The following is a 92,551-nucleotide window of genomic DNA, read 5'->3' as shown; positions in this document are numbered from 1 at the left end:
CCAGGCAGAAGGCGACGCGGACTTCGGGCCCGACACCACGCGAGCGCAGCAAGTGGGCGAGCTGGTTGGCGCGCTGATTGAGCTGGAGGAAGGAGAGAGAGGAGGCGTCGTCGAGGACGGCGAGGGCATCGGGCGTGAGGGCGGCCTGAGCCTCGAAGCGCTCATGGAAGGCGCCAGTCCAGGGCAGCTCGCGGCGGGTGCTGTTCCACTCGACGAGCACCTGACGGCGCTCCTCCGCTGGCAGCATCGGCAGTTCACCCACGAGGGTATCGGGGGCGGAGACGACGGCTTCGAGGAGCGTGGAGAAGTGGGCGACCATCCGGGCGATGGTGGACTCCTCGAACAAGTCAGTGCGGTAGCCGAGAGCGCCTTCAAGGCCCTCGCCCAGCGTCAGGGTGAGGTCGAACTTCGCGCTCGGCGTTCCCGAGTCGAAGGACTCCAGGCGAAGAGGGGACGTCTCCACCGTGCTGCCCGGCACTTCCATGCGAGTCGTCGGTGCGTTCTGCAGGACGAGCATCACCTGGAAAAGGGGCGAGTGACTCAGGGTGCGAAGCGGGTTGAGCTCCTCGACGAGCTTCTCGAAGGGGACGTCCTGATGCTCGTAGGCGGCGAGGGTGGTGCGCTTCACTTGCGCGAGCAGCTCGCGGAAGCGGAGTCCCGGCAGGAGCTGGGTGCGCAGGACGAGGGTATTCACGAAGAAGCCGATGAGGCCCTCAGTCTCCGAGCGCGTGCGTCCTGCGATGGGAGAGCCGACGGAGATGTCGTCCTGACCCGAGTAGCGGGAGAGGAGGAGCTGCCAGACGGCGAGCAAGGCCATGAAGGGCGTCACGCCTTCGCGCTGGCAGAGGGCGAGGAGCCGCTCGTTGACGGAGGGAGGCAGGCTGACGGGGAAGGCCCCACCGCGGTTGGACTGGACGGGCGGACGCGGCCGGTCGGTGGACAACTCCAGGAAGGGAGGAGCCCCCGTGAGCTGCTGCTTCCAATAGGAGAGCTGCTGCTCCAAGGCTTCGTCACGAAGCCAGGAGCGCTGCCACGCGGCGTAGTCCGCGTACTGCACGGGAAGGGCTTCCAGCCGGGGCGTCTGTCCGGTGGCGTGGGCGGAATAGAACTCCGCCAGCTCGCGGAGGAGGATTCCCATGGACCAGCCGTCGGACGCGATGTGGTGGACGGTGCCCACCAGGACATGGCGCTGCTCCTCCAGGCGCAGCAGGAGCACGCGGAAGATGGGGCCGTGCTCCAGGTTGAAGGGCCGAGCGGCCTCCTCGCTCACCAGGCGCTGGGCCTCGGCGAGCTTCGTGTCCTCGGGGAGGGACTGGAGGTCCCTCAGCGACACACTCACCGGCGCGGGCGCGTGGAGGTGCTGGTACGGCTCTCCGTCACGCGTCAGGAACGTCGTGCGCAGGGATTCGTGGCGCTCGACGAGCGAGGTGAAGGCGCCTTCGAGGGCGGTCACATCGAGCGGCCCTTGCATCAGCAGGGCGAGAGGGATGTTGTAGGTGGGGCTCCCGGGCTCGAGTTGGTCAATGAGCCACAGGCGCTGCTGCGCGAAGGACAGCGGCAGCTCGCCAGTACGCGGCACCGGGACGAGCGGAGGCCGCACCGTTCCCTTGCCCACGAGGGTTGCCGCATCCAGCCGCTCAGCCAGCGCTTCGACGGTGGGCGCTTCGAACAGCCCCCGCAGCGCCACCTCCACCTGGAAGGTTTTGCGGATGCGCGAGACGAGCTGCGTGGCCAGCAGCGAGTGGCCGCCGAGTGCGAAGAAGTCGTCCGAGATGCCAACCTGGGGGACGCGCAGGATCTCGGCCCAGATGGAGGCGAGCTGCTCCTCGGTGGGCGTGCGCGGTGCGATGTATCCGGTTGAGGGGGCGGCGAGGACGGCCTCCGGAGGAGGCAGTGCCTTGCGGTCAATCTTGGCGTTGGCGGTGAGAGGGAGCGCGTCCAGGCGGAGCAGGGATGACGGCACCATGTACTCGGGGAGCCGTGACTTCAGGAACGCGCGGAGGGAGACGGCATCGAGGTCGTCACCGACGAAGTAGCCAACGAGGCGCTTGTCTCCGGGGACGTCTTCACGCGCCATGGCCACGGCGTCGCGGATGGACGGGTGCGCGAGCATGGCGGCCTCGACTTCGGGCAGCTCGATGCGGAAGCCGCGCACCTTCACCTGCGCATCGGCGCGACCGACGAAGGCGAGCGTCCCATCCTTGTTCCAGCGGACGAGGTCTCCGGAGCGATAGAGGCGCGCACCGGGGACGGAGGAGAAGGGGTCCGGGACGAAGCGCTCGGCGGTGAGGCCGGGCTGGCCGACGTAGCCGCGCGCGACGCCATCACCACCGATGAAGAGCTCGCCAGTGGTGCCGATGGGAACGGGCTGGAGCGAGGCGTCGAGGACGCGCAGGCGGGTGCCGTTGGTGGGCCTGCCGATGGGAAGCGAGGGCCCGACATCGTCGGCGTGCGCGATGGGGAAGGTGGTGGCGAAGACGGTGTTTTCGGTGGGGCCGTAGCAACAGGTGATGGAGACGCCCCAGTCCTGCACCGCGCGGCGGACGTGCGGCGCGGAGATGACGTCGCCACCGGTGAGGATGCGCTGGAGGGAAGGCGGCGCGGGGAGCCGGCTCTCGACGAGCTGGGAGAACAGTCCGATGGTGGCCCAGAGCGTGGTGACGCCGTGGCGCGCCGCCGTCTGGAAGAGCTCCTCCAGAGAAGGTGTCTCAGGTGGGAGGACGACGAGGCGAGCCCCGTGGAGCAGGGCGCCCCAAATCTCGAAGGTGGAGGCGTCGAAGGAGATGGGGGCGAGGAGGAGGTGGGTCTGCTCGGGCCCTAAATGGGTGTAGTCGATGCCGATGAGCGTGTGGATGACACCGCTGTGGGTGCTGCCGACGCCCTTGGGCTTGCCGGTGGAGCCGGAGGTGAAGTCGATATAGGCGAGCGACGCGGGGAGGGCGGAAGGCGGAAGTGCTCCAGTGGAGCTGTCCGCCAGGGACACCTCATCCAGCAGGACACACGTCAGTCCGTCGGCGGGCAGCTTGTCGAGGAAGGCGCGGGTGGAGACGAGGACCTGGGGCCGGGCGTCCTCGAGCATGGAAGCAAGGCGCTCGCGGGGGTACTTGGTGTCGAGGGGGACGTAGGCGGCGCCGGCCTTGAGGATGGCGAGGAGGGAGACGATGAGCTCGACGGAGCGTTCGACGGCGATGGCGACGCGGGAGTCGGTGGTGACGCCGAGGGAGCGCAGGTGCCAGGCGAGCTGGTTGGAGCGCTCGTCGAGCTGGCGGTAGGTGAGGGAGGAGTCACCGAAGAGGACGGCGACGGAGTCAGGCGCGCGCGCGACGACGTCGGCGAAGACGGCGGGCAGGGTGGAGTCGGGCGAGACGTGCGCGGGAGCCGAGGCCCAGTCCACGAGGACGCTTTGCCGCTCCTCGACGGTCAGCATGGCGTGAGCGGAGACCGGAGCCTCGGGGCGAGCCACGAGGGACTCGACGAGCAGCTCGAAGTGCCGCGTCATCCGCTCGATGGAGGCCCGCTCGAACAGGTCCGTGTTGTAGGTCAGCGCGCCGAAGAGTCCGTCCGCGCCCCCATCCACGAAGTTCAGCTCCAGCTCGAACTTGATGACGGTGCCTTCCACCTCCACCGGGCTGAGTGACAGCTCCTGCTTCTGGGGCGCCGAATCGGCGGGGCCCTGGAAGGCCGCCCCGGGGGTGTTCTGGAGCGCGAAGAGGACCTGGAACAGCGGGCTGCGGCTCATGTCCCGGCGAATCTGGAGGTCTTCAACCAACCGCTCGAACGGGACGTCCTGGTGCGCATAGGCACCCAGGGCGTTCTCCTTCACCTGCCGCAGGAGCTGGAGGAACGTCGCGCCCGGGTCGATGCGCGCCCGGAAGACGAGCGTGTTGACGAAGAAGCCGATGAGCCCTTCCAGCTCCGCGCGCTGACGGCCGGCGATGGGCGAGCCGACGGCGATGTCGTCCTGTCCGCTGTGGCGAGACAGGAGTAGCTGCCACGCGGCGAGCAGCGCCATGAAGGGCGTGGTGCCCTCTCGCTGGCACAGCGTCTTGAGCCGCTTGGAGACCTCCGGCTTCAATGTCACGGGCACCTGGGCGCCAGCGAAGGTCTGCGCCGGAGGCCGAGGCTTGTCGAGCGGCAGGTCCAGCGTGGCGACTCCGGACAGTCGGCCGCGCCACCAGGCGAGCTGCTGCTCCAGCACGTCGCCCTTGAGCCAGTCGCGCTGCCAGACGGCGTAGTCGGCGTACTGGAGGGCCAGGGGCGGAAGCGGCGACGGTGCCCCCATCGAGAAGGCCGCGTAGAGGGTGGCGACCTCCTGGACGAGCACCCCCATGGACCAACCGTCGGAGACGATGTGGTGCATGTTGAGCGCGAGGACGTGCTCGGTGGGGGACGTCTCCAGCAGCACGGCGCGGACGAGCGGGCCGGTGGAGAGGTTGAACGGGCGCATGTACTCCTCGCCCAGCAGTCGCTCCACCTCCGCGCGAGTCGCCTCCGGCGTCTGTCCCTGGACCTTCACCAGCGTCACCGGCACCTCCGCGTGCGGGGCGATGACCTGGAAGGGCTCGTCGTTCTGCTGGAGGAACGTGGTGCGCAGGGCCTCGTGGCGCCGCACCAGCTCGTCGAAGGCCCGCTGCAGCGCGGACAGGTGAAGCTCTCCGTCCAGCCGGACGAAGGAGGGCATGTTGTACGTCGCCCCGCCGGGCTGGAGCTGGTCCAGGAACCAGAGGCGCTGCTGCGCGAAGGACAGCGGCAGCGGTCCCGTGCGAGGCACCGGAACCAGCGCGGGAGGCTGCCGGTTCCGCGACGTCATCAACATGGTGTCGATGCTCGCCGCGAGGGCCGCCACCGTGGGCGAAGCGAAGACGGTGCGCAGCGGCAGCTCCACGCCGAGCGCGGACCTCACGCGCGACACGACCTGGGTGGCGAGCAGCGAGTGCCCCCCGAGCGCGAAGAAGTTGTCGGTGACGCTCACGCGCGGCACGTGCAGGACGTCGGCGAAGAGCGCGGCGAGCTTCTCCTCCAGCGGAGTGCGAGGCGCGGCGAAGGCGGCGGCGCCGCGCAGGCTCTCCGCGTCGGGCGCGGGAAGGCGCTTGCGCGCGAGCTTTCCGCTGGGCATCAGGGGCAGCGAGGGCAGCGCCACGAAGGCGGACGGCACCATGTACTCGGGCAGGCGCTGGAGTACGAAGGCGCGCAGGGCCTCGGTGTCGAGCGTGGCCTCGGGCGCGAGGACGACGTAGCCCACCAGGCGCTTGTCGCCCGGCACATCCTCGCGAACGATGGCGGCGGCGTCACTGAGCCCCGGCGCGGAGCGGAGCACGGACTCGACTTCACCCAGCTCCACGCGGAAGCCGCGCAGCTTCACCTGGGAGTCCAGCCGCCCCAGGAAGTCGAGCGTGCCGTCCGGGCGCCACCGCGCCGCGTCTCCGGTGCGATAGAGCCGCGCGCCCGGCACCGTCGAGAAGGGGTCCGGAACGAACGCCTTCGCGGTGACGTCCGGCTGTGACAGGTAGCCGTGCGCCAGGTGGGTGCCGCCGACGTACAGCTCTCCCGAGACGCCGATGGGCACCGGATGGCCGAGCGCATCCAGGACATACAGCCGCGTGTGGCCCACCGGCCCGCCGATGGACGGCAGCCGGGGCCAGGACGTGGGAGTCCCCTGGAGCTGGAAGGCGGAGACGACGTGCGCCTCGGAAGGGCCGTACTGGTTCTCCAGGACGCTGCCCGGGAGCTTCTCGAAGAACGCGGCGACCGTGTCGCTCACCTGGAGCTGCTCACCCGCGGTGATGACCTCGCGCAGGGAGCCAGGCAGCGTGGCGCCGTGGAAGACGGCGTCGGCGATGGCCTGGAGCGCGACGAAGGGCAGGAAGAGCCGCTCGACGCGCTGCTGGTGCATGAAGTCGAGCAGCGCCGGAATGTCCTGGCGCAGTCCCCCGGTGGGAAGCACGACGGTGCCCCCCGCCCACCAGGTGCAGAAGAGCTCCTGGATGGAGACGTCGAAGCTGAGCGACGCGAACTGCAACGTGGTGGCACGCGGCTGGACCGAGCGCGCGAGCTGCCAGGTGAGGAGCGCGCTCAGCGCGCGGTGGGGCATGACGATGCCCTTGGGCACCCCCGTGCTCCCGGACGTGTAGATGACGTACGCGGGGCTCTCCGTGGACACCTCGAGACCCGGCGCGCGCTGGGACAGGCTGGCCACGTGGGCCGCGTCGACGTCCAACAAGAGGAAGCGCGCCCCATGCTTCGAGGGCAGCGACGCCGCGAGCTGGGAGTGGGTGAGGACCACGGGCGCGCGCGTGTCCGCGAGCATGAAGGCCAGGCGCTCAGCGGGGTAGCTGGGGTCGAGCGCGACGTAGCTGGCTCCCGCCTTGAGCACGGCGAGGACAGCGGCGGCCATGTCGAGCGACTTGTCCAGGCAGATGCCGACGATGCTCCCCGGTGTCACCCCGCGCGCGAGCAGGTGCTGCGCGAGCTGGTTGGCCCGCGCCTCCAGCGCCGCGTACGTGAGGGCGTGGGTGCCATCGGTGACCGCCACGGCGTCGGGCGTGCGAAGCGCCTGGGCCTCCACGGGCGCGTGGAGCGTGGTGGGGCTGAAGGGCTCGCGCGAGGTGTCGTTCCAGTCGACGAGGACCTGGCGACGCTCGGGCTCCTCCAGCATCGGCAGGCGCCAGACGGCCTGGCTGGGGTCGCTGACGGCGGACTGCAGCAGCCGCACGAGCTGGTCCGCCATGCGCTGGACTGTCGCCGTGTCGAAGAGGTCCGTGTTGTATTCGAACACCGCGTTGAACACGGTGCCGTCGTCGGACGCCAGCAGCGTGAGGTCGAACTTGGCGGTGCCGCTGATGGCGTCCAGCGGGCGGACCTTGAGCGGCGCGTCGGGGTCCTCGGCTCCCACCGACTTCGGCGTGTTGAGCAGGGCGAGCATCACCTGGAACAGGGGCGTGCGGCTCTGGTCGCGCTCGGGGCGCAGCTCGTCCACCAGCTTCTCGAAGGGGACGTCCTGGTGCGCATAGGCCCCCAGCGTCGTCTCGCGCACCTGGGACAGCAGCTCGCGGAACGTCATCCCCGGATGGAACCGGGCCCGCAGCGCCAGGGTGTTGGCGAAGAAGCCGATGAGCCCTTCCAGGTCCGACCGCATCCGGTTGGCGATGGGCGAGCCGACGATGATGTCGTCCTGCCCGGAGTAGCGCGCCAGCAGCGTCTGGTAGCCGGCCATCAACACCATGAAGGGTGTGACGCCCTCCTGCCGGCACAGCGCGTAGACGCTGGTGGCGAGCGAGGCGGGGAGCTCCACGCGCAGCATGTCCCCGCGCAGCGACTGGATGGGAGGCCGGGGCCTGTCGGTGGGCAGCTCCAGCGCATGCGGCGCGTCGGCCAGCTGGGTCCTCCAGTACGCGAGCTGCGACTCGAGCACGTCACCCGTCAGCCAGCCGCGCTGCCAGACGGCGAAGTCCGCGTACTGCACGGGCAGCTCGGGGAGCGGGGAGGGACGGCCCAGCGCGAAGGCCTGGTAGAGGGCGGGGACCTCCTGGGTGATGACGCCAATGGACCAGCCGTCGGAGATGACGTGGTGGATGACGATGAGCAGCACGTGCTCGTGCTCGTCGAGCTTCAAGAGCCGCGCGCGCAGGAGCGGTCCCGTGGCCAGGTCGAACGGCGTGCGCGCCTCCGCGTCGGCGATTCGCTGCGCCTCCGCGTCGCGGGCCCCCGCGGGCAGGGCGCGCAGGTCGTCGACGGGGATGGTGACGGGCGCGGGCGGGGAGATGGCCTGGACGGGGCCGTCCTGCAGCGAGCGGAAGCTGGTGCGCAGCGTCTGGTGGCGCCGCGCCAGCTCCGTGAAGGCGCGCTCCAAGAGCGCGTGTTCCAGCGGGCCGGTGAAGCGCAGGCCGTAGAACATGTTGTACGCGGGACTGCCGGGCTGGAGCTGGTCCAGGAACCAGAGCCGCTGCTGCGCGTACGACAGCGGAGCGCCGTCGCCATGCCCGGTGAGGATGGGGCCGGTGAGGGACAGGGCCGACTCGAAGAGGCGCGTCACCAGCTCCTTCGCGTGGGGCTCGCGCAAGAGCGAATACCCGTCTCCGGGCGCGTCCTCGACCTGGGCGCCTGCTTCCGCGAGCACCGCCCAGCCCTTGTCCTTCTCCACGTCCGCGGCGTCGACGACCTCTGCGGCGCGGACGATGCGCGCGGTGCCGGGAAACGCCTCGGGGACGTAGCGACGCGCGGCGCGCACGTGCGCGGAGAAGACCTTGAAGCGCGCGCGCAGCACCTCCAACGTCATGGACGCGGGCAGCAAGCCCTGGCGCGTGCCCTCCGCGTGCAGGTGCAGCAGCAGGGGCTCGGGGTCCTTGCCCGGGGTGAGCGCGGCGGGCAGCTCCAACGGAGAGACGCCCGCCTGGAGCGCCAGCTCCTTCGCGAAGAGCGCGGCATGCGCGGCCAGGGCCGTGGCGGAGACGCTCCGGTCTGGCGACGCGGGCGGCGGCTCGAGGAGCGTGAGCTTCGCGACATGGCCATCGCGCTGGAGCAGGCGCGCCATCTCCCACGCGATGACCGCGCCCAGCGCCCAGCCCGCCAGTTGATACGGCCCCTCGGAGTGCTCGGCGCGGAGGGCCTCCACGTAGAAGACGGCCATCGCCTCCAGCGACTCCATGGGCGCGCGCCCGTCGTCCACGCCGCGCGCCTGGAGGCCGATGACGGGCTGGGTCGCGGGCGCCTGGCGGACCAGCTCCGCGTAGCAGTCCAGGCGGCCATCCATCGGATGCACCAGGAAGAGCGGACGGGCCGTGTCGTTCCCCTTTCGCAGGGGCACCAGCGGCGAGGCGGACGGGCTCGCGTCGGATGGGGGGACGGGGCCGACGGACGTCGGGGAGTCGTTGCGCGTGCTCACGAGGTACTCCAGTCAGTTCATTGCGCGGGGCCGGGGCGCTGCGTGCTCAGGACGGGGAGTTTCCCGTCGCCGAGAGCGGACTCTCGGACACGGCGCCTGCCGGTGGCGGTTCGGAGGAAAGAGTCAGGGCGAGCGGCTGGGAGGGAATCACGTCCGGATGTTCTTCCTGGACGCGCCGCGCGCGAGGAGACAGCAGGAGGAGCCCGACGGCGCCCAGCACCGTGAGCCCCAGGACGACGAAAAGAAAGGCGATGCCACGCCCGGTGCCCGTGCCCAGCACGCGGCCCACGCTGCCAGCGAACGCGCCGCCTGGCGCCATCCACGGCTCGAAGACCCGGTCCGCCAGCGGGCCCGCAATCAGCGTGACGAGCAGCACCGCGGACTGCCCCACCGTCTTGCGCAGCGCGGACACCCGGCCCTGGATTTCCAGCGGCACCTTGAGCTGCCACAAGACCTGCGAGTTGGCCGTGGTGAGCGGCATGGAGAACAGGAACAGCGCCGCCGCCGTGGCGAGCAACGGCACGCTGGGCGGCAGCGCGGCCAACAGCAGCATGAGCGAGGCGATGGCCGGGAAGCCCGCGATGCCGAGGATGCGGCGCTTGGGGCCGCCCCACACGCTGGTGAGGATGCCTCCGGCCAGCATGCCCATGCCGGAGATGGAGCCGATGAGGCCCAGGTTCTTCAGGTCCGTGAAGGCCAGCACCAGCGGCGTGAAGAGCAGCAGCACCAGCGCGAGGCTCGCGTTGGTGAACGTGGTGAAGGCCAGGATGTACGACAGGCCCCGCCGCTCCCGGAGGAAGCGCCACCCCTCCGCCAGCTCCCGGCGCATGGAGCGCGGCGCCGTGCTCCGCGCGGAGGCCCCCGGCGTCGGCGGGAAGCGCACGGCCACCAGCACGCCCGCGGCGAACAGGAAGCTGAGCACGTCCAGGAAGAGCACGCCGTGCAGGCCAATGCTCCCCACCAGCACGCCGGCGAAGACGGGCGACGCAATCTGGCTGAGCGCCGCGCCCAGCTCCGCCATGCCGCTGGCCCGCCCCAGGTGCCGCTTGGGGATGAGCAGCGGCGTCGTGGCAGTCCACGCCGGCCAGCGGAACGCCGTGCAACAGCCCCCCAACAGGACGATGGGGTACAGGTACCAGGCCTTGAACTCCAGCTGGCCCGCGTCGTCCGCCACCAGCAGCATCCAGATGAGCGCGGTGGTGACGCCGGAGCCCACGTCGCTCCACAACATCGCCTTCCTGCGGTCCCACCGGTCCACCAGCACGCCGGCGAACGGGGACAGCACCGCCAAAGGCAGCGTGGCGCAGAAGGAGATGAGCACGAAGCGCGTCGTGGAGCCCGTGAGCTGGTAGACGTGCGCACCCAACGCGAACGACGTCAGCCCCGAACCGAAGAGGGAGATGAACTGCCCCAGCCACACGAGGCCGAAGGTGAAGAGCGGGCGCGACGGCGAAGCAGGCGACGGGGCGGTCATTCGGCGTGACGATACAAGCTGGGTTGGCTGGCGAGCTTCCCACTGGCCAGGGGCACGGCACTGGAACTGGGGCACTCCTGGATCAGCTTCACAGCCCTGACGCATTCTTGCAAACAGACTACCCGGACAGTCGCGCTGATACCCGCTGAAGCACGGACGGAGGGTATGGCCCAGGGGAGGTGGCGGGGGAGGGGGCCCTCGTTGCGAGCGGGCGGGCACGCCCCACCTTCTTGCTCAGCAACCCGTTCACCACTTCCAGGAGGCCTTCATGGCGAACACCGACAAGGATGTCGAAACGCTCAATTCCTTCCTCCGGGGCGAGATTTCAGCGGTGGAGACCTACCGCCAGGCGATTGGTCACATCGAGGACGACGTGCGACGTCGCACGCTGGATGAGTGCCTGCATGACCACGAGAGCCGCGTGGAGAAGCTGCGCGAGCGCATTGTCCAGCTCGACGGCAAGCCGGCGGAGGGTTCCGGCGTCTGGGGCGCCTTCGCGAAAATCGTCCAGGGGGGCGCGGACGTGCTGGGAGAGAAGTCCGCCATCTCCGCGCTGGAGGAAGGCGAGGACCACGGCCTGCGCGACTACGAGCGCGACGCGGAAAAGGTCAACGGCGACCTGCGGCGCTTCGTGAAAATGGAGCTGCTGCCCGCGCAGAAGAGCACCCACAAGAAGCTCAGTCACCTGAAGCACACCCTCCACTGAGGTGACGTGACAGGTGGGAAGCTCCCCGGCCCGGGCCGCGCGCGTCGCGACTCCGGGCCGCCCTTGTTGGCACTCTCAACTTCCAGGAATGCGCCCGGCCGGGTGAATCGCCGGGCGTTGACCGCGTCACAGCCGGCGCTGCCTTCTTCCGAAGATATAGACCGCCAGGGAGGGGTCGGACGTCGGGGGTCTCACGGCGGACGGATGGGGCCTGGAGGTTGAGGGTGCGGCGTGCGATAACCAGGGGTCCGCCGACGAGGCTGGAGGAGATGCATGTGGCTGGACGACAGCTCTTCGGAACGCGACGAGGTCTCCGGTGAAGCGCGGCGCGGGGACGAGCGGACCGTGGTGCCTGAGCCCGGGGAACCGGAGCGCGAGCAGAGGCCCGTGGCTCCCACCGCATTGAAGGAAAGCAGCCATGCGGGCGCGTTGAGCTCCAGCTGCGAGGCGCTCTTCCGCTGCACCGAGCAGGCCCTGCCCTGGGCGTGGAAGCTGCTTCAGCTGGCCAAGGGCCCCGGGGCGCTGTCCGCCGAGGCGCGCGGCGCCGCGCTGGAGTTCCTGGACCGCATTCCTCCCCACGTGCGCCGGGGCGTGAGCGAGCTGCTCGCGTTCAGCAACCTGTGGCAGGCCGTCTGTACCCGGCTGGGGCGGCCGGTGGCGCGCTCCACCGAGGAGCTGCTGCGCGAGCTGAATGGGGACTTGCAGCTGCTGTTGCGCGGCGCACAGGCGCGGTTGGGGACGACGGCCGCGCTGGAGCACGGGCTGCTCCTGCACCTGGGGCGCCTGCGGGAGTCGCGGGGCATGGACCCCACCGCGGCGCTGGAGCTGCGGGCCGCGCTGGATGCGTTCACCCACTCGGTGACGCAGGTGATGGCCGCGGCGAGCGCGTACCGTCGCGCCTGGGAGGCCGCGCAGGCGGAGCTGTCCGAGTCCGCCGAGTGGCTGGGCGCGGGAGACCCCGGCTTCTGCGCGTGGCTGGCCGAGCACCTCTCCGCGTCCGTGCCCGCCTGGCGAGAGGCGCATGCCTCCAGCCGGCTGCTCCAGGAGCTGGGCGCGCTGTCGGGTCCTCCGTAGGCGCGACCGGAGGCCCTCAGGCCTCCACGAGGATGCGGTGCCGGTACAGCTCCACCAGGATGTCCTCGGACAGGTCCGCCTGCTTGTGCTCGCGCAGGTGGTGCCGCACGGCCTCCACGGGCTGCCGACCGGTGAACTCCACGAGCAGTCCGTAGGCCTCACCGGGCAGGGCAATCGCGTCGAAGTCGCTGTACGCGCCCAGGGCCACGCTGCCGTCGGGCAGCCACTGCACGGTGGCGTCCGGGTTGAAGCGCAGCGTGCGCGGCAGCTGGGATGAGACGGACGTCGCGAACAGCTTCTCCACCGCCTTCAGCTCGATGACGCCGTCCAGGCCCAGCAGCTTGTCGAGCCCCTCCGCCGTCAGCCCGCGCACCAGCTGGTAGCAGGCGCGGAAGTACTCCACCTCGCGGCCCGCGTGCTCCTTCCAGAGCTCGGCGTAGGCCTTCGCGGGAGGCGGCGCGTCGTCCAGATCCTCCACGCCCAAGGGGACGCTGTTCAGCTCGGGGCGGTCCTTGCCGGACAGGACGTAGTCGGGCAGCAGCTGGAGCGACGTCCAGCGCGACAGCTGGATTTCCGTCAGCGTCAGGTATGTCTTGAGGGACATCCAGAACTTGCGGCCGTCGGCGCCCGCCACGTACTTGCAGAAGAAGGTGGAGCAGACGGCCTCGCGGTACGGCCAGATGGTGCAGCCGCCGCTCGCTTCGCCGTAGTAGGGGCAGCGCAGCGACGCGGCCCGGCCGAAGAACTGGTGCCCGTTCTTGTAGAGGAAGTTGAACTTCGCCGGGGGCTTCACCCACTGCGGCGTCACGCCGATGCGGCCGGCGATGCGCGCCTCCATGCGACGGCGTCCCTCGGCCAGCTCCGGGCGGTCATCCGACAAGAGCGCGCCGACGAGGTAGTTGGGCAGGCGCGGGAAGTAGGTGCAGCACTTGGTGTCGGGACGGAAGAAGCGGCTGACGCCGTCCACGGAGTCGACGGCGCCCTCCGCGTTCTCCTTGCACATGGCGCACTTGGAGCAGGTGGCCTTGGTCTCCTCGGGGACGTCCTGGCGGAAGAAGTCCGGCAGCAGGTCGCGGTAGAGCTCGGGGAGGCTGTCGAGGAGGCGGGTCATGGGGCTCGGGGGCTCTCTGGGGAGGGGTGTTCAGCGCGCGGAGGGGTCGTACCACTCGATGCGATAGGTACAGGACTCCGCGTCGTGACGGGTGCGGGAAATGGTGAGGCCCCGGACACCGATGCGGTGCAGGCCCTCCTCCAGCACGCCCTCCACGAAGCCCTCGGTGACTTCCGGCTCGTTGAACCACAGCTCCGCGGTGGTGGGGTTCACCACGTTGACGCGCGTCTGCGTGAAGTTGTTGCCGCTGCGGAAGTTGTGCGTCATCCGGCCCAGCGAGCGCATGGGGCCCAGCACGCGCGCCAGCGTGAGGACCGCCGAGCCCATGACGGTCTGCGCGTAGCCCTCAATCATCCGCCGGGCGAGCCGCCGCCGGGCCTCCTCCAGGGGCTTCTCCGGGTAGAGGGCGCGGCCCACCTCGTCCAGGCACCTCACCCACACGGTGTGGGGATAGGCGGCCTGGAGCGGGGCATCCAGGTCCATGCCCAGCTCGCGGAGCTGGTTGCGCAGCTCGTAGGACAAGTCCCGGTCGAGCGTCTTCAGGTAGAGGCTGTCCACCGTGTTGCCGAAGATGACGCGCTCCTGGCTCATGCGCTCGTGCCCCCGAGTGTCGCCGGCCTGGCCAGGCCGGCGGGCGCGCATTCTCCCCGGAGCCGACCTCCGGAGGCCAGTCCTGTCGACAACTACTCGCGGACCTCGTGCACGGGCAGCAGCGGCGGAAGCACCGCGTTGCAGCCCCGACCCAGGTTGGCGATGACGATGGCGTAGTCGGTGAAGTCGATGACGCGGTCCCCGTTGAAGTCCGCCGCGGGGCTGCCCGGGGGGACGTTCAGCCCGTAGTTGTCCAGCATGAAGCGGTAGTCCACGGAGTTGATGCAGCCGTTGCCATCCGTGTCGCCGGGAATGGGGAGCGGGCGCACGTCGTCGATGGGCGTGTAGCGACCTCCCGACGCCTTGGTCACGCCCTGGACGAATGAGAGGAAGAAGGGCTCGGGCGCCAGCGTGAGGTGGTTGAAGAAGACGTCCGCGTCGAAGATGAGCTGGAAGGGGTTGGGGCTGTCGCGCAGCGGGTCGCCCGTCTTGAGCATGTTGCGCACCTTCCACTCCCACGAGCCCTCCGTCAGGTCGGGGTAGCGCGTGGTGCTCGGAGGGCCGAAGCAGAGCGTGGTCTCCGGCGTGCTGTTCTCCTCGCCGTCGGAGATGAGGTGGACGACCTTGCGCGCGTCGATGCCGGGGCCGAACTGGAGCAGCTCGTCGGCGGCGTCGCAGACGGCGAGCGCCAGGGGCGTCGCGCCCACGCCCGAGGTCAGCCGGCTCAGGGTCGCCACCGTCGTCGGGCCGTCCTGGAAGCCCTGCTCACGGCGGTAGCTGGCCCCCTCGAAAGACCAGACGGCGAACAGGCGGGGGAGCGCGTTCGCCATGTTCACGAAGTCGCGACCGCGCACGAGCGCATCCGCGAAGCGCGTCTGCCCGGAGGCGCGCGTCGTCATCATGGAGCCGCTGCGGTCCAACAGGATGATGACGTGCTCCTCGGTGAAGGCGTGGGCGGCGGTGCCGGACATCAGGGCGAGCGCGAGGGCGGCGCCCGCGACAGTGCGCGAGGCCCAACGATTCAGGGTACGGGTGAGCATGGGTGTCTCCTTGTCGAGTTGCTTCAGAACAGCTCCACCTTCACGGGGATGATGCTGTCGTCGCGCGTGCCGTCGCCAAGCTGGCCTTCCGCGTTGGCCCCCCAGGCCCACGTCGTGCCGTCCGAGCGCAGGGCCATGGAGTGGTGGTCTCCGGCGATGACGGCCACGACGTTCGTCATGCCCGCCACCATCACCGGCACATGGCGGTTCTCCAGGAAGCCATCCCCAATCTGTCCGTCGAAGTTGAAGCCCCACGCGCGCACCGTGCCGTCCGAGCGCAGCGCCAGCGAGTGGTAGTCGCCAGCGGTGATGGAGACGACGCCGCTCAGGTTCGACACGAGCACCGGCGCGTTCACGCTCAGCGTGGAGTTGTTGCCCAGCTGCCCCGAGCCGTTGTAGCCCCAGGACCACACCGAGCCGTCCGAGCGCAGCGCCATGGAGTGGTAGCCCCCGGCGGTGATGGCCGTCATCGCCGACAGCCCCACCACCTGCACCGGCAGGATGTGCCAGGAGTTCGTCCCGCTGCCAATCTGGCCATCGAAGTTGTAGCCCCACGCCCACACCGAGCCGTCCGAGCGCAGCGCCAGCGAGTGGCTGTGTCCGGCGGCGATGGCCGTCACGCCCGCCAGCCCCGTCACCTGGACGGGGTGGTTGCTGTCCACCGTCGTCCCGTCACCCAGCTGCCCGTAGCGGTTGAAGCCCCAGGCCCACACCGTGCCATCGCGGTGCAGCGCGAGCGAGTGGTAGGCCCCCGCGGAGATGGAGGTGATGCCCGACAGGCCCGACACCGCCACGGGCTGGGAGCGGTTGGTGTTGGAGCCATCGCCCACCTCGCCTCGCACGTTGACGCCCCAGGACCACACGGTGGTGTCGCCCTTGAGGACCACGGTGTGGCGGTGTCCGGCGGTCACGGCCACGGTGGACGTCAGGCCCGTGCGCGCGGGCACGAGCCGGTCCGCGCCCAGGCCGTTGCCCAGCTGGCCATCCTCGTTGTCGCCCCAGCTCCAGAGGTTCCCCGCCCCGTCCAGGTAGACGGAGTGCAACTGGCCGGACGCCACCCCGGGGTTGCCCAAGGTGGTGTTGCCCACGCGCACCGGCGACATGCGCGGCTGGAAGGTGCCGTCCCCCAACTGGCCGAAGGCGTTGTCGCCCCAGGACCACACGGTGCCGTCCGCGCGCAGCGTCAGCGAGTGCTTGAAGCCCGCCACCAGGGTGACTCCGCCGCTGAGGCCCGCCTGGATGGGCAGGTTGCTGCTCGTCAGCGTGCCGTTGCCCAGCTGTCGATAGCGGTTGTCACCCCAGGCCCACACCGCGCCGTCCGAGCGCACCGCCAGCGAGTGGTAGTTGCCGGCGACCGCGGCCAGCACGTCCGTCAGCACCACCTGCACCGGGTAGGGCCGGTTGATTTTCGTCCCGTCGCCGAGCTGGCCCGTGGAGTTGAGCCCCCACGTCCACGCGGTGCCATTCGAGCGCAGCGCCACGCAGTGGGACGCGCCCGCGGAGATGGTCACCACGCCCGCGAGCGACTGCACCTGCGCGGGAGTGCCACGCGTCGTCGTCGTGCCATCGCCGAGCTGGCCGCTGCGGTTGTCACCCCAGGCCCACACCGTGCCGTCCGCGCGCAGCGCCAGCGAGCTGTTGCCGCCCGCCGCCACCGCGATGACGTTGCTCAGGCCGGGCACCTGGACGGGCAGGGTGCTGGTGGTCGCCGCCAGCGTGCCGAGCTGCTTGGAGCGGTTGTCGCCCCAGGCCCACACCGTGCCATCCGAGCGCAGCGCCACCGAGTGGGAGAAGCCCGAGCCCACCGCCAGCACGCCGAACAGGTTCTGGACGCGCACGGGCTCGCTGCTGGCCAGCACGGTGCCGTTGCCCAGCTGCCCCGAGTAGTTGTCGCCCCAGGACCAGACGGTGCCGTCCGAGCGCAGCGCCATGGAGTGGTAGTCACCCGAGGCCACCGCCACCGCGTCCTCCAGGTTCCTCACCTTCACCGGCGTGGGGCTGTCCGTGAAGAGGCCGTTGCCCAGCTGTCCCTGCCGGTTGTAGCCCCAGGCCCACACGGTGCCGTCCGAGTGGACACCCACCGAGTGGTACTGGCCCAGCGACAGCCGGGTGGCGGAGGCGCGGCCCGCGAGCGCCTGGCGCCGCGCCAGGTCCTGGGGGGAGGGGCCCTCGCCGCCGCAGCCCGCCCAGAGCCAGAGGCCGATGAAGAGCGCCCACGTCCAGCCAATCCTCGACGACAGGTGCGACACATTCAGGCTCATGGGCTTCTCCTCGGTATGCGCCGTCAGCGACGGCACCAGGCCTTGCCTTCGGCATCCTTGCAGCCGTCCACCACCCACCGGGCGATGAGCCGCCTCAGCTCCACGGGCAGCTCCATTCCCGCCATGGGCATGCCGGGCTTCGCGGCGACCAGGCCGTGCTCGGCCTCCAGCGCGCGCGTCTCCAGCCTGCGCCAGTACTCCTCGCCCGACTTCTTCTGGAGGTACTTCTTCAGGCCCTCCGCGTCCGCGGTGAAGGCGCTGGCCGCGCGGGGGCTCGTCGCATGGCAATGCACGCAGGTGGCCTCCCGGAAGAAGGGGCCCCAGAGGTAGGCGAGCATCGCCGGAGGCACCGCGCCGGGCAGGGCGGCGTCCTTCAGCGCGAGCTTCGTCACGCGCGCGTCCAGCTCGCGCTCCTTCTCCACCCGCATCTGGTCGAACAGGCGGTGCAGGAGCCTGGCCTCGTCCAGCGACAGCGGCACCTCCGGCATCTGCCTGTCCACGCGCGCGTAGGGCATCTGCTCGCGGCAGTACTCGTACGTCCACTCGGGCGTGTAGAGCGAGAGCGACACGCCGTCCCGTCCGGAGAGGGGCTTTTCACCCGCGTGGCAGCTGGCGCAACGCGCCTTCCAGAGCGCGTCGGCGTCCTTGCGCTCGGCGGCGGACAGCTTCGCGGCGGGGGCCTCCCGCGCGGGGAGCCGCACCGACAGCAGCGCCGCGACGTCCTTCACGTCACCCGACTGGAGGCTGGGATAGGCCATCATCCGGGGCGCGCGGCTGCCCTCCTTCTGGGAGAGGTTGCTGGGGCGCTTGAGGAAGGCGGCCAGCCCTCGCGCGGAGATGCGCGGAGTCTTCTGTCCCGGATGCTCCAGCACCTCCGGCGCATTCATGTAGGCCAGCGGCGTCCTGGCCAGGTGCGCCAGCTTGTCCTCGCGCACGGGGATGGCGAAGTAGCGCGGGTCCGGCTCGCGCTTCTGGCGCTTCACCGCGACGTCGTTGATTTCGGCGTGGCAGCCATAGCACTGGCTGTCGGTCCACCGGCCCAGGCCATTGGCGAAGCGCGTCTGGGGCTCGGTGCGCTTGGACGTGTGGCAGCCGGTGCACTCCTGGGCCACGACGCCCCTGGCGGAGGCGAGCCCTCCCAGGACCAGCACGAGGAAGGCGACCCATCTCACGGCGTGCTCCCTCCAGGCCGGGTGAGTCTCACGCGCGAGGGGTCCTCCTCTGGCTCGGCGAGGCCCCGGAGCACCTCGCGGAAGTCCTCGGACGTCGCATCCTCCTGCTTCGCCTGACAGGCCCGGTAGGCGCTGACCAGGGCATACCCTGACACCGACCACGTGGCCTCGGCGGAGCCGGCCGGAGGCGGCACCCGGGTGACGATGCACTCCTGGACCTGCTTCTTGCGCTGCTCCGGTGTCTGGCCTGAGTCATCGGGGTCTTCTCCCGAGCAGGCACAGGCCGTCCATCCCATGAGTCCCACCAGGACCCAGACCCTTGGCTTCATCCTGAAAAACTCCCGAGCCGGGAGCGTCCTGGCCGTCGCCATGGTCGCCCCCGGCTGCTGGTGTGTATGGGTTTGTCGTCGCGCGCGGGTTGGCTAGCCGAAGTTGATGACCAGCGGCGTGGGCGTGCAGATGGCGGCGGAGTTGCTGGCCGCGGCGGGGGACATCGTCGCGGTCTGCGCCGTCAGGTTCAGCGTGAAGGACTTGATGTACGTCTCCCAGCCGACCTGCGGGTCGGACGTGACGAACAGGGAGGGGCTCAGCTGGGCGAGCTTCGCGGACTCGAAGAGCACGTTCCAGCTGTTGCCCTCGACGCCCAGGTTGGACGACGTCTGGAGCACGCCGTCCGTCACCAGCCGCTGGTTGATGGCGGGGACGTTCAGCAGGGGGCTGTTCGTCGCGCACAGCGGCACCGTGGCGCGCAGGGTGATGACGGAGTTGGCGGCGATATAGGCCCGCACCGCCGCCTCTTCCGCGGGGAAGACGTAGATGCTCAGGCCGCAGATGAACGGATAGTTGCCGCCGACGACGGTCGGCCGGTAGTTGGTCGGCATGGTCCGCAGCAGGTCCGCGATTCCCGCCGAGGGCTGGCACGAGCCGGCCGAGGGAATCGGGAGCAGCCGCGCGTCGGTGATGCCGTTGCGGGAGATGAAGCCGTTGTACAGGTCGTTCTGGTGGGCCGTGGGGTACAGGTTGACGAAGAACCGCCTCATGCCAGCCACGGAGGCGGCGGAGTCCGTCGGAACCTGGGTGTACTGCGTATAGAAGACGGGACCGCGATTCATCCCCATGTAGGGAACGAATACCATCTCGGACTCGCGGAGGGTGCGCGCATAGTCGAGAGGCGGCGTGTCGGTCTGGGCCTGGGCGGGAGCAACGGCGAGACACGACACGACGGCAAGGCAGAGCGAAAGCAATCGCATGGAGAGAGGGCCTGGTTCGAGAAAGGAAAGGAAGGGCGGAAGCCACCCGGAAGATGGCCTCCGCCCTGGAATCAAGGCGAAGCGGGATTACGGCTGGCCGAGCAGCGCCCTGCAGCCCGGGTCATCCATGTTCCAGCGGACGCGGCCCATCTCGAAGCCGTCCATCAGGCACGTGACGTTCAGGTTCGTCTTCACCGTGAAGTCGGTGGGGCCCGGGTTGTACTGGATGTAGGTGACCTCGTTGCGCTCCAGGATGAGCTTCTCGTAGTTGGCGCGCATGGTGAAGATGGAGTTGGTCTGGTTGGAGACCTGGCCGTTCACCGGCGTCGTGTAGCGGCGGACCTCGTTGAACAGCTCGTCCTGGAGGCGGGCCTGGACGGCGTTCACGACGTTGATGAAGTTGGCATCGTTGGGCGCGGTGGGGCCCCAGACGCCGTTGCTGCCGAGGTACTCGATGCGGATGCCGCAGGCGTTCTCAGAGGAACAGGTGACCAGGCGCTCGAAGAAGGCGCGAACTTCGATGTCCACGCAGGAGCTCAGGTGGAAGGCCGCGAAGGCGCTGGCCTGCTCGAACAGCGAGCGCCAGTTCACCGTGAAGCGCGCCTGACGGGTCAGGTTGTGGGTCTTGATGTCCCAGTCCACCTGCGCCGTCATGATGTTGTCCCACTGGGCGCCCGTGGCCATCAGGGCGCGCAGCTGGTTGCTCCACGTCGGCAGGGTGGTGGCCTGGAACGCGACGTCCTGCGCCACGACGCTGCCGCCCACGGTGGGGAACGTGTTGAACTTGTACATCACGTTCGTGTCGAGGCTGTACGGCTGGGTCGGGTCCAGGTGCGTGAAGCAGTTGGGGACCTTCACCTCGCGGCCGTTGACGATGAGGATTTCAAACTCGCAGTCGATCTCCACGCGGCCGTTGACCGGCGCGAACCCGGAGAGCAGGAACTGCGTGGTGGAGCGGGCGGCGGGCGCCGGGGCGATCTGGAAGCCCTTGGCGGCGGCCTCGGTGGACAGGAGGTTCAGCGCGCCCAGGTCGCTGGTGGTGGAGAACGAGCCACCCAGGTTCGCCAGCTCCAGGCCCGCGAACCAGCCGTAGATGGGGACGAAGCCGGAGATCTGGAAGCGGGGGATGGGATTGGTCGACGCGGGCGACTGGACGGCGATGCCACCGCGGCGCGGGACGTAATAGACGAGGTTGTTGTTGTCCGTGTCACCCAGCAGCGTGAAGGCATCCTGCACGGTGGGGGAGAAGTGCTGCGCCATGGGCTTGGCGGACGGGGACATCGGCGCGGCGAGGGCCTGCGTCGCGGTGAGCGACAGCGCGGCCGCGGCAGTGGCAGACAGGAACTTCTTCATGAGTTGCATTCCTTTGCGAGGCGTGGGGACTGCTGAGGGCGCACCCTTCCCGTGCCCGCGAGCCGAGGGCTCACGAACCGCGTACTGGCGTCGCGGTGCCCCACCGCTCGCGCGAGGGGACCGTGGCCGTTCCGGATGCTGTGTCTGGACTCCCCCCCATGTGTCCAAGGGCGATGATTGGACTTGGACAGTCGCATCCTACCGATTGCGGGTCGGACTACCAGTGCGGGTCGAGGTAAATCGACTTTGTCTTGAAAGGTTATTCTGTCAGTGAAATCAGGTTTGATTTTGTTTGGGGTTTCCCGAGGGGTCCAGCGGAGCCGCCTGTCGTTTCCGTGTCGCGTGCGTGGCAATGAAAGGGCGCTCGACGCGAGAGAAGAAACTCATGTCACGGTGATGTCCCGTGCGCATTGTCACGACAGCGCCACGGATCGGCGTTGCGTGGCGCGCATGTGAAAGCGCTGAAGCCTTGTCACGTGATGAGCTGCGTGGAAACCGCACGTCGGCCTGCGTCGCGAGGTGATGAGCGTTCGCGCGCGGGTGTGTGGCCATTGAAAGGTGTCGGGGTCCGCGAGGCGGTGGAGGCGAAGCGGGGGGCGTGAAGTCCGCGTGGCGCGCCGTGCCTCGTCGGTTGCTGACCGGGCACGCTCCAGGAGGTAGGGCCGCTGGGAGTGGAAGTCTGCTGTCCCGCCATCCGAGCCGAGGCGCGGACCTGGAGAGACTCTCGCTGCATGTGCGTGAGCCGGTGAGCAGGGGGCGGTGATTCGCGACGCACTCCGTCGGCGAAGGAGGTGTGGGTGAGGGCGTGAGTCGTTCACCACCCGTATGAGTGCGTGGAGCCCGCGCGCCGGAGGGCACAACAGCGTCACCGCGACGGAGAAGTGTCCGCTACACTGCACGGCCAATGTTGTGGGTCACCTCACCGGTGGGCTTGCGCGGGACACGTGCCATGGACGGCTCCGGTTCCTTACCTTTCTTCGCTGTGCGCCGCGGCGAGGACGCTCTGTCTCGCGTGCGGGAGTCGATGGCGCACAAGTTCCCCCACTTCCTGCCGGTGGCGCGCCAGTCGCTGGCCGCGCTGGTGGGCTTCTGTGATGGCTGGCAGCGGACCTTCCCGGCGAGCCGGGCCTCGGGCGTGGTGCGGGAGCTGACGACCTGGGAGCGCTTCCTCTCCACCGAGCCCCGCTCGCGCCGTGTCATGTTGACGGTGCAGCCTCTGGGCGTGGACCGCGCGACGGGGGCCTGGGCGCACGTGCTGCTCGCCCAGGTGGCGCGGTGGCACCGGGACACGCGGGGCCGCCGCTACAACCAGCCCACGGACGTCTGGTTGGCGGGGCTGGGCCGCGAGGGGCTGGATGCCCGGCAGCGCGTCTCCGATGACAGCGTGCTCACGGTGGCCGTCACCGATGAGGGCGGTGGCCTTCGCATCGCGCGGCTGCTCCTGGAGGACTCGCATCTGAACCCGGAGGCGGTGGCGAGGCTGCTGGCCGCGTCCGCGCCGTGCACGCCCTCCGAAGCGCGCCGGGCCGGGCTTCACCCGCAGGTGGTGGTGGACGTGGCGGGGCGGGGGCGCAGCGCCTGGACCTCGCATCTGTTGACGACGAGCGCCTGGCTGGGGGCGCGGGTGGACCCGGGGACGGGCTCGCTGGAGCTGGCGTTCGACCATCTGGTGATGGATGGCACCGCGATGATGGAGGTGTCGAAAGCCATCTCCGCCGCCATGCCCCGCGTGGACCGCACGTCCTCGGACGAGTGGCTCACGGGGGCCGAGGAGCCCACGCCGCTGTTGCGCGTGGAGCTTCCGGAGCGGCTGGACTTCCGCAACCTCGCGTGTGCCTCGCTGCTGGCGCTGGAGCGCTCCGGCGCGGGCCTGCTGAGAAGTGACAACCCCACCATGCTGGTGCCCGTGCTGCCGGATGCGCCCGCGTCCGTGGCGCGGCCCTGGCGGCGCATCCGCATCGCGGTGATTCCCTCGCGCACGAGCCAGGGGCCGGTGACGCCCGAGCAGGTCTCCGCGCTGCTGGAGCGCACGCGCGGGGAGGGCGGGGTGCTGGAGGACATCTTCTCCACCTTGTATTCCCCGGCGCTGCCCTGGTGGATGCCGTCGCTCACCACCCACGGCTTCGCCTTCACGCCGGGATTGAGACAGGTCGCCACCGCGTTGTGTGGCAATGCGCTCCTGTCGAAAATCACCGTCGAGGTGGAGGACGAGGCCGCCCTGGAGCGGCATCTTCCCATCTACTTCAACACCATGCGGCCGTTGCCCGCGGTGGGGGGCGGCGTGGCCCTCTGCGTGACGGAAGTGCTGTGCGCGACGCGCAAGGGCGTGCGCAAGCGCTTCTTCGGCGCTATCGCTGGGAGCGGCCCCTTCACCGCCCGCGAGCGGCTCACGGCTTTTCGGACGGAACTCGAGCGCGAGATGCTGCTTCGAGCCCGTCCCCCGATATCCTCTCACCCCTGACCCGCCGTCCCCTCCGGCGAAAGCGAGTTCCCCCCACTCATGGTCAATCCCCCCGACCCTGGCCGCATCGTCCCGCGACTGAATCTGAAGTTTCACTTCGACGCCACGTTCCCCCGCGTGTGGCATCACAACGGGGTGGGTTCCACGCAGCTGTGGAACGGGCTCAACGTGCTCTTCCCCGAGGGAGAGCGGTTCATCGTGCGCAGCGTCAATCACTACCTTCATGCCCTGGATGACGCGCCGGAGCTGCGCGCGCAGGTGAAGGCGTTCTTCGCCCAGGAGGGCAAGCACGCGCGGGAGCACCAGGACTACATCGAGCTGCTGGAGTCCCAGGGCTACGTCATCTCCGGCTTCATGCGGGCCTATCAGCGCATCGTCTGGGGCTTCATCTACAAGTACTTCCCGCCGTTCCTGCGGCTGTCCATCGCCGCCGCGCTGGAGCACTACACGGCCATCATGGGCGAGAACACGCTGACGCTCGGCGTGTTCGCGGATGGCCACCCGGCCATGCGCGCGCTCATCGAGTGGCACGCCGCCGAGGAGATTGAACACAAGGCCGTGGCCTTCGACGTGCTGCGCAAGGTGGCGCCCGGCTATGCGCTGCGGGTGACGGGGATGTTCGCGGCCATCACCGCGCTGTTTGGCCTGTGGTTCGCGGCCACCGTGACGCTGCTGCGCCAGGAGCCCGGGCTGGGGTGGACAGGGATGTGGCGCGAGCTGCGCCGGGCCCACGCGAAGGACCCGGTGCTGGTGCGCGTACTCTGGCGTGGCCTCAAGGAGTACCTGCGGCCGTCCTTCCATCCGCTGGACAACGACAACCTGCACATCGCCCGCGCGCACCTGGCGACGCTCGAAGAGCCTCCCCGGGCGGAGGCCGCCTGAGGCGTGACGTCGTGCCCGCCGCGAGGACTCCTGGAGGCAACAGCCGTCCTCGCGCGTGGAGGCCGCCGCGGATGCTGAAGGCGCCGCGCCTGGCGCTCGCCGCCGCCTGGCTGTCCGTGGCTGCACCGTCGGGCGCGAGCGCGTTCTGGGTGGATGACCACCACGCGTTGACCCAGGCCGCGCTCGAGCGGGCCCTGGCGGCGGGCGCTTCCCCCTCCCTGGCCGCGCACCGGGACGCGGTGCTGCACGGCGCGACGGCGGAGGACCTCAACCTCCACGTGAAGTGGACGGGGTGGCACCACTTCTACCGGCCGGAGGGCGCGCTGGCCTCCGCCCTGCGCGCGGGCTCCGACGCGCGGGTGAAGATGTTGTGGGAAGAGGCCCTCGACGCCGCGCGCGGAGGAGACCTGGCGCGGGCGTGGGACAGGGCCGGGCACCTGGCGCACCACATCCAGGACGTGGCCTCGCCGCCGCATGTCGTGCCCGTGAATCACAGCTTCGCGGATGGCTTCGAGCGCTGGGGCCTGCGCGACGTGCTGAAGCGGCTGCCTTCGCGGCAGGTGGAGCCGCTGCCGGGGACGGAGGCTCAGCACGCGCTCGCGCGCGAGACGCTGGAGGCGGTGCGCTCCCAGTTCCTTCGCGCGGAGGACGGAGTCGAGCTTCCGTGGAGCACCTTCTGGTCGGAGCCGGATGCGCGGCGTCCTGGCTCCTTCGGTGTCTACGGCAGCGTGGGCAATGCCTTCGGCCAGGCCGAGCCCCGCTGGAAGGAGGGCTCGCACCGCGTGTCGCCGGAGACTTATGACGCCTTCATGGCGGACCGGGCCGCCGCCGCGGTGGCGTATTCCCAGGCGTTCCTGACGTGGGCGGCCCAGCGCTTCGAGGAGGTCGCCGGGCCCGACGCACCTGCCTTCACGGCGCGAGGTTTCATCCCGTCTCCGGAGCTGTCGCTCCAGGGGTTGGGCGGAATGGCTCAGGACTCGCGAGGCGCGACGCCCATCGCCGGGCTGCGTGCGGGGTTGCCATTGCCCCATGCGCTGCGCCTGTCGGTCGAGTGGACGCGGGGCCTGGGGCTGGGAAGCAGGCCGCTGCCCGCGGGTGGGTGGAGCCTGGCGGTGCTGTCTCCGCCGCTGTGGGCGTGGCGGCCGGCCTATGCGGTGGGCGTGGACGTGCGGGCCTCGCTGGGCGTGGGGTTGTTTTCGCAGGAGGGTGGGGCGCGGCTCGGCGTGCCGGTGGGATTGCGCGCGAGTGCCCTGCTCGGTGGGCCCTTCGTCGCGAGCACGGAGCTGCGCTACCAGGGCGTGCGTCCGTTCACCCAGGAGTGGACCCATGGGTTCGCGTGGACACTCGGCTTTGGTGTCGCTTTGGGAGATCGCTGACGGTCGGGTTGTCTCGGGAATGAAACGCCAGACGCCGGGTTTTCGCGCGCGTCCCCCCCGAGTGCACCACGGCCCCTGGAGCCGTTGTCATGAAGACTTCGCGAAGGAAGTTCCTGCAGTACACCGCCACGGGTGCGTCGTTGCTCGCGCTCGGGCCCGAGGCATTGGCCGCGCCCAAGAAGGGCGCGAAGAAGCGCATCCTCATCCTGGGCGGCACGGGGTTCCTGGGCCCCGCCGTGGTGGAGGCCGCGCGAGCGCGAGGCCACTCCCTGACGCTCTTCAACCGGGGCAAGACGCGCCCGGAGCTGTTCCCCGACGTGGAGAAGCTGCGCGGGGATAGAGACCCGGACAAGGACGAGGGCCTCAAGGCGCTGAAGGGCAAGAAGTGGGACGCCGTCGTCGACACGTCCGGTTACTACCCGCGCATGGTCCGCGCCTCGGCCGCGCTGCTGGCGCCGAACGTGAAACAGTATGTCTTCATCTCCAGCGTGTCCGCGTACGCCAGCGACAAGACGCCGCGCGAGGACGAGAGCGGCCCCACTGCGACGCTTTCGGACCCCAACGTGGAGACGATGGGCAAGGACTTCGAGTTCTACGGAGGCCTCAAGCGCGCGTGCGAGGAGGCCGCCGAGGCCGCGTTGCCGGGGCGCGTGGCCAACATCCGTCCCGGTTACATCGTCGGGCCGGATGACCGCTCGGACCGCTTCACGTACTGGCCGGTGCGCTTCGACAAGGGCGGGGAGATGCTCGCGCCGGGGACGGCCAAGGACCCGCTGCAGATCATCGACGTGAGAGACCTGGCCGAGTGGCTGGTGTTGCTCATCGAAGGCCAGGTCAACGGCGTCTTCAACGCGGTGGGCCCCGCGGAGCCGTGGTCGATGGGCGCGATGCTGGACACGTGCCGGAAGGTGACGGGGCGGGACACGAAGGTGACGTGGGTGTCGGCGGAGTTCCTGGAGAAGCACGGCGAGACGGGCGATGTCCGCCTCCCCATCTACATGCCGCCCACCGGCACCAGCCTGGGCACGCACCTGCGCAGCAACGCCAAGGCGGTGAAGGCCGGGCTCAAGTTCCGCCCCGTGGACGTCACCGTCCGCGACACGCTGGCCTACTTCAAGGGCCTGCCCGAGGAGCGCCGGAACAAGCCGCGCGCGGGACTGCCCGCCGAGCGCGAGGCGGAGCTGCTCGCGCTGTGGCACAAGGCCCAGGCGGAGCCCAAGGCCCAGGACCCAAAGCCGGCCACGTCGCCGGCTCCAGCGGCCTCGGGACAGGGCGGGTAGCGCCCTTCATTCATGGCCCGGGCCTGGTTCTCGACACAGAGTCCTCCTTGCCTGGGCCATGACTCAAGCGGACGCCGCGTCGCGCTGTCGCGAGTGGCCGTGGGCCTCGACCTCTTCAGGGTTGCTGTGTATCCCCGCCTGTCACGAGCCCCGCGCAAGCTCTGACGTGTGAGGGACTCCCACCGTGGCCCCTGTCCGCCCGGACAGCGAGCGGGCCGGGGCGAACTCTGTCCTCGCCCGCGTGACGCACGGTGATAAGGACGCCCCGGCTGTTACCCAGGGCCACACCCAATCCCCATGTCCAGCATGCACTTCCTGCGCGGCGCTCCCGTCCTCTCTGAATTCCGGCTCGCCAAGCTGCTCGCGCAGTGCCGCGAGCAGGTGCCCGCCGTGTCGTCCGTCTACGCGGAGCACGTGCACTTCCTCGACACCCCGGACGCCCTCTCCGAGGACGAGCAGGCGATGCTTGGCCGTCTCCTGGAGTACGGCCCCAAGGTGCCCTCGGGAGAGCGGGCGGGCAGCCTGCTCCTCGTGGTGCCCCGCCCGGGCACCATCTCCCCCTGGTCCTCGAAGGCGACGGACATCGTCCGCAACTGCGGCCTGGGCGCGAAAATCAAGCGCCTGGAGCGCGGGCTCGCGTACTACGTGGCCGGTCCCGAGGGACGCGCGCTGGAGCCCGCTCAGGTGGAGCGCCTGGAGCCGGTGCTGCATGACCGGATGACGCAGGCGGTGCTCAAGCGCATGGAGGACGCCGCCGTCCTCTTCTCCGAGCACTCGCCCCGTCCCCTCACCACCGTTGACATCCTGGGCGGTGGCCGCGCGGCGCTGGTGACGGCGAACCGCATGCTGGGCCTGGCGCTGGCGGAGGACGAAATCGACTACCTGGTGGCGCGCTTCCAGGAGCTGAAGCGCAACCCCACCGACGTCGAGTTGATGATGTTCGCGCAGGCCAACAGCGAGCATTGCCGGCACAAGATCTTCAACGCGAGCTGGACGCTGGATGGCAAGCCGCAGGAGCGCTCGCTCTTCCAGGCCATCAAGAACACCTACGCCCAGCACAAGGAGGGCGTGCTCTCCGCCTACAAGGACAACGCGGCGGTCATCGCGGGCTTCGAGGTGGACCGCTTCTTCCCGGACGCGGACACGGGCGAGTGGGGCACGGTGCGCGAGCCTTCCCACATCATGGTGAAGGTGGAGACGCACAATCACCCGACGGCGATTTCGCCGTACCCCGGCGCGGCCACGGGCGCGGGTGGAGAGATTCGCGACGAGGGCGCCACCGGACGCGGCGCGAAGCCCAAGGCGGGCCTGACGGGCTTCACCGTCAGCCACCTGCGCATCCCCGGCTACGAGCAGCCCTGGGAGCAGCCCTACGGCAAGCCGGACCGCATCGTGTCCGCGCTGGACATCATGATTGACGGTCCGCTGGGCGGGGCCGCCTTCAACAACGAGTTCGGCCGTCCCAACCTGTGCGGCTACTTCCGCAGCTACGAGTCTCAGGTCGCCACGCCCGAGGGCGTGGAGGTGCGCGGCTATCACAAGCCCATCATGATCGCCGGCGGGCTCGGCAACATCCGCGCGCCGCACGTGCAGAAGGGCAGGCTGCAGCCGGGTGACAAGCTCATCGTCCTGGGTGGCCCGTCCATGCTCATCGGCCTGGGCGGTGGCGCGGCGTCCTCCATGACGCAGGGCGCGAGCGCGGCGGACCTCGACTTCGCCTCCGTGCAGCGCGACAACGCGGAGATGGAGCGGCGCTGTCAGCAGGTCATCGACCAGTGCTGCGCGCTGGGCGACAAGAACCCCATCCGCTCCATCCACGACGTGGGCGCGGGCGGCCTGTCCAACGCGCTGCCGGAGCTGGCGCACGACAACGAGCTGGGAGGCCGGCTGGAGCTGCGCGCGGTGCCCAACGCGGAGCCGGGCATGTCCCCGCTCGAAATCTGGTGCAACGAGGCCCAGGAGCGCTACGTGCTGGGCGTGGCACCCGAAGACCTGGCGCGCTTCACCGCCTTCTGCGAGCGCGAGCGCGCGCCCTTCTCCGTGCTGGGCGAGGCGACCGAGGCGCAGGTGCTCAAGCTGTCCGACTCGGCCCTGGGCACGCCGCCCATCGACCTGCCGATGGACGTGCTGTTCGGCAAGGCGCCGCGCATGCACCGCGACGCGAAGTCGCGCCCGCTGGCCCACGCGCCGCTGGCGCTGCCCGGTGACTTCAAGGCGCTGGCCGAGCGCGTGCTGAGCCACCCCACGGTGGCGGACAAGTCCTTCCTCATCACCATCGGCGACCGCTCGGTGTCGGGCCAGGTGGCGAGAGACCAGATGGTGGGCCCGTGGCAGGTGGCGGTGGCCGACTGCGCGGTGACGCTGTCCACGGTGACGAGCACCACGGGCGAGGCCATGTCCATGGGCGAGCGCACGCCGCTGGCGGTGGTGGACGCGGCGGCCTCCGCGCGGATGGCGGTGGGCGAGGCGCTCACCAACATCGCCTCGGCGCGAATCGACAAGCTCTCCGACGTGAAGCTGTCAGCGAACTGGATGGCGGCGGCCGGCAGCCCTGGCGAGGACGCGCAGCTCTACGCCGCCGTGCACGCGGTGGGCATGGAGCTGTGCCCTGCGCTGGGCCTCACCATCCCCGTGGGCAAGGACTCCATGTCCATGCGCACCGTCTGGGAGGAGGCGGGCGCGCGCAAGGCCGTGACGTCGCCGGTGTCGCTCATCATCTCCGCGTTCGCTCCGGTGCTGGACGTGCGCCAGTCGCTCACGCCGCAGCTCGTGGAGCTGGAGCAGGACACACGCCTCGTCTTCATCGACCTGGCGAAGGGCAAGCAGCGGCTGGGCGGCTCCATCGTCGCGCAGACGCACTCGCAGGTGGGCCCGGAGGTCCCGGACGTGGAGGACGCCGCGCTCTTGAGCGGCTTCTTCGCGGCGGTGCAGGCGCTCAACGCCGAGGGCCGGTTCCTGGCCTACCACGACCGCTCCGACGGCGGCCTGTGGGCCACGCTGTGCGAGATGGCCTTCGCGGGCCACTGTGGCGTGGACGTGGACGTGGCGGCCCTGGGGAACGACGCGACGGCGGCGCTCTTCAACGAGGAGCTGGGCGCGGTGGTGCAGGTGCGCTCGGCCGACGTGGCCCGGGTGCGCGAGGTGCTGGGGAAGCATGGCCTGGCGGCGTCCTGTCACGAACTGGGCCGGCCGACGGCCGCGCTGGAGGTCCGCGTACGCCACGGCGCCCACGTGCTGCTGGCCGAGGGCACCATGGACCTGCGGCGCATCTGGTCCCGCGTGAGCCACGAGCTGCAGAAGCGCCGCGACAACCCCGTGTGCGCGGAGCAGGAGTACGCGGCCAAGTGCGACGCGACGGACCCGGGCCTGTCGCCGAAGCTGACGTTCGACGTGGGGCTGGACGTCGCCGCGCCGTTCGTGGCGAAGGGCGCCCGTCCCCGGGTGGCGGTGCTGCGCGAGCAGGGCGTCAACAGCCAGCAGGAGATGGCGGCGGCCTTCACCCGCGCGGGCTTCCTGGCGGTGGACGTGCACATGAGCGACATCCTCGCCGGGCGCGTGTCACTGAAGGACTTCCACGGCGTGCTGGCCTGCGGCGGCTTCTCCTACGGAGACGTGCTGGGCGCGGGCGGAGGCTGGGCGAAGTCCATCCTCTTCAACCCCCGTGCACGCGACGAGTTCGCGGGCTTCTTCGCGCGCTCCGACAGCTTCGGCCTGGGCATCTGCAACGGCTGCCAGATGATGTCTGGCTTGAAGGACATCATCCCCGGCGCGGAGCACTTCCCGCGCTTCGTGCGCAACGCCTCCGAGCAGTACGAGGCGCGCCTGGGGACGGTGGAGATTGCCCGCACGCCCTCGCTCTTCTACCAGGGCATGGAGGGCAGCCGGATGCTCATCGCCGTGGCGCACGGCGAGGGCCGCGCGGAGTTCTCCGACGCCGCCGAGGCCGCGCGCGTCAACGCGCAGGGCTTCATCACCACGCGCTGGGTGGACAACCGGGGCCAGGTGGCGGCGACGTACCCGGCCAACCCCAATGGCTCGCCCCATGGCATCGCCGGTGTGACGACGCGGGATGGCCGCTTCACCGTGACGATGCCGCATCCCGAGCGCGTCCACCGCACCGTGCAGCACTCGTGGCGGCCCCGGGAGTGGACCGGCGACGACGGCCCGTGGATGCGGATGTTCCGCAACGCCCGCGCCTGGCTGGGCTGAGCGACGCGGGATGAGGGCCCCGACCTCGGAAGCAGCAGCCGAGGCCGGGGCGACACAGGTGCCGCCTACGCGCGGACCAGCTCCAGCGGCTGGCCTTCTTCCACGTGCTTCATCGCGACGGAGTTCATGCAGTAGCGCTGCCCGGTGGGCGGCGGTCCATCCGGGAAGACGTGTCCCAGGTGCCCGTCACAGCGGGCGCAGCGCACCTCGGTGCGCACCATGCCGTACGAGCGGTCGCTGATCTCCGTCACCGAGTCCGCGCCGTTCAGCGGCTGGGTGAAGGAGGGCCAGCCCGTGCCGGACTCGAACTTCGTCCCCGACTTGAAGAGGGGATTGCCACAGCCGGCGCACACATAGGTGCCCGGCGTCTTGGTCCCCAGGAAGCACCCCGAGCCGGGGCGCTCCGTCCCGTGCTTGCGCAGGACGTCGTACTCCTCCGGCGTCAGGCGCTCGCGCCACTGGGTATCGCTGAGGGTGAGCTTGTCGACCATGCCGTCACGCTCCTTTGTCCGGGTCCACGCCCGGGGTTTCTCTTGGATGCGCATCCTGCCCAATCGTCGCGCCTGCTGGCCAACCTGGAATGTCGCCCCCTGTCCGCTCGCCCTCCCTTCCACCGGGCCCGGGGCAGGGCGGGCACGAAGGCGCCCCTGACGCCACGTTAGGGCGTAGCCCATCGTTCATCCCCCCCATCAGCGGAGGCGCCATGCAGATTTTCGAGCTGATGACGAAGAATGTGGAGACCATCGAGGCCGACGAGTCACTGCGCGTCGCGGCCCTGCGGATGCGCACGTGCAACATCGGCTCGCTTCCCGTTACCGAGAACGGGCAGCTCGTGGGCATGTTGACGGACCGGGACATCACCGTCCGCTCCACGGCCATGGGACAGGACCCCAATGAGACGCGGGTGCGCGAGGCCATGACGACCGCGCTCATCACCTGCTCGCCGGACGCGACGCTGAGCGTGGCCGAGCAGCTCATGGAGGACAAGATGGTGCGGAGGCTCGTCGTCGTGGACGAGGCCCGAAGGCCCCTGGGCATCCTCAGCCTGGATGACCTGGCCACCGTGCCCGCGGAGGTGGTGCGCGCCGGCGCGGTGCTGGAGCACCTGATGCACGCGTAGGCACGCCCGAGGGGCGGAGCCGGGAGGTCCAGCCCCGCCCCTCGGGCGCTCATCATGCGTCCGCCACCGGCCCGCACGCGGCCACCAGCTCCGCGAGCCCCGCGTCCCACGACATGTCCCGCTGCGCTCCGTCCCGCTGGCGCAGCCTGACGTTGTTCGCCTGCACCTCACGCCCGCCCACGACGACGAGCCATGGGACGCCTGCCTGGTGCGAGTCCAGCACCTTGCGCGACAGCGACTCGTTGCGCGCGTCCGCCCGCGCCCGGCAGCCCGCGCGTCGCAGGCTGGCGGCGAAGCGCTCCGCGTACTCCACGGCCGCCTCGCCCACGGACGCCACCACCACCTGCTCCGGCGCGAGCCACGCGGGCAGCGCGCCCCCGTGGTGCTCCAGCAGCACGCCGATGAAGCGCTCCAGGCTGCCCAGCAGCGCACGGTGAAGCATCACCGGACGGACCCGCGCACCCGAGGCGTCCTGGTAGCGCAGGTCGAAGCGCTCGGGCAGGACGAGGTCGAGCTGAATCGTCCCGCACTGCCACTCGCGCCCCAGCCTGTCCTTCAACACGAACTCCAGCTTGGGCCCGTAGAAGGCGCCCTGGCCCGGCTGGAGCTTGCAGTCGAGTCCCGCCTGCTTCGCGGCGGCGGCCAGCCAGGACTCGGCCTGGTCCCATACCTCGTCGCTTCCGGCTCGGGACGCGGGCCGGCCGGAGAAGGCCACCTGGACCTCGTCGAAGCCGAAGCTCGCGTAGAACTCCTTCAGCGAGCGCGCGAAGGCCACGACTTCGTCCACCACCTGCTCGGGGGCACAGAAGATGTGCCCGTCGTCCTGAGTGAACTGGCGCAGCCGGAACAGGCCATGCAACGCGCCTCCCGGCTCACTGCGGTGCACCAGCCCGAACTCGCACAGCCGCAGGGGCAAGTCGCGGTAGCTGGGCGCCATGCGCTGCACGAGCTCGATGTGGCCCGGGCAGCTCACCGGCTTCACGGCGAGGTGGCGCTCGCCGTCCTGGAGCAGGAACATGTTCTCGCGGAAGTTCTCCCAGTGGCCGCTGCGCTCCCACAGGGGCTGCGCGTAGATTTGCGGCGTACGGACCTCGAGGTAGCCCTCGCGTTTCATGCGCTGGCGGACGCGCTCCTCCAGCAGTTGGTACAGCATCCAGCCGCGCGGGTGCCAGAAGACCATTCCCGGCGCCTCTTCCTGCAGATGGAAGAGGTCCAGGCGATGGCCCAGGGAGCGGTGGTCTTGTTCGTCGAGCATTGCAGTGACTCCAGAGACGGAAGGGTTGAATGCCTTGCCGGACGGAGCACTGAGTGAGTGCACGGCTGCCCCGGCCGAGAAGGCGGGGCGGAAAGCCGTGCGGTCGTCAGCCTACTTCGCGACGCGCACTGCTCCACACCCGCCGTAGCGAGTCGTGGTGCGCGTGGTCGTGGAGAAGTTGGCGAAGCTCACGAAGAACAAAATGCAGGCGGGCCCGGTAATTGTCAACCGGACCCGCCGGACAGCCCCTGGCCTGATGCCAAGGGGTTCAGCAGGTCAGCCGGCCGTCGCGGCAGAGGCAGGACGAGACGACATCCCCCCGACAGCAAGGCTCGTGCTGGCTGCAGCGCCGGCCCGAGAGCGAGAAGCAGGCGCGGTATTCGCCAGGACAGACGGTGGGAGGGCAGTTGGTGACGACGCCATCACACGTCACGCTCTGGAAGTTGATGTAGCTGCACGTCGTTCCCGTGCAAGAGACTGACGTGCCGCCGTAGCAGGTGGCCGTGCAGGTCGCGAGCTCCTGGGACACGTCCTGGACCTCGTCGGACGACACGACCTCATCGGTCGACGCCGCGAGGTCGTCCGCTCCACCACAGCCCAGCAACGACAGACCGAGGACCGCCACCATCATCACGAATGCGCGCTTCATGGGAACCCCTGGAGTGCCCTGCGTGGACCGCCCACGAGCAGGGATTGCGCACCGGTTTTCCCATGAAAGCAGGGACGCGTGTCGAGTCTTCCCGCGCCCTTCTGTCCGCGACTGTCTACTCACGCCAGCAGGCTGGCCAATCCAATCAACCCCGCGATGAGGAAGAAGAGGGACTCGCCCGCGATGAGGCCACCGCCCACCAGGGACATGGTGCTCATGTCCTCGGGGAGCGCCTCTCCCTGTCCGGGGCTGCCCGCGGCGGCGGGGGCGCGCTTCTTCGTCACGGTGTTCCACACGGACGCGATGACGCCGCCCGCGCCGAACCATAGCGCCACCGGGAAGGCCACGAAGCCGCCGAAGGACGACGCGTAGGGGCTGGCCAGCACCAGCGAGTCCATGGTCCAGCCCACCGCGAAGCCCGCGCGCGAGCTCTTGATGTAGCGCTGGTAGCCCTGGTGACGCTGGAGCAGCTTGCGCAGCACCTGGATGCCGAAGCCGAGCCCCAGGCCGAAGAACATCGCCTGAATCTTGGCGTCCGACAGCGAGCCCAAATCCCGGATGGCGCCCACCAGCTTGTACGTCATCGCCGAGCCCCACTGGCCCACCGGGACGTTGGGATTGTCGAGCTGGTTGACGGTCAGCGCCGGGTAGGCCGTCATGAAGACCTTGGCCAATCCCACACACAAGAGCGCGCCCATGATGACGCCCATCACCTGATAGCGGAACTGGATGACGCGATTGGTGCCCAGGCGCCAGCCGGTGGAGCGGTCCTGCTGCATGTCGCAGCCCACGGACGTGGAGATGAGCAGGATGGTCGCCGCCATCAACCCCACCAGCGGGTTCTTCAGGCCCATCAGCGACATCAACATGATGGAGATGACGAACGCGCTGGAGATGGGGTTCTGGTCGGTGATGCCGTAGGAGATGCCATTGATGAGCACGAACAGGAGCGCCAGCGCGAGGCCGAACGCGAGCCACGCCAGGGGTTGACCCAGGACGTACGTGCCCACCAGCAGCGTCGCGGCGCCCCAGCCCACCACCCACGCCAGCAGCCGGGGCATGTTGACCTTCTTCCACGCCGGCTCCTCTCCCTGCTCGACGTCGGCCCGGGCGCGGATGCGCGCGGCGGCTTGAATCGCCAGCAACGAGAGGTCCACCGCCGCCGCGCCGCAAATCATGGCCAGACCGATGAGGAAGCCCACCTTGCGGAACGGGTCCGCCGCGCCCAGCCACCCCAGCTCACGCATGTAGGGCAACTGCCACGCGCCGAGGACGGCCATCAGCACCGCGGGCACGGTGATGCGACTGCCGACAATCATGCCCGCGCCCAGCGTGGCGGCGCTCGTCCCGATGGCGCCGACGAACGCAATCTTCTCCGTCATCCACGCGGCGATGGCGCCCAGCAGCGTGCCGCCGCCCAGCTTGGAGATGGACGCCTTGAGCAGCCGCTTGTCCGTCAGCGCGCGCAGGATGTTGGCCACCGCGAAGCCGGACGGGTAGTCGAGCTGGAGCCGGTCCACGAGCAGCGGCGTGTAGAGCATCCCCACGCCCACCGCGAACATGCCCACGCAGCCCACGAAGAGCATCAGGTGCCAGGCGGGGGGCAGCTCCATGCCCAGCCACACCATGGCCTGGATGAGCACGGACATGGCGCACAGCGAGGCCACCGACGCGGCCATCGTCTGCATGTAGTTGGCGCCGTGCTTGCCCTCCGCGCCGTAGCCGTACGTGACGGCGCTGCCGAGGATGCCCGCCAGCACCTGCCCGCCGACGAAGAAGCCCACGCTGAAGTTCATGTACGACGCGGCGATGCCACCCAGGGGCCCGAGGATGAAGAGGGCCACGGCGCTCAAGAGCAGGTGGTACTTCCACGTCCCCACCGGCGGCAGCCAGCCGAAGCGCTGCTGGACCTGCTCGGGGGCGTCGGACATCGAGGACGGGGCGGGCTCCGGAGAGGGGAGCGGCGGGACGGAGGGGGCCATGTGCCGCGAAGGGTACTGGCGTTCTCCACCGCTGTCACAACCCGCGACGTCGCCTCACGGGTCCTGGTAGCGCCGCGCTCGCAAGGCCTCTCGAAGGCGGCTGCGTCCCCGGTAGAGGTGCAGGGCGTGGAACACCGCCAGCGCCACGAGGCAGAGCACGCCCAGCATCACATAGCGGCGGATGAGGTCGCCCTCCTGCCAGCCATGCTCGTCCACCAGGCGGCTCGGGTCGCTCAGGCCCACGCCCTCCATGCGGCCGAAGGGAATCTCCTCCGTGTTCGTCCTCGCGGCCCACCAGGTGGAGAAGCAATCCCAGAAGGACAGCGCCCCGATAGGCACCAGGCCCCAGCGCAGTCCCCGCACGTGGAGGTAGCTGCCGGGCCTCACGTAGAAGCACCCCATCAGCACCGTGCCCAGCACCAACATCCCCGCGTCGCCGCCGAAGACGATGAGCGGCGTCGTGCTCGCCATGGGCAGGAGCAGGGTGCAGAAGAGCTGCGCGGTGAGCAGCACCCCGCCCCACGCCACCCACGCCGGGCGACGCAGCTTCCAGCCCATCCACGTCAGCGACCCCAGCCCGCCCGCGAGCAGCAGCGCCAGCGAGTACCAGCGCTCCGTGCCCATGGAGGTCACCCAGAGCGACGGCACGGCGGGGATGCCGCACAGCCACGCGGTGATGGCGTGCCCCGCCTCGTGCACGAGCATGGTGAACAGCCGGACGATGAAGCGCAGCGAGCCGGTGGCCCCCAGGTAGCCCAGGAGCAGCGCCGCGGGGACGACGATGAGGCGCAGCCGCAGCTCATGCACGGCTTGCTCGTCAGCGGCGTGGAACGCGGCGGTCTCCAGCGGATGCACGTCCGAGCGCAGGTCCGGCGGCGGCACGAGCCAGGCGGGGTCCACCTCGAAGGGCGCGGGTTCCGGAGGCGGCGCCGCCGCCGCGGCCGCGCGTTCCTGCTCGGCCTTGCGCGCCGCACGGGCCTCCGCGCGGGCGTAGATGATGCCGCAGCGGGGACACTCCGGCCCCTCCACGCGGGGCGCCTGACAGCCGGGGCAGGTGAGGGCGGACGCGGGGCGCACGAGGGGAGCCTACCGGCCCGCGCGGGCCGGAGGAAACACGGGGAGGCTTGACGCGCGCTGTGGGCCTCGACGAAGTGGGAGCCATGTCCACGCTGGATGCGAAGACACGGGGACGCACCGCGCCAGGGCGCCTGCGCGCGCTCGATGCCTGGCTGTGCCGCTTCGAGCGCGAGCTGCTGACGCGCGTGGACGGCGCCTGGGCCCACGCCGTCTTCGTGGACGTGGGCTTCGGCGAGCACCCCTGGACGACGCTGGAGAGCGCGGAGGCGTTTCGAGCGCTCCATCCGGAGCTCACCGTCATCGGCGTGGAGCTGGAGGAGGCGCGCGCCCTGGCGGCCCAGGCCCATGCGGGACCCCGCACGCACTTCCGGCAGGGGGGCTTCGAATTGCCCCTCGCGCGCTCGGAGGAGCCCGTCCGCCTCGTGCGGGCCATGAACCTGCTGCGTCAGGGACCGGCCGAGCGCGTCTCCGAGGTGCACCGCGCCCTGGGTCGCTTCCTGCTCCCTTCGGGGCTGCTCGTGGAGGGGAGCTCGGACCCGGAGGGTTCGGTGCTCACCGCGCACCTGCTGCGTCGGTCCTCCGCGGACCCGGAGGTCCCGCCTGCGCGCGAGGCGCTCCTGTTCCACACCGACTTCCGCAACGGCTTCGCGCCCCTGCTGTTCCGCGACTGGCTGCCCCGGGATTTGCGCCGCCGCGTCCGTCCCGGCGAGGCCATGCACCCCTTCTTCCAGGAGTGGACAGAGGCCTGGAGACAGGCGCGCGAGGCGGGACATACCTCGCCCGCCGACGCGTTCCGCGAGTCCGTCACGCGCCTGGGTGCGCGCATTGGCGGCGTGTCCAACGAGCCGTGGCTGCTCGACTCGGGCTACCTCGTGTGGCGGCCGGAGGGTGGTGTGAGTCCCTGACGCGCGGGGCCAGTTGCTCACGCCAGGGCGCGCGCGTTGGTTTTCTCACACCCTGATGGGTCGCCGCGTGCCGGAGGGTCGTCGCGTCGGACCCGGCTGGGTCCGCGTGAGCCGGGAGGGCCGAGTTCGTTGGCGCTCCGAACAAGGGACTCGAAGTGGACAGGGGCAAATGGTGGGGGGGGCGGCTATGTTGAGCGTCCAAGGCATGAAACGACACATCCTCTCACTCCTCACCGCCGGGCTCGCCGCGGGTCTCTCGATTCCCGCTCCGACGCAGGCTTCAGGTGTCGGCGCGCAAGCCCAGGCAACAGCCCGAAGGACGCCCCCGCGTCCCCGCAGGCTGGAGGAAGTGGAGAGACTGGAGACGGCTCAGGTGGAGGCAGAAGACGTGAAGGTGGAGCAGGCGGCGCGCCAGCGCGTGGAGGGGCGACCGTCCGCGTTGCTTTTCTCCGCGAGCTTCTACGGCACGCTCGCCGCCGCGCGCTGCTTCGGGCGCAATGGCATTGACGTCACGGTGGCGGACCCCGGCCGCCTGGGCCCCGCGAGCTGGTCCCGCTTCGTCGGGCGGCGCGTGCAGTGTCCTCCCGAGTCCCAGCCCGAGGCGTTCATGGAGTGGCTGCTGGACTTCGGCCGCAGGGAGCCGGGCCGGCACGTGCTGTACCCGACGAGCGACGAACTGGCGTGGCTGGTGTCGGTCCACGCCAGCGAGCTGTCGAAGTACTTCCACCTCTATGACCCGGGCGTGGAGTCCGTGTACGGGCTGCTCAACAAGCGCAAGCTCTTCGAGGCGGGCCAGGCGGTGGGGCTGACGCTGCCGCGCACCTGGTTCCCCGAGTCCGAGGCGGACCTGGAGGCCATCTCCCGCGAGGCGCGCTTCCCGGTCCTCATCAAGCCGACGACGCAGATTCTCTACTCCACGCACGTCAAGGGCCTGCCGGTGGCGGAGCCGTCGCAGCTGGTGGAGGAGTACCGGTCCTTCGCGCGCGACGGGTACGCGGACATGCTGGTGAAGTTCGACCCGGCGGTGGCGCGGCCCATGGTGCAGGAGTTCCATCCGGAGGCGGCCGAGGGCATCTACAGCCTGTCGGGCTTCGTGGACGAGTCCGGCGAGCTGTTCGAGGTGCGGGGCGCCATGAAGGTGCTCCAGCGTCCGCGCCGGCTGGGCGTGGGCGTGTGCTTCGAGTCCGCGCCGGTGCGCCAGGACCTGGCGGACGGGCTCAAGCGGCTGTGCAAGCGCCTGGGCTACCACGGCGTCTTCGAGGTGGAGTTCATCCAGACGAAGGACGACTTCCTGCTCATCGACTTCAACCCGCGCTACTACGGGCAGATGGGCTTCGACATCGCCCGGGGCCTGCCGCTGCCGCTGATGGCCTACCACGCGGCGCTGGGCGACAAGCCCGCGCTGGAGCGCGTGGTGCAGGCGGCGCGCGAGTGGACGGGAAAGGGCGAGGTGTTCTGCAACCGGATTGCGTTGGAGATGCTGCTCAACCTCCAGCGCCTGTCGGGCGCGCTCCCCGTCGACGAGGCCCGTCAGTGGCGGCGCTGGCTGGGCGAGAACCGGGACGTGGCGGTGGATCCGCTCATCGACTCGGATGACATGATGCCCACGGCGGTGGAGGTCGCCCAGATTCTCTACGGCTCCGCGCGCCACCCCCGCGCCTTCCTCCGGATGATGGTGCTCAACCGGTAGGCGCGGGCGCGGGGGCGGACTCAGGCGGCTTCGGGCTTGCCCGGAGTCGCCGCCACGGTGTCGAGGGCCAGCTGGTCCTCGAACGTCTCCGCCCGGCGCAAGAGCCGCTCCTGCCCGTTGTCCAACGCGATGATGGCGGGCTGGGGATACGAGAAGGACGTGGCGAACGGCACGAAGTAGGCGCCCGCGTCCATGATGGCCAGCGTGTCGCCCTCGGCCAGCTCCGGCAGTCGCTTCGCGTGATACAGCGTGTCGCCCGGCGTGCAGATGGGCCCCACCACCGTGTACACGCGCGAGGCGGGCGCGTCCGGTCGGTCCACGTGGAAGAGCTGGTGGTACTCGTTGCGCACGCACTCGGCATGGTTCACGCCCGCGTCGAGCACCGCCCACGTCCGGTCATCGCCTTCCTTGAGCGTGTGCACGCGGCCCAGGAGCAGCTGCGTGTCGCCCGTCATGGCGCGCCCCGGCTCCAGGAAGATGCGCGGACGCTTGCGGCCCCGCCGCGCGTAGTGCGACTCCACCAGCTCCACCGCGAGCGCCACGTAGCGGGAGATGCCCAGCGCGCTTTCCGGGTCCGGCGCGGGCACGTCGCGGAAGAACGTGAGGTTGAGCCGCCAGTCGCGCTCGGCGATGTGCTCCACCGACGGGGTGCAGAGGCTGCCGCCCAAATCCAGCACCTCCAAATCCAACCCCAGCTCCTGGTGCAGCGTGTCCGTGAAGGCGAGCACCGCCTCCACGAAGCCGGTGAACTCGCCCTCGGTGCGGATGGTGGCGCCCCGGTGCGCGTGCAGGCCCACGACGTCCAGGTGCGACGACGCGCGCGCCTGCGCATACGCCCGCAGCGCCGCGCCCCCGGCGATGGGCGTGCCGAACTGCGCCGCCCAGCCGCTGTCCGTCGTCACCCGCACCGCCACGCGCGGGCGCTTGCCGACTTCCGCGGCGAGGCGCGCGAAGGTGCCCAGCTCCTCCGCGTGATTGGCGGCCAGCAGCTGGATGCCTCGGGAGATGGCCTCTCGCACCGAGGCCTCCGACTTCACCGGGCCGTTGTAGACGATGCGCTCGGGCGCGACGCCCAGCTTCAGCGCGAGCCACAGCTCATAGGCGGAGATGATTTCGGCGCCCACGCCCAGCCCGTGCAGCACCTCCAGCACGCCGGGAATCGGGTTCGTCTTGTACGAGTAGAACACCTCGCAGCCGCCCGCCCGTCCCTGGGGTACGGCCAGGAAGCGCTCCACGTTGCGGCGCAGCGCCGCCAACTGCACCACGTGCAGCGGCGAGCCCCAGCGCTTCACCAGGTCCTTGAGCGGCACGCCCTCCAGACACAGGCCCTGACCGGCGCGCTGCTCCAGCCCCCAGTACGACGCGGGAATCTCCGTGCGCGCGGGCGCCATGGCCCGCTGCAGCACCGGCCGCAGCGTCTGCTTCACCTGACGCTTGGCCGTCCCGACGAGGCGATTCTTGAAGCTCATGAGACCCGGCCCTGCTTCGGCAACCGCAGCGGCAGCCGCTTGGCGACATCAAAGGGCAGCGCCCGCATCAACAACTGCAGCGCGCGGTACTCCAGCACGCCGTTCGTCTTGCGATACTTGCCGTGAATCATCTCGTTGGACTGCATCACCAGCGTGCCGTCCTTGCCCAGGTTGTGCATCAGCGAGGGCCGGCCGGTGCGGTAGTGCAGGATGGGGCGGTTGACGTAGACGTGGCCGAAGGCGCGGATGCCGCGCAGATAGAAGTCCACGTCCTCGTAGACGGGGATGGACGCGTCGAAGCCGCCCAGCGCGGAGAAGTGCTCCCGGCGCACCATGCAGGCCGAGTTCACGTACAGCGTGCCGCGGAAGAGGATGTGCGCCACCGTCCACGCGCTGTTGGGCGTGGAGGCGCCCACCTTGGCGGCCCACTCGAAGTACTCGCTCTTGTCCTTGAGCCAGTCCGCGTCGTCGCCAAAGGGCACCACCCAGCCCACCGCCACGCCCGCATCGGGGCGCGCGTCCAGCGCGCTCACCATGGCGTGCAGCGCGCCGTCCGCCAGCATGTCGTCGTCATCCAGGAAGTGCAGGTAGCGCCCGCGCGCCAGCGTCACGCCGTGGTTGCGCACCACCGCCGGACGGCCCTTGGAGGGCGGGTCGTTCACCACGTAGCGCACGCGCTCGTCGCCCAGCCCCTCCACCGTCGCCCGGGCGGTGCCCTCCGGCGTGTCATCCAACACGATGACCTCGACGTGCACGCCCTCCTGGCGAAGCACCGAACGGATGGCCTCCACCACTTCCTTCTCTCGTCGGTGGGTGGGCATCACCACCGAGACATCGATTGCGGACATGTCAGACTTATACGCGCTGGCGCCGGGGGCCGGGAAGACGCCTTGGCGTTCCAGCCCGCGCGCGAGGCTTGCGCGGCCGCCTGCCCGCCGCGCAAGGCGTGCGGGGGGAACGTGTTCTCAAAATGGATGAGGTTGAGAAGCCGCGTATCCGAGTGACGCCGCGTCGTCGGGACGTGACGCGTCCTTCAATAGCTCGCCACCCCGGACTCGAAGTCTTCCGCCTCCCACCCGGGGTCTACGACGACCTGCCAGGAAGGTCGTGAGGGCAGGACACGACTGTCCGGGTTCGAGCGAAGCGCGTTCAGCATCCGGGCGTCCAGCCACTGTTCGCCCCACGTGTCCCCTCCGAAGGGGGAAGGGCGCTCGAGTGCCGCGGCCTCCAGCTGGGCATGGGCGAGCCGGTCCATCCAGGGCTGCAGGCAGTCTCGGGCCATGTGCTTCCGCCTTTTGCGTGGGAGTCGGGGGGAAATGGCTGCAGTCGCCATGCCATGCCCTCGCGTAGGAGACGCGCCAGGGGCTCGGCATGAGACACTGGCGGGGCGAGGCTCCCTGGCCGCGGGGCGTCCTGACACCCGCGGCCGACTTGACGTCGGGTGGGCCTCCGGAGAGGAACGTGGACGGACATGGCTCTCCTGCTGGCACATGAAGTCGAAGCCCCTCGCCCGTGCAGCTATTTGCCGGAGCGGCAGGCCTCACTAGAAAACCTGGTGATGCAGGAAGTGTCACCGGAGGAGTACGAACATCTGTTGATGCGCGGGTGGCGCCGGTTCGGGCCGCTGTATTTCCGGCCCGCGTGCGCCTCGTGTGGCGAGTGTGTCTCGCTGCGGCTGCCGGTGGAGTCCTTCCGCCCCAACCGCAGCCAGCGCCGCGCGCGGGCGGCCTGCGCGCACCTGCGCGTGGAGGTGGGCGTGCCCCGCGTGGACGACGAGCGGCTGGCGCTCTACCGGGCGTGGCACGCGGAGCGCGAGTCCTCGCGGGAGTGGGACCCCTCGCCGCTCACCCCGCGCGAGTACTCGCTCCAGTTCTCCTTCCCGCATCCGTCCGCGCGCGAAGTCGCGTACTACGACGACGGCGCGGAGGGCGGCCCCCGACTGGTGGCGCTGGGCATCTGCGACGAGACGCCGCGCGCGTGGAGCGCGGTGTATTTCTTCTATGACCCGGACTACGCGGCCTTGTCTCCGGGCACGGCGAACGTGGTGTTCCAGGTGGAGCTGGCGCGGGCGCGGGGAATCCCCCACGTGTACCTGGGCTACCGCGTCCAGGCCTGCGCGTCACTGCGCTACAAGGGCGGCTTCCGTCCGCACGAGCTGCTCGTGGGACGGCCCGCACTGAACGCGCTCCCCGCGTGGGAGCCTCCGGCGGCGCCCGAGCCCACCGCCGAGCCTTCAGGCACCCCGTAGCCGAAGGCGTGTCAGCCCGCGCTCAGGAGCGCCCGGTCGAAGTGCTCGCGCAGCCGGCGCGCGTACTCCTCTGGGGCGACGCGCGCGTACCCGCCATGGCCCGCGCCTTCCACGACCCACAGGGCCTTGGGCTCGCAGGCTGCGCGGAAGAGGCTGGCCTGGAGCTTGGCGGGCGCGTCCGGGTCCACGTCGCCGTTGACGAGCAGCAGGGGCCGGCCCTGGAGCTGGCACATGCCGTCGATGGGGCGCACCGCGTCCACGTCCACGCCCGCGTGCCGCAGTGTCCACAGCACCGGCTCCGCGCTGAACGCACCCCACCGGCCGTAGCCCGAGTACACGTCCGCCTCCAGCGCGGGGTACGCGCCCGCGGCGGCCACCGCCTTCACGCGGGCGTCCGTCTCCGCCACCAGCAGCGCGGTGGTGCCGCCCATGGAGAAGCCGAAGAGCCCCAGCCGCGTCGGGTCCACGTCCCGCCGCGCGGAGACGAAGTCCAGCGCGGCCGTCACGTCGCGCCGCTCGCTGTCTCCCCACGTCACCCGGTCTCCGCCACTCTCCCCATGCGCGCGCAGGTCGAACAGCAACACGCCATAGCCTGCGCGGGCCAGGGCGCGGGCCTCGAAGAGCAGTTGCGCGCGGTTGTCCGCGAAGCCGTGCACCAGCACGACGGCCGCCCGGTTGCGCGACGGCACATACCAGCCGCGCAGCGTCAGCCCGTCCGCGCTGGAGAACGTCACGTCCTCCAGGCCCGCGAACTCCGGAGAGACCTCGGGCCGCTCCACCGGCACGTGTGGCGGATGCAGCAGCCCCAGTCCGATGCGGTGTCCGCGCACCACCAGGGCGCCGGCGACGGCGACCAGCACGAGCAGCGACAGCAGGAGGAGGACACGGCTCGGGCGGAGTGGGATTTTCACGGGAAGGGCAAGGAGGCGTGGGGCGGAGCCACTCTAGTCGAGCCCCCTGTCGACCCGCGTCAGGCTGGTGGCTTGGCTCTCTAGAGAACAGGCCCCGGGCGCCTTCTGTTGGCGGGTATGGCTGCTTGGACTACGGTGCACCCGCCTTCTGGGAGTGGGGGCTGATGCTGCAACCAGTGCCACGAGACGCCTCGAAAGACCCCATCCGGAAGCGAGTGCTCTTCACGCTCGTGTTCCTGGGCGGGGGCGGTATCGAGCGCTCCGTGTGCAACATCCTGGAGGGGTTGGATCCACGCCGCTTCGCCACCCGGTTGTTCTTCCACCACAGGCCCCCTCCGGGGCGCGAGGACCGGCTGCCCAAGAACACCGAGGTCGTCTGGGCCACGGACTCCTACGACTACCACCGGCAGAGCCTGCCGGTGTACCTCTGGCACCTGCTGCGCCACGCGCGCGAGGCCGACGTCATCGTCGCGGGGCAGGAGGGTCGCGCCGCGCTGCTGGCCTGCCTGGCGGGCAAGCTGCTCGACAAGCCCGTGGTGGGGATGATCCACTTCGACTGGGGTGCGTTCCACCGTGAGCAGCCGCGCCGGCAGCTCTGGGGGCTGCGCCTCTTGTATCCGCGGATGAACCGCATCGTCGCCTGCGGCCATGACACCGCGCGCTCCTTCCGGTCGCTGGTGCCCGTGCCCGAGGACCGGCTCCAGGTCATCCCCAACTTCGTGGACGGCGACACCGTGCGCGCCGCCGCCGAAGGGCCGCTGCCGGACTGGGCACCGGCCGTCTTCGCCAGGCCCGTGGTCATCGCCGTGGGCCGGCTGGAGCCCCAGAAGGGCTTCGACGTCCTCATCCGCAGCCATGCCCTGGCGCGTCAGCGGGGCGTGGACCAGCACCTGCTCATCCTCGGGGTGGGCTCGCTGGAGGCCGAATTGAAGGCCCTGGCGCGCTCGCTGGGCGTGGAGTCCACCGTCTTCATGCCGGGGTTCGCCTCCAATCCGCACGCGCTGATGCGGAGGGCCGCCGTGTTCGCCCTGTCCTCGCGCTTCGAGGGCCTGCCCATGGTGCTCCTGGAGGCGCTCGCCCTGGGGTGCCCGGTGGTCAGCACCGACTGTCCCTCCGGGCCGGGGGAGGTGCTGGAGCATGGCCGCCACGGCGTCCTGGTGCCCGTGGAGGACCCCCAGGCCCTGTCGGAGGCGCTGGGGCGCGTCGTCACCGACGAAGTCCACCGCAAGGACTTGTCCCGCAGGGCGCGGGCCCGGGCCGACGAGCTGTCCGCGTCCAGGGCCCTGGGGGCCTGGGAAGCGCTGCTGGCGTCCCTCTAGAAGGGCCTCCGGGAGGCCCCCGGGCGCCCCGTTGCTTCGGGGGCGGAAGGAGTCCCACGGCCCGGATGTTGTGCTTGGAGGCCCGCTGGGAACGGCGAGGGTGCAAGGAATCGCTTGCCGGCCCCGGGCGGCTTCACGAGGATTCGCCCCCATCATGACGACGACGAACGAAACGCAGGGCCTGAACTTCCTCCAGGAGATCATCGAGGAAGACCGGCGCGCGGGAAAGCACGCAGGTCGCGTGCACACCCGCTTCCCGCCCGAGCCCAATGGTTACCTCCACATCGGCCACGCCAAGTCCATCTGCCTGAACTTCGGGCTGGCGAAGCAATACGGTGGCGTGTGCAACCTGCGCTTCGACGACACCAACCCCGTCACCGAGGACACCGACTACGTCGAGGCCATCCAGCGCGACGTGAAGTGGCTGGGCTTCGACTGGGACGACCGCAAGTTCTACGCGTCCGACTACTTCCCGAAGCTCTACGACTTCGCCGTGCAGCTCATCAAGCAGGGCAAGGCGTACGTGTGCAGTCTGACGGCGGACGAGATTCGCGAGTACCGCGGCGACTTCACCACGCCGGGCCGGGACAGCCCGTACCGCACCCGCTCCGTGGAGGAGAACCTGGACCTCTTCGAGCGCATGCGCGGCGGAGAGTTCCCGGACGGCAAGCACACGCTGCGCGCGAAAATCGACATGACTTCCTCCAACCCCGTGTTGAGGGACCCGCCCATCTACCGCATCCGCCACGCGCACCACCACCGCACCGGCGAGGCGTGGCCCATCTACCCGCTCTACGACTTCGCGCACTGCCTGTCGGATGCGATTGAGGGCATCACCCACTCCGTCTGCACGCTGGAGTTCGAGAACCGGCGCGTGCTGTACGACTGGATTGTCGACAGCCTCATCCAGGGGGACCGGCCGTACCAGTACGAGTTCAACCGGCTGAACCTCAACTACACGGTGATGAGCAAGCGCAAGCTGCTCAAGCTGGTGACGGAGAAGTACGTCTCCGGTTGGGATGACCCCCGGATGATGACCCTCAGCGGCCTGCGCCGCCGGGGCTTCACGCCGGCCTCCATCCGCGACTTCGCCACGCGCGCGGGTGTCAGCAAGACGCAGCAGCTCATCGACATGGGCGTGCTGGAGCTGTGCATCCGCGAGGACCTGAACGAGACGGCCCCTCGCGCCATGGCGGTGCTGCGCCCCCTGAAGGTGGTGGTGGAGAACTACCCTGAAGGCCAGGAGGAGCTCCTGGAGGTGCAGAACCACCCGCAGAAGCCGGAGATGGGCACGCGCAAGGTGCCGTTCATGCGCGAGCTGTTCATCGAGGCGGAGGACTTCATGGAGGTCCCCGCGAAGGGCTTCTTCCGCCTGGCGCCGGGCAAGGAGGTGCGCCTGCGCTCGGCGTACTTCATCACCTGCAAGGAGGTCATCAAGGACGCGGCCGGCAACATCACGGAGCTGCGCTGTACCTATGATCCGGCCACGCGCGGCGGTGACTCGCCGGATGGCCGCAAGGTGAAGGGCACGCTGCACTGGGTGCCGGGCAACGCGCCCACGGCCGAGGTCCGGCTGTACGACAGGCTCTTCTCCGTGGAGAGCCCGGACTCGGATGACGCGAAGGACTTCACCACCTTCCTCAATCCGGCGAGCCTGGAGGTCCTCCGGAACGCGCGAATCGAACCGGGGCTTGCCCAGGCCACGCCGGAGTCCCGCTTCCAGTTCGAGCGGCTGGGGTACTTCTTCGCGGACCCCAAGGACTCGCAGCCGGGCAAGCCCGTCTTCAACCGCACCGTCACCCTGAAGGACTCGTGGGTGAAGGAGCAGGGCAAGGGGAAGTAGTCCCCTTGTCGCTCAGGGTGTCGCCTTGCCTTTGGCGGGCGGCACCCTGCACGCGGCATGGCCCATGATGACGTCTCCGTCGACGGTGCCGGTGGGCGTGGGCGTCCAGCCCTCGGCGAGCCGGGCGTCGAGCAGGTCATCAGCGCTGGGTCGACGGTCCCACACGGAGACCGCGTTGACTCCGCCGAGTCAGGTGGTGTCGAAGACGAGGTAGCCGCCGTCCTTCCAGGGCAGCACCACGTCGTGGGTGAACTCGTCCTGCACCACCACCTCCGTCACGTCGCGCGGAGGCGTGCTGGCGAAGCCCCAGCGCACCACGTCCTGGAGCAGGGTGAGGGGCCCGAGCTCTCGCTCCAGGGCCTCCCGCTCCTCGGCAGACAGGGCGGTTCGGGTTCGGTCGATCAGCGGCACCATGCCCCGCAGTCTAGCAGGGCCGGGGGCCGCACTGTCGACCGGGAGGAACCCCGTCAGCCCTCCGGCGCTGTCAGCGGCAGCTCGGCGGTGAAGGTGGCGCCGCCGCCCTCCGTGGGCGTCAGGTGGATGCCTCCCTCGTGCCCCTCGGCGATGTGGAGCGCCATCCACAGGCCCAGCCCGAAGCCTCCGTGGTTGCGCGCGGAGACGGCGCGCTCGAAGCGGCCGAAGATGCGCTCGCCGTCCTCGGAGGCGACGCCGGGGCCATGGTCCACCACGCTGATGCGGACGCTGCCCGCCGAGGAGGCCACGCTGACCTCGATGGGCCTGCCCGCGCCGAACTTGATGGCGTTGTCGACCAGGCTCTCCACGAGCTGGCGCAGCCGCTCCGGGTCGAACCGGCCCACCACGGCGGGCGGGGCGGTCCACGCGAGCGCGGACTCGGCGCGCGCGGCCTTCTCCCGCGACCCCTCGATGACGTCCTTCACGATGGCAATCACATCCACGTCCTGGCGGACCAGCGCCAGGCGGCCGGTGACGAACTCGGACACGTCCAGCAGGTGCTCCACCAGCCGCGTCAGGCGCTGGAGCTGCTTCTCCGTCGTCTGCGCCCGGCTCCGCACCAGCTCCTCGGGTGAGAGCTGGGTGTCCGTTCGGTCCAGGTTGCGCAACAGGGTCTGGATGTTGAGCGTCAAGACGCTCACCGGGGTGCGCAGCTCATGGCTGACCAGGCTGAGGAACTCGTCACGCAGGTGCACGGAGTCCAGCAGCGCCTCCTTCTCCAGCTCCTTGCGCGTCACCTCCCGCCGCACGCTGACCATCTCCAGCTGCGTGCGCACCCGGGCCATGAGCTCGCGCGCGGAGAAGGGCTTGACCAGGTAGTCATCCGCGCCGCTCGACAGGCCCTCCACCGTGGACTCGTCGCCCGCGCGCGCGGAGAGCAGGATGATGGGGATGGCCCGCGTGCGCGGGTCGGCGCGCAGCTCGCGCACGAGGCCGAAGCCGTCCAGCACCGGCATCATCACGTCGGAGAGGATGAGGTCGGGCGGCTGGAGGCGCGCCCGCTCCAGCGCCTCACGGCCGTTCATGGCCGTCTCCACGTGGGAGAAGCGGCGGCCCAGCAACCCCGAGACGTAGCTGCGCAGGTCGGCGTTGTCGTCGACCAGGAGGATGCGCGAGGACGTCAGCGACTCGGGGATGTCCAGCTGCGCGTCGTCAGAGTTCTCCGTCGTCGCGGACTGGAGCAGGGGCGTGTCCGAGGCCGACCACCGCTGCGCCTCCTGGACGTAGGGCGCGGCCCAGGCCGCCGACGAGCGCGAGCGGGGCTTGTGGTCGATTCGCTCCTCGGGCAGGTGGGCCGAGCCGCCCGGCAGCCGCACCGTGAAGGTGGTGCCCTCGCCCAACCGGCTCGTCACGGAGACTTCGCCCCCGTGCAGCTTGACGAGCTCCTCCACCATGGCGAGGCCAATGCCCGTCCCTTCGTGGCTCCGACCCTGGGTGGCGCGCACGCGGTAGAAGCGCTCGAAGATGCGCGGGAGGTCCTCCTCGGGAATCCCCACGCCGGTGTCCCGCACCGTGAGGACCGCGCCCCCGTCGCGCCAGTGCTGGCCCACGCGAATCTCGCCCGCATAGGTGTACTTCACCGCGTTGGAGAGCAGGTTGAGGACAACCTTCTCCCACATCTCCGGGTCCACGTAGATGGGCTCGGGCAGCGGGGGACAGTCCACCACCAGCCGCAGCCCGGCGCTGCCCACCGCGGACTCGAAGGTGCTCGCCAGGTTGCGCGTGAAGGTGGCCAGGTCCGTGGGGACGTAGGTGGCCTGCGTCCGTCCGGCCTCCATGCGCGAGAAGTCGAGCAGCGTGTTGACCATCTTGTAGAGCCGCAGCGCGCTGCGGCGCACCAGGTCCAGCTGCTCCGACTCCAGGACCTTGGGCTCCCGGTTCATGGCGTCTTCGATGGGCCCGAGAATCAGCGTGAGCGGCGTGCGGAACTCGTGGCTGACGTTGCTGAAGAAGGCCGTCTTGGCCTGGTCCAACAGGGCGAGCTGTTCGGCGCGCAGTCGCTCCTGCTCGTAGGCGCGGGCACTGGCGAAGCTGGCGGCGAGCTGCCGCGCGAGCAACTGCAGGAAGCTCCGGTACTCGTCATCCAGCGCCCGCAGCGGACTGATGCCGGCGACGAACACGCCCATCAGCTCCGCGTCCGCGCCCATGGGCACCGGAAGCAGCAGCGCGCGAGTCGTGGGCTCGGGCCAGGGGCCGCCGGGGAGGGGACCGAATCTCGTCGCCAGGTCGTCGACCAGCATCTCCTTCCCCTCGCGGGCGACGCTGGCGAGCGGCCACGCGCTCGTCTCGTCCAGGCGTGGCGCGGTGGGCGCCGCGGGCGAGCCTCGGGGCAGGTTGGCGCAGGTGACGAGCTGCGCCTGCTCGCCCCGGACGACGTAGAGCAGGCCGAAGGGCAGGTCGTGGCCGGCGGGCGTGAGGACTTCTTCCAGCGCGACGAAGAGCGAATCGACCTTGGCGCTGAGCGCCGCCCGGATGGACAGCTCCCGGAGGATGGCCAGGCGCCGGTCTCCGACGACCTGCCGCGTCGTCTCGCTCGCGATGGCGAAGAGGCCGGCGATCTCCCCCGACTCGCCGATGGTGGGGTTGTAGGACCAGGTGAAGTAGGCCTCTTCCCGAAGGCCGCCGGGCCGCCGCGCGAAGTTGACGTTGCCGTTCTCGATGAAGAGCGGCTCTCCCGTCTCGTGCACGCGCTGCATCAGGGGGCCCAGCAGCTTCCACTCCTCCGCCAGCGCCTCCGAGCCGCGCGCGCCCAGCGTCAGCGGATGCTTCGTCCCGAGGATGGGCCGGAACGGGTCGTTGTAGAGCATGTTCAGCTCCGGCCCCCAGAACAGGATGATGGGGTACGGAGAGCGCAGCATCGTGCTGACCGAGGTGCGCAGCGACTGGGGCCAGCGCTCCATCGGCCCCAGCGCCGTTGTCCGCCAGTCGAAGGCGCGCATCAGGGCGCCCATGTCGCCGCCGCTCAGGATGAATTGCTCCCGCGAGGCGTCCTTCGCGGGCACCGGGCGCGGGGCCACGGCGAGCTGTCCGGAGGGCGGCTCGGCGGGGAGCCAGAAGGAGAACGTGCTGCCGGTGTCGGAGGTGGCCTCCAGGAGGAGCTGTCCGCCGTGGCTCTCCACGATGCCCTTGGCGATGGAGAGCCCCAGGCCATGGCTGTCGCGCCGCTTCTGGGCCGCGTGCCAGTGACGGTCGAAGAGGTGGCGCTGGGCCTCGGGTGAAAGGCCTGGGCCGCTGTCCGTCACGCTGAAGCGGATGCCGGGCATCCCCGGGGCGTGTCCGGCCCGCAGGTGGATGCGGCCTCCCGGCCCGGGCGGCGTGAACTTGATGGCATTGGAGATGAGGTTGCCGAACGCCTGGAGGAAGCGCTCCCTGTCACACTGCAGGATGAGTCCGGGCGTCACCTCGCTGTCGAGCGACAGGCCCTTCTCCGCCGCCTGGGGCTCGAACTGCTCCTGGACTTCGTGCACCAGGTCTTCCACGCGCTGCGGCCGCGGGTCGACGGAGAGCGTCCCGGTGTCGATGCTCGCCAGGTCGAGCAGGTCGTCGATGAGCCGGTTCATCCGGGTGGCGGCGCGGTGAATCGACTCCGCCTGCTTGTGCACGCGCGCGCCCTTGTCGCCCTCCCGGGAGCTTCGCTGGAGCAGCTCGGCGGCGGTGCGGATGGTGGTGAGGGGCGAGCGCAAATCGTGACTGACCACCGCGAGCGTCTCTTCTCGCAAGCGGGTGGCGCGCTGGGCCTCCTCGAGCAGGCCTCGGGCCTCCTCCGCGTGGATGCGCTCGGCGCGGAGCGCCTCCTGCCGGAGCTGGGACACGGTGAGCAGGGCGTTGACGCGTGCCCTGAGCTCGTTGGCGGAGAAGGGCTTGACCAGGTACTCGTCCGCGCCGCTGCGCAGCCCCTCGATGGTGGCCTCTTCGCCGGCCCGCGCGGACAGCAGCAGGATGGGGATGAAGCGCGTGCGCTCGTCGGCGCGCAGGGCCCGCACCAGCTCCAGGCCGCCCACGCCCGGCATCATCACGTCGGAGAGGATGAGGTCGGGGGGATTCTCACGCGCGGAGGCGAGCGCCTGGGCGCCATGGCTCACCGCGTCCACGCGCCAGTGGGGTGACAGGAGCCGCAGCAGGTAGCCGCGCATGTCGACGTTGTCGTCCGCCACGAGGATGCGCGCCTCGGAGTGGGAGAGGGCGGGTCCGGTGAGGGAGGGCACCGGCTCGTTCCACTGGGAAATCTCGGCCAGGAACTCGCGGGCGCCAATCCCCGTGGAGTCGAGCGTCCGGGCCGCCCCGACCTGCTCCGGGTCCAGGTGCGCGGAGCCCGTGGGCAGGCGCACCGTGAAGGTGGTGCCCTGCTGGACGGCGCTCGTCACCGTCACGGTGCCACCGTGAAGCTTGACCAGCTCCCGCACCAGCGCGAGCCCGATGCCCGTGCCCTCGTGGCTGCGCCCCTGCGCGCCTTCGACGCGGTGGAAGCGGTCGAAGATGCGCGGCAGCTCCTCCTCCGGCATGCCGATGCCCGTGTCCCGCACCGTCAGCTCCACGCTGTCATCCAGCCACTGCAGCGCGATGTGGACCTGGCCCTTGAAGGTGAACTTCAAGGCGTTGGAGAGCAGGTTGAGGACAACCTTCTCCCACATCTCCGGGTCCACGTAGACGGAGTCGGGCAGCGGCGGGCAGGCGACGACCAGCTCCAGCCCCGCGGTGGTCATCGCCGAGTCGAAGCTGCTGACCAGGTCGCGCGTGAGGGCGGACAGGTCCGTGGGGATGAACGACGCCCGGGCGCGGCCCGCCTCCAGCCGGGCGAAGTCGAGCAGGGTGTTGACCAGCTTCTGCAGCCGCAGCCCGTTGCGGCGCACCATCTCCTGGCGCTCGCGTTGCGGCGGGGGGAGGGGATGCTCGGCATCCATCAGCGCGTCCTCGACGGGGCCGAGCATCAAGGTGAGGGGCGTGCGGAACTCGTGGCTGACGTTGCTGAAGAAGGCGGTCTTCGACCGGTCGATCTCCGCCAGGGCCTCCGCCCGCCGCTTCTCCTCTTCGTGGGCGCGGGCGTTGCTGACGGCCGTGGCGAGGTGGTCCGTCACCAGCCCGAGGAACCCCCGGTAGTCGTCGTCCAGGGCGCGCCGCGCGCTCACGCCCGCGACGAGGAAGCCATGAGGGCGCTCGGCTCCGGGGCGGGAGATGGGCAGCACCAGGACCGAGTGGGGGGACTCGGACCATGGGCCGCCCGGGAGGTCGCCGAAGCGGGTGCGCGCGTCGGGGATGAGGTGGCCTCCCCGGGCCTCCAGGGCCTCGGAGAGGGACCAGGTGGCGCCGGGCGGAAGGTCGCCGAACCGCGAGGCGGCCCGGGCCTTCGTCTCCCAGCCCGTCGCCTCCATCAACTCGGAGGACAGCTCGCCGCTGGGACCCAGGCGATAGAGCAGGGCGAAGGGAACGTCGTAGGCGTTGCCGGCCAGGGCCCGCGCGGCCTCGCGCCAGGCGTCCTCCTCGCGCTTGACGGTCCCCGCGCGCGCCGCGAGGTCCCGGAGGGTCCGCAGCCGTCGTTCGCCGAGCACCCGGCCCGTGGTCTCCGTCAGGGTGACGAGGATGCCTCCGACGCCCCCGCTCTCGTCCCGGATGGGGCTGTAGGAGTACGTGAAGTAGCACTCCTCCAGGTAGCCGTTCCGGTCCAACGGCAGCATCCAGTCCACCGAGCCGACCGCCGCGCCTCGCCACACCCCGTCGAACAGCGGGCCGATGATGTGCCAGCTCTCGGCGAACGTCGTCTGGGCGCTGGTGCCCATGGCCGAGGGGTGCTTCGTGGCGCCGAGCACCGGCCGGTAGCCGTCATTGTAGAATTGGACGAGCTGCCGCCCCCACGCGATGTACATGGGGAAGTGGGACTCGAGCACGATGCTGACCGCCGTACGCAGCGACTGCGGCCAGGTCTCAGGAGGCCCCACGGCCGTCTTCGACCAGTCGGTGGCGCGCATGAGCGCACCCATTTCGCCTCCGCCGGCGAGCACCGCCGCGGCCACGGGGTGTAGGTCGGAACGCGCTGTCCCAGGACGTTGGGTCGAGTGGCTCATCAGAGTCGGTCATCGCCCCACACTTCGTTGCTTGCAGGACGCGGCAGGGGGGAAGGGCGAGGCCTCAACTTCAAGGATGAAGGCCTGTGTCGGCGACAATATTCTGTCGCATCCTGGGAATTGCACGGACTTGGGACACATCCGCGACCCGCGAGACATGTGTCGCCTGCTCCACATTGCGCATGCTTGCGTGAAGTTGCTCGAGGCTCCGTCAGGAGGGCAGGGGGCCGAGCACACGCGGCATGAACAAGTGGTCAGGTCTCATGAGGCGACAGGGCCTGCTCTCGCGAAGCGGCGGCGAGGTGTCCCTGGGGCCCTCGCTCCGCGTGCCCGTCCTGGAGGAAGGGGGGCTCGCGTGGGGCCTCACGGGGACGACATGGACTCCTGCGACTGCCCACCCGAGGAGGCCAGACGCCTGGGGGTCGGGTGGGCAGCTTTGTTGCTATGCGGGTCAGCGATAGGTGACGGTGAGCGACGCGTTCTGATAGCCGCCCTTCGCGCCGTAGAGCCACACGTAGTACTTGCCGCCCTCGACGTACTTGAGGTCGCAACGCTCCGCGTTGGTCTCCTTCATGCCGCGGCAGTCGTACTCGCTGTGGGTGGGGAAGGCGCCGCGACGGACGTAGAGGTCCGCGTTGCCCGTCCCGCCTTCGACCTTCACGGTGATGTTGCGGTAGCCGCCCTCCGGGGCCTCCGGAATCTGGATGAAGAAGCCATTCGTGCCGTTGGTGGCGCCGGACAGGCCACCCACCGCCACGTTGGGCTCGAGCTGGAGGTAGCCGCCATCGTACGTCATCACCAGCGACGCATTGGTGTAGGCGGTGAAGCCGTTGAGCATCACGTACCACGTGCCGTTCGTGGGCGCCGCGAAGGTGCACGTCTCGTTGTTGCCGGAGGTGTAGGGGCGGCAGTCGTAGAGGGAGGTCGTGGGGGTGTTGCCGAAGCGGACGTACAGGTCCGCGTCGCCCGTTCCACCCGACAGGGCGAAGCGCAGGTTCGTCGCGCCCTCAGGCACCTGACCGATGGCGTAGGCCTTGGCGCCACGGGCACCGGAGACGCTCACCGGGACGTTGCGCGTCAGGGGGATGGCGTCCGGGGGCTCGATGACGACGCCCACCTGCACGGCCTTCCACGCGGCGGTGACGGAGGCGACCGTCGCCGCGTCGTAGCCCAACTGGATGGCGGCCTGCTCCGTGGCGACCTTCGCCGCCTCGAAGTTGGAGGACGGAAGCAGGAGGTCCGTGTTCGCCTTGTAGACGATGCGGGCGGCCTTCTCGATGCCGACGCCCGTCACCGCGGGACGCGCGGGGAAGCGCGGATGCGTGCCACCCTGCGAGAGCAGGTAGAACGCCAGGTTGGCGATGCCGGAGCTGTAGTGGACGTCCACGCCGGAGGTGTAGTCGGCGTAGTCATCCAGCGAGGCCCCATCCAGCTTGGGGTTGAACAGGTAGCGAAGCGCGTCGCCGGGAATCTCCGGCGTCCAGACATCCTCGCCAATCATGAACGTCCCCGCGTCGATGACCTTCCCCTCCGAGTGCCACTCGCACACGGCGCCGAAGATGTCGGAGATGGCCTCGTTCAGGCCGCCGGACTCGCCGGAGTAGATGAGGTTCGACTCGTACTCCGTCACCGCGTGCGTCAGCTCGTGCGCGGTGATGTCGATGGCATTGGCCAGGTTGGTGGCGGTGTTCCCATCGCCGTCGCCGAACACCATCTGCGTGCCGTTCCAGAACGCATTCACGTAGTTCACCCGGTGGTGAACGGTGGTGATGAGCGGGGCGCCCGCGTTGTTGTAGGAGTCGCGGTTGAACAGCTCCTTGTAGCAACGCCAGACGGCCCCCGTGTTGTCGTAGGCCGCGTTGACGATGGGGTCGAGGACCGGAGGGTCTCCCTCCATGCGGCTCCCGGTGCCCGGAAGGCCCGGGCCCTGCCTGCCGTCGTAGACCCGGCGGTCCAGCGCGCCGTGGATGTGGGTGAGGCGCTCGAAGACGTCGCCCGAGCGCGCGTTGACGAGCACGGTGTCGTCCACGGGCTCGCCCTTCAGTGACTCGCCCTTCATGCGCAGGCTGTAGGCGAGCAGGAGCTGTCCGCCGTCGCGCCAGTAGACGAGCTCCGGCTTGCCCACGAGGGTGGCGTCAGCCGGCGAGGACTTGTCCTTCAGGGCCTGCTCCACCGCGAGCTCCGAGGAGACGGTGGCGACCGCTGACGAGGAGGGCAGGTCCGTGCGTGCATCTCCGTTGGCGGCGAAGACCTGGCCGTCGCGAGCGTGCAGCCGCAGCTCCGCGCCCATGATTTCGACGCCGTTGACTCGCACTCCATAGCGGAAGTGCGCATCCCCATCCGCGCCGACGTAGGCCCGCTTCAGGAAGAGCTGCTCGGGCTTCACCTTGAACAGCGGGGCCACCTGCGCCAGCACGGGTGCCAGCGTCGCGGGCTGGAGTCCCCGGAGGGCGGCCTCGCTGGTCGGCGCTGCGCCAAAGGGCCCCTTGACGAAGGTGGGCACGGAGTCCTTGTCGACGGCGAGGACCTGGTGCGCGCCCGTGAGCGCCTCCGAGGTCTTCTCGTTCACCGCTTCCTTGCTGTCCTTCGGAGGGGTGGCCTCGGTGCAGGCCCCCATGGTCAGGCACAGCAGCGTGGCACCTACGACTCCGCGACCTCTCTTCAAAAGCATGAGCTTCCCCCAAACGAATGATGAGGTCGCCATGGTGAAGCCAAAGGCAGTTCAATGACAAGCCACCACCCGCGACTTCATTGCATTTCATGCGTCAGGCAGGTCTGGAATCACCCGGCGAGAATGCTCGACGCTGTAGGTCTTTCATCTGTCGAATGTGAGGACATGGGACGGCGCGGCGCGTGAGACATTTCAGGTCACGTGATGCCAGGAATTGAGAACAGGCGGCCAGGGCTCACGGGCGTCCAAACGGCGACTGCCCACCCGCCGAGGAATCATTCCTCGCGTCGGGTGGGCAGCCTCACTTCTTCACGTGTCAGCGATAGGTGACGGTGAGCGACGCGTTCTGATAGCCGCCCTTCGCGCCGTAGAGCCACACGTAGTACTTGCCGCCCTCGACGTACTTGAGGTCGCAGCGCTCCACGTTGGTCTCCTTCATGCCGCGGCAGTCGTAGTCGCTGTGGGTGGGGATGGCGCCACGGCGGACATAGAGGTCCGCGTTGCCCGTTCCGCCTTCGACCTTCACGGTGACGTTGCGATAGCCGCCTTCCGGGGCCTCCGGAATCTGGACGAAGAAGCCGCTCGAGTCGTTCGTGGCGCCGGACAGGCCACCCACCGGCACGTTGGGCTCGATGGGGAAGAAGCCGCCCTGGTACGTCATCACCAGCGACGCGTTGGCGTAGTCGGTGAAGCCATTGACCATGAAGTAATACTTGCCGGGCGCCGGGGTGGCGAAGATGCACGCCTCGTTGTTGGTGGAGAGGTACGGGCGGCAGTCGTAGGAGGCGGTCGTCGGGTAGTTGCCGAAGCGGACGTACAGGTCCGCGTCGCCCGTTCCGCCAGACTGGGTGAAGCGCAGGTTCGTCGCGCCTTCGGGCACCTCACCGAAGCCATACTCCTTGGAGGCCCGGGCGCCGGAGAGGACGATGGGGACGTTGCGCGTCAGGGTGTGCGGGTTCGGGGGCTCGAAGACGACACCCACTTGCACGGCCTTCCACGCGGCGGTGACGGAGGCGACGGTCGCCGCGTCGTAGCCCAGCTGCACGGCGGCCTGCTCTGTCAGAATCTTCGCGTTGTCGAAGTTGGTGGCGGGGAGGAAGTAGTCCCGGTTCGCCTTGTAGAAGATGCGAGCGGCCGTCTCGATGCCGATGCCCGTCACCGCGGGGCGCGCGGGGAAACGCGGATGCGTTCCGCCCTGCGCGAGCAGGTAGAAGGCCAGGTTGGCGATGCCTGAGCTGTAGTGGACATCGACGCCCGACGTGTAGTCGCCGTAGTCATCCAGCGAGTCCCCATCCTGCGTGGGGTTGGGCATGTAGCGGAGGGCATCTCCCTCGATGGCGGGAGTCCAGATGTCCTCGCCCACCAGATACGTCCCGGCGTTGAGGGTCTTGTTCTCCGCGTGCCACTCACACACTGCGCCGAAGATGTCGGACAGCGCCTCGTTCAGTCCGCCCGACTCGCCGGAGTAGATGAGGTCCGAGTCGTTCTCCGTCACCGCGTGCGTCAGCTCGTGCGCCGTCACATCCAGGCCGAGGGCCAGGTTGATGGCGGTGACGCCGTCGCCGTCGCCGAACACCATCTGCGTGCCGTTCCAGAACGCGTTCACATAGTTCACCCGGTGGTGAACGGTGGAGATGAGCGGAGCGCCGTTGCCGTCGATGGAGTCGCGGCCGAAGAGGTCGTGGTAGCAATTGTAGACGGCGCCCAGGTTGTCATAGGCGGCGTTGACGATGGGGTCCGAGACGGGGGCTTCGCCTTCCTGGCGGCGCAGGGGCCCAGGCAGGGTGGTGCCGTTGAGTCCGTCATGGACCCGGCGGACCAGCGCCGAGTGGATGTTGGTGAAGCGCTCGAACAGGTCTCCGGAGCGCGCGTTGACGAGCACGGTGTCGTCCACCGCCAGGCCGTCCGCCTGCACACCCGTCACCCGCATCCGGTAGGCCAGCAGGTACTGGTCGCCGTCGCGCCAGTAGACCAGCTCCGGCTTGCCGGCGATGACGGCCTTGGGCGGGGTGGCGCGGTCCTTCTGAACGGACTCCATCGCCAGCTCAGCGGAGACGGTGGCGCCCACCGGCGCGGGCAGGTCGGTGCGTGCCATGGCGTTGGCGAGGAGGACCTGGCCATCGCGTCCGTGCAGCCGCAGCTCCGCGCCCATGACCTCCACGCCGTTGAGGCGCACGCCGTAGCGGAAGTGGGCCTCCCCGTCGGAGCTGACGTAGGCCTTCTTCAGGAAGAGCTGCTCGGGCTTCACCTTGAACAGCGGGGCCACCCGCTCGATGACGGGCGCCAGCGTCGCTGGCTGGAGTCCCCGGAGGGCGGCGGCGCTGGTCGGCGCGGCGCCAAACTGTCCGCTGACGAAGTGGGGAACGGAATCCTTTCCGTCCTTGGGTGTGCTGGCCTCGGCGCTGGCCCCCAATGTCAGGCATAGCACCGTGGCACCTACGACTCCGCGACCTCGCTTCAAGAGCATGCGCTTCCCCCGGACGAATGATGAGGTCGCCATGGTGAAGCCAAAGGCAGTTCAAGAACAAGTCGACAGGAGCAACTTCATTGCATTTCCCGCAATGCATGAGGAGTGTGACATTTTCTGTCACAGTGTGCCAGGTGTTGAGATTTTCTGTGGGTCATCAGCCCGGGACTACTTGGCGGCGCGGGGTGGCGAGGACCCTGTGTTAATGTGCGAGACATGAGGACGGATGGCAACAGCCTTCGTGCCCCTGGGGGTACCTGGCGGTGAGTCCGGCTCGGGAGATTCGCGCCGACTTCGACCGGGCGTCCCTGGTGGTCTACCAGGCCTACCCGGACGCCATCGCGGACGTGGCGGTGAGGCAGCAGAAGTTCGGCCCGCCGTTCTCCATAGGGCGGATGACGTGGATCAAACCCAGCTTCCTGTGGCTCATGCATCGCTCCAACTGGGGCCGCAAGAGCGGGCAGGAGCGGACGCTGGCGGTGCGCCTTCGGCGCAGCGGCTGGGAGGCGGCGCTGGGGGAGGGCGTGCTCACGAGCTACGAGCCCAGGGCCCATGGCTCTCCGGAGGCCTGGCGCCAGGCCTTCGAGCGCGCGTCCGTGCACGTCCAGTGGGACCCGGAGCGCACGGTGCGGGGTGCGGGCCTGTCCCACGACAGCATCCAGGTGGGCCTGGGGCGCGGCATCATCCAGCGCTTCGTGGATGACTGGGTGGTCTCCATCACCGACCTAACGCCCCTGGTGCAGAAGCTGCGCAAGCACCTGGACGAAGGTCGCGCGGACCAGGCCACCCGCCTGCTGCCGAAGGAGGCTGTCTATCCGGTGTCGGCGGAGCTGGTGCGCCGGCTGGGCATGTGAGGCCCGGGGCGCGCCGTCGGAATCCCTGGCGGCCCACCCCCGCCACGCTACGGGGCGAGCGTGTTCTTCATCACGGTGAAGCAGTCGGCGGGGTAGACAATCTCATGGCCATGCACGCCATGGGATTGGGTGAAGGTGCCGACCGTCTGGTTCCGCGGTTCGTCATGACGACCGCGGCCCACGGGTTTCTCGGGGCCTGAGTCATTCGAGGAGGCGGGCGGCGAGATGGCCCGCCACGTCCGCGTGGTACGTCGCATCGCCCGTCACGCGGACGTACTCGTTCTGGTGCTCACCTTCCCCGTACCCAGCCAGGTGCTCCTTGCTCGAAGCGGCGATACGCTGGTGTTCATCCCAGCGCGGAGCACTGGGGCTGGCATCTCAACAGGAGCAGGGGGTCTGACATGGGAATCACGATGTCGCCGCAGGAGTACGCCACGGCTTTTCGGCTGCTGGCCGCCACGGCGCGCCACCCCGAGAACATCGCGCGGGTCGTCGAGGAGCGGATGCTCCCAGGGCTTCCGCTCCAGCGCGCGCTGCTGGACGTGGGCGCCGGGTCTGGCAAGGTGGCCGAGCGACTCGCGCCGCACTTCGGCTCACTCACGCTGCTCGAGCCCAACCGCGAACAGATATCAGGACTCAAGCTCGACAAGGCCAGGGTCCTCGTCGAGCCCCTGGAGCGCTTCGACTCCTCCGAGCAGTACGAGCTCGTCCTGTGCTCACACGTCCTGTACCACGTGCCCCTCTCCGACTGGGGCGCCTTCATGGACAGACTGCTCTCGTTCGTCCGCCCCGGCGGCTACTGTCTGCTCATCATGGCCGCCGCCCGGGGGCCCACCTATGAGCTGTGCCGTGACTTCGCGGAGACGCTGAACTTCGGCGAGCTGATGCTGGACACCGTGCGCGGCAAGCACCTGCCCCACGAGGTGCTTCCGACGATGAGCGGCTTCGTCGCGCAGACCTTCGAGGAGATGTACACGCTCTGCCGCTTCTTCGTCCTCGAAGGCTGCTTCACCGCGGAGCAGCTCGCGGCCATGAGCCCGGAGCAGGCCCGCGAACTCGACCGGAAGCTGCGCCTGCATACCGAGCGCTGCCGGGGCCCGGACGGGGTGTATCGCCTGGAGCAGGACGAGGACGTGGTCCTCATCCCCAAGCTCTGACGCCCACCCAAGGCGCGGGAGGATGTCCAATCATGGCCCCTTCCGCGCACGCCGGGGCTCAGCCCAGGAGCCGCTCCCCCATGAGGAAGCCCACCGTCATGGCCACCACCAGCAGCGCGCCCTGGAGCTTCGGCGGCGCGGGCAGGGGAATGTCGAGCAGCCTGCACCCCGCGCCAATGAGGAGCGCGAGGGCGAATCCCAGCAGGGCCAGCATCATGAGCGCGTCCCCTGCGTCTCGCCGGTGGGGCCCCCGCAGTTGACGTGGTTGCGCGCGGGACGGGACGCCAGGAGCTTGTCGGTCAGCGTGTAGCCGCTCGTCATCGCGACGACGAGCAGCGCGCCCACCAGCACCGGCGGCGCGGGCGCGGGCACCCCCAACCAGCGGCAGCCGAATCCAATACCCAGGCCCAGGAGCAGGCCCACACACAGTTTCCAGTTCATGAGTCGTTCTCCAAGGGGGTGAGACGGGGACTCATCGGCGCGGCGCCGACGAAGTGACGAACGGACGGCGGATGGCTGTCCTGGTGGAGCGCGCGCAGCGTGTCCTGCAGCGCCTTCTCCTCATGTGTGACGCGCTCGTGCTGACGCAGGTGCTCCATCCACGAGCCCACGACGAAGTACTCCAGGAAGCGCCCGGGCTCCGCCGTGTCCTCCATGACGTCCCACTGCACCGCCCCGTCCCGTCGCCGGGTGTCGCCGAGCTGGCGGATGAGGGGCAGGAACGCCGCGCGGTCCTTGGGGGCGATGCGGTACTCCACGGTGATGAGCACCGGGCCCCGGTCCTGCTCGATGGCCTCGGTCAGCTCCGGCGCCGGCCAGTGCGCGGAGGGCGCCGTGTTGCGCGTCATGGCCGCGCTCAGCTTGAAGCGCAGCGAGAAGGCCCCCGCGAGCACCGCGGCCACCGCCGCCACCGTCAATGAGAGGGGAACTCCGAAGCGCTGGGCCACGGAGCCCCACAAGAGGCCGCCGCTGGCCATGCCCGCCGAGAAGACGACGATGTACAGCGACAGCGCGCGGGCGCGGACCCATGTGGGCACCGACACATGCGCGGCCGTCTGGAGCGAGGACAGCACGCTGATCCACGCCAGGCCGTTGAACACCATGGCCACACCCAGCACGGGCATGAGGCGCACGTGGGCCACCACGAGCATGGTGAGCGCGTAGAGCAGCGTGGCGCCGAACACCAGCCTGTCCACGCCCAGTCGCGACCGCAGCTTGGGAAGCAGGATGGCGCCGGAGACAGCGCCCGCGCCGATACACGTCAGCAGCAGGCCATATGTGCCCGCCCCCGCGCCCAGCTCCTTGCGCACGACGATGGCGAGCTGCGCGGGCAGGGCGCTCGCGAAGACATAGAAGCAGGCCGACTTGAGCAACACCGAGCGCAAGTCCCCGGAGCGCGCCGCGTAGCGAAGCCCCGCGCGCAGGGCGATACCGAAGGGCTCCGAGGGCAGCGTCGAGACTGTCTTCTCCCTCCGCCAGAACCACAGCGCCAGCACCACGCCCAGGTACGAGACGGCGTCCAGCGACAAGGCCCAGCCGACGCCGAAGCGCGCGACAATCAACCCGCCCAGGGCCGGCCCCACCGAGCGCGCGATGTTCATCCCGATGGAGCTCAGCGCCACGGCGGGCGCCAGCAGCGGACGCGGCACCAGCTCCGTGGTGGTCGCCGCCTGCGCCGGCATGGCCATGGCCGCGCCCGTCCCGAGCGCGAAGGTCAGCCCCAGCAGGACCCACTCATCCATCCGGTCGACGAGCGAGCACCAGGCCAGCACCGTCGCCATGACGAGCATCCAGAGCTGCACGATGATGAGGTAGCGCCGCCGCTCGACGATGTCCGCCAGCGTGCCCGCGAAGAGCGCGAACACCACGACGGGCAGCGTCGTCGCGGACTGCACCGCGGCGACCATCAGCGGCGAGCCGGTCCGCTCGGACATGAACCAGGCGGCCGCGACGTCATGGACCCAGGTGCCCACCTGACTGGCCAGCACCGCCAGCCACATCATCCGGAAGGTGGCGTGGCGCAGCGGGGCCAGGGGACCGACCTCCGGCGCGGGGATGGCCGCCGAGGCCGCGACGACATTCGACTCAGAAGGCATGGCAGAGGCACCCGAGCGCGCCCCAGAAGCCGGTGTCATCGCTCGTGGGGACCTGGTGGCGTGAAGCGTGAGTCCTGCCATGGCCATGCATGGCGCAGGAGTCTCCATGGGCATGCGAGGCCCCCTGGAAGGCGGCCCGGGCCTGGGCGACGGTGCCGCCCTGGTAGCCGCCGAACCGGTTCACCGGAGACCAGTCCGGCATCGGCCGGGGGAGCTGGGGCGCGAGCGGGCCGAAGTCTCCAGCGCCGTGCACCACCTTGCCACCCACCACGGTGAGGACGCTGGTGATGTCGAGGATGGACGCCTCCGGCACCTGGAAGAAGTCCGACGACAGCACGGTGAAGTCCGCGAGGTAGCCGGGCTTCAGGAGTCCCTTGCGCTCCTGCTCGTGGGAGAACCACGCGCTGCCGTGTGTCCACAGGCGCAGCGCTTCTTCACGCTCCAGGAGGTTGTCCTCGCCATACATGGCCAGCCCGCCCAGCGTGCGTCCGGTGACCATCCAGTAAAGCGCCACCCACGGGTTGTAGCTGGCCACGCGCGTGGCATCCGTGCCGGCGCCCACGGGCACGCCCAGCTCCAGCATCTTTCGCACCGGGGGCGTGCGGCGGACGGCGTCAGTGCCGTATCGCTCCGCGAAGTACTCGCCTTGGAAGGCCATGCGGTGCTGCACGGCGATGCCGCCGCTGAGCGCTCGCACGCGCTCGATGTTGCGCTCGGAGATGGTCTCCGCGTGGTCGATGAGCCAGTGCAGGCCGTCCAGCGGCACGTCCCGGTTCACCTTCTCGTAGACGTCCAGCACCCGGCTGATGCTCTCGTCATACGTGGCGTGGATGCGGAACGGCCAGCGCTTCTGGGCCAGGAGGCGCACCACCGCCTCCAGCTCTCCCTCCATGCCCGCGGGCAGCTCCGGCCGGGGCATGCGGAAGTCCTCGAAGTCCGCGGCGGAGAACACGAGCATCTCGCCCGCGCCGTTGTGGCGCATCATGTCGTCGCCCTGGCGCGGGGTGAGCATGCCCGTCCAGCGCTCGAAGTCCGCCACCTCCGCGCCCTTCTTCTGGGTGAAGAGGTTGTAGGCGATGCGCACCGTCAGCTCGCCGTCGGCGTGCAGCTTCTGGATGATGTCGTAGTCCTCCGGGTAGTTCTGGAAGCCGCCGCCCGCGTCGATGACGGAGGTGACGCCCAGCCGGTTCAGCTCGCGCATGAAGTGGCGCGTGGAGTTGAGCTGGTACTCCGGAGGCAGCCGGGGCCCCATGGCGAGCGTCGCGTAGAGGATGAGCGCGTTGGGGCTGGCCAGCAGCAGGCCCGTGGGGTTGCCGCGCGCGTCGCGTTCGATTCGTCCGCCAGGCGGGTCCGGCGTCTCCTTGCCGTAGCCCACCGCGCGCAGGGCGGCGCGGTTGAGCAGCGCCCTGTCATACAGGTGGAGGATGAAGACGGGCGTCTCCGGCGCGGCCTCGTTGAGCTCCTCCAGCGTGGGCAGGCGCTTCTCGACGAACTGGTGCTCGCTGAAGCCACCCACCACGCGCACCCACTGCGGCGCGGGCGTGCGGGCCACCTGCTGGCGCAACAGCGCCATCGCGTCCGAAAGCGAGCGCACACCGTCCCAGCGCAGCTCCAGGTTGTAGTTCAGCCCGCCGCGAATCAGGTGGATGTGGCTGTCATTGAGGCCGGGAATCAGCCGCCGCCCGCCCGCGTCGATGACCCGCGTGCCGGGCGTGGCGAGCGCCAGGATGGAGGCCTCGTCTCCCACGGCCTCCACGGTGCCCCCGGAGACGGCCAGGGCCTGGGCCTGGGGATGGTCCCTGTCCAGGGTGGTGATGCGGGCGTTGCGGACAATCAGGTCGGCCATGGAGATGCTCGTGCGCGGAAGAGGGACGCGGACAACGACACGACGACGGACGCGGCCCGGGTGACCGTGGGCGCGCGTCCATCGCCGGGGTACGACGAGGCGCTTGCGGCGTCAGTGCCCGCCGCCCTCGGAGGCGTTGAACATGGACTTGGCGTACTGGACGCCCAGGCCGTAGCCGCCGCCGTTGCTGACGGCGATGCCCGTGGTCATCGCGTAGGTGGCGCCGCGCGCCCAGTCCCGCTGCAGCTCCAGCAGGTACTGGAGGCTCGTCATGGGCATGGCGCCTGCCTGAATCATGCGCTGCACCGCGCGCTCGTGGGCCTCCTCGGAGATGTCTCCGCTGGCGTCGGTGATGACGTAGACCTTGAAGCCCTGGTCGATGGCCGACAGCACCGGACCGACGATGCACACGCCCGTCCACAGGCCGGCGAACACCAGCCGCTCCTTGTCGAAGCGGTTGACCTGGTCCGTCACTTGCGAGTCCTCCCACGCGTTCATCGTGGTGCGGTCCAGGACCTTGGCCTCGGGGAAGACCTCCTTGATTTCGGGAAACAGGGGGCCGGAGAAGCTCTTCTCCGCGACGGTGGTCAGGAGGGTGGGGACGCGAAAGCCAGCCGCCGCCTTGGAGATGAGCGACGTGTTGTTGCGCAGCAGCGAGAGGTCGATGGACTTCGTCGCGAAGGCCATCTGCGACTGATGGTCCACGAGGATGAGCGCGTGGTTGTCCGGAGTGAGCAGGTTCTTTCCGGGGGTGGGGCTGGCGTTGGGCATGAGGGCTCCTCGGGGGTGGGAATTGAGCGCTCAGGATGAAACACCCGGAAGCACCGTCAGTTCATCCCTCGTTCGGGGGAGCTTTCGGTCACCGTGCGGCGAATCCGCTGGGAGCCTGGGTATGGGTTGGCGCGAGGTGAGGGCCGCGCGAAGTGGTATTCTTCACGCCATGAATGCGATGGAGTCGAACATCCGAATCCTGGTGGCCGATGACCATCCGCTGCTGCGTGAAGGGCTCAGCGGGATGATTGCGGGTCAGCCGGACATGAAGCTGGTCGCCGAGGCGGAGAATGGCGAACAGGCGCTCCAGGCCTTCCGGACCCACCAGCCCGACATCACCTTGATGGATGTGCAGATGCCGCGGATGAATGGCATTGACGCCATCAGCGCGATTCGCGCGGAGTTCCCGGCGGCGCGCATCATCGTGCTGACGACCTACAAGGGAGACGTGCAGGCGCTGCGGGCCATCAAGGCGGGCGCGTCCGGTTACCTGCTCAAGAGCATGCTGCGCAAGGATTTGGTGGAGACCATCCGCAGCGTGCATGCCGGACGCCGCCGCATCTCCGCGGACATCGCGTCGGAGATGGCCGAGCACATGGCGGACGACGAGCTGACGGCGCGCGAGCGGGATGTCTTGAGCCGGGTCGCCGCAGGCAACGCGAACAAGGAGGTCGCGGTGCAGATGGGCATCTCCGAGGAGACCGTCAAGACGCACATGAAGAACGTGTTGACGAAGCTCTCCGCGAAGGACCGCACGCACGCGGTGGTGGTGGCCGTGCGGCGGGGCATCATCGACATCTGAGCGGAGGCGTCAGGGTTTCTTGGGGGCGTCGGGCGTGGAGGTCGCCTCGCGGGTCATCTCCACCATGGTGGGGCGCCATCCGAGGCGCGCGAACATCCGCTGAGCGGGCTCGTTCTTCGCGGCGGTGTGGAGGACGACGCGCGGCACGCCCAGGGCGGTCAGCCGGCGCATCAGCTCCTCGGCGAGCAGGGGGCCCACACCCGCGCGGCGGGCCTTCTCGTCCACCCAGAGGTCATGGAAGCCGCCGGAGCGGTCCAACAGGGCGTTCCAGTCCACGTCCTCCACGCGGCCGTACGCGTAGCCGACGACTTCACCGTCCAGCTCCGCGACGAGGACGACGGCGTCCGCCTTGCGCGCCTCGCGCCCCAGCCACCAGCGGTAGCCGGACTCCACGTCGTCCGGGAGCATGAAGCGCTGGGGGTCGAACTCATGGTGGAGCCGGGCGAGCGCCGCGCCCATGCGGCCCAGGGCGGGCTCGTCCGAGGGCTGGGCTGGGCGGAGGGTGACGGGCATGCGGGGTCTCCTTCGAGGGGGCCGGGAGCCTCACACAAGGGCCTCGGGTCCGCACGGTGTTCCACTCCGAGGTGTGTGGAGTGCTGGACGTGAATGGACGTCGTCCAGCGTCGTCTTCCTTGCTCTGTGTCCTTGCTCCCGCTTTGTCCTGTTCACTCTCGTGCGCGAGTGGCCCTGCTGCGAGCGTGCACGAAGCTGTTTCGCGTGCCGCGCAGACGCGGCGGCGTGCCGGGGGGACGCGCATCGAGATGTTCGTGTGCGAGCCCTTCGCCACCTATGCGAGCTCCACCACGAGCGACCTCGAGGAGGTCGTCGAGAAGTTCGACCTGAGGTCCGCGTGTATCAGAGCTACGCGGGCAAGTATTCGCTCGGCCATTGTCTGGAGGCGATGCGGTCCATGTCTCATGCGCAGTTCTGCACGGATATCGCCCTGTCGAAGGTCGAAAACGGCACGCCGGAGAATGTCCGCCAGGCGAAGAAGCGGCTGTTCCTCCTCGAGGCACACTGGAGCCAGGCCCGCATCCAGCACCGGATGAACGCCAATCCCGCCCGGGGCTCCATCGTCCTCCAGAACCTCAAGGCGCGCATCCAGTCCTACCGGGACGAGTGGGCGGTCAGCCTGACCAAGACGATAGAGGAGCTGGCCCCAGACCCGGTGGCACAAGTCTTCGCGACAGCTCCCCTGGGGCCCCTGGAGCTCGTCGACACTCGCGAGAAGCTCCTCGTCTACTTCGACGAAGCCACGTTCCCGGATCCGCTCGTGATTGGTCAGGACGTGGACGGCGACCTGGGGGGCTACAGTGTCGTCGCGCAGAATGGCCCCGTCTTCACCCTGCGACGCCGCTGAGGCTACCGCGCGAGCCGCTGTCCCTTGAGGCGGCGCTTCTCGCGCACGTCCGCGCGCACCATGTCCACCATGCCCGCGCCAGCGATTCCGGCGACGGCCAGGCCTCCCAGCATCACCACGTAGCTGGACATGCCCGCGCCGCCGCACTCCACGCACGCCACCGCCGGGTCGTCCGGCTCGTAGTGCACGGGCAGCTTCGTGCCGGAGGCATACCGGTGCGTCAGGCGCTGGGCATCCGGCAGCGCACCCGTGTCATTGCCCCCGAACGAAATGGTGTCCGCCGAGTAGGTGTGGCCGCCCACCGCGTACTCGTAGCGCACCTCGGGATGGAAGCGGGTGGTGCGCCGGCTGCGCAGCGTCTCCACGCCCGACGCCACCACGGTGCCCTCGGTGGTGGGCCAGCGCTCGCTCGCATGGGCCCGGTACAACATGCGCCCGCCTCCGAAGGCGAGCATCGCTCCACACAGCAGCATCAACCCTGTCAGCAACACTTTCATCATCTCGGCCTGTCCTCACGGTGTCTCGGGGGCCTGGGTGCGGGCCCGCTCCCCGAGCACTCACGGTTCGCTTCGTGCAGTGCAGAAGCCGCGCCACCAACTTCCCTCGCGAGCACGCCGAACCCCGTGGGGCACTTCGCCCCGCGTGGGGCGGTTCGCCCCAGCCTTGCCCGACGTTCGACTTCCCACCCAGGCCCCATTCGAGGGCAGACTGTCCGCCCATGCCATCCCTCGACACCGAGCTCGACACCGCCCGCCGCATCGCCCGCGAAGCAGGCGCCCTCTTGCTGCAGGTCTACGCCACCGCCTTCTCCGTCGAGGACAAGGCGGGCGGCCAGGGGCCCGTCACGGAGGCGGATACCCGAGCCAACGCCCTCATCGTGGATGCGCTGCGCCGCGCCTTCCCTGGTGACGGCGTGGTGGCCGAGGAGTCCGACAACAGCGCCGTCGCCGGCCGCTTCGAGCGCTGCTGGTTCGTGGACCCGCTCGACGGCACCCAGGAGTTCGTCAACCGCAACGGCGAGTTCGCCATCCACATCGGCCTGGCCATCGGCACCGAGGCCGTGCTGGGCGTGGTGTACCGGCCGGTGGGCGACACGCTCTACTCGGGCGTGGTGGGGCAGGGGGGCTTCGTGGAGTCGGCGGGCACGCGCCGCGCCCTGCGCGTGTCGGACGAGGCGGAGCCCGCGTCGCTGCGACTGGTGGTGTCGCGCTCGCATCGCTCCAAGCTGACGAACCAGGTGGTGGCGCGGCTGGGCATCACCCGGGAGCAGGAGTCCGGCTCGGTGGGCGTCAAGTGCGGCCTGCTCGCGGAGTCCAAGGCGGACCTCTACCTGCACGTCAGCGACAAGAGCTACCGCTGGGACAACTGCGCGCCGGAGGCCGTGCTGCGCTCGGCCGGGGGCATCCTCACGGACCTGGGCGGCACGCCGTACCGCTATGACGGCTCCGAGCTCCAGAACCTGCGCGGCCTGCTGGCCTGCAACGCCGCCGCGTTCCCGAAGGTGCAGCCCGTCGTCACCCGCTTCGCGCGCGAGGCGAAGCTCATCGACTGACGCGGGCCTCAGCCCTCGTCGGCCGCCTGACGCAGCTGCGCGTAGAGGCGGGCCAAATCCTGGAGCTGATAGTGGGCATTGAGCCCGCTGGGATTGGGCAGCACCCACAGCCGAGTGGTGCCCATCGTCTCCGGTTGGAGCCCGAGCTGTGCCTTGGGCCGCGCGAAGGCGGTGCGGTACGCGCCCATGCCCAGCACCGCGAGGAAGCGGGGGCGGTAGCGGCGCACCTTGGCCTCCAGCGAGACAGCGCCCGTGAGCAGCTCCGCCTTGTCGAGCAGGTCCGCGGTCGCCGTGGCGCGGTCGACGACGTTGGTGATGCCCAGGCCGCGCTCGCGCAGCTCGGCCTGCTCCGAGGGACGCAGCTGCCGGGGCGTGAAGCCCGACAGGTGCAGCGTGGGCCAGAAGCGGTTGCCCGGGCGCGCGAAGTGGTGGCCCATCACCACGGAGTAGAGGCTGGGGTTGATGCCGCAGAAGAGTACGCGCAGGCCGCGCGAGAGGATGTCCGGCATGGTGCGGCCAATGGCCGCGTCGAGCTGTTCCCGCGTGGGGCCTCGTGGCGAGGGCATGGGCGCATCTCGCCTCAGCCGCGCGGGGATGGCAACGCCCGGGCTGGCGGGGACGTTCCGGGTGGGGCACGCTGCGCGCTTTCTCGTTCCGAGACGGACGTCCACTCCCCACCGCTGGAGACCTGGCACATGGCGCACATCGTGACGCTGACGCTCAACCCCGCCATCGACGTCGCGACGTCGGTGCCGGAGGTCACCCCGGAGCACAAGCTGCGCTGTGGCTCGGTGCGCAGGGACCCGGGTGGCGGCGGCATCAACGTGGCGCGCGTGGTGCGCGAGCTGGGCGGTGAGTCCATCGCCGTCTACACGCGGGGCGGCGCCACGGGGCTGATGTTGGAGGAGCTGCTGGAGGAGAAGGGGCTGTTGCGCCGCTCCATCCCCGTGGAGGGCTCCACGCGCGAGAGCTTCACCGTGGCCGAGGGCACCAGCGCCCGCGAGTACCGCTTCATCCTCCCCGGGCCCGTGCTCTCCGAGCGCGAGTGGCAGCGCTGTCTGACGGCGGTGGGCGAGGTGGCGACGGGCGCCGCGTTCATCGTGGCCAGCGGGAGCCTGCCCCAGGGCGTGCCCGAGGACTTCTATGCGCGCGTCGCGCGCCTGGCGAAGGGGCTGGGCGTGCGCGCCGTCGTGGACACCAGCGGGACGCCGCTCTCCGTGGCGCTGGAGGAGGGCGTGTTCCTGGCCAAGCCCAACCGCCGCGAGCTGCGTGAGCTGACGGGCATGAAGGCGGAGGACCTGGACAGCCAGGCCGAGGCGGCGCGGGAGCTGGTGGCGCGAGGGCGCGCGGAAGTCCTGGCCGTGTCCATGGGCGCCGACGGCGCGCTCCTGACGACTCGGGACACGCAGCTTCGCGCCTCGCCTCCCCCTGTCGAGACGCACAGCTCGGTGGGCGCGGGTGACAGCTTCGTGGCGGGGCTGACGCTGGCGCTCTCCCGGGGCCAGTCGTACGAGGACGCCCTGCGCTGGGGCATCGCCTCCGGCACGGCGGCCCTGCTCTCCCAGGGCACGGACCTGTGCGCTCGGGCGGACGTCGAGCGGCTCTTCACGCGGGTGGTGGCCGTGCCGCTGGCCCGCACGCTGTAACGCCGACCCGGGTAGACTTCGCCTCCTCGGGTGGTGCCTGAGCAGGGGAGGGGGCGCCGTGTCTCTCTTTCCCCGCGACAAGAGCAGCCGGGATTGGACAGAGTGCGCTCGCGTGTCCGCCTCCACACCCCCTCTTCCCTCGACTTCCGCTTCCGCCCGTCTCGGGCCCTGGCACTGGGTCGCGTTCCTCGTCGGCGTGACGCCGCTCGTGGTGTACGCGTTCTCGCCTCGCATCGGCGACCTGGACCTCTACTTCAAGACGGCGCGCGCCTTCCTCGGTGGCCTTACGCCCAACCAGGACTTCCGCTTCGAGTACCCGCCCTACGCGCTCCTGTGGTTCATCCCCGCGGCGTGGGTGCGCTCCACGCAGTGGGAGTTCATCCCGCTCTTCGGGCTCCAGCTCGCGGTGATGGATGGGTTCATCAAGTGGGTGCTGCTGACCGAGGGCGCGCGCAAGTGGGGCAGGACGTGGCGCTCGGTGGTGCCGTGTCTGGCGTACTCGGTGACGTCGTGGATGGCGGCGCTCTACTACCTCAAGCGCTATGACCTCATCCCCGCGGCGCTGACGATGGCGGCCCTCTTCGCGCTGGCGCGTCGTCGCGAGACGGTGGCGGGGCTGGCGCTCTCGGTGGGCGTGGTGACGAAGCTCTACCCGGTGGTGCTGGTGCCGCTGGCCCTGGCCGTGGCCTGGAAGCGCGGCACGCTGGGCAAGCTGGTGGTGGGCCTGACGCTGGGCGTGGCGCCGCTGCTGCCGCTGAGCGCCGTGTGGCCCTGGTGGGGCTTCGCGTCATTCCACGTGGACCGGGGGCTCCAGGTGGAGTCGTTCGGGGCCTCGTTGCTGTGGGCCGCGCATCACCTGGGCCTTGCCCAGGGCGTGGTGTGGATTCACGCGCCCGCGGCGTACGAACTGCACGGCGCCGCCGCCGAGGGCGTGAGGGCGGTGAGCCGGTGGCTGTGGGTGGTGGGCTCGCTGGGCATGGCCGCCGTGGGTGTGTGGTCCGTGCGTCGCCGCGCCCCGGAGCGGGTGGAGGACCTGGCGCGGCTGGCGCTGGGGCCGCTGGTGGCCTTCATCATCCTCAACCCGGTGCTCAGCCCGCAGTTCCTGACGTGGGTGATGGGCGCGGCGGCGCTGGCGCTCCTGTCCGGCTCGCGCACGGTGCCCGTGCTCATCCTCGTCGCCGCCGTCCTGTCGCGAGGCGTCTTCGTGGGCCCCTCGTACAAGTACGGGCTGGGCATTCCCCAGACGCTGCTGCTCCTGGCGCGCAACGGGATGCTGTTCGTCGCGGGCTACCTGCTGCTGCGGGATGCGTGGCGGCGGGTGGCCTCGGATGACGTGGCGCCCACGGCGTCGTCGGAGCGGGACTTCCTGCCCGCGTCGGTGGAGGCGGCCTGTGGGGAGCCCGCGGGAATCGGCCTGGCGAGTCAGCGCCGGTAGGGCGTTCCGTTCTTCATCACCCAGCGGACCTTGCGCACCGCGGAGATGTCCCGCGTGGGGTCTCCCTCCACGGCGACGAGGTCCGCGAAGAGCCCCGCCTTCACCCGCCCGAGCCGGTCCTCGCGGCGCAGCATCTTCGCGTTGCCGGACGTGGCCGCCTGGAGCACCTGCACGGGCGTCATGCCGTACTCCACCATCAGCTCCAGCTCGCGCCCGTTCTCCCCGTGGGTGAAGACGCCCGAGTCTCCGCCCACGCACATGGGCACGCCCGCAGCGAGCGCCGCGCGGAAGCTGGTGCGCTTCTCCTGAATGGAGGCGGGCTCCGGGTCCACGCCCTTCTTCCAGCCGTGGTAGCGAAACAGCGCGTCGCCCGCCGCCAGCGTGGGGCAGAGGAAGACTCCGCGCTGCGCCATGAGGCGGAAGACCTCGGGCGTTCCTCCATCGCCGTGTTCGATGCTCTGGGCGCCGGCGAGGACCGCGCGGCGCATGCCCTCGGGCGTGCTGGCGTGGACGGAGACGGGGCGGCCACCGTCGCTCGCCGTCTCCACGATTCGCTTCATCTCCTCCAGTGAGTAGGTGGGGCGGGCCTCGCCCGAGGGGCCCCAGCGATAGTCGCCGTAGACCTTCACCCAGTCGGCGCCCCGGCCCATCTGTCCGCGCACCGCGCGCACCAGGTCATCCACACCGTCGGCCTCCTCGGCGCCCTGGGGGACGTGCCACTCGGGGGCGAAGCCCTTGGGGCCGTAGGTGCCGCTGGCCACCAGCGCCCGCGTCGCCACGAGCAGTCGGGGCCCGGGGATGATGCCCTGCTGAATCGCCTGCTTGAGGCCGACGTCGGCGTCGCCCGCGCCCTCGGTGCCCAAGTCGCGCGCGGTGGTGAAGCCCGCGAGCAGCGTCTCGCGCGCATGCTGGGTGGCGCGGGCCACGCGCAGGGACAGGGACTCCTTCAGCACCTGGTCGTTCCAGGTCGCTTCGTTGTACGGGTGGAGGAACAGGTGCGAGTGGCCCTCGATGAGGCCGGGCAACAGCGTGGTGCCCGCCAGGTCGATGACCTCCGCGCCCTCGGGTGGCTTCACCTGGGCTTCGGGCCCGGCGGCGATGATGCGCTCTCCGGTGACGAGGACGACCCAGCCCGCATGGGGCTTGGGGGTGACGCCGTCGAAGACGCTCGTGGGGCGCAGCAGGTACGACTTTGGCGCAGGAGCCGAAGCTCCCGTCTGCTGGGCCGAGGCCGTGGTGACGACGAGGGCGAGGAGGAGGGCGCGCATGGCGGTGCCTGGGCGTGGGTGTGGGGGAGGGGATGATGGCGCGGGGGCAGGATGGCAGCCACTTCGCCGCTCACTGCCCTGGAGGGCAAGCCGGACTGAGAGGGAGCTTCAGCCAGGCTCATCCCTCGCGCTGCGAGCGCCCGTGGGGGGTGGTTAAACCCAAGGGCATGGCCCGAGAACAGAGCGTCAATGCGTTGTTGCCGGTGGAGGCCGAGCTCCAGAAGGAGAGGGCTTCCGCGCTCAGGCGCACCGGCGAGAAGCTGGAGAAGGCCCTGGCCGCGCTGGAGGGCGCGGAGCGGGAGCTGTTGATGGCCCGAGGCCCCGCGCGGGTGGTGCGCCTGGAGCGCTACCGGGTGCTGCGCAAGGAGGCGGAGCTTCAGCGCTGGTACCTGATGGTGCAGCGCGAGGCCTGCGGCATCCGCAACAACCGGGAGTTGGACCTGGTGTACCCGATGCCTCCGCTGGTTCGGGAGTGACACCAGTCCTGTGACTAGGGCGTGGCGCGCCAGGCGGCGATGGCGAAGAGAGTCCAACCGGCGAGGAAGCCCAGGCCGCCCAGGGGCGTCACGGCGCCCAGGACGCGCACGCCGGAGAGTGCGAGCGCGTAGAGGCTGCCGGAGAACAGGACGATGCCCACGAGCATCGCCCAGCCCGCGCCGTTGAGGAGGGAGGAGGGGCGCAGCAGGGCCAGCAGTCCCACCGCCAGCAGTCCGAGCGCGTGGTACATGTGGTAGCGCGCGCCGGTCTCGAAGATGACGAGGAGGTCCGGTGGGAGCCGGGCCTTGAGCGCATGAGCGCCGAAGGCTCCCGCGGCCACGGACAGGAAAGCGTTCACCGCACCGAGTACCAGCCACCACCGCATCATCGAACGCCTTTCATCGAGAGTCCGTCTGGTGCACGCTACACCGCCGTTGATGGAGCGTCCTGGCCGACGTGAACTCCGGGCCACTCATACCCGCATGACATCCTCCACTTTCACTCCTTCCTCCAAGCCCATTCCCTTCGAGCTGCGTCCGTCGTCCATCCAGGGCACGGGCGCCTTCGCCACCCGTCGCATCCGCAAGGGTGAGCGCATCATCGAGTACGTCGGTGAGCGCATCACGCAGGCAGAGGCGGATCGTCGCTACGACGACGAGGCCATGGGTCGGCACCACACCTTCCTGTTCAACCTGGACCCCAAGACGGTGCTCGACGCGGGCACCCTCCACAACGAGGCGCGCTACATCAACCACTCGTGCGCGCCCAACTGCGAGGCGCTCATCGACAAGGGGGGCATCTACATCTTCGCCCTGCGCGCGCTCGAGGTGGGGGAGGAGCTGGTCTACGACTACGCCTACGAGCGCACCGAGGAGATGGGGCCGGACTCCGAGTCCCTCTATGTGTGCCGCTGTGGCGCCGCTACGTGTCGGGGCACCATCCTGGCGCCGGAGAAGAAGGCCCCCGCCCGGAAGAAGGCCACGAAGAAGGCCGGGGCGAAGAAGAAGTCCGCGTCCAAGTCTCGCTCCGCGAAGAATCCCGTGAAGGGGACGAAGCGCGCGACGAAGCCCGTGAAGGGCAAGAAGTCCACGGGCGGGCGCAAGCGTCTGGCGGGGTGATGGGGGTTCACGCGGTGCCACGCGCGCTCCAAGGGTGACATTCGAGGCCAGGTGAGTCCGTCTGGCCTCTGTCCCCGAGCAATGCGAAGGATCGTGGAGCGCATGGGCGCCCGCGTGTGGAGCGGGTCCCCGCCCCTGCCTTCATCCGCCAGGGCATGTTAGACCGATGGCGGTTGTCATTGACGCTTCCCATCCGCGAGGGCCCATGACCATTCAGGATGGTGATGAGCAGTTGCTCTGGTGTGCCCTGGCCGAAGGCCTGCTCACCCGGGAAGAGGTGGAGGCACTCCGCGAAGAGGCACTCCGCTCTGGAAAGGGGATGCCACAGCTTCTCCAGGAGCTTGGACGACTCTCTCCAGAGACGCTGGAGGAGCTTCGCAAGGGACTGTCGCCTCAGCCGGGTCCACCCCCTGTCGCCCCGGTGTCGGAAGAGACCGTCACCGTGCCACCCGCCCGGCCGCCGGCCGATGAACCCCACCTGGCGGGGCCTGGCGCGGAGTCGTTTCCCCTGCCGGGCTGGGAGCGCTACCAGCCGCTGCGGCTGCTCGGACAGGGTGGAATGGGGCGCGTGTTCCTGGCCTGGGACCCCCGCTTGCGGCGCCAGGTGGCGCTCAAGTTCGTCCGTGACGAGTCCCCCTGGCTCACGCGTCGCTTCATCGCGGAGGCCCGGGCCCAGGCGCGGGTGAACCACGAGCGCATCTGCGAGGTGTACGAGGTCGGTGAAGTCCAGCAGCGGGTCTTCATCGCCATGCGGTACATCGATGGACAGCCGCTCAGCGGGCTCGGACGCACGCTGCCGCTCGAACAGAAGGTGATGGTGCTCCGGGACGCCGCGCTCGGGGTGCACGAAGCCCACCGCGTGGGCCTCATCCACCGGGACTTGAAGCCCTCCAACATCATGGTGGAGCGCGACGGCGACGGGGCGCTGAAGACCTACGTCATGGACTTTGGCCTGGCCCGGGACTGGTCGGCGAGCGCCACGGTGGAGGGGACCCTGCTGGGCACGCCCCACTACATGGCTCCAGAACAGGCCCGGGGCGAGCACGCCCAGCTGGACCGCCGCGCGGATGTCTACAGCCTGGGAGCCAGCCTCTATTTCATCCTCACCGGGCAGCCGCCGCTGGCGGGACACACGGCACTGGAGGTGTTGCATCAGCTCCGCGACGTCGAGCCGCGTCCGCCACGCCTGCTGGACCCCACCGTCCCCGAGGACCTGGAAGCCATCACCCTCAAGTGTCTGGAGAAGGACCGCTCCGCTCGCTACGACTCCGCCCGCGCGCTGGCCGAGGACCTGGAGCGCTACCTCTCCGGCGAACCCGTGCGCGCGCGTCACGGCCCCGGCTACCTGCTGCGCAAGCGCTTGCGCAAACACTGGCGTCGGGTGTCCCTGGTCTCCGCCATGGTCCTGGTCGTGGCAGGCGCCCTGGGCTGGGCGGCCCTGGCTCGCCGCGAGGCCGCCGCGCGGGCGCGCCAGGCCCTCCAGGAAGCCGATGAGCGAGAGCGGCTGGCGCGTCGCTTCACTGAGCAGGTGGAGCGCATCGAATCCCTGGCCCGATATTCCGCCCTGGCCCGGCTGCACGACACGCGCGAGGACCGGCGGCGCCTGCGTGAGCGGATGGACGTGCTCGCGGCGGAAATCGAGCATGGCGGTCCAAGCGCGCTGGGCGCGGGCCACTATGCGCTGGGACGTGGCGCGCTCGCGCTGGGCGACGTCGGAGAGGCTCGGCGCTATCTGGAGTCCGCGTGGGCCCAGGGGTTCAGGGAGCCGCGGGTGGCCCATGCGCTGGCGCTGGTCATGGGACAGCTCTACCGGGCGCAACTCCTGGAGGCGGAGCGCCTGCGCTCGCCCGAGCAGCGCCGCGCCCGACTGAGCGACCTCGAGCGCGACTACCGGGAGCCGGCGCTCGCGTACCTGCGCCAGAGTCAGGGCGCGGAGGTGCCCGCCCCCGAGTATGGCAGCGCGCTGCTGGCCTTCTATGAAGGGCGGCTGGACGAGGCGCTCGGCAGGCTCGATGCCCTGGGCACCCAGCAGCCCTGGTTCCATGAGGCGCCGATGCTGCGGGGCGACATCCTGGTGGCGCGGGCGACGCGGCGGGGGAACTCCGGCGCGCGCGAGGAGGCGCTGGCCGACTTCGAGGCCGCCCGCACGGCCTACTCCACGGCCATCGCCATCGCGGAGAGTCTGCCTGCGCTGCACCGGGCGCTCGGCGAGCTCGAATATGCCGTGCTGCTGATGGAGCTCTATGGGCAGGGAGACGTGCGGCCCGCCTACGAACGAGGGCTGGCGGCCGTCTCGAGGGCCCTGGCCACCGCGCCCGATGACTACGAGGCGCACGTCCTGGAGGCCCGCTTCCATCGCCGCCAGGCGGAGGACCGGGGGCGTCATGGCGTGGACGTGGAGCCGCTGCTCCAGAAGGCCTCCACCGTGGTTCGCCAGGCGATGGCGCTCACGCCGAATCGGCCCGAGGCGCGCCGGGAGCTGGGCAACCTCCTGTTTCAGTGGGGGCAGTCGGCGCGAGAGCGCGGAGAAGACCCCCGGGCGCGATTTCGCGAGGCCCTGGGGATGTGGGAGGGGGTGTCGCCGGGCGACCGGGACCATGGGTTCCACAACCAGCGGGGCCTGGTCTTCAAGGAGTGGGCTGAGTACGAGGAGCAGGCGGGCCTGCCGTCCGCGGATGCACGTGGAAAGGCCATCGAGTCCTATCGCGAGGCCATCGCGCTCGACGCGCGCGCGCCCGAGGCGTGGATCAACCTGGGCATCGCGTACTTCACCCGCGCGACAGGGGCTCACGGGGCGGAGCAGGACGCGGACCTCTCGCGGGCCTGGGATGCGCTGGCCGAGGCCCGGGGTCGCAATCCCAGACATGTGGTGACGTTCTTCTACGCGGGCGAGGTCCAGGTCCTGATGGCGGCGCGACGTCGGAACACCGGTGGGGACCCGGCGCCCGCGCTGAGCTCCGCGCTCGAGTCGTATCGCGAGGGCTTGCTCATCAATCCCAAGCTTCCGCAGCTCCACAATGGCGTGGGGATGGCGCTTCGCCGTCAGGCGGAGGACGCCTGGGAGCGTGGAGATTCCTCCGACGCGCTCTTGAAGCAGGCTCAAGCCAGCTACGAGCAGGCGCTCGCCTCGGCTCCCAACTGGCTTCCCGCGCTCAACAACCTGGGAGAGGTGCACGCGGTGCGCGCCTGGCACCTGCGCGAGCTTGGCAAGGACCCAGGCGCGAGCATCCGGGCTGCGGTGGAGGCCTATCAGCGCGCGACGGCGCAGGCCCCGGAGCATGCGCAGCCCTGGTCCAACCTGGGGGCCGTGGAAGTGTTGAGGGCCGCCCATGCCCTGGAGCGGGGATTGGACCCGGGCCCCGCCCTGGCGCGAGCCGAGACCGCGCTCCAGAAGGCGACGGAGAGAAACCCCCGACAAGGCGAGGCGTGGCGGGGCCTGGGCGAAGCGCGAGCTGTCGGCGCTCGCTGGAAGGCGGGACGAGGCCAGGGACGGGCGGAGGATTTCGTGGAGGCGGAGCATGCCTTCGAGCAGGCCCTGGTGTTGGAGCCCGAGCGCCATGACTTCCGGTTGGCGTTCGCCCGGTTCTGTCTGGATTGGGCCGCGCTGCAGGTCGAACTGGGAGGGCAGCCCGAGCCCATCCTGGCGCGCGGCCGCGCGCGAGTGGAGGAGGCGCTGGCGGCTCGACCTGATTGGCCCGAGGCCCATGCCCATCGCGCCGGACTGCTCCTGGCGCGGACCGACCTGGCTCCGCGTCAGGAAGACGAGGCGGGGAAGCTGAAGGCCCAAGCTCAAGCAGAGCTGGAGATGGCGCTCTCCCGCAATCCCAATCTTGTCGCGCGCTGGTCGGGCCCGCGAGCCCTTCCGCGTGCAACGCTCACTCGGTAAGGGGCGAGTCCTCGTGAGCGTCCCCGCGTGAATCCTCAGGGCCCGTTCCGACGTTCAGCGTGCCACGGATGTCAGACATCGGGCTTTTGTCGGCCGTCTGGCAGACCAGCGCGTAGGTGCCGAAGGGCAGGATGTTTGGAATAGGGACACCCATGGGGATGATGATGTTGATGGGAACGCCAGTCTCCCGGGGGGTGTACTCGAAATGAATCTCGGGCTTGCTCAAGTCTGGGTCGGCCGAGAACTGGAGGAGGACGTCGCTTCCAGCCAGGACATGGATGGCGTTGCTGGGACACAGATTGCCGTTGCGTGTCCAGCCGCCCTTCGTGGCCCTGATATAGTCGATGGTTTCCAGTAACGGCCGAACAGGAGTTGCCATGCGCATCCATGCCTCCGCTTCGAGAGATATGGCTTTGTAGTGCAATCCACGGGCCTGCGTGGGTGCCGCCTTCGTCAAGTCAGACGAGCCCCAGTTCCTTGATGCGGCGGCTGAGCGCGCGTCGGGACACCTCCAGGCGGCGGACCATGGCGTCGAGGTCACCCTGGCACTCCTGGAAGCAGCGAGTGATTTCCGCCACGCTCAGGTCTCCGGCGAGGCGGATGTCCGGGCTGCGCTCGATGAGGTTGTAGATGGAGGAGCGAGGGATGCCCAGGTGGTCGGCGGCGCGCTTCACATCCCAGTCGTGCGCGCGAAGGGCCGCGAGCAGCTCCGACTCGCTCACGTCGGTGGACTTGCGGCGAGTGGGAGGCTCGGCTCCCGGTGAGAGGCGCGGCGACGGCAGGCTGCCTGCCGTGTGGAGGGATTCGAACTCCTGGAGGAGCCGGGGTCCCAGCTCCAGCCGAGCCTGGCCCCGGCTTCCGATGACGAGCTGTCGGGCGACGTTGCGCAACTGGCGGATGTTGCCGGGCCAGGGGTGGAGGAGCAGTCGCACGGCGAGCGCCGAGGGCAACCAGGGCTCCGCGAACGGGTCGCCGGGGGCGAGGCGGTGTGCCTCTCCGATGGACTCCAGGGCCTCGCGAGCGAAGTGGAGGAACAGCGGGCCGATGTCCGCGCGGCGCTCCCTCAAGGGCGGAAGCTGGATTTCATATCCCGCGAGGCGGTGGAGCAGCGGGGCCTTGAAGAGCCCCTCCTGGATGTGGGCCTCGAGGTTGGCATCCGTGGCGGCCACGAGTCTGACGTCCGTGCTGACCGGGGTGCTGGCTCCCACTGGGTACAGCTCGCCCGACTCCAGGACCCGCAGCAGCATGACCTGCACTTCGGCGGAGGCCTCGCCAATCTCGTCGAGGAAGAGGGTGCCTCCCTGGGCGGCGCGAAAGTAGCCCTCGCGGCTCTGGTGCGCTCCGGTGAAGGCACCCCTGGCGGCTCCGAAGAGCTCAGCGGCCGCGAGCTCCTTGGGGATGGCTCCCAGGTTGACGCTGACGAAGGGCTGGTTCTTGCGCGGGCTCTGTTGATGGAGCGCCTGGGCGACCAGCTCCTTCCCGGTGCCCGTCTCGCCTCGAATGAGGACGGAGAGGTTCAGGTCGGCGACGCGCTCGATATCCTTGCGCACCCGTCGCAAGCCGGCGCTCTCTCCCACCATTCCTGGCAAGGACAGCGGCGCGGGGTGCTCTGGTTCGGTGAGGTGCAGGAGCAACACCATCCGCCCGGCCAGCTCCAAGGGAACGCCGCGCAGCAAGGCCTCGGGAGCAAACTCCATCGAGTCCTGGATGGGCACTCCGTTCGACGAGCACTTGCCTTCGGGCCCCACGCTCACTCGAATCCCGGGCCCCGAGCGGTTGAACCGCAGGAAGGGCTTGCGACTCAAGAAGGGGTCCCCGAGGGGCGCGCCGAAAGCGGTGCTGGGGCGCGTGAAGTCAGGGGCATTGCGCGACAGGGCCCACTCCTGTCCCGTGAGCAGGTCATCGAGCAGGAGGCGCTCTCCCACACGCGCCAACTGGGGATGGGCGACGATTGTCAGCAGCGGCGCGAGGCGGGGTGGCGTCCCCCCGCCTCGTTGCGCGTGTTCAGCGGCCGTCGAGACGTCGGCGGTGACCGGGTGTGGCTGGGGAGGAAAGAGAGGGGGCCGGGACACTGAAAGGCAGTCTACCCGGCTTCCCTTGGGGACGGAGAGTTCCCGCATCCCCAGCCACGCCTGCCGCGCGCGTGACGATGGCTAGGGCTTGTGCGGCTGGTACAGCGAACTCAGGGACTGCAAGGAGATGGAGGCGGACAGGGAGTTCTGGATGCTGTCCGCGTTGATCCACACCATCTGCTCGCCATTGCCCTGGAGGTACCACTGGTAGGTCTGGTTGTAGGTGAAGTTGACCTTGACCTGCCCCTTCGCCGTCGTCCCCGCGTAGTAGAGGGTGGGCGAGGGGTCGCTGGGCGCGTTCACGATGATGACTTGCGCCGTCTGCTGCGTGAACTGGACGGAGACGAACTGGTTGACGTTGCTCTGGAGCTGGGCCGAATACCAGTGGGACTGCGGGACGGCGTAGTACCGGGTGAAGGCATTGAACGGGTGGAGCTGTCCGTCGGCCTCCAGGGGCGTGTTGTTGATGCCGCCGGAGTAATTCATCGGCATCTTGACGCTGCCGATGAAGCACTGCACCTGGGCTCCCGGCTGGTTCGGGATCATGGAGACCGAGAGGGTATTGGTGTCATTGCCGGAGACGAAGAGCATGGCCGCCAGGCCCAGATTCATCGTGGTTCCCGGGACGGTCACCGACAAGGGGGGATTCGAGTTGTTCCAGGCCACGTTGAGCATGGCACCGGTGTCGTTCTGGGCGCTGTTGTAGAAGAAGACACAGTAGATCTGCTGCTGATTGAGCCCTCCCTGGCAGGTGGCGGTGTCGCCAGGGGACAGCGTCAAGAGGCGGCCATCGTTCCATGGATAGGAAGCCATTGTTTCGTCCTGGGTTTGGAGAATGGCGTGTCATTCACGCCGAAGCTGTCATGAGCAGGACATGTGCCAGGTCATATGTAGGCTTGCTTGCGAGCCAGTCCGAGGCCGAGGTGGCGGCAGACTGTGTCTGGACACGTCCAGGACATGTCGGCGACATGTCCCCGACACAGTCCTCGATGGAGGGATGGCATAGAGTGAGTCCGTGAACGACGTCCTCTCCTACCTGCTCACCGAGCCCCCCGAGCCCGTCACCCTCGACTCCGTCGAGACGTGGTGGCGTCGGCATCTGGAGTTCGTGTCCCGCTTCCCGGCACCCGCGGACCTCGCGCTCGCGGGAGGCTTCCGCGCGGACCGGCTCGGCTTTGCTTTCGCCTCCGGGTACCACGCCGCCCTCCGCTTCCTGTTCCCCATGCTCCCCGCCGACAAGCCCGTCGCGCTCTGCGCCACGGAGGCCATGGGTGGACATCCCGCCGCCATCCAGACTCGCCTGGCTCAGTCAGCCACGGGTTGGACGCTCACGGGCGAGAAGACCTTCGTCACGCTGGGCTCGTTCGCGAAGGTGTTGCTCATCGTTGCCTCCGAGGGGCAGGACGAGCAGGGCCGCAACCGGCTCCGGCTGGTCTCCGTGGACGCCAGGCGCGCGGGCATCCACGTCACCGAACTTCCCGAGCTTCCCTTCGTGCCAGAGGTTCCCCACGCGGAGCTGCGACTTGAAGACGTGGCTGTGTCCCAGGATGAAGTCCTCCCGGGTGATGGCTACACGCGCTACCTCAAGCCCTTCCGCACCGTGGAGGACTGTCACGTCCAGCTCGCGCTCCTCGGCTGGCTCCTCCAGCTCGGTCGACGGAGTGGCTGGCCCGACTCCACCCGCGAGGAGCTGCTCTCGCTCGCGGTGATGATGCGCGGACTCGCCCAGGCGGACCCTGCTTCCGCCGCCACGCATGTGGCGCTCGGCGGCGCGCTGGCCCAGGTACAGCGCACGCTCGCAGAGAGCGAGCACCTGTGGGCCCAGGTCGATGCGCCCACCCGCGAGCGCTGGGCGCGTGACCGCAAGCTGCTCGGCGTCGCGGGGAAGGTTCGGGCCAAACGGCTGGAAGCCGCTCGCGCGAAGCTCATGGGCGCAGCGCTGGAACGAGGCGACTGACCTCAGCACTCACGTGCGTGCCTCGCGGTGACCGCCACGCGTGCGACCTGACGGAGATGTTCGTGGATGCGAGCCATTGCCCCAGCCGCGCACAGGCCCGGACCTTGAGCGTCGCACCCTCGAAGCTTGCCCCCTGAAAGACGAAGGGCCGTGCCCCTGTTCGGGACACGGCCCTGACACGCCTCACGGCGTGAACCCCGGTCTGCTCAGTACCGTCCGCCGCCCACGGCGGAGACGATGGCGGACAGGATGCGGTTCTCCACGCCCCACACGGCCTTGTTCATGCCTTTGAGGCCCGCGCCGCGCAGGTAGTCCGTGAAGTCGTGCAGCGCGGTGGAGCGCTGCATGCCCTGTCCCTCCGCCGCGTACAGCAGCGGGGTGCCCGGCGCGCCCGTCAGGCCCAGGTCGGGACAGGCCTCGGACAGCTTCTTCGGATCAATCCCCGTCGCCGCCGACAACATCGCCACCGTGAACTTGTGCACCGGCAGCTCGCGCGCGTTCGGCACCTTCTTCAGGACCTTCTCCCGGTCCTTTGGATCCGTCGCGAGCTGATCCAACGTCACCTTCGACATCGCGATGATCTGCTCGTTCGACACCTTCTTGCCGTCCAGGATGGCGCGGCCCAACAGCGACGCCGGCGTGTCACCCTTGATGGTGACATCCGCCCCCGGCATCGTCTTCATCCGCTCCCAGATGGCCTGCACCGCCTTGCCCACCTCGGTGTCCGGCCCGCCACGCCACGCGCCGGGCAGCGGCTGCGTCGCCGCGGCTGGCGCCGCCAGCTTCGCCTCGAAGGTGCTCAGCTGCGCATGCCCCACCGCGTTGGTCCTCGCCGGGGCCACGGTCTGCTGCGCCTCCTTCTGCGGCTGGAGCGTGGAGGGGTTCGACGTGACGACGCGGGGGCGGTTGCGGATGGGATCCATGCTGGGGGGACTCTCCGGGATTCGACGAATCAGGAGGTTATCGCAGGATCTCGGTAAAGGTTGCCGCCCAGCGGAACTCCAGCCGTACTCCCTGTGTGACGCGGCATGTCATGAGTCGCTCCACCGGAGCCCGTCCCGCCTCGAAGGCAGCGCGCATTCCGCAGGACAACCGGCCCGTGAAGCCGTATTCGGGGCGCCATGAAGCGTTTCCCCGCCGAGTTCGCTGACCTCCTCACCGCCAAGGGCCGTCGCATCCTGGACGGGCGCGACACGTCGGTGTCGGGCGCGCTGCTGGACCCCGCGCGCCGCTTCGTCTCGCTCCAGGGCGTGGTGGACGCGACTCGCGCCGCCGCCTGTCGTGATGCGCTCGACACGGCGCTCAACGACACCCTGGTGCGCATGGAGGACCCCATCCCCTTCGACTCCATCTCCGGGATGACGATGAACTACATGGAGCTGCTGCCCAAGACGGTCCGCGTGCGTACCGCGCTGCTGGAGAACCGGCGCTCCCGCTCCTGGCGCGCGGCGGAAGCGGTGGGCCTCACCACCATGCTCCGCTCGGACACCTTCGCCGCCTTCGCCGCCTCCGTCAGCGGCCGGGTGCTGCGCCGCAAGTGGGGCATCCAGGTGCTGTGCTACGGCCCCGGCGACTACTCCGGCCCGCACAACGACCACCACCCGGAGGAGGTCGAAGCCCGCGACGGCTACGTGGACATGCACGTGAGCCTCACCATGCCCGGCGTGGACCACCAGTACCTCGTCTACGAGAAGGACGGGCACCTGTCGGAGATGACGCGCGTGAGCACCGTGGGCGGCATCACCGTGTACCGGCTGCCCTTCTGGCACTACACGACGCCGCTGCTCGCCCGGCGCGGCCAGGAGGACCAGTCCCGCCGGTGGGTGCTGCTGGGGACGTTCCTCGACGCCGCCCCCCAGGCACGGCCGTCCTCCACCGTCCCTCCGCCGGGGACAGGGGCCCGGCCGCCCGCTCGGGGGACGTGATTCGGAGGTGGCGGGACGCCCGCCAGCGGTTAGCTTCGGGCCCACATGAGCCCCACCGACACCGATGCCCTGGCCGATGACCTGCTCGCGTACATCGATGCCTCGCCCACGCCGTACCACGCGGTGCGCGAGACGGCCCGCCGCCTGGAGCAGGCCGGCTACCGCGCCCTGGACGAGCGCGAGTCCTGGACGCTGAAGCCCGGTGAGCGCGTCTACGTCACCCGGGGCGACACCAGCATCGCCGCCTTCCACCTCGGCACCGCGCCGGTGGACCGGGCGGGCTTCCGGCTGGTCGGCTCCCACACCGACTCGCCCAACCTGCGGCTCAAGCCCAACGCCCCAGTCACCAAGAACGGCTACCAGCAGCTCGGCGTCGAAATCTACGGCGGGGTGCTGCTGCACACCTGGACGGACCGCGACTTGTCCCTCGCCGGCCGCGTGGTGCTGCTCGAGAACGGCAAGCCCCGGGGCCACCTGGTGGACTTCCGCAAGCCGCTGCTGCGCGTGCCCAACCTGGCCATCCACCTCAACCGGGGGGTGAACACGGAGGGCCTCAAGCTCAACCCGCAGGAGCAGATGGTCCCCGTGCTGGGCCTGGAGAGCGCGGGCGCGTTCGATTTGCGCGCCCTGCTGGTGAAGGAGCTGTCGAAGGGCGGCGTGAAGGCGGAGGCCGCCGACATCCTCGGCTACGACTTGTGCCTCTATGACTTGCAGCCGTCCACGCGCTCGGGCGTGCATGAGGAGTTCCTCCATGCGCCGCGCCTGGACAACCTGGCGAGCTGTCATTCGAGCCTGACGGCGCTGCTCACCGGCCCCGCCTCGCGCGAGGCCACCAGCGGCGTCATCCTGTTCGACCACGAGGAGGTGGGCAGCCGCAGCGCGCAGGGCGCCGCGTCCCCCTTCCTGCGCACGCTGCTGGAGCGCCTCACGCTGAGCCTCTCGGACGGAAAGCCGGACGCGTTCCACCGCGCCATGGCCCAGTCGTTCCTGGTCAGCGCGGACATGGCGCATGCGGTGCACCCCAACTACGCGTCGCTGCACGAGCCCAAGCACCAGCCGCAGATGGGCGCCGGGCCCGTCATCAAGTCGAATGTGAATCAGTCCTACGCCACCGACGGCGAGTCCTGGGCGTACTTCGCCGCGCTGTGTCGCGAGGCGGGGGTGACGCCGCAGCACTTCGTCACGCGCACGGACCTGGGATGCGGCAGCACCATCGGCCCGATTACGGCGGGACAGCTCGGCATCCGCACCGTGGACGTGGGCAACCCCATGCTGTCCATGCACTCCATCCGGGAGATGGCGTGCGCGTCCGACGTGGGGGCGATGGTGGCCGTGCTGCGTCGCCTCTTCGCGTGAGCGGGAGCTGTCAAAAGCCGGCCGGGGAAATGATAGACCTTCGCGTGTGACTTGGCCGCGCGCGGGAGGTCCCTGGTGGTGCGAGGCGCCCTGGAAGCGGGTTCTCCCCCGCCAGGGCGCACCGCTCGGCCTCTCCCTTCCCGGGGGCAGGGTGGAGCGCTCCCGGCGCTACCTCGCGCGAGTCTTCCGCTGGCTCTCCCAGCCGCGCACCGTGCTGCACGTGGGACTCGCCGGCTCGCACCGCTGCATCGTCAGCGAGGACGACGAGGGTCGGCGCTACCTCCAGTTCGGCTGGGACAGCGCCTACCAGAGCGTGATGGGGCAGGGCTTCCCGCTGCGCCTGGAGCTCGAATACACGCAGGGCATGATTGGCGGCGTGGCCTTCTCGGCCATCCCCCAGCGCATCCTGATGATTGGCGTGGGGGGAGGCTCGCTGCCCATGTTCCTGCGCGCCGCGCTGCCCCAGGCGCACATCGACGCGGTGGACTCCGACGCGGAGGTGCTCCAGGTCGCCCGGCGCTACTTCGGCTTCCGCGAGGACGGGCTGCTGCATGCGCACGTGGCCGACGGGCGCCGTTTCATCGAAACACCCGGGCCCGCCTACGACGTCATCCTCCTGGATGCGTATGGCCCCCGGGGCATGCCCAAGGCGCTGGCGACGTGGGAGTTCCTCCAGGCGGCGCAGGCGCGACTCGCTCCGGAGGGCGTGATGGTGAGCAACGTGCACCGCTCGCCCAATCCGCAGTACCCGGCGATGCTCCAGACGTGGCGGGCGAGCTTCGTGCAACTCTATGCGTTCGACTCGCAGACAACGGCCAACCGCGTCTTCGTGGGGCTCACCTCCAGGCAGCGGGTGTCGCGTGGCGCGCTCAAGGCCCGCGCCGCTCGGCTGGCCCGGGCCGCGCGCTTCAACCTGCGCGCGTTGATGTCCCGCCGGTTCGAGGACCGCGAGGTGCGCCGAGCCTCCCTGGAGGGCCACGCGCTCCCCACGCTGGACCTCGTGCTGCACGACGAGGACTGACTTCGCCGCCGCCTGAGGTCAGGACAGGGCGCGCGTGAGCCGCTGCTCGCGGGCCTCGCTCAGCGTGCCGACGTCCAGCAGGGCCGCCACCTTCTCCTGCGCGGAGAGGGGCTCCGCGCTGCCGCCCAGCAGCTTGCGTCGCGCGGACTCCAGGGCCGCGGGCGAGGAGGTGCTCTCGGCGAGCCCCGGCTGCGACTCCAGCAGCGCCAGGTGCAGCGCGTGCGTCTTGGCGTCGGTGAGCACCCGCTCCACCGCGTCCGACACGGGCTCCACCCCATGCTCCTCGGTGATGGACTGCGCGCGCTCCAGCACCTCGGGCGGCTCCGTCTCCTCGGGCAACAGGAACAGCCCTCGGCGCGCGGTCCACAGCCCCAGCGAGGAGCGCGCCGTCAGCACCGTCAGGGGAACGGAGAGCAGCAGGCCCGCGACCACAGGAATCAGCCACGCCACCAGCGACGCATTCACGAGGGCCGCCGCCGCGACGAGCCCCACGCCCGCCGCCACGTGCGCCGCATGGCGCCGCGCCGCCTCCGCCCAGGGCAGGTCCGCGTCCTCGCGCTGCTGGCTGGACCAGTTCACCCGGTAGCCCAGAATCGTCCCGAAGACGAAGTGCGACTGGAACAGCATCATCACCGGCGCCAGCAGCGAGGCCAGCACGCTCTCCAGCAACACGCTGAGCGTCAGCCGCACCCGGCCGCCCATCTTCGCCGCCTCACCCGGACGCACCAGCGCGAGCGTCAGGCCCAGCAGCTTGGGCGTCAGCAACATGCCCATGGACACCGCGAACAGGCGCAGCGAGCCCGGCGCATCGAACGCCAGGCTCGCCGTGTCCAGCGAGTGCGCGTCCAAGAAGAAGCGGTCATGCAGCGCCGCCACCAGGCCCGACAGCAGGAACAAGAGCCACAGCGGCGAGGCGACATAGGACATCACGCCCATCAAGAAGTGGCCCCGGCTGAACGGATGCAGGCCCCCCGCCATGACGAGGCTCAGGTGCTGGAGGTTGCCCTGGCACCAGCGCCTGTCGCGCTGCGCGTACGCGAGCAGGTTCGGCGGCGGCTGCTCGTAGCTGCCCCCCAGCTCCGGCACCAGCCACACCGTGTAGCCCGCGCGCCGCATCAGCGCCGCCTCGACGAAGTCGTGGCTGAGGATGTGTCCGCCGAAGGGCTGCTTGCCCGGCAGCACCGGCAGGCCACAGTGGTTGATGAACGCCTCCGTGCGGATGATGGCGTTGTGGCCCCAGTAGTTGGACTCGCCCAGCTGCCACGCCGCCGCGCCCGCGGCGACAATGGGCCCGTACACCCGGCCCGCGAACTGCTGCAGCCGCGCGAACAGCGTGGTGCGGCCCACGTTCAGCGGCGGCGCCTGGAGGATGCCCGCGCGCGGGTTGAGCTCCATCAGCCGCGCCATCTTCACCAGCGTGCGGCCGTCCATCAGGCTGTCGGCGTCCAGCACCACCGTGAAGTCGTAGCGGCGTCCCCACCGCTCGCAGAAGTCGCCGAGGTTGCCCGCCTTCTTGCCCGTGTTGTCCGTGCGCCGCCGGTAGAAGATGCGCCCCTGGCCGCCCACCCGGCGACACAAGTCCGACCACGCCAGCTCCTCCGCCACCCACGCCTCCGCGCGCGTGGAGTCGCTCAGCACGTAGAAGTCGAAGGCGTCCAGGTGCCCGGTGGCAGCGACGGACTCGTACGTCGCCTGCACGTTGGCGAAGACGGAGGCCGGGTCCTCGTTGTGGATGGGCATCACCACCGACGTGCGCGACGCCAGCGGCAGGGCCTCCTCGTCCACCGAGGGGTAGCGCAGCCCGGGCAGCCGGGGCCCGAGGGCGAGCTGGAGGAAGCCCGCGATGGCCGTCCAGAAGGACAGCGCAATCCACCCGAAGCACAGCGCGAAGAGGAACACCAACACGACTTCCGGAGCCGACGTGCCCTGGGCGCTCAGCAGGCGGTGCATCTCCAGCGTCCCCACGACGGTGGTGACGGCCGCCAGGCCCAGGACTCCGGCGCGCCGGAAGCCGGCGCTCTCGGGCGAAAACGAGTGGGCTTCCATCGCGAGGCTCCGGAGCTCCCCCGCTCAGCGGGAGATGGAGACGTCCGGCGCCGCCCCACGCCACCAGCGGCGCAGCAGCTCACCGAACGGCCACAGCACGAGCTGCTGCTCGGGCATCACCGCGCTGACCTGCGCGGGCGCCGGCACCGGCACCGCCGCACGCACCGCGCGCACGAAGTCCTCCGGCGCCGCGGGCCGCGTGAGCAGCCGGGCACCCCGGCTCGCGCCGTCGCACAGGACGAAGGCCGCGCGGCCTCGCGCCAGCAAGCCCGGACCCGCGTGCTCCAGGCCCAGCACGCTGGAGAGCCACGTCTCCATGCGCGCACGGGCCAGCGCCACCGCCGCCTGGGGCTGGCCACCATGGGCGCTGTAGCCGTCCAGCACCCATGCCGCCAGCGCGGACAGGTCCGCCTCGTCGTTGAAGCCGAAGCCGCGGAAGAAGGTGTCGAGTGCCGCGCGAGAACGCGGGACTGCCCACACGGTGGACGGGACGGAGGGGCAGGCGGTCAGCGTCGTCACGGAATCCACAGGTAGCTCCAGGTCTCGGTGAGGGTCTCCGAGCCGCGCTTCAGGAACGCGCGCAGCTCGGTCGGTACCGCGGGTGATGCGGGGTGCAGCTCGAAGGTCGCGCGCCAGCCGCCCGTGGGCGTGTGACGGGCGGCGATGGGGCGAAGGACCTTGCCCGAGGCGGCGCTGACGACGAGCTCCACGGGCGTGTCGCTCTCCTTCAGGTCCGGCACGGGAGAGAAGTCGATGACGAAGCGGCGCATGGGGCGCGCGTCCTTCAGCCGGGCGCCCTTCCAGGAGTCGCCCGCGTCCAGGCGCGTGCTGACGACGGTGGCGCCCGTCACGGGCCACGGCGAGCGCGAGCCCCAGTGCAGCTTGTAGGCGACGCGCAGCGAGTCCCCCGCCGCCAGCGGCTTCTGGGGCACCCAGAAGGCGACGATGTTGTCGTTCGTCTCGTCCGGCGTCGGCAGCTCCACCAGCCGCACCACGCCCGGGCCCCACTCGCCCACCGGCTCCACCCAGGCGCTGGGGCGGCGCTCGTAGTGCGCCTCCAGGTCCTCGTAGTGGTTGAAGGCCGTGTCGCGCTGCAGGACGCCGAAGGCGCGCGGGCTTTCCACCTGGAAGCTGGAGACGTTGATGCGCTCGGGGTTCTGCAGGGGGCGCCAGAGCTGCTCGCCCGTGCGCGTCCAGACGAAGAGGCCGTCCGAGTCGTGCACCTCCGGCCGGAAGTCGTCGTAGTCGCCCCGGTCGTTCTCCCCGAAGAGGTACATGCTCGTCAGCGGCGCCACGCCGAGCTGCTCCACGGCCTTGCGCGCGAAGACGGTCGCCTCCACCTCCATCACCGTGTTCGCCCCGGGGATGACGGTGAAGCGGAACGCGCCGGTGACGCTGGGGCTGTCCATCAGCGCGTGCACGACGACTCGGTCCGCGCCGGGCGCGGGCTTCTCCAGCCACAGCTCACGGAAGGCGGGGAACTCCTCGGCGCGCGACGTCGCCGTGTCGAGGGCGAGCCCGCGCGCGGACAGGCCATACAGGTTGCCCTGGCCCAGCGCCCGGAAGTAGCTGGCGCCCAGGAACACCACCAACTCGTCGAAGATGTCCGAGCGGTTGAGCGGATGCGACAGCCGCATGCCCGCGTAGCCGTCCGCCTTCTTCAGCGGGCCGGGCTTCACCAGCGGGCCGTAGGTGAACAACTCCGGCGAGAAGCGCAGCGGCGCCGCCTTGCCGCCGGACACTTCGTTCATCGCCACCGGGAACTGGAAGAAGAAGCCGGGGTGGAAGAACTGCGCCTGGAAGGGCAGCCCCGCCTCGCGCCACTGCGCCTTCTCCGGACGGAAGCGGATGTCCCGGTACGCGTCGTAGTCCAGCGTCCGGTAGGACTCCGGCAGCGTCGACACGGGCTCCACGTACGCCTGGGCCGCCTTCGCCCGCGCCCGCTCCACCACCGTGTCGGCGGTGAAGGCCGTGGCGCCGCGCGCCGGGGACATGGACGACGGGGAGGGCGCCGCCGCGCACGCGGTCCCAGCCGTGGCCACCATCGCCACGCCCAGCCACCACACGCACCCCGCGAGCGTCCCACCGAGCTTGTTCCTGTCCGCCGTCACGCCAGATGTCTCCCAGTCAACCGATGTGCCGAGCGGACCCCGAAGACCTCCGGACCTCGCCCGAGCCGCCACCCCGCAAGGCCTTCCACGGTGCGGCGCGTCAGCCCTGAGCAACACGCGTACCAGCCCATGACGCAGTCGTTCGTCCCTGGAATATCTTCAGGAATCGCGAGCGCTTACTCGGAGGATTTAGTTTGAGGTCAATGAATCTGCGGGCTTGCGAGGGCGTCGCGGGACGCCGCTTGGGCAAGGCCGTGGAAGCGCTGGGGAATTGAAGGACAGCCGGCGCGTGAGCCTGTCCGATTCCTCCCCAGGTGGACCCTGACCCGGATCAGGCCCTGGCCAATCGTTCCTGGACCAACGACAGCAGCTCCCGGCCCGCGAAGGGCTTTTCGAGGTGGGGGCTGGTGACGGTTTCGAGGAAGGCGCGGGCCTGGGGTGTCACCGCACCGCCGGTGAGGAAGACGACGCGGCGGGCCTGGTCCGGATAGCGCTTCATCAGCGTGGAGTAGAAGTCCATGCCGCTCATGCCGGG

Annotated in this window: 70 protein-coding genes (1 of these 70 only partly in view); 27 read left to right on the top strand and 43 right to left on the bottom strand. The window is 69.9% G+C overall.

Annotated features, from left to right (window positions below; translation table 11 throughout):
- Together LZ199_RS14065 and LZ199_RS14060 are read right to left on the bottom strand one after the other, a co-directional pair.
- On the bottom strand, positions 1–8,881 hold an 8,881-nt coding region (locus LZ199_RS14065; protein ID WP_253994190.1), incomplete at its 3' end, for a non-ribosomal peptide synthetase.
- A gap of 46 nt (positions 8,882–8,927) precedes the next feature.
- A complete protein-coding gene (locus LZ199_RS14060) occupies positions 8,928–10,355 on the bottom strand; it encodes an MFS transporter (protein ID WP_253994189.1) in 1,428 nt (475 codons plus the stop codon).
- 268 nt (positions 10,356–10,623) lie between these two features.
- Between LZ199_RS14060 and LZ199_RS14055 the strand changes: the two genes are divergently transcribed.
- Positions 10,624–11,061: a DUF2383 domain-containing protein gene (locus LZ199_RS14055; RefSeq protein ID WP_253994188.1), complete on the top strand. Its 438-nt coding sequence runs from the start codon at positions 10,624–10,626 to the stop codon at positions 11,059–11,061.
- Between the two features lie 273 nt (positions 11,062–11,334).
- Positions 11,335–12,135, top strand: a complete 801-nt coding sequence (locus tag LZ199_RS14050; RefSeq protein ID WP_253994187.1) for a hypothetical protein — start codon at positions 11,335–11,337, stop codon at positions 12,133–12,135.
- Between the two features lie 16 nt (positions 12,136–12,151).
- On the opposite strand, the gene LZ199_RS14045 is transcribed toward LZ199_RS14050, so the two are convergent.
- The 8 genes from LZ199_RS14045 to LZ199_RS14010 all read right to left on the bottom strand — a co-directional run bounded on the left by LZ199_RS14045 (position 12,152) and on the right by LZ199_RS14010 (position 20,913).
- Positions 12,152–13,246, bottom strand: a complete 1,095-nt coding sequence (locus LZ199_RS14045) for a hypothetical protein (RefSeq protein WP_253994186.1) — start codon at positions 13,244–13,246, stop codon at positions 12,152–12,154.
- A gap of 30 nt (positions 13,247–13,276) precedes the next feature.
- Complete coding sequence (locus tag LZ199_RS14040; protein WP_253994185.1) at positions 13,277–13,837, bottom strand: DUF2378 family protein; 561 nt, start codon at positions 13,835–13,837, stop codon at positions 13,277–13,279.
- Between the two features lie 92 nt (positions 13,838–13,929).
- Entirely contained in the window at positions 13,930–14,877 is a 948-nt protein-coding gene (locus tag LZ199_RS14035) for a VWA domain-containing protein (RefSeq protein ID WP_253994184.1), read from the bottom strand.
- A gap of 23 nt (positions 14,878–14,900) precedes the next feature.
- Positions 14,901–17,138: an RCC1 domain-containing protein gene (locus tag LZ199_RS14030; protein ID WP_253994183.1), complete on the bottom strand. Its 2,238-nt coding sequence runs from the start codon at positions 17,136–17,138 to the stop codon at positions 14,901–14,903.
- A gap of 23 nt (positions 17,139–17,161) precedes the next feature.
- Complete coding sequence (locus tag LZ199_RS14025; RefSeq protein ID WP_253994182.1) at positions 17,162–18,310, bottom strand: hypothetical protein; 1,149 nt, start codon at positions 18,308–18,310, stop codon at positions 17,162–17,164.
- Positions 18,307–18,639, bottom strand: a complete 333-nt coding sequence (locus LZ199_RS14020; RefSeq protein ID WP_253994181.1) for a hypothetical protein — start codon at positions 18,637–18,639, stop codon at positions 18,307–18,309. Before LZ199_RS14020 ends, LZ199_RS14025 begins: the two co-directional genes overlap by 4 nt.
- A gap of 93 nt (positions 18,640–18,732) precedes the next feature.
- Positions 18,733–19,560 carry a hypothetical protein gene (locus LZ199_RS14015; protein ID WP_253994180.1) on the bottom strand — a complete coding sequence of 276 codons (828 nt, stop codon included), beginning with the start codon at positions 19,558–19,560 and terminating at the stop codon, positions 18,733–18,735.
- A gap of 87 nt (positions 19,561–19,647) precedes the next feature.
- Positions 19,648–20,913 (bottom strand): hypothetical protein, encoded by a 1,266-nt coding sequence (locus LZ199_RS14010; protein WP_253994179.1) that lies wholly within the window; start codon positions 20,911–20,913, stop codon positions 19,648–19,650.
- A gap of 1,024 nt (positions 20,914–21,937) precedes the next feature.
- Here LZ199_RS14010 and LZ199_RS14005 point away from each other — a divergent pair.
- The 5 genes from LZ199_RS14005 to purL all read left to right on the top strand — a co-directional run bounded on the left by LZ199_RS14005 (position 21,938) and on the right by purL (position 31,121).
- Complete coding sequence (locus LZ199_RS14005; protein ID WP_253994178.1) at positions 21,938–23,374, top strand: hypothetical protein; 1,437 nt, start codon at positions 21,938–21,940, stop codon at positions 23,372–23,374.
- 39 nt (positions 23,375–23,413) lie between these two features.
- Positions 23,414–24,256 carry a metal-dependent hydrolase gene (locus tag LZ199_RS14000; protein WP_253994177.1) on the top strand — a complete coding sequence of 281 codons (843 nt, stop codon included), beginning with the start codon at positions 23,414–23,416 and terminating at the stop codon, positions 24,254–24,256.
- Positions 24,257–24,327: 71 nt separating this feature from the next.
- Complete coding sequence (locus LZ199_RS13995) at positions 24,328–25,632, top strand: phospholipase C/P1 nuclease family protein (RefSeq protein WP_253994176.1); 1,305 nt, start codon at positions 24,328–24,330, stop codon at positions 25,630–25,632.
- Between the two features lie 89 nt (positions 25,633–25,721).
- Complete coding sequence (locus LZ199_RS13990) at positions 25,722–26,912, top strand: NAD-dependent epimerase/dehydratase family protein (protein ID WP_253994175.1); 1,191 nt, start codon at positions 25,722–25,724, stop codon at positions 26,910–26,912.
- 297 nt (positions 26,913–27,209) lie between these two features.
- Entirely contained in the window at positions 27,210–31,121 is a 3,912-nt protein-coding gene (purL, locus tag LZ199_RS13985; RefSeq protein WP_253994174.1) for a phosphoribosylformylglycinamidine synthase, read from the top strand.
- Positions 31,122–31,186: 65 nt separating this feature from the next.
- Here the strand turns inward: purL and msrB are convergent, their stop codons facing one another.
- Complete coding sequence (gene msrB / locus LZ199_RS13980; RefSeq protein ID WP_253994173.1) at positions 31,187–31,612, bottom strand: peptide-methionine (R)-S-oxide reductase MsrB; 426 nt, start codon at positions 31,610–31,612, stop codon at positions 31,187–31,189.
- Between the two features lie 212 nt (positions 31,613–31,824).
- Between msrB and LZ199_RS13975 the strand changes: the two genes are divergently transcribed.
- The gene (locus tag LZ199_RS13975) at positions 31,825–32,241 is read left to right on the top strand and encodes a CBS domain-containing protein (RefSeq protein WP_253994172.1); all 417 of its coding nucleotides are present in this window, start codon (positions 31,825–31,827) and stop codon (positions 32,239–32,241) included.
- A gap of 52 nt (positions 32,242–32,293) precedes the next feature.
- Here LZ199_RS13975 and thrS read toward each other — a convergent pair whose 3' ends face one another.
- The 4 genes from thrS to LZ199_RS13955 form a co-directional block, all read right to left on the bottom strand.
- Complete coding sequence (thrS, locus tag LZ199_RS13970) at positions 32,294–33,496, bottom strand: threonine--tRNA ligase (RefSeq protein ID WP_253994171.1); 1,203 nt, start codon at positions 33,494–33,496, stop codon at positions 32,294–32,296.
- A 268-nt stretch (positions 33,497–33,764) separates the two neighbouring features.
- Positions 33,765–34,145, bottom strand: a complete 381-nt coding sequence (locus LZ199_RS13965; RefSeq protein ID WP_253994170.1) for a hypothetical protein — start codon at positions 34,143–34,145, stop codon at positions 33,765–33,767.
- A gap of 119 nt (positions 34,146–34,264) precedes the next feature.
- On the bottom strand, positions 34,265–36,076 hold the full coding sequence (locus LZ199_RS13960) for an OPT/YSL family transporter (RefSeq protein WP_253994169.1): 1,812 nt from the start codon (positions 36,074–36,076) through the stop codon (positions 34,265–34,267).
- 105 nt (positions 36,077–36,181) lie between these two features.
- Positions 36,182–37,204 carry a hypothetical protein gene (locus LZ199_RS13955; protein ID WP_253994168.1) on the bottom strand — a complete coding sequence of 341 codons (1,023 nt, stop codon included), beginning with the start codon at positions 37,202–37,204 and terminating at the stop codon, positions 36,182–36,184.
- An 83-nt stretch (positions 37,205–37,287) separates the two neighbouring features.
- On the opposite strand from LZ199_RS13955, the gene LZ199_RS13950 reads away from it, so the two are divergent.
- Complete coding sequence (locus LZ199_RS13950; protein WP_253994167.1) at positions 37,288–38,109, top strand: methylase; 822 nt, start codon at positions 37,288–37,290, stop codon at positions 38,107–38,109.
- A 205-nt stretch (positions 38,110–38,314) separates the two neighbouring features.
- Complete coding sequence (locus LZ199_RS13945; protein WP_253994166.1) at positions 38,315–39,799, top strand: carboxylate--amine ligase; 1,485 nt, start codon at positions 38,315–38,317, stop codon at positions 39,797–39,799.
- A gap of 20 nt (positions 39,800–39,819) precedes the next feature.
- Here the strand turns inward: LZ199_RS13945 and LZ199_RS13940 are convergent, their stop codons facing one another.
- From LZ199_RS13940 to LZ199_RS13930, 3 genes are all read right to left on the bottom strand, one after another.
- The gene (locus tag LZ199_RS13940; protein ID WP_253994165.1) at positions 39,820–41,268 is read right to left on the bottom strand and encodes a type III PLP-dependent enzyme domain-containing protein; all 1,449 of its coding nucleotides are present in this window, start codon (positions 41,266–41,268) and stop codon (positions 39,820–39,822) included.
- The gene (locus LZ199_RS13935; RefSeq protein ID WP_253994164.1) at positions 41,265–42,116 is read right to left on the bottom strand and encodes a glycosyltransferase family 2 protein; all 852 of its coding nucleotides are present in this window, start codon (positions 42,114–42,116) and stop codon (positions 41,265–41,267) included. The genes LZ199_RS13940 and LZ199_RS13935 overlap by 4 nt, the downstream gene beginning before the upstream one ends.
- Before the next feature lie 185 nt (positions 42,117–42,301).
- Positions 42,302–42,550: a hypothetical protein gene (locus LZ199_RS13930; RefSeq protein ID WP_253994163.1), complete on the bottom strand. Its 249-nt coding sequence runs from the start codon at positions 42,548–42,550 to the stop codon at positions 42,302–42,304.
- 189 nt (positions 42,551–42,739) lie between these two features.
- On the opposite strand from LZ199_RS13930, the gene LZ199_RS13925 reads away from it, so the two are divergent.
- Entirely contained in the window at positions 42,740–43,516 is a 777-nt protein-coding gene (locus LZ199_RS13925; protein ID WP_253994162.1) for an arginyltransferase, read from the top strand.
- Between the two features lie 11 nt (positions 43,517–43,527).
- Here the strand turns inward: LZ199_RS13925 and LZ199_RS13920 are convergent, their stop codons facing one another.
- Entirely contained in the window at positions 43,528–44,427 is a 900-nt protein-coding gene (locus tag LZ199_RS13920; RefSeq protein ID WP_253994161.1) for an alpha/beta hydrolase, read from the bottom strand.
- Positions 44,428–44,591: 164 nt separating this feature from the next.
- On the opposite strand from LZ199_RS13920, the gene LZ199_RS13915 reads away from it, so the two are divergent.
- Complete coding sequence (locus tag LZ199_RS13915) at positions 44,592–45,746, top strand: glycosyltransferase (protein WP_253994160.1); 1,155 nt, start codon at positions 44,592–44,594, stop codon at positions 45,744–45,746.
- 154 nt (positions 45,747–45,900) lie between these two features.
- Positions 45,901–47,589 (top strand): glutamine--tRNA ligase/YqeY domain fusion protein, encoded by a 1,689-nt coding sequence (locus LZ199_RS13910; protein ID WP_253994159.1) that lies wholly within the window; start codon positions 45,901–45,903, stop codon positions 47,587–47,589.
- Positions 47,590–47,601: 12 nt separating this feature from the next.
- Here LZ199_RS13910 and LZ199_RS13905 read toward each other — a convergent pair whose 3' ends face one another.
- The 5 genes from LZ199_RS13905 to LZ199_RS13885 form a co-directional block, all read right to left on the bottom strand.
- Positions 47,602–47,754: a hypothetical protein gene (locus tag LZ199_RS13905; RefSeq protein WP_253994158.1), complete on the bottom strand. Its 153-nt coding sequence runs from the start codon at positions 47,752–47,754 to the stop codon at positions 47,602–47,604.
- 24 nt (positions 47,755–47,778) lie between these two features.
- Positions 47,779–48,003: a hypothetical protein gene (locus LZ199_RS13900; protein WP_253994157.1), complete on the bottom strand. Its 225-nt coding sequence runs from the start codon at positions 48,001–48,003 to the stop codon at positions 47,779–47,781.
- A 53-nt stretch (positions 48,004–48,056) separates the two neighbouring features.
- Positions 48,057–54,038, bottom strand: a complete 5,982-nt coding sequence (locus LZ199_RS13895) for an ATP-binding protein (protein WP_253994156.1) — start codon at positions 54,036–54,038, stop codon at positions 48,057–48,059.
- 535 nt (positions 54,039–54,573) lie between these two features.
- Complete coding sequence (locus tag LZ199_RS13890) at positions 54,574–56,793, bottom strand: M4 family metallopeptidase (protein WP_253994155.1); 2,220 nt, start codon at positions 56,791–56,793, stop codon at positions 54,574–54,576.
- Positions 56,794–57,109: 316 nt separating this feature from the next.
- Positions 57,110–59,260, bottom strand: a complete 2,151-nt coding sequence (locus LZ199_RS13885) for a M4 family metallopeptidase (RefSeq protein WP_253994154.1) — start codon at positions 59,258–59,260, stop codon at positions 57,110–57,112.
- Between the two features lie 263 nt (positions 59,261–59,523).
- Here LZ199_RS13885 and LZ199_RS13880 point away from each other — a divergent pair, with 263 nt between their 5' ends.
- Positions 59,524–60,114, top strand: a complete 591-nt coding sequence (locus LZ199_RS13880; protein ID WP_253994153.1) for a DUF4291 domain-containing protein — start codon at positions 59,524–59,526, stop codon at positions 60,112–60,114.
- A gap of 47 nt (positions 60,115–60,161) precedes the next feature.
- Here LZ199_RS13880 and LZ199_RS46110 read toward each other — a convergent pair whose 3' ends face one another.
- Positions 60,162–60,296, bottom strand: a complete 135-nt coding sequence (locus tag LZ199_RS46110) for a hypothetical protein (RefSeq protein ID WP_256569059.1) — start codon at positions 60,294–60,296, stop codon at positions 60,162–60,164.
- A 219-nt stretch (positions 60,297–60,515) separates the two neighbouring features.
- Between LZ199_RS46110 and LZ199_RS13875 the strand changes: the two genes are divergently transcribed.
- Positions 60,516–61,271, top strand: coding sequence for a class I SAM-dependent methyltransferase (locus LZ199_RS13875; protein WP_253994152.1), 756 nt, complete (start codon positions 60,516–60,518; stop codon positions 61,269–61,271).
- 58 nt (positions 61,272–61,329) lie between these two features.
- On the opposite strand, the gene LZ199_RS13870 is transcribed toward LZ199_RS13875, so the two are convergent.
- From LZ199_RS13870 to LZ199_RS13850, 5 genes are all read right to left on the bottom strand, one after another.
- Entirely contained in the window at positions 61,330–61,488 is a 159-nt protein-coding gene (locus LZ199_RS13870; RefSeq protein WP_253994151.1) for a XapX domain-containing protein, read from the bottom strand.
- A complete protein-coding gene (locus tag LZ199_RS13865) occupies positions 61,485–61,712 on the bottom strand; it encodes a DUF1427 family protein (protein WP_141648148.1) in 228 nt (75 codons plus the stop codon). The genes LZ199_RS13870 and LZ199_RS13865 overlap by 4 nt, the downstream gene beginning before the upstream one ends.
- Positions 61,709–63,367, bottom strand: coding sequence for an MFS transporter (locus tag LZ199_RS13860; protein WP_253994150.1), 1,659 nt, complete (start codon positions 63,365–63,367; stop codon positions 61,709–61,711). The genes LZ199_RS13865 and LZ199_RS13860 overlap by 4 nt, the downstream gene beginning before the upstream one ends.
- On the bottom strand, positions 63,357–65,213 hold the full coding sequence (locus tag LZ199_RS13855; RefSeq protein WP_253994149.1) for an amidohydrolase: 1,857 nt from the start codon (positions 65,211–65,213) through the stop codon (positions 63,357–63,359). Before LZ199_RS13855 ends, LZ199_RS13860 begins: the two co-directional genes overlap by 11 nt.
- Before the next feature lie 111 nt (positions 65,214–65,324).
- Positions 65,325–65,984, bottom strand: coding sequence for a hydrolase (locus LZ199_RS13850; RefSeq protein ID WP_253994148.1), 660 nt, complete (start codon positions 65,982–65,984; stop codon positions 65,325–65,327).
- A gap of 169 nt (positions 65,985–66,153) precedes the next feature.
- On the opposite strand from LZ199_RS13850, the gene LZ199_RS13845 reads away from it, so the two are divergent.
- The gene (locus LZ199_RS13845) at positions 66,154–66,786 is read left to right on the top strand and encodes a response regulator (RefSeq protein WP_253994147.1); all 633 of its coding nucleotides are present in this window, start codon (positions 66,154–66,156) and stop codon (positions 66,784–66,786) included.
- A gap of 9 nt (positions 66,787–66,795) precedes the next feature.
- On the opposite strand, the gene LZ199_RS13840 is transcribed toward LZ199_RS13845, so the two are convergent.
- Positions 66,796–67,299: a GNAT family N-acetyltransferase gene (locus LZ199_RS13840; protein WP_253994146.1), complete on the bottom strand. Its 504-nt coding sequence runs from the start codon at positions 67,297–67,299 to the stop codon at positions 66,796–66,798.
- A gap of 397 nt (positions 67,300–67,696) precedes the next feature.
- On the opposite strand from LZ199_RS13840, the gene LZ199_RS13835 reads away from it, so the two are divergent.
- Positions 67,697–68,146 carry a hypothetical protein gene (locus LZ199_RS13835; protein WP_253994145.1) on the top strand — a complete coding sequence of 150 codons (450 nt, stop codon included), beginning with the start codon at positions 67,697–67,699 and terminating at the stop codon, positions 68,144–68,146.
- 2 nt (positions 68,147–68,148) lie between these two features.
- Here LZ199_RS13835 and LZ199_RS13830 read toward each other — a convergent pair whose 3' ends face one another.
- Positions 68,149–68,646 (bottom strand): DUF3592 domain-containing protein, encoded by a 498-nt coding sequence (locus LZ199_RS13830; RefSeq protein WP_253994144.1) that lies wholly within the window; start codon positions 68,644–68,646, stop codon positions 68,149–68,151.
- Between the two features lie 218 nt (positions 68,647–68,864).
- Between LZ199_RS13830 and LZ199_RS13825 the strand changes: the two genes are divergently transcribed.
- Positions 68,865–69,698, top strand: a complete 834-nt coding sequence (locus LZ199_RS13825) for a 3'(2'),5'-bisphosphate nucleotidase CysQ family protein (RefSeq protein ID WP_253994143.1) — start codon at positions 68,865–68,867, stop codon at positions 69,696–69,698.
- Positions 69,699–69,706: 8 nt separating this feature from the next.
- Here the strand turns inward: LZ199_RS13825 and mug are convergent, their stop codons facing one another.
- Positions 69,707–70,264, bottom strand: a complete 558-nt coding sequence (gene mug, locus LZ199_RS13820) for a G/U mismatch-specific DNA glycosylase (protein WP_323389612.1) — start codon at positions 70,262–70,264, stop codon at positions 69,707–69,709.
- Between the two features lie 129 nt (positions 70,265–70,393).
- On the opposite strand from mug, the gene LZ199_RS13815 reads away from it, so the two are divergent.
- Positions 70,394–71,344 carry a 1-phosphofructokinase family hexose kinase gene (locus tag LZ199_RS13815; protein ID WP_253994142.1) on the top strand — a complete coding sequence of 317 codons (951 nt, stop codon included), beginning with the start codon at positions 70,394–70,396 and terminating at the stop codon, positions 71,342–71,344.
- Positions 71,345–71,402: 58 nt separating this feature from the next.
- Positions 71,403–72,779 (top strand): glycosyltransferase 87 family protein, encoded by a 1,377-nt coding sequence (locus tag LZ199_RS13810; protein ID WP_253994141.1) that lies wholly within the window; start codon positions 71,403–71,405, stop codon positions 72,777–72,779.
- On the opposite strand, the gene LZ199_RS13805 is transcribed toward LZ199_RS13810, so the two are convergent.
- Positions 72,767–74,047: a metal-dependent hydrolase family protein gene (locus LZ199_RS13805; RefSeq protein WP_253994140.1), complete on the bottom strand. Its 1,281-nt coding sequence runs from the start codon at positions 74,045–74,047 to the stop codon at positions 72,767–72,769. The two genes, LZ199_RS13810 and LZ199_RS13805, sit on opposite strands and share 13 nt — an antisense overlap.
- A gap of 167 nt (positions 74,048–74,214) precedes the next feature.
- Here LZ199_RS13805 and LZ199_RS13800 point away from each other — a divergent pair, with 167 nt between their 5' ends.
- On the top strand, positions 74,215–74,523 hold the full coding sequence (locus tag LZ199_RS13800) for a hypothetical protein (protein ID WP_253994139.1): 309 nt from the start codon (positions 74,215–74,217) through the stop codon (positions 74,521–74,523).
- A gap of 14 nt (positions 74,524–74,537) precedes the next feature.
- Here the strand turns inward: LZ199_RS13800 and LZ199_RS13795 are convergent, their stop codons facing one another.
- Positions 74,538–74,912: a DUF423 domain-containing protein gene (locus LZ199_RS13795; RefSeq protein ID WP_253994138.1), complete on the bottom strand. Its 375-nt coding sequence runs from the start codon at positions 74,910–74,912 to the stop codon at positions 74,538–74,540.
- A 94-nt stretch (positions 74,913–75,006) separates the two neighbouring features.
- Between LZ199_RS13795 and LZ199_RS13790 the strand changes: the two genes are divergently transcribed.
- Positions 75,007–75,642, top strand: coding sequence for an SET domain-containing protein (locus LZ199_RS13790; protein WP_253994137.1), 636 nt, complete (start codon positions 75,007–75,009; stop codon positions 75,640–75,642).
- A gap of 205 nt (positions 75,643–75,847) precedes the next feature.
- On the top strand, positions 75,848–79,528 hold the full coding sequence (locus LZ199_RS13785) for a serine/threonine-protein kinase (RefSeq protein WP_253994136.1): 3,681 nt from the start codon (positions 75,848–75,850) through the stop codon (positions 79,526–79,528).
- Here the strand turns inward: LZ199_RS13785 and LZ199_RS13780 are convergent.
- The 3 genes from LZ199_RS13780 to LZ199_RS13770 all read right to left on the bottom strand — a co-directional run bounded on the left by LZ199_RS13780 (position 79,518) and on the right by LZ199_RS13770 (position 82,413).
- Positions 79,518–79,913 (bottom strand): hypothetical protein, encoded by a 396-nt coding sequence (locus LZ199_RS13780; protein ID WP_253994135.1) that lies wholly within the window; start codon positions 79,911–79,913, stop codon positions 79,518–79,520. The genes LZ199_RS13785 and LZ199_RS13780 overlap by 11 nt on opposite strands.
- 73 nt (positions 79,914–79,986) lie before the next feature.
- A complete protein-coding gene (locus tag LZ199_RS13775; protein WP_253994134.1) occupies positions 79,987–81,648 on the bottom strand; it encodes a sigma 54-interacting transcriptional regulator in 1,662 nt (553 codons plus the stop codon).
- A 33-nt stretch (positions 81,649–81,681) separates the two neighbouring features.
- Positions 81,682–82,413: a hypothetical protein gene (locus tag LZ199_RS13770; protein WP_253994133.1), complete on the bottom strand. Its 732-nt coding sequence runs from the start codon at positions 82,411–82,413 to the stop codon at positions 81,682–81,684.
- 202 nt (positions 82,414–82,615) lie between these two features.
- Here LZ199_RS13770 and LZ199_RS13765 point away from each other — a divergent pair, with 202 nt between their 5' ends.
- A complete protein-coding gene (locus LZ199_RS13765; RefSeq protein ID WP_253994132.1) occupies positions 82,616–83,557 on the top strand; it encodes an acyl-CoA dehydrogenase family protein in 942 nt (313 codons plus the stop codon).
- Between the two features lie 206 nt (positions 83,558–83,763).
- Here LZ199_RS13765 and LZ199_RS13760 read toward each other — a convergent pair whose 3' ends face one another.
- Positions 83,764–84,480 carry a hypothetical protein gene (locus LZ199_RS13760; protein WP_253994131.1) on the bottom strand — a complete coding sequence of 239 codons (717 nt, stop codon included), beginning with the start codon at positions 84,478–84,480 and terminating at the stop codon, positions 83,764–83,766.
- A gap of 198 nt (positions 84,481–84,678) precedes the next feature.
- Here LZ199_RS13760 and LZ199_RS13755 point away from each other — a divergent pair, with 198 nt between their 5' ends.
- The 3 genes from LZ199_RS13755 to LZ199_RS13745 all read left to right on the top strand — a co-directional run bounded on the left by LZ199_RS13755 (position 84,679) and on the right by LZ199_RS13745 (position 87,859).
- On the top strand, positions 84,679–85,482 hold the full coding sequence (locus tag LZ199_RS13755; RefSeq protein WP_253994130.1) for a hypothetical protein: 804 nt from the start codon (positions 84,679–84,681) through the stop codon (positions 85,480–85,482).
- 45 nt (positions 85,483–85,527) lie between these two features.
- Positions 85,528–86,838 (top strand): M18 family aminopeptidase, encoded by a 1,311-nt coding sequence (locus tag LZ199_RS13750; protein WP_253994129.1) that lies wholly within the window; start codon positions 85,528–85,530, stop codon positions 86,836–86,838.
- Between the two features lie 151 nt (positions 86,839–86,989).
- Positions 86,990–87,859: a spermidine synthase gene (locus LZ199_RS13745; RefSeq protein ID WP_253994128.1), complete on the top strand. Its 870-nt coding sequence runs from the start codon at positions 86,990–86,992 to the stop codon at positions 87,857–87,859.
- Positions 87,860–87,877: 18 nt separating this feature from the next.
- On the opposite strand, the gene mdoH is transcribed toward LZ199_RS13745, so the two are convergent.
- The 4 genes from mdoH to LZ199_RS13725 all read right to left on the bottom strand — a co-directional run.
- Positions 87,878–89,905, bottom strand: coding sequence for a glucans biosynthesis glucosyltransferase MdoH (gene mdoH / locus LZ199_RS13740; protein ID WP_253994127.1), 2,028 nt, complete (start codon positions 89,903–89,905; stop codon positions 87,878–87,880).
- 24 nt (positions 89,906–89,929) lie between these two features.
- Complete coding sequence (locus LZ199_RS13735) at positions 89,930–90,424, bottom strand: hypothetical protein (RefSeq protein WP_253994126.1); 495 nt, start codon at positions 90,422–90,424, stop codon at positions 89,930–89,932.
- Positions 90,421–92,016, bottom strand: coding sequence for a glucan biosynthesis protein (locus tag LZ199_RS13730; protein WP_407667196.1), 1,596 nt, complete (start codon positions 92,014–92,016; stop codon positions 90,421–90,423). Before LZ199_RS13730 ends, LZ199_RS13735 begins: the two co-directional genes overlap by 4 nt.
- 331 nt (positions 92,017–92,347) lie before the next feature.
- Positions 92,348–92,551, bottom strand: the 3' portion of a protein-coding gene (locus LZ199_RS13725; RefSeq protein ID WP_253994125.1) for a PAS domain S-box protein. Its footprint extends 2,085 nt past the window's final position; 204 of the gene's 2,289 nt are visible here — the last part of the coding sequence; the start codon falls outside the window, past its right edge — the gene reads right to left on this strand; the stop codon is at positions 92,348–92,350.

This window comes from Myxococcus qinghaiensis (assembly GCF_024198215.1).
In the GTDB taxonomy this organism is placed as follows: domain Bacteria; phylum Myxococcota; class Myxococcia; order Myxococcales; family Myxococcaceae; genus Myxococcus; species Myxococcus qinghaiensis.
Note: the sequence above shows the minus strand (reverse complement) of the source record. Positions and strands in the feature narration are given on the sequence as shown.

Coding starts and splice junctions, on each gene's coding strand:
- LZ199_RS13755 (WP_253994130.1), top strand. CDS start 84,679: ATGAAGCGTTTCCCCGCCGAGTTCGCTGACCTCCTCACCGCCAAGGGC.
- LZ199_RS14020 (WP_253994181.1), bottom strand. CDS start 18,639: ATGAAGCCAAGGGTCTGGGTCCTGGTGGGACTCATGGGATGGACGGCC.
- LZ199_RS13835 (WP_253994145.1), top strand. CDS start 67,697: ATGTCTCATGCGCAGTTCTGCACGGATATCGCCCTGTCGAAGGTCGAA.
- LZ199_RS14015 (WP_253994180.1), bottom strand. CDS start 19,560: ATGCGATTGCTTTCGCTCTGCCTTGCCGTCGTGTCGTGTCTCGCCGTT.
- LZ199_RS13930 (WP_253994163.1), bottom strand. CDS start 42,550: ATGGCCCGAGACTGCCTGCAGCCCTGGATGGACCGGCTCGCCCATGCC.
- LZ199_RS13925 (WP_253994162.1), top strand. CDS start 42,740: ATGGCTCTCCTGCTGGCACATGAAGTCGAAGCCCCTCGCCCGTGCAGC.
- purL (WP_253994174.1), top strand. CDS start 27,210: ATGTCCAGCATGCACTTCCTGCGCGGCGCTCCCGTCCTCTCTGAATTC.
- LZ199_RS13760 (WP_253994131.1), bottom strand. CDS start 84,480: ATGGATCCCATCCGCAACCGCCCCCGCGTCGTCACGTCGAACCCCTCC.
- LZ199_RS13910 (WP_253994159.1), top strand. CDS start 45,901: ATGACGACGACGAACGAAACGCAGGGCCTGAACTTCCTCCAGGAGATC.
- LZ199_RS13830 (WP_253994144.1), bottom strand. CDS start 68,646: ATGATGAAAGTGTTGCTGACAGGGTTGATGCTGCTGTGTGGAGCGATG.
- LZ199_RS14010 (WP_253994179.1), bottom strand. CDS start 20,913: ATGAAGAAGTTCCTGTCTGCCACTGCCGCGGCCGCGCTGTCGCTCACC.
- LZ199_RS13945 (WP_253994166.1), top strand. CDS start 38,315: ATGAAACGACACATCCTCTCACTCCTCACCGCCGGGCTCGCCGCGGGT.
- LZ199_RS13900 (WP_253994157.1), bottom strand. CDS start 48,003: ATGGTGCCGCTGATCGACCGAACCCGAACCGCCCTGTCTGCCGAGGAG.
- LZ199_RS14045 (WP_253994186.1), bottom strand. CDS start 13,246: ATGACCCGCCTCCTCGACAGCCTCCCCGAGCTCTACCGCGACCTGCTG.
- LZ199_RS13780 (WP_253994135.1), bottom strand. CDS start 79,913: ATGCGCATGGCAACTCCTGTTCGGCCGTTACTGGAAACCATCGACTAT.
- mdoH (WP_253994127.1), bottom strand. CDS start 89,905: ATGGAAGCCCACTCGTTTTCGCCCGAGAGCGCCGGCTTCCGGCGCGCC.
- LZ199_RS13890 (WP_253994155.1), bottom strand. CDS start 56,793: ATGCTTTTGAAGAGAGGTCGCGGAGTCGTAGGTGCCACGCTGCTGTGC.
- LZ199_RS13815 (WP_253994142.1), top strand. CDS start 70,394: ATGGCGCACATCGTGACGCTGACGCTCAACCCCGCCATCGACGTCGCG.
- LZ199_RS13960 (WP_253994169.1), bottom strand. CDS start 36,076: ATGTCCGACGCCCCCGAGCAGGTCCAGCAGCGCTTCGGCTGGCTGCCG.
- LZ199_RS13915 (WP_253994160.1), top strand. CDS start 44,592: ATGCTGCAACCAGTGCCACGAGACGCCTCGAAAGACCCCATCCGGAAG.
- LZ199_RS13845 (WP_253994147.1), top strand. CDS start 66,154: ATGAATGCGATGGAGTCGAACATCCGAATCCTGGTGGCCGATGACCAT.
- LZ199_RS13895 (WP_253994156.1), bottom strand. CDS start 54,038: ATGGGTGCGCTCATGCGCGCCACCGACTGGTCGAAGACGGCCGTGGGG.
- LZ199_RS13775 (WP_253994134.1), bottom strand. CDS start 81,648: ATGCGGGAACTCTCCGTCCCCAAGGGAAGCCGGGTAGACTGCCTTTCA.
- LZ199_RS13850 (WP_253994148.1), bottom strand. CDS start 65,984: ATGCCCAACGCCAGCCCCACCCCCGGAAAGAACCTGCTCACTCCGGAC.
- LZ199_RS13770 (WP_253994133.1), bottom strand. CDS start 82,413: ATGGCTTCCTATCCATGGAACGATGGCCGCCTCTTGACGCTGTCCCCT.
- LZ199_RS13795 (WP_253994138.1), bottom strand. CDS start 74,912: ATGATGCGGTGGTGGCTGGTACTCGGTGCGGTGAACGCTTTCCTGTCC.
- LZ199_RS14005 (WP_253994178.1), top strand. CDS start 21,938: ATGGCGCACAAGTTCCCCCACTTCCTGCCGGTGGCGCGCCAGTCGCTG.
- LZ199_RS14060 (WP_253994189.1), bottom strand. CDS start 10,355: ATGACCGCCCCGTCGCCTGCTTCGCCGTCGCGCCCGCTCTTCACCTTC.
- LZ199_RS14000 (WP_253994177.1), top strand. CDS start 23,414: ATGGTCAATCCCCCCGACCCTGGCCGCATCGTCCCGCGACTGAATCTG.
- LZ199_RS13995 (WP_253994176.1), top strand. CDS start 24,328: ATGCTGAAGGCGCCGCGCCTGGCGCTCGCCGCCGCCTGGCTGTCCGTG.
- LZ199_RS14055 (WP_253994188.1), top strand. CDS start 10,624: ATGGCGAACACCGACAAGGATGTCGAAACGCTCAATTCCTTCCTCCGG.
- LZ199_RS13940 (WP_253994165.1), bottom strand. CDS start 41,268: ATGAGCTTCAAGAATCGCCTCGTCGGGACGGCCAAGCGTCAGGTGAAG.
- LZ199_RS13800 (WP_253994139.1), top strand. CDS start 74,215: ATGGCCCGAGAACAGAGCGTCAATGCGTTGTTGCCGGTGGAGGCCGAG.
- LZ199_RS13885 (WP_253994154.1), bottom strand. CDS start 59,260: ATGCTCTTGAAGCGAGGTCGCGGAGTCGTAGGTGCCACGGTGCTATGC.
- LZ199_RS13975 (WP_253994172.1), top strand. CDS start 31,825: ATGCAGATTTTCGAGCTGATGACGAAGAATGTGGAGACCATCGAGGCC.
- LZ199_RS14050 (WP_253994187.1), top strand. CDS start 11,335: ATGTGGCTGGACGACAGCTCTTCGGAACGCGACGAGGTCTCCGGTGAA.
- LZ199_RS14040 (WP_253994185.1), bottom strand. CDS start 13,837: ATGAGCCAGGAGCGCGTCATCTTCGGCAACACGGTGGACAGCCTCTAC.
- msrB (WP_253994173.1), bottom strand. CDS start 31,612: ATGGTCGACAAGCTCACCCTCAGCGATACCCAGTGGCGCGAGCGCCTG.
- LZ199_RS13750 (WP_253994129.1), top strand. CDS start 85,528: ATGAGCCCCACCGACACCGATGCCCTGGCCGATGACCTGCTCGCGTAC.
- LZ199_RS13860 (WP_253994150.1), bottom strand. CDS start 63,367: ATGCCTTCTGAGTCGAATGTCGTCGCGGCCTCGGCGGCCATCCCCGCG.
- thrS (WP_253994171.1), bottom strand. CDS start 33,496: ATGCTCGACGAACAAGACCACCGCTCCCTGGGCCATCGCCTGGACCTC.
- LZ199_RS13855 (WP_253994149.1), bottom strand. CDS start 65,213: ATGGCCGACCTGATTGTCCGCAACGCCCGCATCACCACCCTGGACAGG.
- LZ199_RS14030 (WP_253994183.1), bottom strand. CDS start 17,138: ATGAGCCTGAATGTGTCGCACCTGTCGTCGAGGATTGGCTGGACGTGG.
- mug (WP_323389612.1), bottom strand. CDS start 70,264: ATGCCCTCGCCACGAGGCCCCACGCGGGAACAGCTCGACGCGGCCATT.
- LZ199_RS13825 (WP_253994143.1), top strand. CDS start 68,865: ATGCCATCCCTCGACACCGAGCTCGACACCGCCCGCCGCATCGCCCGC.
- LZ199_RS13965 (WP_253994170.1), bottom strand. CDS start 34,145: ATGAAGCGCGCATTCGTGATGATGGTGGCGGTCCTCGGTCTGTCGTTG.
- LZ199_RS13875 (WP_253994152.1), top strand. CDS start 60,516: ATGGGAATCACGATGTCGCCGCAGGAGTACGCCACGGCTTTTCGGCTG.
- LZ199_RS13805 (WP_253994140.1), bottom strand. CDS start 74,047: ATGCGCGCCCTCCTCCTCGCCCTCGTCGTCACCACGGCCTCGGCCCAG.
- LZ199_RS13870 (WP_253994151.1), bottom strand. CDS start 61,488: ATGATGCTGGCCCTGCTGGGATTCGCCCTCGCGCTCCTCATTGGCGCG.
- LZ199_RS13785 (WP_253994136.1), top strand. CDS start 75,848: ATGACCATTCAGGATGGTGATGAGCAGTTGCTCTGGTGTGCCCTGGCC.
- LZ199_RS13990 (WP_253994175.1), top strand. CDS start 25,722: ATGAAGACTTCGCGAAGGAAGTTCCTGCAGTACACCGCCACGGGTGCG.
- LZ199_RS13865 (WP_141648148.1), bottom strand. CDS start 61,712: ATGAACTGGAAACTGTGTGTGGGCCTGCTCCTGGGCCTGGGTATTGGA.
- LZ199_RS14035 (WP_253994184.1), bottom strand. CDS start 14,877: ATGCTCACCCGTACCCTGAATCGTTGGGCCTCGCGCACTGTCGCGGGC.
- LZ199_RS13950 (WP_253994167.1), top strand. CDS start 37,288: ATGTCCACGCTGGATGCGAAGACACGGGGACGCACCGCGCCAGGGCGC.
- LZ199_RS13840 (WP_253994146.1), bottom strand. CDS start 67,299: ATGCCCGTCACCCTCCGCCCAGCCCAGCCCTCGGACGAGCCCGCCCTG.
- LZ199_RS13790 (WP_253994137.1), top strand. CDS start 75,007: ATGACATCCTCCACTTTCACTCCTTCCTCCAAGCCCATTCCCTTCGAG.
- LZ199_RS13935 (WP_253994164.1), bottom strand. CDS start 42,116: ATGTCCGCAATCGATGTCTCGGTGGTGATGCCCACCCACCGACGAGAG.